The sequence below is a fragment of the Phormidesmis priestleyi ULC007 genome, from assembly GCF_003003695.1.
Classification (GTDB): domain Bacteria; phylum Cyanobacteriota; class Cyanobacteriia; order Leptolyngbyales; family Leptolyngbyaceae; genus Phormidesmis_A; species Phormidesmis_A priestleyi_A.
In genome coordinates, this window is sequence record NZ_PVWG01000005.1 from 1 (window position 1) to 112,321 (window position 112,321).

At 49.3% G+C, this 112,321-nt stretch carries 122 protein-coding genes, 1 tRNA gene and 1 pseudogene (1 of these 124 cut by a window edge); 55 read left to right on the top strand and 69 right to left on the bottom strand.

Annotation, left to right across the window (positions count from 1 at the left end; translation table 11 throughout):
* Positions 1-175: 175 nt before the first annotated feature.
* Both modB and modA read right to left on the bottom strand, forming a co-directional pair.
* The gene (modB, locus tag C7B65_RS06330) at positions 176-829 is read right to left on the bottom strand and encodes a molybdate ABC transporter permease subunit (RefSeq protein WP_083582744.1); all 654 of its coding nucleotides are present in this window, start codon (positions 827-829) and stop codon (positions 176-178) included.
* A 12-nt stretch (positions 830-841) separates the two neighbouring features.
* Positions 842-1,627, bottom strand: a complete 786-nt coding sequence (modA, locus tag C7B65_RS06335; RefSeq protein ID WP_223257304.1) for a molybdate ABC transporter substrate-binding protein — start codon at positions 1,625-1,627, stop codon at positions 842-844.
* Positions 1,628-1,756: 129 nt separating this feature from the next.
* On the opposite strand from modA, the gene C7B65_RS06340 reads away from it, so the two are divergent.
* The 4 genes from C7B65_RS06340 to C7B65_RS06355 all read left to right on the top strand — a co-directional run bounded on the left by C7B65_RS06340 (position 1,757) and on the right by C7B65_RS06355 (position 4,655).
* The gene (locus tag C7B65_RS06340; protein ID WP_073069992.1) at positions 1,757-2,173 is read left to right on the top strand and encodes a TOBE domain-containing protein; all 417 of its coding nucleotides are present in this window, start codon (positions 1,757-1,759) and stop codon (positions 2,171-2,173) included.
* Positions 2,174-2,516: 343 nt separating this feature from the next.
* Entirely contained in the window at positions 2,517-3,323 is an 807-nt protein-coding gene (locus C7B65_RS06345) for an ABC transporter ATP-binding protein (protein ID WP_073069993.1), read from the top strand.
* Between the two features lie 15 nt (positions 3,324-3,338).
* Complete coding sequence (locus C7B65_RS06350) at positions 3,339-4,052, top strand: ABC transporter ATP-binding protein (protein WP_073069994.1); 714 nt, start codon at positions 3,339-3,341, stop codon at positions 4,050-4,052.
* 6 nt (positions 4,053-4,058) lie between these two features.
* Positions 4,059-4,655: a 2OG-Fe(II) oxygenase gene (locus tag C7B65_RS06355; RefSeq protein WP_073069995.1), complete on the top strand. Its 597-nt coding sequence runs from the start codon at positions 4,059-4,061 to the stop codon at positions 4,653-4,655.
* A 37-nt stretch (positions 4,656-4,692) separates the two neighbouring features.
* Here C7B65_RS06355 and murG read toward each other — a convergent pair whose 3' ends face one another.
* Positions 4,693-5,820: an undecaprenyldiphospho-muramoylpentapeptide beta-N-acetylglucosaminyltransferase gene (murG, locus tag C7B65_RS06360; RefSeq protein ID WP_223257305.1), complete on the bottom strand. Its 1,128-nt coding sequence runs from the start codon at positions 5,818-5,820 to the stop codon at positions 4,693-4,695.
* Between the two features lie 126 nt (positions 5,821-5,946).
* On the opposite strand from murG, the gene C7B65_RS06365 reads away from it, so the two are divergent.
* The 3 genes from C7B65_RS06365 (at position 5,947) to gcvP (ending at position 10,458) form a co-directional block, all read left to right on the top strand.
* Positions 5,947-6,798: a hypothetical protein gene (locus tag C7B65_RS06365; protein ID WP_073069996.1), complete on the top strand. Its 852-nt coding sequence runs from the start codon at positions 5,947-5,949 to the stop codon at positions 6,796-6,798.
* Positions 6,799-6,817: 19 nt separating this feature from the next.
* Positions 6,818-7,198 (top strand): hypothetical protein, encoded by a 381-nt coding sequence (locus tag C7B65_RS06370; protein ID WP_181314358.1) that lies wholly within the window; start codon positions 6,818-6,820, stop codon positions 7,196-7,198.
* A 266-nt stretch (positions 7,199-7,464) separates the two neighbouring features.
* Positions 7,465-10,458: an aminomethyl-transferring glycine dehydrogenase gene (gcvP, locus tag C7B65_RS06375; RefSeq protein WP_083582746.1), complete on the top strand. Its 2,994-nt coding sequence runs from the start codon at positions 7,465-7,467 to the stop codon at positions 10,456-10,458.
* A gap of 150 nt (positions 10,459-10,608) precedes the next feature.
* Here the strand turns inward: gcvP and C7B65_RS27700 are convergent, their stop codons facing one another.
* Positions 10,609-10,755 (bottom strand): hypothetical protein, encoded by a 147-nt coding sequence (locus C7B65_RS27700; protein ID WP_181314349.1) that lies wholly within the window; start codon positions 10,753-10,755, stop codon positions 10,609-10,611.
* A gap of 207 nt (positions 10,756-10,962) precedes the next feature.
* Between C7B65_RS27700 and C7B65_RS06380 the strand changes: the two are divergent.
* Positions 10,963-11,346, top strand: a pseudogene (locus C7B65_RS06380) (HepT-like ribonuclease domain-containing protein).
* A gap of 136 nt (positions 11,347-11,482) precedes the next feature.
* Here C7B65_RS06380 and C7B65_RS06385 read toward each other — a convergent pair.
* A complete protein-coding gene (locus tag C7B65_RS06385; protein ID WP_073069998.1) occupies positions 11,483-12,106 on the bottom strand; it encodes a tetratricopeptide repeat protein in 624 nt (207 codons plus the stop codon).
* 157 nt (positions 12,107-12,263) lie between these two features.
* Between C7B65_RS06385 and zds the strand changes: the two genes are divergently transcribed.
* Positions 12,264-13,733 (top strand): 9,9'-di-cis-zeta-carotene desaturase, encoded by a 1,470-nt coding sequence (gene zds, locus C7B65_RS06390; RefSeq protein WP_073069999.1) that lies wholly within the window; start codon positions 12,264-12,266, stop codon positions 13,731-13,733.
* Positions 13,734-13,754: 21 nt separating this feature from the next.
* Positions 13,755-14,201 carry an SRPBCC family protein gene (locus C7B65_RS06395; protein ID WP_073070000.1) on the top strand — a complete coding sequence of 149 codons (447 nt, stop codon included), beginning with the start codon at positions 13,755-13,757 and terminating at the stop codon, positions 14,199-14,201.
* A gap of 13 nt (positions 14,202-14,214) precedes the next feature.
* Here C7B65_RS06395 and C7B65_RS06400 read toward each other — a convergent pair whose 3' ends face one another.
* The 3 genes from C7B65_RS06400 to C7B65_RS06410 form a co-directional block, all read right to left on the bottom strand.
* Positions 14,215-14,454, bottom strand: a complete 240-nt coding sequence (locus tag C7B65_RS06400; protein WP_073070001.1) for a 2Fe-2S iron-sulfur cluster-binding protein — start codon at positions 14,452-14,454, stop codon at positions 14,215-14,217.
* 73 nt (positions 14,455-14,527) lie between these two features.
* On the bottom strand, positions 14,528-15,991 hold the full coding sequence (gene cobQ, locus C7B65_RS06405; RefSeq protein ID WP_073070002.1) for a cobyric acid synthase CobQ: 1,464 nt from the start codon (positions 15,989-15,991) through the stop codon (positions 14,528-14,530).
* Positions 15,992-16,057: 66 nt separating this feature from the next.
* Positions 16,058-16,462, bottom strand: a complete 405-nt coding sequence (locus C7B65_RS06410; protein ID WP_073070003.1) for an Npun_F0494 family protein — start codon at positions 16,460-16,462, stop codon at positions 16,058-16,060.
* Positions 16,463-16,638: 176 nt separating this feature from the next.
* Here C7B65_RS06410 and C7B65_RS29205 point away from each other — a divergent pair, with 176 nt between their 5' ends.
* The 4 genes from C7B65_RS29205 to C7B65_RS06425 all read left to right on the top strand — a co-directional run bounded on the left by C7B65_RS29205 (position 16,639) and on the right by C7B65_RS06425 (position 20,737).
* Positions 16,639-16,764, top strand: a complete 126-nt coding sequence (locus tag C7B65_RS29205) for a hypothetical protein (RefSeq protein ID WP_262983525.1) — start codon at positions 16,639-16,641, stop codon at positions 16,762-16,764.
* Positions 16,765-16,779: 15 nt separating this feature from the next.
* Positions 16,780-17,697, top strand: a complete 918-nt coding sequence (locus C7B65_RS06415; protein WP_073070004.1) for an S-layer homology domain-containing protein — start codon at positions 16,780-16,782, stop codon at positions 17,695-17,697.
* Between the two features lie 209 nt (positions 17,698-17,906).
* Positions 17,907-20,390 carry a BsuBI/PstI family type II restriction endonuclease gene (locus C7B65_RS06420; protein ID WP_073070005.1) on the top strand — a complete coding sequence of 828 codons (2,484 nt, stop codon included), beginning with the start codon at positions 17,907-17,909 and terminating at the stop codon, positions 20,388-20,390.
* Positions 20,391-20,590: 200 nt separating this feature from the next.
* Positions 20,591-20,737 carry a hypothetical protein gene (locus tag C7B65_RS06425; protein WP_223257306.1) on the top strand — a complete coding sequence of 49 codons (147 nt, stop codon included), beginning with the start codon at positions 20,591-20,593 and terminating at the stop codon, positions 20,735-20,737.
* 165 nt (positions 20,738-20,902) lie between these two features.
* On the opposite strand, the gene C7B65_RS27705 is transcribed toward C7B65_RS06425, so the two are convergent.
* Entirely contained in the window at positions 20,903-21,040 is a 138-nt protein-coding gene (locus tag C7B65_RS27705; RefSeq protein WP_181314350.1) for a hypothetical protein, read from the bottom strand.
* Positions 21,041-21,251: 211 nt separating this feature from the next.
* Between C7B65_RS27705 and C7B65_RS06430 the strand changes: the two genes are divergently transcribed.
* Both C7B65_RS06430 and C7B65_RS06435 read left to right on the top strand, forming a co-directional pair.
* On the top strand, positions 21,252-22,190 hold the full coding sequence (locus C7B65_RS06430; protein ID WP_223257307.1) for an SGNH/GDSL hydrolase family protein: 939 nt from the start codon (positions 21,252-21,254) through the stop codon (positions 22,188-22,190).
* 49 nt (positions 22,191-22,239) lie between these two features.
* Complete coding sequence (locus C7B65_RS06435; protein WP_073070006.1) at positions 22,240-23,259, top strand: GH25 family lysozyme; 1,020 nt, start codon at positions 22,240-22,242, stop codon at positions 23,257-23,259.
* A gap of 95 nt (positions 23,260-23,354) precedes the next feature.
* On the opposite strand, the gene C7B65_RS06440 is transcribed toward C7B65_RS06435, so the two are convergent.
* The 8 genes from C7B65_RS06440 to C7B65_RS06470 form a co-directional block, all read right to left on the bottom strand.
* Complete coding sequence (locus tag C7B65_RS06440; RefSeq protein WP_073070007.1) at positions 23,355-23,576, bottom strand: hypothetical protein; 222 nt, start codon at positions 23,574-23,576, stop codon at positions 23,355-23,357.
* Positions 23,577-23,856: 280 nt separating this feature from the next.
* Positions 23,857-25,050 carry a 1-deoxy-D-xylulose-5-phosphate reductoisomerase gene (gene dxr / locus C7B65_RS06445; RefSeq protein WP_073070008.1) on the bottom strand — a complete coding sequence of 398 codons (1,194 nt, stop codon included), beginning with the start codon at positions 25,048-25,050 and terminating at the stop codon, positions 23,857-23,859.
* 63 nt (positions 25,051-25,113) lie between these two features.
* The gene (locus C7B65_RS06450) at positions 25,114-26,298 is read right to left on the bottom strand and encodes an IS110 family transposase (RefSeq protein ID WP_073070009.1); all 1,185 of its coding nucleotides are present in this window, start codon (positions 26,296-26,298) and stop codon (positions 25,114-25,116) included.
* A gap of 240 nt (positions 26,299-26,538) precedes the next feature.
* A complete protein-coding gene (locus tag C7B65_RS06455) occupies positions 26,539-26,823 on the bottom strand; it encodes a hypothetical protein (RefSeq protein ID WP_073070010.1) in 285 nt (94 codons plus the stop codon).
* Positions 26,820-27,083 (bottom strand): hypothetical protein, encoded by a 264-nt coding sequence (locus C7B65_RS06460; protein WP_143162012.1) that lies wholly within the window; start codon positions 27,081-27,083, stop codon positions 26,820-26,822. The genes C7B65_RS06455 and C7B65_RS06460 overlap by 4 nt, the downstream gene beginning before the upstream one ends.
* Positions 27,058-27,264, bottom strand: a complete 207-nt coding sequence (locus C7B65_RS06465; protein WP_073070012.1) for a hypothetical protein — start codon at positions 27,262-27,264, stop codon at positions 27,058-27,060. Before C7B65_RS06465 ends, C7B65_RS06460 begins: the two co-directional genes overlap by 26 nt.
* Positions 27,257-27,430, bottom strand: coding sequence for a hypothetical protein (locus C7B65_RS27710; protein ID WP_181314351.1), 174 nt, complete (start codon positions 27,428-27,430; stop codon positions 27,257-27,259). Before C7B65_RS27710 ends, C7B65_RS06465 begins: the two co-directional genes overlap by 8 nt.
* Before the next feature lie 128 nt (positions 27,431-27,558).
* Positions 27,559-27,822 carry a hypothetical protein gene (locus tag C7B65_RS06470; protein ID WP_073070013.1) on the bottom strand — a complete coding sequence of 88 codons (264 nt, stop codon included), beginning with the start codon at positions 27,820-27,822 and terminating at the stop codon, positions 27,559-27,561.
* A 209-nt stretch (positions 27,823-28,031) separates the two neighbouring features.
* On the opposite strand from C7B65_RS06470, the gene C7B65_RS06475 reads away from it, so the two are divergent.
* Positions 28,032-28,409: a hypothetical protein gene (locus C7B65_RS06475; RefSeq protein ID WP_073070014.1), complete on the top strand. Its 378-nt coding sequence runs from the start codon at positions 28,032-28,034 to the stop codon at positions 28,407-28,409.
* A gap of 110 nt (positions 28,410-28,519) precedes the next feature.
* Here C7B65_RS06475 and C7B65_RS06480 read toward each other — a convergent pair whose 3' ends face one another.
* Complete coding sequence (locus C7B65_RS06480) at positions 28,520-28,969, bottom strand: hypothetical protein (protein ID WP_106253955.1); 450 nt, start codon at positions 28,967-28,969, stop codon at positions 28,520-28,522.
* 66 nt (positions 28,970-29,035) lie between these two features.
* Between C7B65_RS06480 and C7B65_RS27345 the strand changes: the two genes are divergently transcribed.
* Positions 29,036-29,491, top strand: a complete 456-nt coding sequence (locus C7B65_RS27345; protein WP_143162014.1) for a hypothetical protein — start codon at positions 29,036-29,038, stop codon at positions 29,489-29,491.
* Between the two features lie 65 nt (positions 29,492-29,556).
* Entirely contained in the window at positions 29,557-29,886 is a 330-nt protein-coding gene (locus tag C7B65_RS06490) for a hypothetical protein (protein WP_073070017.1), read from the top strand.
* Here C7B65_RS06490 and C7B65_RS06495 read toward each other — a convergent pair.
* The gene (locus C7B65_RS06495; RefSeq protein ID WP_073070018.1) at positions 29,883-30,434 is read right to left on the bottom strand and encodes a tyrosine-type recombinase/integrase; all 552 of its coding nucleotides are present in this window, start codon (positions 30,432-30,434) and stop codon (positions 29,883-29,885) included. The genes C7B65_RS06490 and C7B65_RS06495 overlap by 4 nt on opposite strands.
* A gap of 211 nt (positions 30,435-30,645) precedes the next feature.
* Here C7B65_RS06495 and C7B65_RS06500 point away from each other — a divergent pair, with 211 nt between their 5' ends.
* The 14 genes from C7B65_RS06500 to C7B65_RS06565 all read left to right on the top strand — a co-directional run bounded on the left by C7B65_RS06500 (position 30,646) and on the right by C7B65_RS06565 (position 39,154).
* Positions 30,646-30,951 carry a hypothetical protein gene (locus C7B65_RS06500; protein ID WP_073070019.1) on the top strand — a complete coding sequence of 102 codons (306 nt, stop codon included), beginning with the start codon at positions 30,646-30,648 and terminating at the stop codon, positions 30,949-30,951.
* Complete coding sequence (locus tag C7B65_RS06505) at positions 30,951-33,698, top strand: hypothetical protein (RefSeq protein WP_073070020.1); 2,748 nt, start codon at positions 30,951-30,953, stop codon at positions 33,696-33,698. The genes C7B65_RS06500 and C7B65_RS06505 overlap by 1 nt, the downstream gene beginning before the upstream one ends.
* 3 nt (positions 33,699-33,701) lie before the next feature.
* Positions 33,702-34,532 (top strand): hypothetical protein, encoded by an 831-nt coding sequence (locus tag C7B65_RS06510; protein ID WP_073070021.1) that lies wholly within the window; start codon positions 33,702-33,704, stop codon positions 34,530-34,532.
* Positions 34,533-34,664: 132 nt separating this feature from the next.
* Entirely contained in the window at positions 34,665-35,207 is a 543-nt protein-coding gene (locus C7B65_RS06515) for a hypothetical protein (protein WP_073070022.1), read from the top strand.
* Positions 35,207-35,434 (top strand): hypothetical protein, encoded by a 228-nt coding sequence (locus tag C7B65_RS06520; RefSeq protein ID WP_073070023.1) that lies wholly within the window; start codon positions 35,207-35,209, stop codon positions 35,432-35,434. Before C7B65_RS06515 ends, C7B65_RS06520 begins: the two co-directional genes overlap by 1 nt.
* Entirely contained in the window at positions 35,416-35,916 is a 501-nt protein-coding gene (locus C7B65_RS06525) for a hypothetical protein (protein WP_143162015.1), read from the top strand. Before C7B65_RS06520 ends, C7B65_RS06525 begins: the two co-directional genes overlap by 19 nt.
* Complete coding sequence (locus C7B65_RS06530; RefSeq protein ID WP_073070025.1) at positions 35,913-36,263, top strand: hypothetical protein; 351 nt, start codon at positions 35,913-35,915, stop codon at positions 36,261-36,263. The genes C7B65_RS06525 and C7B65_RS06530 overlap by 4 nt, the downstream gene beginning before the upstream one ends.
* 2 nt (positions 36,264-36,265) lie before the next feature.
* Positions 36,266-36,574 (top strand): hypothetical protein, encoded by a 309-nt coding sequence (locus C7B65_RS06535; protein WP_083582748.1) that lies wholly within the window; start codon positions 36,266-36,268, stop codon positions 36,572-36,574.
* A 4-nt stretch (positions 36,575-36,578) separates the two neighbouring features.
* Entirely contained in the window at positions 36,579-36,890 is a 312-nt protein-coding gene (locus C7B65_RS06540) for a hypothetical protein (protein WP_073070026.1), read from the top strand.
* Positions 36,890-37,099 carry a hypothetical protein gene (locus C7B65_RS06545; protein ID WP_073070027.1) on the top strand — a complete coding sequence of 70 codons (210 nt, stop codon included), beginning with the start codon at positions 36,890-36,892 and terminating at the stop codon, positions 37,097-37,099. Before C7B65_RS06540 ends, C7B65_RS06545 begins: the two co-directional genes overlap by 1 nt.
* A gap of 12 nt (positions 37,100-37,111) precedes the next feature.
* The gene (locus tag C7B65_RS06550) at positions 37,112-38,341 is read left to right on the top strand and encodes a hypothetical protein (protein WP_073070028.1); all 1,230 of its coding nucleotides are present in this window, start codon (positions 37,112-37,114) and stop codon (positions 38,339-38,341) included.
* Positions 38,338-38,643, top strand: coding sequence for a hypothetical protein (locus C7B65_RS06555; RefSeq protein ID WP_073070029.1), 306 nt, complete (start codon positions 38,338-38,340; stop codon positions 38,641-38,643). The genes C7B65_RS06550 and C7B65_RS06555 overlap by 4 nt, the downstream gene beginning before the upstream one ends.
* A gap of 1 nt (position 38,644) precedes the next feature.
* Positions 38,645-38,842 carry a hypothetical protein gene (locus C7B65_RS06560; protein ID WP_073070030.1) on the top strand — a complete coding sequence of 66 codons (198 nt, stop codon included), beginning with the start codon at positions 38,645-38,647 and terminating at the stop codon, positions 38,840-38,842.
* Positions 38,843-38,959: 117 nt separating this feature from the next.
* Positions 38,960-39,154, top strand: coding sequence for a hypothetical protein (locus C7B65_RS06565; protein ID WP_073070031.1), 195 nt, complete (start codon positions 38,960-38,962; stop codon positions 39,152-39,154).
* Here the strand turns inward: C7B65_RS06565 and C7B65_RS06570 are convergent.
* The 3 genes from C7B65_RS06570 to C7B65_RS06580 all read right to left on the bottom strand — a co-directional run bounded on the left by C7B65_RS06570 (position 39,124) and on the right by C7B65_RS06580 (position 42,435).
* Entirely contained in the window at positions 39,124-40,176 is a 1,053-nt protein-coding gene (locus C7B65_RS06570; protein WP_073070032.1) for a glycerate kinase, read from the bottom strand. The two genes, C7B65_RS06565 and C7B65_RS06570, sit on opposite strands and share 31 nt — an antisense overlap.
* A gap of 144 nt (positions 40,177-40,320) precedes the next feature.
* Positions 40,321-41,355 (bottom strand): hemerythrin domain-containing protein, encoded by a 1,035-nt coding sequence (locus C7B65_RS06575; protein WP_223257308.1) that lies wholly within the window; start codon positions 41,353-41,355, stop codon positions 40,321-40,323.
* Between the two features lie 225 nt (positions 41,356-41,580).
* Entirely contained in the window at positions 41,581-42,435 is an 855-nt protein-coding gene (locus C7B65_RS06580) for a response regulator (protein ID WP_083582750.1), read from the bottom strand.
* A gap of 251 nt (positions 42,436-42,686) precedes the next feature.
* Here C7B65_RS06580 and C7B65_RS06585 point away from each other — a divergent pair, with 251 nt between their 5' ends.
* Together C7B65_RS06585 and C7B65_RS06590 are read left to right on the top strand one after the other, a co-directional pair.
* On the top strand, positions 42,687-43,400 hold the full coding sequence (locus C7B65_RS06585; protein ID WP_317615800.1) for a YdcF family protein: 714 nt from the start codon (positions 42,687-42,689) through the stop codon (positions 43,398-43,400).
* Positions 43,401-43,898: 498 nt separating this feature from the next.
* Positions 43,899-44,723: an SDR family NAD(P)-dependent oxidoreductase gene (locus C7B65_RS06590; protein ID WP_073070036.1), complete on the top strand. Its 825-nt coding sequence runs from the start codon at positions 43,899-43,901 to the stop codon at positions 44,721-44,723.
* Positions 44,724-44,851: 128 nt separating this feature from the next.
* Here C7B65_RS06590 and C7B65_RS06595 read toward each other — a convergent pair whose 3' ends face one another.
* The gene (locus tag C7B65_RS06595) at positions 44,852-45,082 is read right to left on the bottom strand and encodes a DUF4351 domain-containing protein (RefSeq protein WP_083582751.1); all 231 of its coding nucleotides are present in this window, start codon (positions 45,080-45,082) and stop codon (positions 44,852-44,854) included.
* Positions 45,083-45,254: 172 nt separating this feature from the next.
* Positions 45,255-45,458, bottom strand: coding sequence for a hypothetical protein (locus C7B65_RS06600; protein ID WP_317615801.1), 204 nt, complete (start codon positions 45,456-45,458; stop codon positions 45,255-45,257).
* A 678-nt stretch (positions 45,459-46,136) separates the two neighbouring features.
* Here C7B65_RS06600 and C7B65_RS06605 point away from each other — a divergent pair.
* The gene (locus tag C7B65_RS06605) at positions 46,137-47,411 is read left to right on the top strand and encodes an inorganic phosphate transporter (RefSeq protein WP_073070038.1); all 1,275 of its coding nucleotides are present in this window, start codon (positions 46,137-46,139) and stop codon (positions 47,409-47,411) included.
* Between the two features lie 91 nt (positions 47,412-47,502).
* The gene (locus tag C7B65_RS06610) at positions 47,503-48,801 is read left to right on the top strand and encodes a DMT family transporter (RefSeq protein WP_073070039.1); all 1,299 of its coding nucleotides are present in this window, start codon (positions 47,503-47,505) and stop codon (positions 48,799-48,801) included.
* Between the two features lie 14 nt (positions 48,802-48,815).
* On the opposite strand, the gene C7B65_RS06615 is transcribed toward C7B65_RS06610, so the two are convergent.
* Positions 48,816-49,718, bottom strand: coding sequence for a DMT family transporter (locus C7B65_RS06615; protein ID WP_073070040.1), 903 nt, complete (start codon positions 49,716-49,718; stop codon positions 48,816-48,818).
* A 227-nt stretch (positions 49,719-49,945) separates the two neighbouring features.
* On the opposite strand from C7B65_RS06615, the gene groL reads away from it, so the two are divergent.
* Positions 49,946-51,631, top strand: coding sequence for a chaperonin GroEL (groL, locus tag C7B65_RS06620; protein WP_073070041.1), 1,686 nt, complete (start codon positions 49,946-49,948; stop codon positions 51,629-51,631).
* 123 nt (positions 51,632-51,754) lie between these two features.
* Here the strand turns inward: groL and C7B65_RS06625 are convergent, their stop codons facing one another.
* The 11 genes from C7B65_RS06625 to C7B65_RS27720 form a co-directional block, all read right to left on the bottom strand.
* Positions 51,755-52,006 carry a hypothetical protein gene (locus C7B65_RS06625; RefSeq protein WP_106253956.1) on the bottom strand — a complete coding sequence of 84 codons (252 nt, stop codon included), beginning with the start codon at positions 52,004-52,006 and terminating at the stop codon, positions 51,755-51,757.
* A gap of 63 nt (positions 52,007-52,069) precedes the next feature.
* Positions 52,070-52,750, bottom strand: a complete 681-nt coding sequence (rnc, locus tag C7B65_RS06630; RefSeq protein WP_073070043.1) for a ribonuclease III — start codon at positions 52,748-52,750, stop codon at positions 52,070-52,072.
* A gap of 166 nt (positions 52,751-52,916) precedes the next feature.
* The gene (locus C7B65_RS06635; protein ID WP_073070044.1) at positions 52,917-53,144 is read right to left on the bottom strand and encodes an HNH endonuclease; all 228 of its coding nucleotides are present in this window, start codon (positions 53,142-53,144) and stop codon (positions 52,917-52,919) included.
* A 412-nt stretch (positions 53,145-53,556) separates the two neighbouring features.
* Positions 53,557-55,380: an aspartate kinase gene (locus tag C7B65_RS06640; RefSeq protein WP_073070045.1), complete on the bottom strand. Its 1,824-nt coding sequence runs from the start codon at positions 55,378-55,380 to the stop codon at positions 53,557-53,559.
* A 153-nt stretch (positions 55,381-55,533) separates the two neighbouring features.
* Entirely contained in the window at positions 55,534-56,280 is a 747-nt protein-coding gene (locus C7B65_RS06645; protein ID WP_073070046.1) for a Uma2 family endonuclease, read from the bottom strand.
* Between the two features lie 103 nt (positions 56,281-56,383).
* Positions 56,384-59,554: an MFS transporter gene (locus C7B65_RS06650; protein ID WP_073070180.1), complete on the bottom strand. Its 3,171-nt coding sequence runs from the start codon at positions 59,552-59,554 to the stop codon at positions 56,384-56,386.
* 459 nt (positions 59,555-60,013) lie between these two features.
* Entirely contained in the window at positions 60,014-60,181 is a 168-nt protein-coding gene (locus C7B65_RS27715) for a hypothetical protein (RefSeq protein WP_181314352.1), read from the bottom strand.
* Between the two features lie 473 nt (positions 60,182-60,654).
* Complete coding sequence (locus C7B65_RS06655; RefSeq protein ID WP_073070047.1) at positions 60,655-60,903, bottom strand: hypothetical protein; 249 nt, start codon at positions 60,901-60,903, stop codon at positions 60,655-60,657.
* Positions 60,872-61,198, bottom strand: coding sequence for a DUF6972 family protein (locus tag C7B65_RS06660; protein ID WP_073070048.1), 327 nt, complete (start codon positions 61,196-61,198; stop codon positions 60,872-60,874). The genes C7B65_RS06655 and C7B65_RS06660 overlap by 32 nt, the downstream gene beginning before the upstream one ends.
* 106 nt (positions 61,199-61,304) lie before the next feature.
* The gene (locus C7B65_RS06665) at positions 61,305-63,584 is read right to left on the bottom strand and encodes a COR domain-containing protein (protein ID WP_073070049.1); all 2,280 of its coding nucleotides are present in this window, start codon (positions 63,582-63,584) and stop codon (positions 61,305-61,307) included.
* Between the two features lie 111 nt (positions 63,585-63,695).
* Positions 63,696-63,854, bottom strand: coding sequence for a hypothetical protein (locus C7B65_RS27720; protein ID WP_181314353.1), 159 nt, complete (start codon positions 63,852-63,854; stop codon positions 63,696-63,698).
* Between the two features lie 120 nt (positions 63,855-63,974).
* On the opposite strand from C7B65_RS27720, the gene C7B65_RS06670 reads away from it, so the two are divergent.
* Positions 63,975-64,367, top strand: coding sequence for a hypothetical protein (locus C7B65_RS06670; RefSeq protein WP_073070050.1), 393 nt, complete (start codon positions 63,975-63,977; stop codon positions 64,365-64,367).
* A gap of 157 nt (positions 64,368-64,524) precedes the next feature.
* Here the strand turns inward: C7B65_RS06670 and C7B65_RS06675 are convergent, their stop codons facing one another.
* A complete protein-coding gene (locus C7B65_RS06675) occupies positions 64,525-65,877 on the bottom strand; it encodes a UDP-N-acetylmuramoyl-tripeptide--D-alanyl-D-alanine ligase (protein ID WP_073070051.1) in 1,353 nt (450 codons plus the stop codon).
* Positions 65,878-66,053: 176 nt separating this feature from the next.
* On the opposite strand from C7B65_RS06675, the gene C7B65_RS06680 reads away from it, so the two are divergent.
* From C7B65_RS06680 to C7B65_RS06690, 3 genes are all read left to right on the top strand, one after another.
* Positions 66,054-66,134: transfer RNA gene (locus C7B65_RS06680), tRNA-Leu, on the top strand.
* 438 nt (positions 66,135-66,572) lie between these two features.
* A complete protein-coding gene (locus C7B65_RS06685) occupies positions 66,573-68,135 on the top strand; it encodes an NAD(P)/FAD-dependent oxidoreductase (protein WP_244913175.1) in 1,563 nt (520 codons plus the stop codon).
* Between the two features lie 27 nt (positions 68,136-68,162).
* Positions 68,163-68,987, top strand: coding sequence for a SirB1 family protein (locus C7B65_RS06690; RefSeq protein ID WP_073070052.1), 825 nt, complete (start codon positions 68,163-68,165; stop codon positions 68,985-68,987).
* Between the two features lie 221 nt (positions 68,988-69,208).
* Here C7B65_RS06690 and C7B65_RS06695 read toward each other — a convergent pair whose 3' ends face one another.
* The 10 genes from C7B65_RS06695 to C7B65_RS06735 form a co-directional block, all read right to left on the bottom strand.
* Positions 69,209-70,177, bottom strand: coding sequence for a DUF6263 family protein (locus tag C7B65_RS06695; protein ID WP_073070053.1), 969 nt, complete (start codon positions 70,175-70,177; stop codon positions 69,209-69,211).
* A 24-nt stretch (positions 70,178-70,201) separates the two neighbouring features.
* A complete protein-coding gene (locus C7B65_RS06700; protein ID WP_073070054.1) occupies positions 70,202-71,590 on the bottom strand; it encodes an AtzE family amidohydrolase in 1,389 nt (462 codons plus the stop codon).
* Positions 71,587-71,772 carry a DUF4089 domain-containing protein gene (locus tag C7B65_RS06705; protein WP_073070055.1) on the bottom strand — a complete coding sequence of 62 codons (186 nt, stop codon included), beginning with the start codon at positions 71,770-71,772 and terminating at the stop codon, positions 71,587-71,589. The genes C7B65_RS06700 and C7B65_RS06705 overlap by 4 nt, the downstream gene beginning before the upstream one ends.
* A gap of 56 nt (positions 71,773-71,828) precedes the next feature.
* Complete coding sequence (locus C7B65_RS06710) at positions 71,829-72,221, bottom strand: allophanate hydrolase-related protein (RefSeq protein WP_073070056.1); 393 nt, start codon at positions 72,219-72,221, stop codon at positions 71,829-71,831.
* A 51-nt stretch (positions 72,222-72,272) separates the two neighbouring features.
* The gene (gene aroQ, locus C7B65_RS06715; protein ID WP_073070057.1) at positions 72,273-72,713 is read right to left on the bottom strand and encodes a type II 3-dehydroquinate dehydratase; all 441 of its coding nucleotides are present in this window, start codon (positions 72,711-72,713) and stop codon (positions 72,273-72,275) included.
* A gap of 19 nt (positions 72,714-72,732) precedes the next feature.
* On the bottom strand, positions 72,733-72,870 hold the full coding sequence (locus C7B65_RS27725) for a hypothetical protein (RefSeq protein ID WP_181314354.1): 138 nt from the start codon (positions 72,868-72,870) through the stop codon (positions 72,733-72,735).
* Positions 72,871-73,060: 190 nt separating this feature from the next.
* Positions 73,061-74,329 (bottom strand): competence/damage-inducible protein A, encoded by a 1,269-nt coding sequence (locus C7B65_RS06720; RefSeq protein WP_073070058.1) that lies wholly within the window; start codon positions 74,327-74,329, stop codon positions 73,061-73,063.
* A gap of 31 nt (positions 74,330-74,360) precedes the next feature.
* Positions 74,361-75,404, bottom strand: coding sequence for a glycosyltransferase family 4 protein (locus tag C7B65_RS06725; RefSeq protein WP_073070059.1), 1,044 nt, complete (start codon positions 75,402-75,404; stop codon positions 74,361-74,363).
* A 269-nt stretch (positions 75,405-75,673) separates the two neighbouring features.
* Positions 75,674-76,957, bottom strand: a complete 1,284-nt coding sequence (gene glyA / locus C7B65_RS06730) for a serine hydroxymethyltransferase (RefSeq protein WP_073070060.1) — start codon at positions 76,955-76,957, stop codon at positions 75,674-75,676.
* Positions 76,958-77,096: 139 nt separating this feature from the next.
* The gene (locus C7B65_RS06735) at positions 77,097-77,321 is read right to left on the bottom strand and encodes a type II toxin-antitoxin system HicB family antitoxin (protein WP_073070061.1); all 225 of its coding nucleotides are present in this window, start codon (positions 77,319-77,321) and stop codon (positions 77,097-77,099) included.
* 81 nt (positions 77,322-77,402) lie between these two features.
* On the opposite strand from C7B65_RS06735, the gene glmU reads away from it, so the two are divergent.
* Positions 77,403-78,815, top strand: coding sequence for a bifunctional UDP-N-acetylglucosamine diphosphorylase/glucosamine-1-phosphate N-acetyltransferase GlmU (glmU, locus tag C7B65_RS06740; protein ID WP_342353001.1), 1,413 nt, complete (start codon positions 77,403-77,405; stop codon positions 78,813-78,815).
* A 13-nt stretch (positions 78,816-78,828) separates the two neighbouring features.
* Here glmU and C7B65_RS06745 read toward each other — a convergent pair whose 3' ends face one another.
* From C7B65_RS06745 to C7B65_RS06770, 6 genes are all read right to left on the bottom strand, one after another.
* The gene (locus C7B65_RS06745) at positions 78,829-79,782 is read right to left on the bottom strand and encodes an isoaspartyl peptidase/L-asparaginase (protein WP_073070063.1); all 954 of its coding nucleotides are present in this window, start codon (positions 79,780-79,782) and stop codon (positions 78,829-78,831) included.
* Between the two features lie 89 nt (positions 79,783-79,871).
* Entirely contained in the window at positions 79,872-81,782 is a 1,911-nt protein-coding gene (gene ftsH, locus C7B65_RS06750) for an ATP-dependent zinc metalloprotease FtsH (protein WP_073070064.1), read from the bottom strand.
* Between the two features lie 126 nt (positions 81,783-81,908).
* Positions 81,909-82,163: a hypothetical protein gene (locus C7B65_RS06755; RefSeq protein WP_073070065.1), complete on the bottom strand. Its 255-nt coding sequence runs from the start codon at positions 82,161-82,163 to the stop codon at positions 81,909-81,911.
* 76 nt (positions 82,164-82,239) lie between these two features.
* On the bottom strand, positions 82,240-82,530 hold the full coding sequence (locus C7B65_RS06760; protein ID WP_073070066.1) for a hypothetical protein: 291 nt from the start codon (positions 82,528-82,530) through the stop codon (positions 82,240-82,242).
* Entirely contained in the window at positions 82,530-82,817 is a 288-nt protein-coding gene (locus C7B65_RS06765; RefSeq protein ID WP_073070067.1) for a hypothetical protein, read from the bottom strand. Before C7B65_RS06765 ends, C7B65_RS06760 begins: the two co-directional genes overlap by 1 nt.
* Before the next feature lie 46 nt (positions 82,818-82,863).
* Positions 82,864-84,048, bottom strand: a complete 1,185-nt coding sequence (locus C7B65_RS06770) for a M20 family metallopeptidase (RefSeq protein WP_073070068.1) — start codon at positions 84,046-84,048, stop codon at positions 82,864-82,866.
* A 218-nt stretch (positions 84,049-84,266) separates the two neighbouring features.
* Between C7B65_RS06770 and C7B65_RS06775 the strand changes: the two genes are divergently transcribed.
* Positions 84,267-85,100, top strand: coding sequence for a class I SAM-dependent methyltransferase (locus C7B65_RS06775; RefSeq protein WP_073070069.1), 834 nt, complete (start codon positions 84,267-84,269; stop codon positions 85,098-85,100).
* A gap of 48 nt (positions 85,101-85,148) precedes the next feature.
* Here C7B65_RS06775 and C7B65_RS06780 read toward each other — a convergent pair whose 3' ends face one another.
* Complete coding sequence (locus C7B65_RS06780) at positions 85,149-85,817, bottom strand: phosphorylase family protein (RefSeq protein ID WP_223257309.1); 669 nt, start codon at positions 85,815-85,817, stop codon at positions 85,149-85,151.
* A 150-nt stretch (positions 85,818-85,967) separates the two neighbouring features.
* Here C7B65_RS06780 and C7B65_RS06785 point away from each other — a divergent pair, with 150 nt between their 5' ends.
* Genes C7B65_RS06785 through C7B65_RS06800 form a run of 4 tightly spaced genes read left to right on the top strand, consistent with a single transcriptional unit; the run spans position 85,968 to position 92,298 of the window.
* Positions 85,968-88,583: an efflux RND transporter permease subunit gene (locus C7B65_RS06785; protein ID WP_073070071.1), complete on the top strand. Its 2,616-nt coding sequence runs from the start codon at positions 85,968-85,970 to the stop codon at positions 88,581-88,583.
* Entirely contained in the window at positions 88,580-89,572 is a 993-nt protein-coding gene (hpnA, locus tag C7B65_RS06790; RefSeq protein WP_073070072.1) for a hopanoid-associated sugar epimerase, read from the top strand. Before C7B65_RS06785 ends, hpnA begins: the two co-directional genes overlap by 4 nt.
* Before the next feature lie 17 nt (positions 89,573-89,589).
* The gene (gene hpnH, locus C7B65_RS06795) at positions 89,590-90,606 is read left to right on the top strand and encodes an adenosyl-hopene transferase HpnH (protein WP_073070073.1); all 1,017 of its coding nucleotides are present in this window, start codon (positions 89,590-89,592) and stop codon (positions 90,604-90,606) included.
* A 51-nt stretch (positions 90,607-90,657) separates the two neighbouring features.
* Positions 90,658-92,298: an ArnT family glycosyltransferase gene (locus tag C7B65_RS06800; RefSeq protein WP_073070074.1), complete on the top strand. Its 1,641-nt coding sequence runs from the start codon at positions 90,658-90,660 to the stop codon at positions 92,296-92,298.
* On the opposite strand, the gene C7B65_RS06805 is transcribed toward C7B65_RS06800, so the two are convergent.
* From C7B65_RS06805 to C7B65_RS06825, 5 genes are all read right to left on the bottom strand, one after another.
* Positions 92,279-94,489, bottom strand: coding sequence for an AAA family ATPase (locus C7B65_RS06805; protein WP_073070075.1), 2,211 nt, complete (start codon positions 94,487-94,489; stop codon positions 92,279-92,281). The two genes, C7B65_RS06800 and C7B65_RS06805, sit on opposite strands and share 20 nt — an antisense overlap.
* Positions 94,490-94,546: 57 nt before the next feature.
* Positions 94,547-95,077: a hypothetical protein gene (locus C7B65_RS06810; RefSeq protein WP_073070076.1), complete on the bottom strand. Its 531-nt coding sequence runs from the start codon at positions 95,075-95,077 to the stop codon at positions 94,547-94,549.
* 12 nt (positions 95,078-95,089) lie between these two features.
* The gene (locus C7B65_RS06815; protein ID WP_073070077.1) at positions 95,090-95,605 is read right to left on the bottom strand and encodes a DUF1643 domain-containing protein; all 516 of its coding nucleotides are present in this window, start codon (positions 95,603-95,605) and stop codon (positions 95,090-95,092) included.
* A 3-nt stretch (positions 95,606-95,608) separates the two neighbouring features.
* Complete coding sequence (locus C7B65_RS06820; protein WP_073070078.1) at positions 95,609-96,220, bottom strand: hypothetical protein; 612 nt, start codon at positions 96,218-96,220, stop codon at positions 95,609-95,611.
* Between the two features lie 111 nt (positions 96,221-96,331).
* Entirely contained in the window at positions 96,332-96,763 is a 432-nt protein-coding gene (locus tag C7B65_RS06825) for an NUDIX domain-containing protein (protein WP_073070182.1), read from the bottom strand.
* 333 nt (positions 96,764-97,096) lie between these two features.
* Between C7B65_RS06825 and malQ the strand changes: the two genes are divergently transcribed.
* Together malQ and C7B65_RS06835 are read left to right on the top strand one after the other, a co-directional pair.
* The gene (gene malQ / locus C7B65_RS06830) at positions 97,097-98,620 is read left to right on the top strand and encodes a 4-alpha-glucanotransferase (protein ID WP_073070079.1); all 1,524 of its coding nucleotides are present in this window, start codon (positions 97,097-97,099) and stop codon (positions 98,618-98,620) included.
* Positions 98,621-98,773: 153 nt separating this feature from the next.
* Complete coding sequence (locus C7B65_RS06835) at positions 98,774-99,379, top strand: methyltransferase domain-containing protein (protein ID WP_073070080.1); 606 nt, start codon at positions 98,774-98,776, stop codon at positions 99,377-99,379.
* 8 nt (positions 99,380-99,387) lie between these two features.
* Here C7B65_RS06835 and C7B65_RS06840 read toward each other — a convergent pair whose 3' ends face one another.
* Together C7B65_RS06840 and aroB are read right to left on the bottom strand one after the other, a co-directional pair.
* Positions 99,388-100,050, bottom strand: coding sequence for a Uma2 family endonuclease (locus C7B65_RS06840; protein WP_073070081.1), 663 nt, complete (start codon positions 100,048-100,050; stop codon positions 99,388-99,390).
* A 52-nt stretch (positions 100,051-100,102) separates the two neighbouring features.
* Positions 100,103-101,206 (bottom strand): 3-dehydroquinate synthase, encoded by a 1,104-nt coding sequence (aroB, locus tag C7B65_RS06845; protein ID WP_073070082.1) that lies wholly within the window; start codon positions 101,204-101,206, stop codon positions 100,103-100,105.
* Positions 101,207-101,337: 131 nt separating this feature from the next.
* Between aroB and petL the strand changes: the two genes are divergently transcribed.
* Positions 101,338-101,433 carry a cytochrome b6-f complex subunit PetL gene (gene petL, locus C7B65_RS06850; RefSeq protein WP_073070083.1) on the top strand — a complete coding sequence of 32 codons (96 nt, stop codon included), beginning with the start codon at positions 101,338-101,340 and terminating at the stop codon, positions 101,431-101,433.
* Positions 101,434-101,505: 72 nt separating this feature from the next.
* On the opposite strand, the gene C7B65_RS06855 is transcribed toward petL, so the two are convergent.
* The 6 genes from C7B65_RS06855 to C7B65_RS06880 all read right to left on the bottom strand — a co-directional run bounded on the left by C7B65_RS06855 (position 101,506) and on the right by C7B65_RS06880 (position 108,486).
* Positions 101,506-102,933: a PP2C family protein-serine/threonine phosphatase gene (locus C7B65_RS06855; RefSeq protein ID WP_106253957.1), complete on the bottom strand. Its 1,428-nt coding sequence runs from the start codon at positions 102,931-102,933 to the stop codon at positions 101,506-101,508.
* A 408-nt stretch (positions 102,934-103,341) separates the two neighbouring features.
* Positions 103,342-104,913, bottom strand: coding sequence for a signal recognition particle-docking protein FtsY (gene ftsY / locus C7B65_RS06860; RefSeq protein ID WP_073070084.1), 1,572 nt, complete (start codon positions 104,911-104,913; stop codon positions 103,342-103,344).
* A 52-nt stretch (positions 104,914-104,965) separates the two neighbouring features.
* Positions 104,966-105,601, bottom strand: coding sequence for a transcription antitermination factor NusB (gene nusB / locus C7B65_RS06865; RefSeq protein WP_073070085.1), 636 nt, complete (start codon positions 105,599-105,601; stop codon positions 104,966-104,968).
* A gap of 87 nt (positions 105,602-105,688) precedes the next feature.
* Positions 105,689-106,417 (bottom strand): DUF502 domain-containing protein, encoded by a 729-nt coding sequence (locus C7B65_RS06870; protein WP_073070086.1) that lies wholly within the window; start codon positions 106,415-106,417, stop codon positions 105,689-105,691.
* 316 nt (positions 106,418-106,733) lie between these two features.
* Positions 106,734-107,576 (bottom strand): glycosyltransferase family 2 protein, encoded by an 843-nt coding sequence (locus C7B65_RS06875; protein WP_073070087.1) that lies wholly within the window; start codon positions 107,574-107,576, stop codon positions 106,734-106,736.
* 103 nt (positions 107,577-107,679) lie between these two features.
* Positions 107,680-108,486: an HpsJ family protein gene (locus C7B65_RS06880; protein WP_073070088.1), complete on the bottom strand. Its 807-nt coding sequence runs from the start codon at positions 108,484-108,486 to the stop codon at positions 107,680-107,682.
* Between the two features lie 442 nt (positions 108,487-108,928).
* Between C7B65_RS06880 and C7B65_RS06885 the strand changes: the two genes are divergently transcribed.
* The gene (locus C7B65_RS06885; protein ID WP_073070089.1) at positions 108,929-109,387 is read left to right on the top strand and encodes an NHL repeat-containing protein; all 459 of its coding nucleotides are present in this window, start codon (positions 108,929-108,931) and stop codon (positions 109,385-109,387) included.
* Entirely contained in the window at positions 109,384-109,734 is a 351-nt protein-coding gene (locus C7B65_RS06890) for a hypothetical protein (protein WP_073070090.1), read from the top strand. The genes C7B65_RS06885 and C7B65_RS06890 overlap by 4 nt, the downstream gene beginning before the upstream one ends.
* 75 nt (positions 109,735-109,809) lie before the next feature.
* Here the strand turns inward: C7B65_RS06890 and C7B65_RS06895 are convergent, their stop codons facing one another.
* Positions 109,810-110,184, bottom strand: coding sequence for a c-type cytochrome (locus C7B65_RS06895; RefSeq protein ID WP_073070091.1), 375 nt, complete (start codon positions 110,182-110,184; stop codon positions 109,810-109,812).
* A 224-nt stretch (positions 110,185-110,408) separates the two neighbouring features.
* On the opposite strand from C7B65_RS06895, the gene petG reads away from it, so the two are divergent.
* Together petG and C7B65_RS06905 are read left to right on the top strand one after the other, a co-directional pair.
* Positions 110,409-110,522, top strand: a complete 114-nt coding sequence (gene petG, locus C7B65_RS06900) for a cytochrome b6-f complex subunit V (RefSeq protein WP_073070092.1) — start codon at positions 110,409-110,411, stop codon at positions 110,520-110,522.
* A gap of 178 nt (positions 110,523-110,700) precedes the next feature.
* The gene (locus tag C7B65_RS06905; RefSeq protein ID WP_073070093.1) at positions 110,701-111,411 is read left to right on the top strand and encodes a DUF1361 domain-containing protein; all 711 of its coding nucleotides are present in this window, start codon (positions 110,701-110,703) and stop codon (positions 111,409-111,411) included.
* 3 nt (positions 111,412-111,414) lie between these two features.
* Here the strand turns inward: C7B65_RS06905 and C7B65_RS06910 are convergent, their stop codons facing one another.
* On the bottom strand, positions 111,415-112,321 hold the 3' portion of the coding sequence (locus C7B65_RS06910) for a putative PEP-binding protein (RefSeq protein WP_073070094.1). 1,490 nt of this gene lie beyond the right edge of the window; the window shows 907 of its 2,397 coding nt (coding positions 1,491-2,397); its start codon lies beyond the right edge, outside the window; the stop codon is at positions 111,415-111,417.

Genomic DNA, 112,321 nt, shown 5'->3' on the forward strand with positions numbered 1-112,321 from the left:
TCCGGAGGGGAGCAGGCATAAGGAGGGGTTAATTAGAGGGTCTTCCTATCTTATATTTAACTTCACCCTCCTACTTAGCAATGATTTGGATTGAAAGAAGTAATTGATTCAGAAGACCCTGGTGCATTGCGAAGGCTTGCTTAAGCGATGGGTTGAGGCAGTCTGCAAAGTGCATTTAGACTTTCCAAGAATTCATTGAAACAATTCCGATCAAGGAAATGCAGATCACGATAATCGTCCAAAACCATCCTTCCTGAATCGCCCCTGCCTCAACTGCAAAATAAATCGCCATTGGCATCGTTTGTGTTTGCCTGGGGATATTTCCTGCAAGCATTAACGTTGCGCCAAACTCTCCTAATGCACGAGCAAAGGTAAGAACTGTGCCTGCCAAGATTCCAGGCATCGCCAAAGGCAGAGCAATATACCAAAAGACTCCTCCTTCCGATGCACCCTCTAGTCTGCCAGCATCTAATAGTAACGGGTCAATCTGCTCAAAGGCTCCCAATGCTGCGCGATACATCAAGGGAAAGGACACAATCATGGCGGCTAAAACTGCTGCATACCAAGTGAATACCAGGCTCAGATCCCAGAAGGTGAGGATTTGCCCCAAAACACCATTTTTGCCCAGCAAAGTTAGCAGCACGAAGCCTACAACCGTCGGCGGCAAAATCAAAGGCGCGATCAGAATTCCCTCAATCAGCGATCGCGCTTTTCCTCGATAAAGATACATCCTGTAAGCAACAATTGTTCCCAACCCAAACGTGATGGCAGTTGCCAACAGCGATACTTTGAGAGAAATCCAGAGCGGAGACAAGTCGGGGATCAACATGCTCAATTCAGGTCAAGGCTTTGCAATCCCAAATCCATATTTTTCAAAGACCGCTTTTGCAGGGTCACTTTGTAAGAATTCAGCATATCGTTTGGAGCTATCGATCGATTTGCTCGACTTTAAGACTGCGATCGGGTAAAGAATGGGAGAATGCAGCTTTTGATCAGCCGTTGCAGCGATCGTGATCTGGTCTGAACTTTTAGCATCGGTGATGTAAACAATGCCTGCATCCACATCACCCGTTTCCACAGCAGTTAGAACAGATTTCACATTACTACCAAACACAAATTTAGATTGCACCTGCTCCAAGATTCCTAAATTCTTCAAAACCTCGGTTGAGTATTGCCCTGCTGGAACCGATCGGGGTTCTCCAATAGAGATTCGCTTAATTTCTGGCTTAACAAGTTGCTGAAAGTCAGTTAAAGACACAGCGGCTTGCTTGGGGGTAATCAGAACCAACTGATTGGTCAACAAATCCCTCTGAGTTCCCGATGCGAACGACCCTTTTTCCTGTAGGGCTTTCATTTGTTTTTCGGCCGCCGAAATAAACACATCGACTGGGGCACCCTGTTCAATTTGTTGTTGCAATGCACCGGAGGCTGCAAAGTTATAGTTGATTGTCTGGTTGGAGTTTGCTTGGGTGTAAAGTGGTGTAATTTCTTGGAGCGCTTTCTGAAGGCTGGCGGCGGCTGCGACCAAAAGCGTCGAGGTTTGAGCAGCGGATTGAACCGTTGTCTGCTGACTTAGCTGTGGGGCAGGCGGCGCGAGTTGAGTGCAGGCAATCAGCAGTACTGTCATCCAGAAGCTCAAGAGTCCAACTCGCCAAGTCTTTACACGCATACGTAAAATGTTTTTAACGAAGTTCCTATTATTTGAAGAAATACCAACCCTCTGTCAAAATATTACCAACTAAATTGGTATTTCGTCATGCCTCGTAAAGATCAAGGTTGGATCACGTTTCAGTTACCCGAAGCCGAGCGACAGCTTCTTGAAAGACACTGTGAACAGACGCAGCGATCGAAAACGGATGTTCTACGGGAGTTGGTCAGAACTTTAGAGCGAGAAATGCCTGTCATGTCGTTAACCCCTCCCCCCAAACAGTCGCCCCGCTATGGTATAAACATTCGGGCGATGCAAGTGAGTGCCCGTAATGTTTTCCCGGCGATCGTTAGACAGGTGAGGTTAGGCAGTGTAAATGCTGAGATTTTGCTCGAAATTGCCCCTAATGTTGAAGCCGTGTCTGTGATTACTCGTGCTTCAGCCGAGGTGTTGCAACTGAAAGAAGAGCGGCAAGTTTATGCCATGATCAAATCCAGCGATGTGATGGTCGCTGTAGATGATTAGACTTCCTGTAAAAATACTCCGCCCTCACCCTAGCCCTCTCCCCAAGGAGCTACTGTGTACACACAAATTGTCGCTGCGTTCCAGTCCTTTCAGCCCCCTAAATCCCCCATTCTGGGGGACTTTAAGTCCAAACCTCCCATTTAAAGTCCCCCACTTTTGGGGATTTAGGGGGCGAAGATCTCGGCAATGACGAATCGAGAAACTTGTGTGTACACGGTAGCCCCCAGGAGAAGGGAACAAGAGAGTTCTGGCTCCCTTCTCCTGGGTGTTCTAACCAAACCGACTATGGCTCTAACGTCTGTGAAAACACTCCCAATCCCATTCAAGAGGGCAAGTTTTCTGAATGACTGAATTGCATTTGGCTGACTCTCATCGAAAAGATCTCGATCGTCCCGTTTTAGAAGCCAAAGGATTGACCCGTCGCTTTGGCGGACTGGTAGCGGTTAACCACGTCTCTTTCACCGTCAATGAAGGCGAGATTTTTGGGCTAATTGGCCCTAATGGTGCCGGAAAAACGACTCTGTTTAACCTGGTGATCGGACTAACTCAATCCTCTAGTGGACAAATGCTTTATCGAGGTGAAGAAATTTCTAACCTACGTCCGCATCAAATTGCTAAAAAAGGGATTGCCAGAACCTTTCAAAATATTCGCCTGTTTGCTGATCTTTCAGCGTTAGAAAATGTGATGATTGCTCAACATATTCACACCAAGAGCGGCGTATTTGCGGGCGTATTGGGCTTGCCTCCTGCGCCTCGTGAAGAACAAAAAACCCGATCGCGAGCCTTTGAGCTATTAGAATTGGTCGGCTTAAGCGATCGCGCTGACGAAAAAGCCGCTAACTTCCCCTATGGCGATCAGCGTCGGCTAGAAATCGCCCGCGCCCTGGCGCTTGAACCGCAGGTTCTCTTACTCGATGAACCTGCGGCTGGGATGAATCTTAACGAAAAGCAGCAGTTGAGTCACTTTATTCGTCAAATTCGTGACCAATTTAATCTGACAATTTTGCTAATCGAACATCATGTGCCGCTCGTGATGGGATTGTGCGATCGCATTGCGGTTCTAAACTTTGGTCAACTGATCGCGATCGGCAATCCCGCACATGTGAAAGCCGATCGTGCGGTGATTGAAGCTTACTTGGGCACAGAGTAAAATCGACTAAAAGCGATGCAAAATCCTCTACTCGAAATTCAAGGACTCAGCGTTAATTATGGTGGCATTCAAGCCCTACAGGCGATCGACCTGATGATTTACCCTGGCGAAGTGGTGACGCTAATCGGCTCAAACGGGGCGGGTAAAAGCACGACTCTACAGGCAATTTCTCGGATCATTAACATTCGTCAGGGACAAATTCTCTACAACGGCGAAGAGATTACTCGTCGTCGCCCTCATGAAGTTGTGAAACTGGGAATTGCCCATAGCCCAGAGGGGCGAAGAGTTTTGGCTCGTCAGACCGTGCTTGATAATTTAGAATTGGGCGCTTATACACGATCGTCGCGTCTCAGCATCAAGTCCGACATTGAACAACAATTTCTGCTATTTCCCAAGTTAGCAGAGCGTAAAAATCAACTAGCAGGCACTCTGAGCGGCGGCGAACAGCAGATGTTAGCGATCGCTCGTGCTTTGATGAGTCGTCCTAAATTATTGCTGTTAGACGAACCGAGTTTGGGATTAGCACCGACGATCGTGCGCGAGATTTTCTCGATTATTCAAAATCTGCGAGAAACTGGAGTCACCATTCTTTTAGTCGAGCAAAACGCAAATCTAGCCTTGCAAATCGCCGATCGTGGATATGTTTTAGAAGCAGGTTGTATGACATTATCCAACAAAGCCTCTGAGCTATTAGAGGACGATCGAGTGAGACAAGCTTATTTAGGTTAATCAACTATGAATTCAGATATTTTAGTGTCTAATTATTTACAAATCGACGACTTCTTGACGAGAGAAGACAAAAAAAGATTACTAAACTATGTGTTTGCAGAAGAGGCGGAGTTTGTACCGACCAGCACTTCAACTGATGAAACAAATTATCGACGATCGAGCGTTCTTTACTCGTTTCCTGACTTTGCAGAATTGATGAGCGATCGCATCTACTCTAGTCTCTCAACTATTTTTAATAAGCTAGAGTTGCCTACATTTGAGTCCTCTCACATTGAGGCTCAGTTAACGGCTCACAACGAGGGTAATTACTACAAAGTTCATAACGATAATGGCAGCTCTGGCACGGCGACTAGAGAACTCACCTATGTTTATTATTTCTATCGAGAACCTAAGTCTTTTTTGGGCGGAGAATTAGTGATTTACGATAGCAAGATCGAGAATGGATATTACACTAATGCAGAGTCTTTCAAAACCATTGAACCTAGAAATAACAGCATTGTCTTTTTCCAAAGTCGCTATATGCACGAAGTTTTGCCTGTGAATTGTCCGTCTCGATCGTTCCAAGATAGTCGATTCACCATCAACGGCTGGATTCATCGCTGATTAACGATCGTGGATTAAATAAGACCCGGATTTACCCTCACCCTAACCCTCTCCGAATTAGTTGCGCTAACTGTTCTGCACTGTTGACGACGGCTAAAGATGCCGCCTGCTTTGCCATTTGTTGAAGTCGATCGGGCGACTTTAACATCATCAATACCTGCGCTTCTAAAACTTCTGATGTGAGATCGGCTTGTCGATAAACTTCGGCGGCTCCTGCTTCAGCAAAAACAGCCGCGTTAAACGCTTGATGATCTTCAGCCGCAAATGGGTAAGGAATCAGAATCGATGGGGTGTGCGTGATCGCTAACTCAGTCAAGGTGCCAGCCCCCGATCGGCTAATCGCTAAATTTGCCCGTTGAAATAGCGCCGCCATATTGTCATAGAACGGCAAGACCACATATTGAGAGTGTTGAAGGCGTTGGGCATCTGGATCGCTGTCACCCGTTAGATGAACTACCCAAGCGCCCGCGTCAAACCAGGCAGGGGCAGCTTTCCGCACTAGTTTGTTGAGGGCAACGGCTCCTTGACTGCCGCCCACTACCACAATTAATGGCACGTCTTTTGGAATTGATAAATCTTCTAGAGCAGTGTCGTCTAAGGCAGATCGAAACTGCGATCGCACCGGAGTTCCCACACAAATCGTTTTACCTCGTGGCAAATAGTCTGATGCAGCCTGAAACCCGATCGCCACAACACTACACCAGGGCGCAAACCAACGAGTCACTTTTCCGGGTAGCGCGTTTGACTCGTGAAGAATCACGGGCAAGCCGAGCGATCGGGCAGCCAGAATTGCTGGAGCCGCAATATATCCCCCAGTGGTGAACACGCCATCAAATTTGCCTTGCTTGAGCAGCCTTCTGACTTGCCGAATCGAGCCAATCAACCGCAGCAAAACTTTGAGGCTACCGAGTCCTAATTTTTGTTGAAACCCAGCCACAGAAATCGTGTGGAGGGGATAGCTCCCTTGAGCGTAATCGCCCACAAGCTGCGTTTCTAAGCGATCGGGCACGCCCAACCACTCGATCTGATAGTCGCGAAGTTGTTCAGCCGTGGCGATCGCCGGGAAAACATGACCACCCGTGCCACTGGCAGCAATTAATAAGCGAATCGTTTTTGAGGGAGACAGCACGGGCTTTTCTAAAATAGAGTCAGATGCACTTTTCACAGAGAGTTTTGGCAATGACAGAGTGATTCTACGCTAATTCTGTCGTGTGGTCACTCACAATAACCCTGTAAATTGATTAATATCTTAAGTGGCTGTCTTTTGCCCTAATAGTTTGAGCGATTCTCTATGCGCCATTTTTTGCCCGTTCGATCGACCCTTGCGTCTGTGCCTCAAAATTTCAGGCAAAAGCCGTTGAGATCGCTGTTTTTGCTGACATTAGGGCTGACAATTTTAGGGAGTAGCAGTTTACACGATCGCGCCATTGCAGCCACGCCAGAAACCGCTCCCGTCCCCTTAAAACAAGCCTTGACCCAAATTGATGCAGCAGCAAATAGCAAAAATTTGCCGGGGGTGCTTCAGTTCTACAGTCCTAACTTTGCTCACTCAGATGGGCTAAATCGGCGATCGCTCGAACAGGCATTGACTCAGCTTTGGAAACAATATCCTAATCTGACTTATCGCACTGAGCTAAAATCTTGGCAACCCGATGGGCGCGGCATTCGGGCTGAGACAGTGACTTATATTTCAGGAACGCAAATGGTGAACGGGCAATCACTCAAGCTCGATTCGACATTGCAGTCTCGGCAGCGATTTGAAGGTCAAACGATCGTTCAGCAAGACGTTCTTGCAGAGACGAGCAAAGTCACGTCGGGGGAGAATCCGCCTGACGTAAAGGTGAGTTTGCCTCAACAGGTACGAGTCGGACAAGACTTTAGTTTTGACGCGATCGTGCAAGATCCGTTAGGCAGTGACCTGCTGTTGGGGTCAGCGTTAGAAGAATCGATCAAACCGAGTGGCTACTTAAACCCCACTACCACAGATTTAGAGTTGCTCACCTCTGGAGGCATCTTTAAGGTGGGTCGTGCTTCCAAGACTCCTGAAAATCGCTGGATCTCTGCGGTCTTGGTGCGGCATGGTGGCACCACAATGGTGACGCAGCGACTGCGGATTGTTGCGGGTAGTCCGATCGTAAAGTAAACAACTGGCTACCTAGAAGATCACTCAGAATCATTCGCATTTTTTACGGGTGCCGGGTTCAAAATGGGGCGACGAGTCTGCTTGGATTGCTGATGTCGCGACTCAACTCGCTGCGGGTGCGCCCTCAGTCACCGTCTTGATCAATGGTGGTGAAGTCACTTGGGAAGATGCCCGACAGAGTGTTCGAGCGGGACGACTGGTGATCACGATCGCAGACAGTGGTCGCACCGCAGATTTATTAGCCGCCGGACTACGCGCAGATCCAACGGATGCCCGCGCTAAAGAATTGATTGCTTCTGGGCTTGTGCAAGCAGTAGATTTGACCGCAGGCACGATCGCATTAACCACTATCATAGAGACAATTTTTGCGAAGGAATCTATCCGTAGCGACCTACAATAGACCTCCTGCATGAATCTGGACAGCCCTCCTCACGGCAGTGGGGCGAAGCCTTCGCCAACCCTTCTCCCCAGCCAGAATCTTATTCCCTGTCCTTGGGGAGAGGGTTAGGGTGAGGGCGGTTCGGATGCCAGAGCATTTGTTGCCAAGTTAATAAGTGAGTCGTCTAAACTTCATCGTTCTTTTACAACTGTTAGCGGCGCTATTAGGTTAATTGTTGCAGAATATTTACAGGCAGCTTACTCTCTAACCTAATCTTAAACTCCCCTATGTCAGAGCCTATTACTCAAGCGCAATCGACGGCTGAACTGAGTCTTTATGATCACGAGACAACCGTGGCTGAAATCGATTCAACTAACGGGTTTAGTCCTGTTTGCAACGGTTTGACGATCGCTGCTCAAGCTGACGAATTTGCTCACCCCGATCGCTTTGTCGATCGCCATATTGGGCCCAGCGATTTTGACATTCAGCAAATGCTGCAAACGCTAGGGCTGTCCTCTTTGAGTGCGTTGATTGACCAAGCAGTCCCGGCAGGCATTCGGATTCAACGTCCTTTGCAATTGAGTGCCAGCCGCACTGAATATGCGCTGCTGGCAGACCTGAAAGCGATCGCTCAGAAAAATCAAATCTTTCGATCGTTAATCGGCATGGGATACCACAATTGCATCACGCCGCCCGTGATTCAGCGCAACATTCTTGAAAATCCTGGTTGGTATACCCAATACACACCCTATCAGCCCGAAATCGCTCAGGGTCGATTAGAAGCGCTGCTCAATTTTCAGACGATGGTGATTGACCTGACGGGGCTAGAAATCGCCAACGCCTCGCTGTTAGATGAGGGAACGGCGGCGGCTGAGGCCATGTCGATGAGCTATGGGCTGTGCAAAACAGGGGCAAAAGCCTTTTGGGTGTCAGAGGCGTGTCATCCTCAAACGATCGACGTGATTCGCACACGAGCGCTCCCGTTAGGCATTGAGGTGATTGTGGGAGATCACCGCACCTTTAAGTTTGAAACTTCAGTGTTTGGGGCGCTACTGCAATACCCTGCCAGCGACGGCGCAATTTATGACTATCAGGAATTTATCGATCGTGCCCACGCTGCCGATTCTCTGGTCACGGTTGCCGCCGATCTGCTCAGTCTCACCCTGTTAAAACCACCCGGAGAGTTTGGCGCAGACATCGCGATCGGCAACACTCAACGATTTGGCGTTCCCCTTGGCTATGGCGGGCCTCACGCTGCTTACTTTGCGACTAAAGAGGCATACAAACGTCAGATTCCCGGACGGTTGGTGGGCGTTTCTAAAGATGTCAACGGTCATTCTGCATTGCGACTAGCGCTGCAAACTCGTGAACAACACATTCGTCGAGACAAAGCCACGAGCAATATCTGCACCGCCCAAGTTCTATTAGCGGTGATTGCCGGAATGTATGCGGTTTATCACGGTTCTCAAGGGCTGAAACTGATTGCCGAACGAGTTCACACAATGACAGCAACCCTGGCAGCCGGATTGCAAAAACTCGGCTATTCGCTGGGGTCAGCACCATTTTTTGACACACTGCGGCTTGAAGTCGGCGATCGGCAATCCCAAATTTTAGACCGCGCAATCGCCCATCAAATCAACCTCCGCAAAATTGGAGACGGCGCGATCGGGGTGACGATCGACGAAACCACTTCTAAACAAGATCTCCTTGACCTCCTCGAAGTCTTCTCTGGTGACTCCGCCTCTGCCCTAGAATCGCTTCGCCCTGCATCGGTTGCCTTTCCTGCCGCCCTCTCCCGCACCACTCCCTACCTGACTCACCCGGTCTTTAACCGTTACCACTCCGAGACAGAATTGCTGCGATATATGTATCGTCTCCAGGCTAAAGATCTGTCGCTGACGACCGCGATGATTCCGCTCGGCTCATGCACAATGAAGCTAAACGGCACGTCTGAAATGGTGCCTGTGACTTGGGCTGAGTTTGGGCAAATTCACCCTTTTGCGCCCGGTGAGCAAACCCAGGGTTATCAAGTTCTGTTTCAACAGCTAGAAACGTGGCTGGCAGAAATCACCGGATTTGCTGGCATCTCATTGCAGCCGAACGCAGGCTCTCAAGGAGAATATACTGGGCTGTTGGTGATTCGGCAATATCACCAACAGCGAGGTGAAGGGCATCGCAATGTTTGTCTGATTCCTCAATCTGCCCACGGCACAAATCCTGCCAGTGCGGTGATGGCAGGGATGCAAGTCGTGCCCGTTGCCTGTGACAACGACGGGAATATCGACCTCGCAGACCTGAAGTCTAAAGCAGAAAAGCATCAAAACCACTTAGCGGCGCTGATGGTGACTTATCCCTCAACTCACGGTGTTTTTGAAGAAGGCATTCAGGAGATTTGCACGATCGTCCATCACCACGGCGGACAAGTTTATCTAGATGGTGCAAACCTCAATGCCCAAGTCGGACTCTGCCGCCCCGGTGATTTTGGCGCAGATGTCTGTCATCTAAACTTGCACAAAACCTTCTGCATTCCCCACGGCGGCGGCGGCCCAGGGATGGGGCCGATCGGGGTTGCGGCTCATCTCGTTCCCTTTCTCCCCGGTCATTCAGTCATCAGTCCAAACTCTCAAACTTCAAGCTCGATCGGAGCCGTGTCCGCCTCTCCCTGGGGGAGTTCTAGCATTCTGCCGATTTCGTGGATGTATATTGCTTTAATGGGGGGCGCTGGCTTAACCAAAGCCACTGAAGTAGCGATTCTCAATGCCAACTACATCGCAAAACGGCTAGAAACTCATTATCCCGTGCTTTACAAAGGCAAAAATGGGTTGGTTGCCCACGAGTGTATTCTCGATTTGCGCCAGTTCAAAAAGACTGCCGAGATTGAAGTCGATGACATCGCCAAGCGGTTGATTGACTATGGGTTTCATCCGCCTACGGTGTCTTGGCCTGTGGCAGGCACGGTGATGGTTGAGCCGACCGAAAGCGAATCGAAAGCAGAACTCGATCGCTTCTGTGATGCCATGATTGCGATTCGCGAAGAGATTCGAGAGATCGAGGAAGGTGGGATCGATCGTCACAATAATCTGCTCAAAAATGCTCCTCACACTGCCGCCGACTTGACGGCTGATCAGTGGAGTCGCCCCTATTCTCGCCAACGTGCCGCCTACCCAACGCCCTGGACGCGAGAGAACAAATTTTGGGCAGCTACCGGACGCATTGACAATGCCTATGGCGATCGTAACCTCGTCTGTTCTTGCTTACCCATGGAGGCTTACGAGAGTTAACGGAGTTTACGCGAGGTGCAACTTCTCTCAAACGTTTGGAAAGATAGCCCTCACCCTAGCCCTCTCCCCAAGGAGAGGGAACCAGAAAGCTGTTGAAAAAATTTGTGAGTTTGATGCAAAAGAAGCGCCTTGCTCACAAACGCTTGGCTCTTATACTCCCATCTTCGGCAAAACTTTTGGCTCCTCCGCCGTCAAATCAACCAAAAACGGCAGCTTCGATCTAATGGTCAAAATTGCCGTCATCACCGCATCTCGATCGACCTGCGTCAACGCTGCGCTAATTCGATTGGTTGTCATCGTAAACCTACCTCATCATGAATAATTCTAGAGTCCCCACCCAGCCAGGAATGGGATGTCTAGGCTCTTCAAAGTGATTCACAAGCAATGAAGGTGCAAAAATGATGACCTCTTAGAGGCATTATTAGGGCATAAAGTTGATGTTGGGACCGAAAGATCTTTGCACTATTTCATCCGCGATCGCATCTTAAGCGAAGCTCAACCGCTATGCAAGATAGCCGTGTTTATCTAGTACACATTAGGGACCACATTAACCGCATTGAAGCTTACACTGTTGAGGGCAAAACAGCATTTTTTGCAGATCTAAAAACTCAGGATGCGGTGATCCGAAATCTGCAAACGTTATGTGAATCAACCCAGCGACTACCAGATGCTTGGAAAGCTACACGTCCCGAAATTGGCTGGAGAACGATTGGCGATTTTCGCAACGTTCTAGCCCATCAATATTTAGACATTGACCTTATTTAGACATTGACCTTATTTAGACATTGACCTTATTTAGACATTGACCTTGATATTGTCTGGAATGTGGTAGAAAGCTACCTGCCAGATTTAAAGCAAGCCGTTGAAGCAATTTTTCAACAGGTTTAGATTGCTTGATAGAAGAAAGATCTTATTTGCGATCGCACTTGAGCCAATCATGCAGGGGCGATCGAGGAAATAAGATAGTTTAGAAGCAGTTGAGCGATCGATTGACAGCGCAAAGACATGAACGGTTAGGAGGACTTTAATTCTTGGAGGGTGGAGACGCCGACAGAGATGGCGAAGCGGGGGACGCAGTAGGCGACGGAGAAGCCGTTTTTGGATCAGGCGAATCGGGTGCAATAATCAACGGGATGCCCTTTCCGATGGGCTGACTGCCACCCGTCACAAGCTGACGAGGATTGGTTTTGGCTTTTTGCTGGGCATTGGCTAACTTGCTTTGATAGTCAGCGCGTTTTTGCTGCACATTAGCTTTTTGAGCACCTGCCGATGATAGAGGAGGCAGCAGCGCGATCGCCCGGTTCCATTGATTGATCACCAGGTTCCAATCTTCTTTAGACTGGGCAGACTGGGCCAAGTTTTCAGCACTAATCGCTTTGTCTTCTGCCTGCTGAAGTTGACTCGCCATCTCAGCAGCAGATAGCTTAACTTTTGTAGGTGACGATTTAGCCCCTGTAGGGTTAGGACTCAGGCGATAACTCGGTGTCCCTGCTGATCGAATCAACGTCTCCGCAGGTAAAGGTTTGACCGGACGAGGCGATTCTTGACCCAAAGAGGAAGACGAGGGTAAGGGCGTGCAACCCGCGATCGCACCAAGAAGAACAAATCCGCACGTGGCTTGTTTGATCAGAGAAGCAGACTTGAGCATAAAGCAGGGCGACAGGTTAACGACGGCACGATCGGAGCTTAGATATTTGAAACATCCTCTCAAACTGAATGCCTTTCAAATTATATTCGCAACTCAAAATTCCTCTCATTCCCCATTCCTATTACAATCTGTAAAGAAGTCTCAGTGAGAATGCGGAATGCGAGTTGCGATCGTGGGGGCAGGTCTGGCAGGTTTAGCGGCAGCAGTTGAGCTAGTCGATGCCGGACATGAGGTTGAAATGTTTGAGTCGCGTCCGTTTATTGGCGGCAAGGCGGGCAGTTGGGTCGATGCCGATGGCAATCACATCGAGATGGGGCTGCACGTCTTTTTTAACAACTACTACAACCTGTTTGCCCTGGCAAAAAAAGTTGGCGCGTTTGACAATTTGCTGCCCAAAGAACACGTTCACACCTTTGTCAATCGCGGCGGCATGATTAAAGAACTTGATTTTCGGTTTCTGTTAGGTGCGCCCTTTCACGGGTTAAAAGCATTTTTCACCACTGGGCAACTGACGCTGCAAGACAAATTGCAAAACGCGATCGCTCTGGGCACTAGCCCGATCGTGCCTGGCTTAATCAACACTGATTTTGCGATGAAGCTAATTCGTGACCTCGATGGCATCAGCTTTGCCGACTGGTTTCGCAGTCATGGCGGCTCCCAAAACAGCCTCAAGCGGATGTGGAACCCGATCGCCCTCGCGTTGGGTTTCATCGACACCGAAGAAATTTCTGCCCGATGTATGCTGACCATCTTCATGATGTTTGCCTCTAAAACCGAAGCGTCGCGGCTGAATCTATTGGCAGGCTCACCCGGTGAATATTTGAACAAACCGATCGTCGATTACATCAAAGCCAAAGGCGGCAAAATTCACACCCGTCGTCAAACTCGCAAGATTCTTTTTGAAGACGAGAACGGCACGCTGAAAGTCACAGGTTTGCAGGTAGCAAGCGGCGAGACTGAAGAAACGGTCACGGCTGACATCTACCTCGCTGCCTGTGACGTGCCCGGAATTCAACGCCTATTGCCTCAAGAATGGCGCAGCATTCCAGAATTTGACAACATCTACAAGCTAGAAGCCGTGCCAGTGACCACCGTTCAGTTGCGTTTTGACGGCTGGGTGACAGAACTCAACGACCCAGAAGCTCGAAAGCAAGTTGATCACGCGGCTGGCATTGATAATCTACTCTATAGCGCCGATGCTGATTTTTCCTGTTTTGCAGATCTGGCACTTTCCAGTCCCAAAGATTATTACCGTGAGGGACAAGGCTCTTTGATGCAGGTGGTTCTAACGCCAGGCGACCCGTTTATCAAAATGAGTAACGAAGAAATTGCTCAACACGCGCTCAAACAAATCCAGGATCTTTTCCCGTCATCGCGAGAACTCAACATGACCTGGTTTAGCGTCGTCAAGCTTGCCCAGTCGCTCTACCGTGAAAATCCTGGAATGGATGTTTATCGTCCGCGCCAGAAAACGGCGGTTCAGAATTTCTTCCTAGCGGGAAGTTATACCCAACAGGACTACATTGACAGCATGGAAGGTGCGACAATCTCTGGTAAACAAGCCGCTCAAGCCATTCTTGAACCTACGGGCTATAAAGTTCAGGGCACCGGATTGTTTAAATATTAACCCTTCATTTCTCATTCCCTTATGTCTGATTGGCTAGAGCACACGGTTCAGGTTGAAGTTGATGCCCCGATCGAGTTTGTTTGGAGTCTGTGGTCAGATTTGCAGCAAATGCCACGCTGGATGAAATGGATCGATTCTGTGACAATTCTCCCAGACAACCCAGAGCTGTCTCGCTGGAAGTTGGCGACGGGCGGGCTAGAGTTTAGCTGGCAGTCACGCATTCTCAAACAAATTCCCAACCAGATTATTCAGTGGGAATCGGTGGATGGACTGCCCAACCGAGGGGCGATTCGGTTTTACGATCGCGGCTCTAGCAGCGTTGTCAAAATGACCGTCTCTTATGCGATCCCCGGCTTTCTCGGTCAGTTGATGGATAATTTGTTTCTAGGTCGAGTCGTCGAGTCAACGCTTCAGGCAGACTTGGAGCGGTTTCGAGACTATGCGCTCAACACAAAGGCAGAGGGTTGAAATTCTATAGCCTCTACCAAGTGGGATCAGAGTAGAGATTGATCGTCAAATGCGGTTGTCCTGGTGGTACAGCACTAATGCAGCTACAAATGCTTTCCTCGCCGTTGACTTCGACTTCGCAGGCGTGACAAGACCCCATCAGGCAACCCGTCGGAATGAAAACGCCTGCCCGTTCAGCCACTTTGAGCAACGGCTCTCCTGGCTCGGCGGCGATCGTCACATCATCGGGCAAAAATCGGACGCTAACACTCATGACAAAATTCTAAGCAGATTTACGTACGGGCATGGCATCACCCTGCAAGTAACCAAGATTATAGTTTGCGATCTTAAGGCAACACAGGCTTTAAATCGAGGTGTGGCTCGACTGCATCGGCTAACTGATCGAGCAACAGTTCTCGCTGTTCACGATAGTTAGGAACGCCTGTCGGCAAAGACCCCAAGCCACGCTGCTGACGCAGGCGATTTAACCAGGCACGTCGCCAAGGGCCATTGTCAAAAATGCCATGCAGATAAGTGCCCCAAATCGAATGAGTCTCATCGATCAACCCCAGATTTTGGTCATCAAATAAAAACTGAGTGCCTTCGGGTTCGATCAGGCGTGTGCGCCCCTGGTGAATCTCGTAACCTGAGACAGGCAGCCCCTCTTGAGGAAAGTTAGACGTGACGTTGCGCTGGCGGGCAACTTTTTGCCCCGCAATCACGGTTCTGATCGGCAGCAGCCCTAACCCGCGATAGCGACCTTCTTGACCTTCGATGCCTTCGGGGTCTGCCAAAATTTTGCCCAACATTTGATAGCCGCCACAAATGCCCAAAATGGTGCCACCCGCCGCCGCATATTTTTGCAGCTCTTCTGCCATGCCAGATTTGTGGAGCGCGACGAGATCAGCGATCGTTGTCTTCGAGCCGGGAATAATCACCGCATCAGGATGACCCAGCGATTGTTTTGGGTGAATATATTTGACCGAAACGCTAGGCTCTGCTTCGAGCGGGTCAAAATCAGTAAAGTTGGAGATGCGCGGCAGACGCACCACCCCGATCGTCAATTCACCACTCGATGTCTCTTGGCGATCGAACAAACTCAGCGAGTCTTCAGCCGGAAACGCAGTATCTAGCCAGGGAATCACCCCCACCACCGGAATTCCCGTCCGTTTTTCTAGCCAGTCAATGCCCGATTGCAGCAGCGATCGCTGTCCGCGAAACTTGTTGATAATCACCCCTTTAATCAACGCCCGCTCATCGGGATCGAGCAGCTCAAGGGTGCCAACCACATGGGCAAAGGCTCCACCGCGATCGATGTCTACCACTAGCAGAGTCGGCGCATTCAGGTGTTTAGCGACTCGCATGTTGGTCAGATCACGATGCTTGAGATTGATCTCAGCCGGACTGCCTGCCCCTTCACAAATTAGAAGATCAAATTCTTCGCCCAGACGACGCAGCGACTCTTCGATCGCTTGCCATCCCTGGTCAAAAAATTTCTCATAATACTCGGCGGCTCCGATTTTGCCGATGACTCTGCCCTTCAGCACGACTTGAGAGGTCATGTCTCCCTGCGGCTTCAGCAAGATCGGATTCATCTCAACCCACGGCACCACACCCGCTGCCCATGCCTGAACTGCCTGAGCATAACCAATCTCGCCCCCATTTGCCGTGACGTAGGAGTTGAGCGCCATGTTTTGCCCCTTAAACGGAGCCACTCGCCAACCCCGCCGAGCCAAGATGCGACACAGGGCTGCCGTAACCAGCGATTTTCCAGCGTGGGATGTGGTTCCCACCACCATGATGGCTTTCATGAAACACCTCTAATACTGGGGGGGCAAAGCAGCATAATGTCTAAACTCCGGGTAAGGAGACTCTTTTTAGAAGGGCAATCGAAACCAGCGACTCAAAGCATTGTGGAAGCGATCGCTCCAACTAGGTTGCAGGTCAGTGCGTCCTGAGTTGTACCACCTGGCGACTAGTTGATGACCCAGGGGCGTGAGACGAAAGCTGTCAGTCAGACCTTGACCATCGACTTCTCGTCGGAGCAGCCCGACTTGGATCAGCCACAGCAGTTCACCTTCGGCTATTATCTCAGTCACAGCACGCTTGCTATATTGGTGCCGTATGCCCAAGATGCCCGCAACTGCTAGAAGTGAGACACTTTTGGTGAGCATTGTGGCATAGAACTTTAACCGGAAGGGCGCACACCGAACGGCTCGCTCTGCTCGATCGAGGGTTTTTTGAGAATAACGAATCGATGAATGAGGCGTGATGGAAGTCATTCAACACGAGGGGCCAGAACCCAATCAATAATAGGTTAAAAAATACAAACACATTTAACATTCTATGGGCTTTCTTTACCAGTGTGGGAGCTATATGGCAAGCTAACCGTGATTTCTTTTACACCAACTTAGTTTAAGTGACCGATCCGCGTGAAAGCGCAGGATGGTGTAGGGGCATGACATATCGTGCCCTCTCTCTAGATGCTGAACCCCAAAAACCGTTGCAAGATCTCTCAGAGATTTGCGATCGCTCTATCGCTCTTGAAGAATTTGCTTTAGGATTTGGACAAAGAATTCTTTAACTGGTGTAACTCGACATGACTTCTCCCCCTGAACCGCCCCCTTCTCGAAGAAAGCTTGATACCGATGAATTGATCGCCATCTTGGTGGCGTTTGGCAGCATTGGCGCAATTCTCTTTTGGGCGATCGGACGATCAGACCCTAAATTTAACCTTTCTTCAACGTCTGGAGGGCTAATTTCCCCGTCTGCCTCGGTGCCCAGACCGGGTGTGACCAATGCTCCAGGCGTGAATCCTCCCATTGCCGCAATCCCATCTCCATCTCCCGAACTAATTACACCCGACAATGTTCCTAACGTTGTCCCGGTTCCGGTGCCAATCCCGACTCCGCCTACTCAAGTCTACTCAAGTCCCCCTCCACAAGTGACTGCATTCTCAGACGTTCCGACGGCTTATTGGGCGGCTCCCTACATTGCAGAATTGACCCAGCGCGGCGTTTTAGGAGGGTTTCCGGGTGGAACGTTTCGACCTGATAAACCCGTCACACGAGCCGAGTTTGCAGACATTGTTAGCAAAGCGTTTGACCAAGCTAAAACTCGTCCCGCATTGCAGTTTCAGGATATTGCATCTACTCATTGGGCCAGTGGCTCGATCGAGACCGCCGTGCAAACCGGATTTATGAATGGCTACCCCGGTGGGGTGTTTCGGCCCAATCAACCGATTCCGCTCTCTCAGCTTCAGGTGGCTCTGGTGACTGGCTTAAATCTACCCGCCCCAGCAAATCCTGCCCAAATTGTCGGCAAATATGCGGATGCTCAAGAGGTGCCGAAGTGGGCAGTTGATAAAATTGCCACCGCGATCGAGGCTGGGTTAGTGCCTAGCTACCCGGACGATAACAAGCTGACCCCCAACCGCAACGCAACTCGTGCTGATGCTGCTGCGTTAGTTTATGAGGCGTTGGCAAAGCAAGGCAAGGTCAAGCAAATCCAGAAGTAACTAACCCGAAGTTTTGGAGAATCCCGAAACCGTGAGTGGCGATCCAGAGTTGCCAGGGTTTGTGCTGCGGATGGCAAGAATTTGGTGAAGCGATCGCCTCTCTAGAAGCAATCCGTGGTCAAGCAATCAACCGTCAAAGGTAAACAAGTACAGAAGTACTATGCGACGGTTCTGTGGTATGTCCTCATAGCTGGCACCAAATCGACAGTATGACCACCTTCCTTACAGACTCCACAGATATTACTAGGATTCATTTTGCCTCAAAGTTAAGCCTGAAGCAGCGCAGTGAGTTGGGTCAGTTTTTGACTCCTGCTCCAATCGCTCGTTTTATGGCAGGACAATTTAGCAATCTGGCAGGTCATGTCAGATTACTAGATCCTGGAGCGGGGGTTGGATCATTAACCACCGCTTTTGTAGAGCGACTATTAATCAGTTCTGATAAGGTTGAAAGCTGCTTTATAACAGCATATGAAGTTGAGCCAATTTTCCTACCATCTTTAAAGCAAAGCCTTGCGGAGTGCTGTATAGCTTTAGAAAACAAAGGAATTAAAGCAAACTATTGTTTATGCGAAGAGAGCTTTATAGAAGCTGCTGCCGAAGTAAATCTACCCCTCTTTACTCGATCTCCTATTAGTTTTACTCATGCGATTCTAAATCCTCCTTACAAGAAGATCAGCAGTCAATCAATTGAAAAGAAGATTCTTTTAAGTCTTGGAGTCGAAACTGTCAATCTTTACAGTGCATTTGTCTGGCTTGCGATGTTACAGGTTGCTGAGGGTGGAGAGATCGTAGCTATTACGCCAAGAAGCTTTTGTAACGGCACGTATTTTCGTCCTTTTCGTAAAGCTCTTCTGGCAGAGATGGGGCTTGGGAAAATTCATGTATTCGAGAGTCGTTCAGCAGCTTTTGCAGAAGATAACGTGCTACAAGAAAACATTATTTTTCAGGCTACTAAAACAAAGCTTAAACCTGATTTTATAGAAGTCACTAATAATTCTGGAAATGCCTTAGGTGAATTTTCAGAAAAGAGACTTGTTCCTTATAGCGAAGTTATTGAAACCAGCGACTCTGAGCAATTTATCCATATTATTACAAACTCTCTTGAAGATGCGTTGAGAGTGCAGATGGATAAGTTGCCCTGCACCTTAGATGAGCTCAGTTTAGAAGTGTCAACCGGCCCAGTTGTAGACTTTCGCCTCAAGTCAGCTTTGAGGAGTTGTTTGGATGAGAAGAGCATCCCGTTGATTTACCCAGAATCAATGAAGGCAGGGGAAATTTCGTTTCCACCCAAGAATCCTCGGAAGGCGATCGCAATTGAACCAAACCAGGAAACACAGAAATGGCTGATTCAGAGAGGTTGGTATGTTTTAACAAGGCGTTTTTCTGCTAAAGAAGAGAAACGTCGCGTTGTGGCTGCTGTGTGTTCTCCTATGAAGGAACCATTACTAGGCATAGAGAATCATCTCAACTACTATCATGCCAAAGGTGAAGGTATGAATCCTGATCTTGCACGGGGTTTAGCTGCATTTCTGAATTCAACGCTATTCGACAACTACTTCCGTCAGTTCAGCGGTCACACACAAATCAACGCAACAGATTTGCGTAGAATCAAATACCCTCGTAAAGATGATTTAATTTCTTTGGGAAGCCAAGTCGATGACTCTATATCCAATCAAGAACGACTTGATGAGCTTGTCCATAAAGCTCTGTCAATTATGAGCGAAGTAACCAATGCAATTCAGGCTAGTAAACGCATTGAAGAGTCCCTTGTGATTCTCAAGGATGTTTCTGCTCCGAGGGAGCAGCAGAATGAACGTTCAGCACTTTGCTTACTGGCATTGGCAAACGTTCTACCTGAAACTCCTTGGAGTCAGGCGACAGCCCCAAGGCGCGGAATTACCGAAATGATGGATTGGTTTCGTGATTACTACGGTAAACAATACGCACCCAATACACGCGAAACAGTACGACGACAAACAATGCACCAGTTCGTGCAGATAGGGTTAGTGATTGAGAACCCTGATCGCCCCGATCGACCCATTAATAGCCCCAAGTGGTGTTATCAACTTCATCAACAAGCACTCTCCCTTCTTCAATCGTATGGCTCTGAACAATGGGAAGAGGCTCGTGAGAATTACGTTGTTTCAGTCAAAAACCTGTTGCAGGATAGAGAGCGAAATATATCGATGATTCCTGTTAATTTGCCTAATGGTCAGGCAATCCAGCTTTCATCGGGTGGACAGAACATATTGATAAAAGACATCTTAGAGAAATTTTGCCCCCGATTTACGCCAGGAGGCACGGTACTATATGTGGGCGATGCTGGAGATAAATTTATCGTTAACGAAACTCAGAAGTTTCGAGAAATTGGGGTTCAACTAGACCCCCACGGTAAGATGCCGGATCTTGTAGTGCATTATAAAGGGCAGGACTGGCTGGTGTTGGTAGAAGCCGTAACTAGCCACGGTCCAGTTAATTTAAAGCGCCATAATGAATTGAAGCGACTTTTTCAGTCAAGTAGTAAGGGGTTGGTCTTTGTGACTGCTTTCCCAAGCCGCAAGCAAATGACTCGATATCTTGCTGAGATTTCTTGGGAAACAGAAGTTTGGGTAGCCGACCAACCGGATCACATGATTCATTTCAATGGAGAGAGATTTCTCGGACCCTACGAAGAGCCGGAGAATCGTTCTTGAAAATATCGGTTGTGACAGTACACCTAACCATTAAATGCGCTGCAATGGACAGGCGAAACTTTTTAGCAATGATGGAGAAGTCACAGACTGCCGTTGAGCTTCACCATAAGGTGGGTGGTTGCCGTAGCAAGGCGCTTAAATGGAGATGGTTTTCTTATTACGGCATATCAGACCGATGCGATGAAGGAGGGTCAAACCGAATGGCTCAAATAAAGGTGTTTTACGAACCTGAGACTGAACTGTTAAGCGTGTTCTGGCAGAATCCAAGAAAAAATCAGATTGCCACAGAATTGGGTGATGGAGTCATTTTGCTCAAGGATGGAGTAAGCGGTGAGCCAATTGGTTAGAGGTCTTGTCTTGTCATCCCGGAGATGCTCGTTTCGATGCAGTTAGTGTTGAGCTAGGTTAATCGAACTGAATGCAGCCAGCTAACATCCTTTGGATCAGATTGCAAAAGAGGGAGAGTTTGTCAGCGAATCCTTCCTCTTTTGCAGTCGATCGATCGTCAAACGCTAGAAAACATAAGCTGACTTAAGTGCCCACAAAATCAATACTGCAATGCTTCCTAGAATGACGATCGCAGATGCGGTGAGAGCAGCAGCGCTATCTGCACCCTCGAATTTCATGATGCCGCGATTTAAGTCTGACATGGTGGGAAATCCTTTTGAGTGTGGTGTAGAAAGTTGTAGATCCGCCTCTACGGTAGTCAAGAAAAAGCAGTTTGTTACGATTTCTAAAGCATTATTTTAGCTTTTGTTTTTGATAAGTGTCCGTAATGTCGTCCTTTCCTGAGACTTTAAGAATACGATCGCTCAATCTCACCTCACACGCCAAGATAGAAAGGCAATTTTATAGACATCGATGCTGATGAAACTTGTGCTGCTGATCGGGGGGATTCTCATCGTCGTATTGATTTTTTTAGAGGTTTTTCTACAGTTAGCGTTTGGGTTTGGCAATCCCTTACTATATGAGAGCGATCGTCAAATCGGCTACCTGTTAACGCCTAATCAAAATGTCCGTCGTTTCGGCAATCGCATTCAAATTAACCAACACTCAATGCGAAGCGGCGTTATCTCTGCAACTCGTCCCGACTCAACGCTGCGGGTTTTAATGATTGGAGACTCGATCGTCAACGGTGGCTGGTGGACTGATCAAAAAAACACCCTCTCCGAAGTGCTGACCGCGCAATTAAAAGCATTCAAATCGGGTTCTGTCGAAGTTCTCAACGCCTCTGCTAACTCCTGGAGTCCTCGTAACGAGTTGGCGTATCTTCAGCGATTTGGACTTTTTCAGGCGCAGGTACTTGTGCTGGTGATCAATACCGATGATTTATTTGCGACGGCTCCAACTTCGCTTCCTGTGGGGCACGATCGTAACTATCCCGATCGTAAACCGCCATTCGCCCTTGCAGAAGTGGTTAGCCGCTACCTTCTCCCGGCTCCGCCAATGTCAGAAGCGTTGCAGGCAGTACAGGCAGAAAGTGGCGATCGAGTCGGCATCAACTTAGAGGCGATTCGTCAAATTCATCAACTCTCTGATCAAAACAACGCTCGATTCTTGCTCGTCATGACCCCGCTGTTAAGAGAACTTGAACATGCTCCAAGAGACTACGAACTTGTTGCCCGTCAGCGTTTGTTAGACCTGACTCAAACAGAATCGATTCAATACATCGATTTCTTAACGGTTTTTAGTGCGGGAGTCAAAAAGCCGAAAGATGTTTACCATGATCACATTCATCTCAACCTGGCAGGAAATAAACTAGTGAGTGATTGGATCAGCAAAACGCTTCACGAATCTTAAAGCTCACCACTGAATCAGTCAGATAACCAGCATTTTGGAGGAACGGACTATGGCTTTAGAAGGGATTGATGTCTCTACTTATCAAGGCGATGTTGATTGGGCAACGGTTGCAAATCAAGGCATTCTCTACGCGTTTGCAAAGGCAACTGAGGGCGCAAGCAGCACCGACCCGTCCTTCACTCGCAACTGGACGAACATGAAAACTTTTGGCGTTGTCCGGGGTGCCTATCACTTTTTTCGGCCTGCTAAAGACCCGATCGTGCAAGCCAATAACTTCTTGCAGTTGGTCAAAAACAGTTTAGAAGCGTCCGATTTGCCGCCCGTTTTAGATTTAGAAGTGATGGACGGCTTAGATGCCCCAACGGTAATCAATAACGCTCTTAAATGGATCTCAGCGATCGAAACCGCTACTGGAAGAAAGCCGATCGTCTACACCTATCCTTCATTTTGGGAAGATAAGCTGGGTAACCCAACCCAGTTTTCTAACTACCCACTCTGGATTGCTAACTTTGGGACGCGCACTCCCTCTCTTCCGAGTGCTTGGCGAAACTGGGCATTCCATCAATACTCAGAATCCGGGAAGCTACAGGGCATTCAGGGCAATGTCGATCTCAACCAATTTAATGGCACCCTTGATGATTTGCAAAAGCTGTTGAAGGGTAAGGTTCCGCTGCGAGTTGGCTCTAGAGGGCAAGTGGTGCTGGAGTTACAGCAATTCCTTAAAGCCAATGGTTTCGACCCAGGTACGCCCGATGGAGCATTTGGCGCTAAGACAAAATCTGCGGTTGTGAGCTACCAGCAAGCAAAACGCCTCGCCCCCGATGGCATTGTTGGAGCAGCCACTTGGACAGCCCTGCAATCGACTTCTCAACCCACTCCAACCCCTATACCCACTCCAAAGCCGACTCCTGCCCCCGCACCCACGCCAGTGCCAGCAGGTATCAGTTTAGTCAGTGTTGCTAAAAACTATCGATCGCTGCCTCACCAAGATCAAGCACTCAACTGGTTACAAGGACAAATTCCTCAAGAGGTGATCGAGGGGTTTGCCAAGCGCTGGCGGCAGATGTAGTTTAGATTTTGGGTTTTGGAGGTTTTGTTGCTGTCTGATAGTTTTTCAGAAAACCCAGCTAGAACCATCCAAAATCCAAAATCTAATATTATAATTTATTGCTCTTCCGCGTTTAAGTCTTGTCGCCAGCAATGCTCTAGCAGATGCAACTCCGATCGCAACCAGCAATGCTCTAGCTGCTGAATGTTGTGATATCGCCAGAATCGACGTGGACGAGCAAAAAAGGGTTGAGCAGGGTGAAAAAGTGGTTGATTGAGATAGGCCCAGAGAGGAAAGCGAGGAGCTCGACTGTCTTCTGTGTGGAAGCGATCGTTCATGTCAATAACAATAACTAAACGGCTGATTGCGAGCTTCTGCCAGAATCACGGCTAACCTGGCAGAAGATTGCGGTAGTGGTTCAGGGATCTGACACCTACCCAAAGAGTGATTTTTAGATCACCAATCAGCCAATCAGTATGGCACTGATTCATTTAGTTTTGGGAAAAGAAAGCGTTACTTTGTCAAGGTTTTATGGTTTTCTTGGCAAAATATTAGAGAATTCACCTATTTGTAAACTTCGATTGAGAGAAGACAGATTCTTTAAAGGAAGATTTGGCGCTATTTCACCATAAAGTACTTTCGATCGCCGCTTTCTTGACTAGCGGTTAATAAATCCTGTCTTGCCCATTCGTCAGCCGCCAAAATATCGTCTAGGCATGGAGTTGCTTGATTTTGAGACTGGTAGTGATCGCAAGTCTGCTCAATCAATCGAGGAATGTCTAAAAAGCGAATCTTCTCATCTAAAAATAGGGCCACAGCTTGTTCGTTTGCGGCATTCAGAACGGCAGGTAAACAGCCTCCAGCGCGACCTGCGGCGTAGGCAAGTCCCATGCAAGGATACTTTTCGTGATCGGGTTCTCTAAAGGTGAGATTGCCTGCTTTAACGAGGTTTAACCGCTCCCAGTTGGTGGGGAGACGATCGGGGTAAGACAGCGCGTAGAGCAGTGGCAGCCGCATATCTGCCCAACCCAGTTGAGCCAGCACTGATGTGTCTTGCAGTTCGATCAACGAGTGAATGATGCTCTGGGGATGAATGACAATCTCAATATCGTCGTAATCTAGGCCAAACAAATAGTGGGCCTCGATCACTTCTAAGCCTTTGTTCATCAGGGTTGCAGAGTCTACAGTGATCTTGCGACCCATCGACCAATTGGGATGTTTGAGCGCGTCGGCAACCGTGACATCAGCTAGTTTTTCGACTGCCCAATCTCTAAACGCGCCGCCCGAAGCCGTTAATAAAATCTTTCTCAGTCCGCCTTTTGGGACTCCCTGCAAACACTGGAAAATCGCAGAGTGTTCTGAATCTGCGGGCAGGAGTTTCACGCCATGCTTTTCTACCAACGGCAAAACGACCGGGCCACCCGCAATCAGCGTTTCTTTATTTGCTAAAGCGATGTCTTTGCCTGCTTTGATCGCGGCGATCGTCGGCAGCAATCCCGCACATCCCACAATGCCAGTCACGACGGCTTCGGCATCGCCATATTGGGCAACCTCAACGACTCCGGCACTTCCGGCTAAGAGAATGGGCTGCGGATCGAGATCAGCGATCGCCGCTCTCAATTCGGGTAGTTTGTCTTCATCACAAATGGCAACAATTTCAGGATGAAACTGACGGATTTGTTGGGCGAACAGTTCTACGTTGCGTCCTGCTGCCATGCCGACGATCCGAAACTGATCGGGATATTGGGCAACAATATCGAGGGTTTGAGTCCCAATTGAGCCAGTTGAACCAAGGAGGGAGATTGCTTTCACGATCGCTGATCCGGTGACACTTTAGGATTATCTTACTCTGTAGTGAAATCTACTCAATAAAAGCTACAGAGTAATGAGGTCATGAAACAACATCGTGATCATTCTACGAATGACTCGCATCGATCGCTGATCACCCTTTCCAGGGTCAAGATGTTTAAGTTCACCTTTGACGATCGCATCTGTTCCATTTTCGTAGTAGTGCCTGAGTTTTTGAATGGTAGGTAGCTCTAGATTTGGATCAATGATGATGGCCATCGTGCACCATCGCCACAATGCTCGACGGATATCGCTTCTTCCGCCTGCTTTTTCTCCTTGAGTTCCGCCTGATTGGTATTGCACCATGCCGACTCCTAGAGCCAGTTTGAAGCTGGCTAGGGAGCGATATCGTTTACTACCTTCAATGCGCTCAATAATGGGTTTTCCATCCGCTCCTAAAAATTGGCTGATGGGATAAATTACCCCTAAAAGTGCGGCGCTCGTGCGATCGCCGATTGCGTAACGGTCGAAGACTTGCAAATAAGGCTGAAACTCGTCTCTCTCCATCTCTTGCGCGATTTCTTGCTCAATCAGAAACTCTCGCTCTTCAACCAGAATTAGCTGGTGAGCAAGTCCTTGGCTAAAGCTGCTAATTCCCGTTCCGATCGAGGTCGATAAGATTTTTTCCCATTTTGCGGATGGATTGCCGATCATGGCTCTTAAGACTCCTGGTGGATTCTGAGTCAGCCAGTTGCGATTGATCTGTTTTTGAGCAATTTCGGGGCACTCGTGGGCAAGCTGGAGACGCAATCGAGCCACGATCGGATTACGAATCCGCGTCAGGCTTTCCAATTGGTGAACTAGATCTCGCAAGCGGCTCGAAACGCCTCGAATAAAGAACTGTGGACGATTCCACCGCTCTAATCCGTAGCAGGCAAGCGCGATCGCGTCGAGGCGATCTGACTTGTTAAAGACTTTCCACGATTCTCGATAATTGGCAATTTCCCGATGCCCCACCCAGCGCACTTCTCGACCCGCTTGAATCAGATGATGGGCCCAGATTTTGGAGTAGTGCGCGCCTGTTGGCTCCATCAGTGCCCCATCAAACGGTAGGGCAAGTAACTGAGTAATGCCTTCACGATCGGCGGCAAACTCTAACTTTTTAAATCCCTGCTTGAACCGTTTTAAATCGGGCGGAATTTCCGATAGAATGCACACTGAAATTGAGGATCGACTGATGTCAATCCCGGCGACGGTGATATTGGTTCCCATTAGTTGATCCTTAATCTCTGAAGACCCGCAAGTAAGGCATTACCGCGAGTCCATACTTCTGTTAAATCGGTTTGGGAGGGGCAATCTGGAAGACCTGTAAGATAATAAGTCCCCTTTTTCCAGAGACCCTTAATCTCTGAAGTCCGTAGACCCTTAAGGTTTTAAGTCCCCAGATTGCGCGATCGGCTTTGGACACCTACCGCGACGGGTCATGCAGTCACAACCCGTTTCGTCTGTGTGTCAGGCAGACTCATCAGGCGTTGCTGGTCGATCGGGATTGACTTCGATTCGCGTTCCACCGTATCCACGGCATCTCTGGTGCTCGATCGCCTCGATGACCTCCTCCACTTGCGAGTCGCTCATCTCCTGAGTGTTCTGGTAAGCCAGGGTTGCAACTTGCCCCATCCAAAACTCAGGGGAGGAATCTGTTTGCTGACTGAGGGCAATCACGGCAAGCGTCGTCATCCTCGTGTGGTAAACGAGTTCGCGCTTGACATTGATCGGTAGGGTTCTAAAGTCGATCATGCTGACTCCTCTCGATAAATCGGTTCTCCATCAATCCAGCCGATCGGCACTTCAAGGCGGTTGCTAGGGGGAATGAGCGGCGGGTCATCTCCGTAAGCTTGCTCCAAGTCAGCAGCGATCGCTTTTAACCGGATCGCGACCTCGATCGGGCGATCGAACTCTAGAATCCCTGCCAAAATGCCTCCAACTTCAGTCAAAACGTGGGCTTGCCATTCCGTCAGTCGGTAGCTCATATCAGTGTTGGTTAGTGGCTCTGCCATCGTGTTGATGGGCGATGTTGCGCCCGATGTATTCGATATTAAAAGCGGCATTGGGATATCTGGCTGATAGCTGAGAAATGCAAGCCATCGCCTCTCGGTGGCGGGCAAAATCACCCGCAACCGATTTAATCACGCCTCTAGAACCTGACCACCAGACACGCCATAAAGCATCACTACTCATGGCGCATTCCTCCGATCCAAATCATTTCAAATTGGGCGTTTACCGTGTGCTTTCTCAAATCTTTGAGGCATTTTTGAGCGTCGATCGTGAGAATAAAGCGATGTTTGAGCAGGTGACGGCATTCTGGGGTGATACAGAGAATCCCCCATCGGGGTTGAGTTTCCATGTTTAATCTCCTTAAGTGAAAGAGGAAAGGACGATCGACGGCTCAAGGACAGTGAGTGGATCGATCGCCCAAACTTTGAGGAAAGGACGGTGCCTCCGCAGCATTAGTGAGTTCAACCGTCCAAACTTTTAGCCCGCTTTTGCCGCGTCTAGCCTTTCGTCTAGAAGGTCAAGGAGACTGAGGGCACGACCAAGGGGAAGGTGTTTGAAGAGTTCAAGAATCTGTTCTTCCATCTCTTCTGGGGTCAAAGGCGGCATTGGTAACTCCTTAATCAAGACTTTTTGCCGTTCGGGGAGGAGCTGGCGGAAGAGGTCGGTAATCTGTTGTTCGGTGTTTTCTGGGTTCATAAGATGTTCGGGAATAAAGAGTGAATGCCAAGCATCAAAGCTCATAGGTTTTCAGGAAGGGTTGACAGGCTTGAGTGGCACAATCCTGTACAGACGAGTCTGGTGTAATGGCGATTACGATCGCTTGTGATCCACTCCAAGACAATAAGATTGTACCCCTAATATAGGAAGAGTGCTACTATCAGGGGAACAATATAATTAAGGGTGTGGATCAAACACACTTCTTTCATTGCGGGTACAATAGGAGGAATACAATGTCTAAGACCAATGCCAAAAGCCAAGCACAATCAACACGGGGAACTGAAAAGCGCAGAACTGAAGGTACGGATAAGTCCGACAGCGAAGGAGGGGTTACAACGTCTAGCGAAGAATCTGAACCTGTCAGTGGGCGAATTTTTCGAGCGGCTGGGGCGGGGACAGTTGGAGGAATTATTGGGGGAATTGTTACCCGGATGATTCAAGAGAAGCAAGAACGCATCCGGGAAGCGAGAGAGTGTATTGAGTGGTATCAGCGAGAGGAAGCCAGACGGCTTGACGAACTTGCTGATTTACAGCAACTTGCCGAACAAATGCAGCCCGAAACGGAAGACTCTGAAGAAGGTTCTGAGGGCGATCGTGAAGTGGAGGCGTAAAACGCTATAGCTTGAGTGGGAAAGCTAAACTTACGTCTCTTTAAAAACAACAAACCCCGCACAGCTTAAATTATGTGCGGGGTTTTCTATATTTAGCTTGGGCGATCGCGTTACTGCTGGCTTGCCTGAACGTGATATGAGTATGCCTCCATACAAGTTGCTGGGAATTTCTCGAACCCTGACTCAACGTCGGACATAAGTTCCTGTAAGCCTTCCAGGTAGGTGACTTCCTGCTGCTGTTTTCTCTCGTGCTTAGTCAGTGCCCTCGAAATTCCCATTAGTTCAGTTCGCGGCTCTATGCACTTTGCCTCAAGCTGGTTCAGCAATTCAGCATAGGGTCTAACCACTTCTGGCTGCTTAGAGTCTTTACCATCCAGACTCGCTAAAGCCACTTCTGGCAGTAATCCTGATTGTTCAAAGCTTGCAACGGCTTTGTCTAGCTTAGTTCTCGACTGTTGATAGCGAATTCCTACCAAAACAAAATTGATGCAGGTCATGACGATAATGGCGATCACCATTTTGCCCATCAGCCCTTCTAGTCGTTGTCTAAAGTTGTTCATGGTCAGTTCAATTAACGTCTCTTGCTTCAGCGTTCCCAACGCTCAACCGCTCAGAGCAAATTGGCTATGAATCACTGCACTCACCCCCGCGCGATCGCAGGTCTCGACGGCACCTGGTGCCCCGATTGCCATCAAACATTTCCTTCAGTGCCCTCACTCCATCAGCAATTCAAGAATTCCGCCTCGCAACAAGTCCGTAAACTACAAGCTTGTAAATCCATTCCGTCAGTACCCTTAGAAACTCGTGACGAGATGATCCCATCAATTCCGTCAGTCTTCCCAGAGGGTAAGGTGTGGATGAAAACGCGCCCCTACCGATCGCGCGGTGCCCTCTACTACAAATTTGCCTGGGGCATCGGCAGCGCGATCAAGCAAAACATTCACATTCCCGGCGGCTGCACCGATAGCCCGATTTCGACAGCCCGACGGGAAATGGTCGATCACTGGATTGAGTTGGGGCATTCACCCGGTCAGATTGTGGGGGCGATCGGCAAGTGGAGACGCAAACCGACCCTGAACTAGTACACTTGACACCCTCAGAAAACTTTCACATCCTAAAAAGATATAAAAAATCGCTGTGAAAGACCATGAACTACCAACAACTCTCACTCATCGAAAGCGCCGAAACCCCTACTACGCCGTTGCTTACGGAGCGTCCCCCGCGTTCCGTTAACGATTTAGCTTCCGGCTTCACCCACAAGATCTATGAGGTTCCATCGCGTGGGCACCGCTATTATCGCTATGTGGTCAATAGTGGTCACGAAGTCATTCAATCCCTGTCCATTCCCGGCGGCAACACGACCAACAAAATCGCTCAAAAACGAGCTAAGTTAGTGCAGGAATACCTCGATCGCGGGGTTTGTCCCAGCGACATTATCAACCTGATTGGGAGCTGGCAACTAAGAGACAAGCGCTAGAGCATGGCCGCGATCGCCGCCACTTCCGAGTCACTCACCTCGATATACCGTTGCAGGTTGCCTAAACTGGCATGACCTGAGAGGGCTTGAATTTGTCGGATTCCTGCCCCCGATCGTGAAAGCGTCGTCAAACTCCCTCGCCGGGTGGAATAAGTCGAAAATCCTCGCAGCCCTAATTTCTCAAACACCCGGCGCAATCCCTTGTCGTAGGCAGAAAAGGTGAGATGCCCTGCTCGACCGGGAAACAAATAGCCCTCCGATGGAGCGGAATAGGCTTTCAGTTCTTGTCTGAGCGCCGTTGCGATCGGCACCTCACGCGTTTTCTTATCCTTGCGAGTCCGTGCCGCGATCACCATTTTCTCTAGGGGCACCCGTGCAGATCCATACACGTCACTCACCTGCAATTGCAAAATTGCCGAGGGTCGTTCGGTCGTGTACCAACACAGGGCAAAAATCAACCGATGTGAATCATTTTTGATTTCACCCAACACTTTCTGAAACATCTCTTTTGTGAGTGCTTCCGCTTGACCACACCGATTAATTTTCATATCTCACTTTTGTTCTAGGAAGCGGCGAATCTAGGAACTACCCTTGCTTGCAGCATTCCCACTTTCTCCGCGTCCTTATCTCCGTAAGATTCCTAGACTTTCACTCGTGTCTCACTTTTGTCTAGAAGTGGGATATTTTTAGTGAAGTCGTTCGTGTTACCACTTTTGTTAATCAGGGAATTACTGAAGGAGTGAACTTAGGTAATTTTTTATGACTGCCATCACTATCGCTACTGACATTCCTAGCTCGATCGTCACCCTTGAACAGCTCCACGCCTGGAGTGGACTGACTCTCGATCGCATTAATCCCTCTCTCGCCGTCCTAGAAGCTGAAAACCTCGCCCAATTCGTGATGCAAACAGGCATTTTTTCGGCTGCGGACAATTCTAATCGATTGCTGGTTCGCTCCTCGTTTGCGATCGATCCCGACTTCATCAGCAATCGCACAAAAAAACTATGGATGTTCACAAAAGAATTTTCTGGTGTGTCCATTCCCCAAGCGTTTAAAGAGAACTAATGGCAAGCCCTAGCGATTTTGATCAACTAGCGGCGCGGGCGAAGTTTCAGAAAATCTACGATTTCAAGCCAGCCGCACAGCAAAGTGATGGCTATTTTCGCCCCAAATATCCACCGCCACCGCCTAAAGTCGCACCCAAGGAAATTAACGATAGTTGGATGCGTGCCGAGCGGCGGATTGATCAGGGCTTCAACACCCCGCGACCGCTTCAGAATAATCCCAACGTCGATCGCTCTCTAGTGCCGGGGCAGAAAATCTCACCGGGCGGTGGCGGTGCCAATCCAACCGCACCGCGAACGCCAAACTTCTTAGAGCGGGGACTCAACCGACTGACTGGGGAGAGTCCAGGCGCGCAGGTGGGGAACCGTAACCCCATCACCGCGAACCCGATTACCGGACCCCTCTCCGATCGTGTGGCCAGGAGTTTAAAGGGCCTCGCTAATCCCGTTTCTTATATACCGGGATTGGTCGGGGGGCAAGCATCCGATCAAATTAATCAATATGACGAGCGGCTGCGGCAAGATGTGCAACAACTGCTAGAAAAAGCTGGGGTGCCGCGTGCAATAGCGGATGCGGCCTCTAGACTTTACGACACGGGCAATAAACTTCAGAATGGGGGCGAGTATACGCCGGGAGGTCAAGCCACCAATCCAACCCTGGTTAACAAAGCGCTTGACCTTGCCAAGCAATTTGCTGGCCAATCAGGAATCCTCGGGCCATTAAACCAAAGCATTAAAGATAGCGGCATTCCTGACTGGCTTAACCCCTTCAAGGACACCTCAAAAAATGGGGAGAGAACTAATTACCCAAACCCCAGCGACAAGCCCAGCGCTGAATCTAAAGCGTGGTTTCCCAATGCAACAAAAATCAGGGTTTGGTCTCCCAACAACAGGCGGTACGTAACTTACGGAATGCTGTCTTACAGCATCACAGCACTCCCTAAATACAATCAGGGCACGTCACAAAACCCGAAAATGTCAGCTAGAAGTGGCAACTTCACCTATCTCCGAGAGGGGACTGACGATTATATAATCCAGTTCTCTTTTTGGACGTATGCCGATTCTTTCGCGACCTTCAAGGTAGCGCAAGGAAGTTTTAACTGTGAACCCTGGACGCTTGAAAACCTCGGACTCGACCCAACCGTAAAGGACCCCAACCCAGAATCACCCGAAAATATTGTTCCAGAAACCAATCAGCCGTTTTTTCCCCCGCTCCCTAAATATCTAGATGACATAGCGCAACCTTATCCACCAACGATTCTTGACCCAAACGACTTCCGGCATCCCGGTAAACCACCAACACCGCCCACGCTGCCGTCTTGGCCATCTTTGCCACAACTAGATCCACCGCCATTCGACCCCCTCAAGGAAGAAAAAAAAGAGCAAGAAGCGAACCCTGTAGCGCCGATCTTCCCTTCATTCAACCCTACAGACACACCCAGACTGCCCATTCCTCAAGACCCTATTCCGACTCCTCCCACCTTTCAGCCGATTCCACCCACGAACGATCCAACGCCTCAGAACCCTAACCAACGGCTGAACGATCGGGGCATTTTCCCGGCAACTAAAGCGACGATCACACCGACCGTCTCAGGTAGCCCGTTGTCACCCGATGTTGAAATCGGCGGTGACCCCGTTCGCCTGAAGCCGATTAACCCTAAAACCAAACCGATCCCTACCACTGACCCAGACCCAACAGAACAGAAGAAAAAGGATGACGAGAGAACCCTTCCTTTCCCTCTACTCCCCCCCATCTTTCCACGACCGACCGGGCCCACTGGCACGATCGACCCGCAAACGGCTGACGATATCACCAAGAGCAAGAATCCGCCGCCTCCACCTGTGGGCACTAAGCCCAAATGTCAGGACGGCTGTATGGCTGGGCTAGAAACCGGACAGCAATCAATCTTAGACAAGCTGAATGGCAACGGCTTAAACGTTGGGCTGAATGCGGCTGAGTTAGGATTGCTGACCACTATTAACAACAAAATGGGTGATCAGTTGACGGGCGGTCTATCTGGAAAGTTAACCCGGCTGAGTTCATGGCTGCATCTCGATCGAGCACTTAATTTAATGACTTATGCCAACACTCTGCACAATGCTTACTTCTTGAGTTCTGGATTGACACAAACATTGTTCAGCATGATCAGCAATGTACTTGCAGTTGTTGGCATTAAAGACGCTGAAAACAATCCTCTAGATATTGGCTCCGTACTCGGAAAGGCAGCAGATGCTTACGCTAAAACTGTGCTAGGAGTAACAACAGTAGACGGAATCAAAGCGGAATGGAAAAAGTACAGCAGAATCTACGCGGCGGCGGCTAGTCTTTTATGGTCAATGCAATCAATCGGACAATCAATCTTAGGTGCCTTGGAAGTTGTTGGTTCAATGGTTGCGAAAATCGGAAACGCGCTTAGAAAGTTCGGTGCAATCGGTGAAAAAGCATTCGGCTGGATGAATGACACGCCTAACTATCAAAACAGATTCTTTACAGCATTAGAGAAGACAGAAGAGGTTGTTAGTCAAATAGATCAAGTAGCAAGTGAAGCGCTATCAATCAAGGACACTGTTGATCAGATAGGAGTACAAAAGAAAGAGTTAGACGATGCGCTCAAACAAAATGAAGAGAGTAAACAGGGTAAGGAATTATCAGAAGCCGCAAAACTGAAGACTGACGAAACGAAAAAGAAAACAGATAGTCAACCGCCGATTGTCCCTCCTACAGCCGAGAAGAAGCCTGAGAACTAACCTATGCCACTACCCGTTGATTTCAGTTCTTGGGAACATTTACAGTCCACAATGATGCAGGTACAAAACCGCATCGTTAGAGAAGAGTTTAATGATTTAGGCGATGAAAGTTGGGACGATGATATCACCCAACCTAGAGGTAGTCTGAGAGTCGCTTCTACGCTAAGAGATAATGACTCTGCGATCGAAACACTCAATAAACTGTTGTTCTTTTATGTTGTTCTTAGAAAAGCAGCAGACTTACAGGCTCCGATCTACGGTATTCCCGTCACCACTTTCCAAGATTCTGTTAAGTTCCTTCCTCAAGTGCGATTGTTCTTCTTGGAGGATTCAAGTCAAGTTGAAGAAGGTTACAGTCCGGTTGAGGCTGAGATCACATTCAGAGTGATGAATGAAACGAGCGAATCAATGACAGAAGCAAAGGCTAAAGTTACTGCTAATAAAATTAAAACTTTGTTCTGTGCGGGTAACGGTTTTGCCTGGAAAAAAGGACGCGAATTGTGGATGTATAAAGAGCCAGCTAAAGGCTACAATTTGCAGCTTTACGCGTGGAATGAAACAGAGGCGAAAAAAGTTATTGAACAGATTTTAGATGTTCAAAGCGACACTCCAAACTGGGAGAAACATTTAGAGGGCACGACGAAGAAAAAGACCTTCCGCACTATCCCGGCTTCCAGTCGGATTTACGGAAAGGTCAGACGGGAGGCAAGAGAGCGCCCGATCGCCACAGTTCGGTTTCGCTATGCAGAGCTAAAAATACATGGACTGCCCAACGATGTGCAGCTCGTCGATCGGACTGGCTTCCGCCACAACCCGTTAGTCAAGGCAAACTAGTCGCTTTTCCCAAAATTGCCAAAAAGTGACTGGAACCCTTAGGGTTCCGGGTGCGAAAAATGATGCAAAACGCTTGCTGCGAGGGCATCACTAGAACTATCGAGCTAACTCATCCACAATCCTTTTATTTCTATGAGCACCCGCAAGACGGTTTTACAATTACAACGGCAGCTAGACGAGGCGAAACGCCGCGCTGCTTACGTTGCCCCTCAGCGAGAAGAAGGCGCAGCTACTCAGCGACGCCCTAAGAGCGCCATCAAGTACGGTTGCACCTCCGCCCCTAGCACTGACTTTACAATTCAAGGCTCTAAAGCTGGCATCATCTTTTTTGGCGGTGAAGCGGCATTAGGACTGGCTGACGCAGGCTCTGATCCGACTGCACCCAAAGGCTTTCACCCGAATCGGATTTACGCAATGATTTCCGATGCTTCGCCTCAAGTCGTGAGAGCAAAAGCGAGTAATCGGGCCTACACTCGATACGCTCGTGGCACTCGTGGCAGCAATACCCAGAGCACGTTTTCGGCTCCGATTAGCGACATAACGACTCCGACAATGGCATCGGTTCGCGCCAAGTTTGGCACCGTTGCCAACTCCAAGAAAGATGAAGTCGGCGGTTCTTACGGGCGCATCTGGTTCGAGCCGGAACGCCTCCCCCTAGTCGAAAGCGGTAACTAATGAAAGAACTGCTACTCGCAACGCCCGCGCTCTGGTATCCAGGGCAGAGTGAAACGGAGTGGCAAGAAGAGGTTGATGCGATGGTCGAACGGACATACATTACAGCCGCGTTCATGCGGGGTGAAGTGTATGTCGATTCCTTTTTGGATTACCTCGCTGAGACCTATGCCGACCCGCTTGAAGTGGCTGATAGCTGGGATGAGGAGCTGTGCTTAATCTCAATCTAAGCAATGCTGGCTCCTGGCGGCTTGTCTATTCCCAGTTGCACGTTGGTAATCCTGAAGCCCGTAAAACTCGGTCAGCGATGATCGACATTATTGAAATCCCCGTAACCATTCCCGGCAGGATTTTGGCAGTAGGGGCAAGCTACATCGCGGCTCCTCCCACTTGGCACGTTGCAGGCTACTTCTATCAAGAGGTAGGAGGGGTGGCTTTAGATGATGCGCTAGTTTTTCCGGGTGTAGGCGGCTCCCCCACGGCCGTACTCGATGCCTCGAAACGGCGCATTGTGCTCAACACGATCGAGATGCACGTCTTTACGCGCTTCGCCACAGAACACCGCTATCGATTTGAAGCGATGCGATGGATTCCGCGCCTGACTTTGGTGGTGTGGGAATACATCGGAGCCGAAACAGACAGTACAGAAGACCTATTGCAAACCGTCCGTGTCGATTTGGCACGAGTCGAATTTAAGGTGAATCAATTATGACGATGATGAATATTGCAGGTTTGAGTCAGAATTTGCCCGATGAAGCCATTACTTGGGCAGGGTTTGGCGAACCCGTGCGGTTAAATTTCACTTTGCTTTCAGGCGAGTCTTTAACGCCTGAATCGAGTGCACTGGAAGCGATGACTAAATTGCTGAACGGACTCTATCAGCAACAGATCGAACTGAATCAGGTTCGCGCACAGACTGGGTTAGCGCCGATCGCGGTTGTGACTCGGACGGTAGACACCAATGCTGATGGCAACCCGATCGTGACTTTGGCGCTCTCGCTTGAAATTGATCTGAATGCCTCCCTGAATAATCTGATTGATCCCACAGATGAGGGCTAATCATGCCACTTCACTCAGACCAGGCGGCGGCTTCTAGCGGGCAGCAGGTGACGGAGGTGTTGAAACGGGCGATCGCGACTTCAATCACGTCCAAACTCATGGCACCTGCCAAAGAGAGGAAAGGACTAACGATTTTTAATCACAGCACGAGCGCTCTCTATATCGACTTCGGAGCTTCGGTTTCGCTGACTGATTTTGCCGTTCGCATTCCATCCGGCGGGTATTACGAGATGCCGTTCGTCGTCTCCACAGACGTACGGGGCATCTGGGAGCAAGGGCAAGGCAAAGCATTTATTAGGGAGATGATTTAATTTAATGGCTCTTTTCAACCCCACGGCGATCGCGGCTCCATCAAGCAGCGCGGCGATCGGAACACCCACAACCGTTGCATCTGCAATTACCAGCAATATTCTTCTAGCGACAAATGCAGCTAGAAAGGGATCGACTATCTATAACAGCAGTACTTCAAGGCTCTATATTTCCCTTGGCTCTGTCGCGACGGCGGCGGCGTTTACAGTACTGCTAGAGGCGGGGGGCTACTATGAAGTACCCTTCTGGTTTACGGGCAACATTCATGGGATCTGGACAACGGCAAACGGCAACGCTTTGGTCACGGAGTTGACGTAATGCCCGTTAGTAATCCGGCTCAGACATCGACGATTCCAAACTTGCAAGAATACATCGTGGATTCTGTAGCTCAAGCGCTGCAATCCTCGGACATCACCATCAATTACGATGACGCTGCCGGGGTGATTCAATTAGCGGCACCTCCGACCGTAGCGGGTGACTGGGACGCGATCGATGCGACGGTATGGGATGCCCTACAGACCACGTAAAACGGAGATCTAATGCCTGTCAATGTCGATAATATTGCCTCATTGAAATCGGTCGGTGCCAATACAAAGAAACTACGCTGGGTTGATTCTGAGCGATCGTGGTTTCAATCCGATCCAAGCGCTACGAACCCAGGCGATGATGTCAATATCGTTGCTCCCAACACTGGATCGGGTCGATGGCTTAAGCAGTTCTCCGTCAACTCGAATAATCAAGGGCTGATCTGGCAGTCTGTCACCGCAGAAACCACCCTTTCTGCTAACTCTGGCTATTTTGTGGATTTATCTGCGAGTAGCGGGAACGTCGATCTCACTCTTCCCTCGTCACCCGTGGCGGGGCAAGTGATCAGCCTGATTTATATGGGTGCGACTTCTTTGCTTAAAAAGGCGATCGTGCGGCGCAATGGCAAACTGATTAGTTCAGGCGCGATCGACCTACAGATCTACACACAAAATCAACGCCTCACCCTGACTTATGTCAGCGCTGCGGTGGGTTGGTTTCCAGAGAGTGCAAGACCTTTAGAGTTCTTTCAAGCCAGTGCTATTTTCACGCGCCCCGCGACTACAACCGTTGCTCAAAATGGCATCCTCAACTATCTAGGCACCAACTTAAACACGGGCAGTTATTTAAATCCATTCGTGCTTAGCACCAACCCGCTTCGACCCAGACGCGCTATATTTTGCGCTCGATTGGCGTGGACTAATGTGGGGACAGCTATTTTGATGGCTGATAAAAGTACCACTGCTACTATTGCAAATCGAGCTGATCCGGCGGCTGATTCTGCTAGTTTTTTCATTCTCTTCTACAACTCGGAAACCAAAGCACCCATTCAGATCAAGCTGAGTTCTCTCTATATTCAATTTGCGAGTACGGGGGGAGTCTACACCCCTAAAACTTTCAATATTCGAGGAGCCAAGAATTTAGGGGTAAACCTTGCTTTGTCGGATGTAGAGGCAAAAATTGCCTCTGCTCAGTCCCTTTTACCTCAGCAAGATTCCAGGATTCTGATTTCTCCTGAATGGGTCAGCCTAGCAACCTTTACGGATGCCAACAGTGGGCTTAGTGGCAACTATTACGGCAACTCAGGAGCCAACGCTACAGTGAGCAAATTTTACGATCTGAATGCGGCTGATTTTTATCCGGCTTATATGATCACCTCGCTGCCTTCAGTGGTGAATGGCACGGCATTCGAGGGGTGGGAGATCAGGCAGATGGAACTCTATGGGGAGGTGATCGCAGCATGAATCCCCAATTTGATACGAAAACTCTCATCTCACTTGCTACTTTTCTGGCTGGTGCCGGATCGGCCGTATGGGGAATGGTGCGCTTCTATGCGGATGGCGAAAAGAAGCGCTATGCAGCAGAGCGAGATTTTACGCATCTGAGAAATAATCAGGATCAAATGAGGCAATCCATTCAGGAGCTGACAAAGGAAATCGACGAACTGAGCGACGACATGAAAACCCTCACAGCAGTGTTTAACGTTATGCTGGCTCAACGAGGGGAAAGTGTTTCGGGTATTTTGGGCTATAAAAAAAGAGATTGAGATGAACCCAGTTCGGCGCATTGATCCATGCGAAGTCGCGATCGTCCGCACGGCGATCCGCGAAACTCTCAGCAACCCAACCTTGATGAGCTATGACAGACGGGCGATCGTGTTAGCGCTCGAAGAGTTGCTGACTGATCTGAAGCAACGGCTGTCGAGCGAGAATTCCGATACATTTGTAGCAATGAAGAATTTGTGAGAGAGGGCGATCGCGCTCCTCTCCCGTGAAATCCTTCTATCTCCACTCAGAGAAATAAGCAACTTTACTAGAGATTAAGGTTTCGTGGCACTCTTAATACGCAGTTTTGCTAACCTTATGTCTTCTTCTAAGCGTCAAAAGAGATCGAACTTGATTTTTTGGTGTGCAGTCTTGGGCATGACCTACTTCAACGCTTTTTCTAGTTTAGATATCGACTCTGGTCTGAGAAATGGGTTAGCGATCGTGCCCATTTTGCTGGGATTGGGACTGGTGCAGTACCTTCAGAAAAAATCGTCTCCCGTTCCGCGATAGACGCTTCCGGGTGAATGATCTGCATTAATTTCAATGACTAAATCGCAAGCTTGAATGAGTGGCGTGATGAATAATTCGGGGTGGAGCGATCGCCAGAAGTATTCAACAAATTCGTCGATTTCTGCATCTGACATACCCGGTTTACCTTGAGCAATCATCTGATGCTCTGCTTGCTTGCGCCACTGCTTACTGAGTCGATAATCAGGGACATGGAGCACAATCAAACGGTCTACTTGCTGCCACAGCGGGAGATAATCGCGTAATCGAGTATTCATATCGTGGGCAAAGGCGCGATCGAGTTCTGTCAAAATTGGTGCAGGTGCCGTTTCAAATAAAGCTGGATCGATCGGACGTGCACCCACAAACCAGCCCTCGAACAGAACAATATCAGCCTTTGAAATCGCTTCTGACTGAGCGCGATCGCCCGCTCCATTCCACAGCGATTTGTCAAAGCGGGGAATGTTTACGGGTGAATGGTTTTGTTTGAGTTGGGTTAATACTTGCAGTCCAAGTTTGAGATCATGAGTTCCAGGAGGCCCACGACGAGCTAAACGTGGATCTTGAGATTGAAGGACTTGGCGATTGGTATAAGTCAAATACAAATCATCTAAAGATAAGCTAACGGTTGAATATCCCAAATGACTCAAAATTAGGGTCAAGATGGCTGTGAGAGTTGTTTTTCCGGTTCCCTGTCCGCCTAAAAATCCTTGAATTAGGGGCTGCATCTGCTGCTTACGCCAATCAGCAATCTGAATCGCCAAGGGCAACCACAAATCCCAAAGAGTTTCATTGAGAGCCGTTTCAAGCTTGAGTTTTTGCTGGCAAAATTTAACAAAATCAGGATAGATTGCTTTAAATAATTGAAGTCTAAAATCAATAATTGGGTTAATATTTTCGGTGGTGATACCAAACGCTTGAGCGCGTTGTTGATCCTGTAACGCTAAAGTTGAAAGAGATAGAGCAATTTTATCGATCGGTTTTTCTTTAATAAGATTCTGCAAAAGTTGACTTAGAGAATCCATAAGATTTAGGGCTAAAAGATGAGCATGAGTCTACTATCATCTAACCATAAAATATCGCGAGAGGGTCAAAGGACTCTCCCGCGATCGTTCACAAAAGCAATTTTCTAAAGCTAGATTACTTCAGAGAACATCAATAAACAAGCACTACTTTTTGGCGCTCATTTCATCTTGAATCTTGCTCTTTGCAGCTTTGAATTGAGTCGCCAACTGCTCACTTTCTGCGCTGCTGAAGTTGTCACGAATGGCAGCAAAGTAAGTGCTTTCTTCTTGACGGACGTGATCCATCACGATATCTTTTAGGCGATGAATCGCATTCATGAAATCTTCAGAAGATGGATTCAAAGAACGAATTTGATCCAAGAGCACCTTCATTTCGGCTTGCTCATCATAGAGTTCTTTAAGGTCGCCGTCGGGATATCGGCCTCGAACTGCGGGATAAGCAACTTCCTCTTCAGCGCGAGAATGAGCATTTAAATCTTTGTAGATTTGACCAAAATATTCCTGCCGCTTTTGAGGATCTTGAGTCGCGTCAATCTGCATAAACAGGGTATTTACCTTCTGGTGATCCATCCGAATCACATCCTGAAGATTCATGTCAGACTTGTCGCTGGTTTGAGTGATGACGCTACCCACAACGCCTGTCAGCGCAGCAACCGAGTCTTGCACCCGTGCCCACAGTCCTTGATCGGCCTCCATTCCAGTTAGTTCACGAACCCCTAAAACCTCTAGAACGCCTTTGAGTTGCTCTTGGTGAGCACGGTTTTCAAAGTTGATTGTGTTAAGCGGAGTGATAGCAGCCTCCACATCAGCCCCAACTTTTTGAGCCGCTTTGTGAATCACAATTCCGGTCATCACTTGTTGGTGCTTTAAAAGCTCATGCTGAAAGACTTTTTCATAAATGGTCAGCTTAGATTCTGACATCAATTGATCAAGTTTCTTGACCATTTCACTGACGGTTTCTTTGGGTTCTGACTTCACGCCATATTGCACCATCACCGTATCTAAAACACCCAAGTTTTTTTGATCATCTTTGAGCATGTCTCTCAAACGATCGGCAATGTCACTGTCATTTACAGCCGAGATAAATTTTTGCTCGTTAGAGATTAGAAGCTCTTGAACCGCCTTCATATCAGAAAGCTTCATGGCGATCGCCATACGCTTTGTATCATCAAGTGTCATTACCATTTTTCCATTCTCCAATGAGCGATAATTGAATCGGCCTTTGTCTTATCTCTTAAAGGTTGGCATAGCGATCGGGTTCGTTCATCCTTCTGTTGGCTGACTCAAACAGACTGCTTAACGAATTCATGATCTGACTCTAGAGGGAGAAGAAACTTAATGTCAGTCAAGACAAATTACGATCGTAAAATAATTGCAGAAGTAAGGCGGCTCGTCCCGATTCAATCACAGGGTGGTTTGATACGATCGGGCTTTTGTCTGCTTGAGTTCTTGAATTTCTCGCTGAAGGTGGTTTATCCATTCTTCTTGCTGCTTTTGCACACAGCGCAGATTGACCTGGTGTTCAACGCGAACTAAAACCTCTTCAACGTGGAACGGTTTTGTAATGTAGTCAACACCGCCTACCTGAAAAGCTTGGACTTTGCTCGCAACATTGTTAACAGCGCTCACAAACAGAACTGGAATTTTTTGAGTTGAGCGATCGACCTTAAATTGTTCACAAACTCCATAGCCGTTGATATCAGGCAACACCACATCTAGCAAAACTGCATCGGGGTGAAGACGTTGGACGCTTTCTACTGCCTCCCTACCATCATTTGCGGTGTGAACTCGATAGCCGTGATAGTTCAACACAGTCGTCAACAAATGGCGACTAGCAGGTTCAGCATCTACAATCAAAACGCTTCTGAGGTGAGGAGTTTTTTCGAGGTTGTGGCTAGAGTGGCGATTTGGGTAAGCCAGTGTAGTGTTGCCATGAAAAGTCATAGAACCAGCCAGCCCCTTAAGTTCGCAACCTAATAGCCCAAAAATCTGTTTCTCGACGTTCTGAAGGTCTTGTAGGTCTTTAACACTGGCTTGGCTAAGAGACTGATGTAGCAAAGCAAGTCGCTCGATTTCAAACATCACCGAGTCAATTTTTTGCGCTTTGACATACAGGTTGGCAAGAATCTCGCCCAAGTTTGTGTTGGCATCTGCTTTTTTGCCGATGCTGTCAACGACTGGAAACGTCAAACGATCGTGATGCTGATGGAGAAGTCTACGGATGTAGTAAGTTATTGCAGGCGCAAGCTGTCGTCGCATGGGTCAGCCAGTGATAGGTCGATGAACGGAGGCAACGGTGTAATGCCAAGAGCACCCTGATAAAGAACCGATTAGGCTTCCTGTCGTCGATATACGGGTAGCATTAGTCACCTATTATATAGTTTTCCCCACTTTGCACAACCTTCAACACGATGGCTAACGATCTTTAAACGGTTCCTATGTTTCTCTTTGTCTCAAAACTGCTGCCTCTGCTTTTTTACCCCTTGGGGTTGTCATGTTTATTACTAATAGTGGCGTTTTTACTGTTGTGGAAACGTCCTCGACTGGCTGCAATTCCGATCGTGGCAGTGTTGCTGATTCTTTTGCTGGGCAGCAACGCTAGGGTGAGCGATGGGTTAGCGCGATCGCTAGAGTTTCAAAATCTCCCCACCGAGTTGCCCAAAACAGACGCGATCGTAGTCCTCGGTGGATGTACGGAGTCTGCCGTAGCGCCGCGTCCTTGGGTGGAAGTTAGAGAAGAGGGCGATCGAGTGCTCTATGCTGCCAAACTCTATCGAGACGGAAAAGCTCCGCGTCTCATTCTGAGTGGCGGACGCATTGATTGGCGCAGGAGTGGCAGCGCCGAATCTGAGGATATGGCAGTTTTGCTGGAGCCAATGGGCGTTCCTCGGTCGGCGATGCTGCAAGATCCTAGCTCACTCAACACGCGTGAGAATGCGGTCAACGTCAAACAAATTATGGAGGCTCAAGGAATTCGTCGGGTGTTGCTGGTGACTTCTGCGATGCACATGCCGCGATCGCTGATGATTTTTAGGAAGCTGGGAATGGAGGCGATCGCGGCTCCCACAGACTTTACATCCACCCAGTTTGACCCACAGCAAGTCAATACTACAGAAGCCAACATTCTTGATGCTCTGCCTGATGCTGACCAACTTCGACGCACCACCAGAGCTTTAAAAGAATATGTCGGAATCGCCGTATATTGGCTGCGAGGATGGGTTTAGTCTGTCACTATTTGCATCAGCGATCGCAGTGCCTCGCTCAGATAGCTTCTTAGATTAGAGGCTTTCTCATCTTTCATCAACTTGAAGTAATCTTCATAAAACTGACGGGGATCGGGTGACTGCGAAGCGAATGCATTTTTACTTTCGCTATCTCAATCAGGTCGGTTTCTGAAAGCTTTGTATCGGAATATCACAATCTCAGCTTTTTGTTAATAAGTGTTGCGACTACTTGATGCCTTTGTTAAGGTGTGCAGGTTCAGTGATGACGGGTTGATTCTCGTCTTTAGGAGTTGTGTCTAATGCTTTACACTCTCGACTCTAACCCCACCTTCTGAATCCCAGAATTGGCTGTAGGAGCGAACCACAGCAAAATATCGATCGGAGCAACAGGCACTCAACTTAAAGCCCCACTCAAAGACTTCTCTCAGTTCTTTGCCCCTTCTATCAGTTTGGCAAAGGCTGAGAGCACTACAAAAGCCCAAAATTGGAGGCGTTAGCATGAATATTCAAGGAAAGACCGTTCTCGTTACGGGCGCTTCTCGTGGCATTGGACGGGCGATCGCGCTGGAACTGGCTCGACAAGGAGCGCAACGGCTGATCTTAGTGGCACGAACCCATCAACGTTTAGTCGAAGTAGCAACTGAAATCGAAGCCCTGGGAGTTGAAGCGGTTCCGATCGCTTTAAATCTGGCTCACCCGGTAGAAGTCAACATTGCCGTTGCTCAAGCTTGGCGCGATAACGGGCCGATTCATCTTCTCGTCAATTGTGCAGGGGTTGCCCACCAAACGCCCTTCTTACAATCACAACTGCCTCAAATGCAAGAAGAGATTGCCCTCAATCTCATGGGGATGTACACCATCACTCGTCTAATCGCTCGACGTATGGCAGTGCAACGACAAGGCACGATCGTCAATGTGTCGAGCCTCATGGGAAAAATTGCCGCTCCAACGATGGCGACTTATTCCGCAACCAAGTTTGCCATTTTGGGATTCACTCAAGCGCTGCGGGGAGAACTTGCAGCCCATAACATTCGAGTCATCGCGCTGCTGCCTTCTCTGACTGATACAGAAATGGTTCAGAACTTTCAGTGGTTTCGATGGGTCATGCCGACTACGCCTGAAAAAGTGGCTCAAACCCTGATTGTGGGACTCGAAAAGAACTCGCCAGAAATTTTAGTAGGATGGCAAAGTCATCTTGCAGTGTTGGGCAACCGCCTGATGCCCTGGCTAGTTGAAAACGTTTCACGATTAGCAGCCCCCCTTTCCGAAAATCGTCAGGCACTCGACGCAAGACTCAGAGAGGCTAGAGCAGATTCTCATTAAACCCTTCTAATCGAGAGTTTCAAGGTTTCGCTCTTGAAACATCGGCAACAAATTGCATTCACGATAGCCTCCTAGACCGCGGAGGCTCTTTTTATATAAGAGGGGGTTTGGGAACTGGCTATCTGCTCTTAATTCTGCAAATGCTCAAGCCAGACTTCTAGATCCGTTAGCTGCGTGAAGTCGAGCAAGGCTTCTCCTAACGCTTCTAGCTGATTGAGTGGAAGCAAATTAATTTGTGCTTGGGTGTCTTTTGGCAAAGCTCCTACTTGACGATCGAGGAGACGCAGAACGAGCGATCGGGCTTCTTCTTGTCTGCCTTCTTGCAGAATATCTTGATAGTTTGTAATCCAGTTTTTGATAGCGCTGCAACTACAACAAGGCGGAAATAATCACCGCGCCACCCGCTATCCCTTCAAGCTTCACCCGTAAATCCTGTATTAATGACTGCTCTCACACTCTTGAGACGCTTATTCTCACCAACTATTGCGATCTGAATGACTGCCTCACGATTTGCGGTTACGTTCCCTAAAATCATCGTGATTCAACCGACCCAGAAAAACCAATCCGATGAACAGCGCGATGCCCGATTCGCACAAACCAAATTTGAGCATTAGGATGGTGAGCGAGTAAGAGGTCTGAAGCGGTCAAGCTGTTCTTGGCAACCTCAAAGGCTCCCATTTCGATATCGATCGCCACAATTTTGCCATGATTACCTGCTTCAACTTGTGAACGCACACTTGATTCGTAAGATTGCGTCCGCGTTGAGCAAATTCTTCTTTGCTGTATCGTGATTGTCGGACTTCCACAAAGGTTGCTCCTGTTTGCGTCTTACTAATTGAATTGTAGACGGTGTGCGCTTAGGACATACCTTTAAACTGCCTGCTTTACATAACAAAAGGGCGAAAGTATTCTTTCACCCTTTGCCAACTTAAAAATTAGATTTCGCGAAAGCTAGGAAAAGATCTTTCCAACTTTCATAGCAGCTTGCACAGCTTTTGAGGCAGGAAACACAACCTCAGCAACCATAAGAGCGATCGGAGCCGCTTTATAAGTAACTTTCTACACTTGCTTAAAATGTTTTGGCTTTACCTTAAATCCCATTTTCTGACTCTCTTGTTTACGGTGTGTAAATTAATACTAATCTACCTCAGTTCCTACGTAAATAGAAGAATATTCAATCAGAAATAGCCGTACTTGCCATGTAGAGAGGAAACAAGTAAAGGTGATTGTGAGGGGCAAAATTTTTGATCTCACTGTGATATCGAAAGACACAACCTTTTTCCACAAAAATGAACTTGAAACAATAATTGCCTACGTAACCATAGTGCAGAGGACTAATGCAGCATTCTCTGACGCTAACTGACATAACGCCAATACAGCAAGCTCTACAACCCACTATTCACGTCCAAAGTTATGGAAGATTTTGTCATCGCGATTACTGCGGTTTTGGCGTTGTATTTAGCGTGGAACCTTGGCGCAAACGATGTTGCCAACTCAATGGGCACCTCTGTTGGCTCCAAAGCAGTCACCCTCAAACAAGCCCTAATCATCGCGGGGATTCTGGAATTCACCGGGGCGGTTGTCTTTGGGCAAGAAGTCTCTGCAAAGTTAGCAACTGGAATTGTCGATCCCGCTTTGTTTGCTCAAACGCCTCAGATTCTATTAGTCGGGATGGTTTCCGTCTTGATTTCGGCTGGGGTTTGGCTCAACATCGCCACACTTTTCGGCTTTCCGGTGTCGTCATCTCATGCAACTGTAGGCGCGATCGCCGGATTCGCGTGTGTTGCCCTCAGCCCCAGTGCCGTTGATTGGTCATCGATCGGCATAATTTCACTGACGTGGATGATTACTCCTCTAATTAGTGGCACGATCGCCGCTCTCTTCTACAGCCAAATCAAACACTGGATTCTTGATCAGCCCGACCCGATCACCCAACTTCGAGAATGGATTCCCTGGCTAAGTGCCGCTCTGATGGGCATCTTTGGCGTAATTGTCTTGCCAACGTTGAGCCGACCTCTTCAGAGGATTTTGCGCGATCGCTTCGAGCTAGACATTCCGGCTCATGATTTGCCGTTGCTGATCGGGAGCGGCGGCGCGATCGCGCTAACTCTTATGATCTGGCGAGAGTTAGATCAAAACACCCAAGCCAAAATTCAAAACCCTGAACCTTTACTGGCTCGTTTTCAAGTCCTGAGCGCTTGTTTTGTGGCGTTTGCCCATGGCTCAAATGATGTCGGCAATGCTGTTTCACCTTTGGCAGCGATTGTTTATATTACTCAAACTAAGTCCGTTCCGCTGCAAAACTTTCAGGTTCCCTTGTGGATTTTGGTTCTTGGCGGCATCGGGATCGTTGCTGGATTAGCCGTGATGGGAAAGAAGGTAATCGCCACGATCGGAGAAGGCATTATCGCACTTCAGCCCAGTGGCGGATTTTGCGCTGAGTTGGCAACCGCTGCAACGATTTTAGTGGCATCTCGATTGGGTTTGCCCGTCTCCACGTCTCATGCTCTCGTGGGAGGGGTCGTCGGTATCGGACTCATTCAAAGCTTAAAATCAATTCAGTTTAAAACCTTGCGATCGATTGGTTTAACCTGGTTAGTTACCATTCCGATCGCGGCTGGGCTAAGTGCCACAATTTTCGCCGTCGCTCAGTTTTTGATCACAACCTATTTCGTGCAGATCTTGTAATTTATGGGGAACAATAGCAAACAAGGAAATGAAAGCTTTTGTGAAGACTAAACGATGATTTGTGCACTACAGGCTAGAGGATAGAAATTCAATGGGTGAGGATAGTCGATCGAACCCCTCAGGGAATGAGAATGCTAAACCAGAAAAATTTGGTTTGGGTTCAGGCACCCAGGATCTAAAGGAACTGCAACACAACACGGCCAATGAATTGTCTCAAGATGTGACTCGGCTGCAAATTGAGAAGATGCAGCTAATTCAAGATATTGCAAACCTGCAAGCCCGATATCAGACCCTACAAACCCATTCACAAGCCCTCGAAGCGCAGCCCATTCCACTAGAATTTCCTGCCGCTCCTTTGCCGCTCAACGCAGAACCTCGTCTGCGGTCTCAGCTTCAGATCGGGCTATGGTTTGTGTTGATCTCTACCTTGGCGCTGTCGGTTCACAATGTGGTCGTCAAAATCATTATTGGCAGCCCGATTAGCTTGTTGGGACTGATGCCTTTTGGCGGGTTCATTCAGCCCAGTCTTGGCAACTCGCTGCTAATTTTATGGATGCGAATGCTGATTGTGGTGCCCTTGATGGCTACGATCGCCGCATTTATCTACCCACAAGTTTGGAGAGACATCAAAAAATTGGTGCTTGATCGCGATCGTCGGGCGCTGTTTAACGTGATTGGCAGTGGTGGCTTTTTGTTTCTGTCGCAGGTGTTGATCTATATTGCGATCGGGCAAATCGGCCCTGGCCCTGCCGTCACAATTCTATTTATGTATCCGTTAGTAACCGTGCCGTTAGCGTGGTGGCTCTTTGGTGATCGTCCGACTCGGTTACGTTTAGCGGTGATGGTGGCGATTTTGGTAGGCGTGATTATGGCGGCACTGCCCAACTTAGCAAGGACTAGCATGGTGACTTCTGGTGGAGTCTTTGCGGCTATTTTGGCAGGAATTGCGTTTGCGTTTTATCTGATCTTTATGCAGCTTGGCTTTCGTAAACTGCATCCCGTTCCGGTGAGTCTGGTGCAGTTTGTCACGATTCTGTTTTTGTCGAGCCTCAGCCTGACGCTGCCGCTCCAGTTGGGAGTCGTCATCTTACCCGAAAAGCGGCTAGGATTTTTTGTCGGTGGGTTGGTTTTGGGCGCATTAACGCTAGTCGGCTATCTGAGTAATAACTTTGGGGTGCGGTATCTGGGCGCGGCCCGATCGTCGATTATTGCCTCTAGCGGCCCGGTGATCACAGCAGTTTTGGCGGCTATTATCATTCATAGTCAATTGCAGCAGGTGCAAGTGTTTGGCATTTTGCTGGTGACGATCGGGGTGACTGCTCTCAGCTTTGAGCGGATGCGACTCGTGAAAGCCACAAACCCTATCAAGCCAGAAACCGCGAGTCGATAGAAGTCAAAGAGAATTTATCGGTTAGCGGCGATCGAGATTGCCACCCCTATCAACAAAATCATTGCTCCGATAAGCACTTGGATTCCTGGCACTTCTCCAAACAGCACCAATGCCAACCCGCTCGACGCAACAGGCTCAAACAAAGTTAGCACCGATACCAACGTTGGAGACACCCAGCAAACCGCCCAATTGAGGCTAGTGTGTCCGATGAGCTGAGGCACGATCGCCATCAGCAAAATCAATCCATAAGTGAGCGGTGAATAGCCCGTGTAGGAAGCTCCCGCAAGCAAGGGTAAAGGCAACAGTACGATCGCTGCCACACTGTAAGCGATCGTGACATAGCTCCTCACATCTAAATCCCGTCGCTGTGCCTCTCGTCCTAGCAAAAGATATAAACTGGCTGTCCAGGCTCCGACCAATGCCAGCCCATTGCCTAAAAGCGGATTCGTGCCTGTCGCCTCAGAAGTCTGCCATCCGATCGTGATGCCGCCAATCAGCGCGATCGCGATGCCTGCTAGCGTGACCCGGTTGGGTTTCTCGCCAAACCACCGCCACGAAAGCAACGCTACCCAAATCGAAGTCGTCGTGACGATCGTGGTAGAAGCCGCGATCGACGTATAAGACAGCGACGTAATCCAGGTGGCAAAGTGAGCGGCAAGCGCAACTCCGGCGGCTGTTGCATAGCGCCATGCCGATCGAGTGGGAGGGTTGCGACGAATAGTTTGCCAGGTAGGAAGCAGCACCCCAGAAGCAATGATTAACCGAGACGCAGCTAACACTAAACTAAATCCGACGGCCGAAAGCTGGGCTTCACGAGTCGCCAACCGAACTAAAACTGCTGCGGTCGAAACTGCCAAAATTCCGATCGTTAAGACCAGCACAGTTTGCCAACCCGTCGGCTGAGTGAAAAATTTCATGATGTTATGTCAATTTCAAAAATAATTGCAACCGATCAAACGGTGGTAGGGACATGGCACTGCCGTGTCCTCATGCGAATCTGTCACGTCAATCAAATCGGTATGTCAGTCGATCGGGCCTGTTTGAAGATTATTTACCCATGTCGTACGGTTTTCCGATCTAATCTTAATTAGCACTCTGCCTTAACGAGTGCTAAATTTCTAGGTAGAGAACTGGGAAACTGAATATGGCAAAGATTGTTGTCTTTAAAGATGAAGCTCGTCAGTCGCTTGAGCGTGGAGTAAACGCTCTTGCCGATGCTGTGAGAGTCACGCTGGGTCCCAAGGGGCGCAACGTACTGCTAGAAAAGAAGTTTGGCGCACCTCAAATCGTCAATGACGGGGTGACGATCGCCAAAGAAATCGAACTCGAAGACCCGCTCGAAAACACAGGTGCGGCGCTGATTCGTGAAGTCGCCTCTAAAACCAAAGATTTGGCTGGAGACGGCACTACGACCGCAACGGTGCTTGCCCAAGCGCTAATTCGTGAAGGCATGAAAAACGTAGCGGCAGGGGCTAACCCAGTCAGCTTGAGACGCGGCATTGAAAAAGCTGTCGCCAAGATTGTCGAAGAAATCGCAGCCGTGGCCAAGCCTGTTGAAGGCAACGCGATCGCCCAAGTGGCAACCGTTTCTTCTGGCGGTGACGAAGAAGTCGGGGCGATGATTTCTGAAGCGATGGATAAAGTCGGCAAAGACGGCGTGATCTCGGTCGAAGAATCAAAGTCTCTCGCCACCGAGATGGATTTGGTTGAAGGGATGCAGATCGATCGCGGCTATCTTTCCCCTTATTTCATCACCGACACTGAGCGTCTGATCGCCGAATTCGAGAATGTCGCGATTTTACTCGCAGACAAAAAGATTGGCTCAATTCAAGACTTGATTCCGGTCTTGGAGAAGATTGCCCGCGCGGGTCAACCTCTGCTAATCATCGCCGAAGACATTGAAGGAGAAGCCCTGGCTACGCTGGTAGTTAACCGTTTGCGCGGCGTACTAAACGTGGCAGCGATTAAAGCTCCTGGCTTTGGCGAACGTCGCCGATCGATGCTGCAAGACATTGCCGTTCTCACCAATGGTCAGGTGATTTCTGAAGAAATGGGCTTGAGCCTGGATACGGTGACGTTAGAAATGCTGGGTTCTGCTCGCAAAGTCACGATCACGAAAGATACCACCACGATCGTGGCAGGTGGCGATAATGCGGCTGACATTCAGAAGCGAGTCGCTCAACTGCGGAGTGAAATGGAGCGCTCTGACTCCGACTACGACCACGAAAAAATTCAGGAGCGAATTGCGAAACTCGCGGGTGGTGTCGCGGTGATTAAAGTCGGTGCCGCTACCGAAACCGAACTCAAAAACCGCAAGCTTCGCATCGAAGACGCACTCAACGCCACCAAAGCGGCAGTCGAAGAAGGCATTGTTCCGGGAGGCGGCGCTACGCTGCTTCACTTAGCTGTCAAGCTCGAAGCGTTGAAAGAAACCTTGATCGATGAAGAGGCGATCGGCGCAAACATTGTGATGAAAGCGTTAGAAGCGCCTCTGAAACAAATCGCCGACAACTCAGGGGTTGAAGGCTCTGTCGTCGTCGAGAAAGTGCGTGGTTTAGACTTCAACATGGGTTACAACGCGCTAACCGACACCTATGAAGACTTAGTAGCTGCTGGAATTGTCGATCCGGCAAAAGTCGTCCGATCGGCGCTGCAAGATGCGGCTTCGATCGCAGGTATGGTGCTGACTACAGAAGCGCTCGTCGTCGAGAAACCTGAGCCGAAGTCTGCGGCCGGTGGTGGTGCCCCTGATATGGGTGGTATGGGCGGCATGGGCGGCATGGGTGGTATGGGCGGCATGGGCGGCATGGGCGGTATGGGTATGATGTAGTCCCCACTTAAATTAATTTGAAAGGGGTCGATCGTGTAGCGCGCTCGGCTCCTTTTTTAACGTGAATTCGACGGCTTCGTTACAGTTTGTCGTGCCCCCTAAATCCCCCAAGTTTGGGGGACTTCAAGCCAAAATTTCCGGTTCAAAGTCCCCCAGAATGGGGGATTTAGGGGGCAGAAGCCGCTGACAACGCAGCGAAAAAACTCGTCGAACTGACGTTTTTTTAGTGCCCAAAGGCGAACACACCTGCTTCCATTTGTTCATACCAATTTCGGAGGCAATTGCGATCGATCGTTCAATCCGACGGGGCACGGCATGCCATGCTTTTTGTCCGGGCATGGCACTGCCGCTCTCATGCGGATCTGCCGCCTTCACAAATCAAATGGGTATCAACGCTGATGGGTAAAATTTCAGTTACGCCTTCGTTAATTTGCTGTATCAAAGCAAGCTTCGTTTCTTCAACTTGGACATAGCATCTTCAGCCGCCTGTTTTTCTGCATCTCTCTTGTTACGACCTTTCCCTTCACCGTAAAGTTTGTTGCCCACATAAACTCTAGAAGCAAACTCAGGAGCATGGTCTGCTCCACCTATTTGTTCTGTGACATACTTCGGAATTGTTGCATCATTCGCCTGCGCGAATTCCTGAAACTTGTTTTTTGAGTCTACATTTGAGCGAACTATCATCACTTCTGGAGGTACAGAGTTAAACAGTTGTTCGACTAAAGGACGCAATGCTTCAATATCTCGATCGTGGTCTAAATAATAAGCTCCAACGACTGCCTCGAAAGTGCTGCTAAGAAGATTCGGATTTTGATAGCCACCATCGCGGATTGCACCTTGCCCTAATCGCATTCTGAAATCTAGACCAACCTCAGTGGCAAATTTAGCCAATTGTCTTTCGTCTACGAGTGCGGCTCGTCGTCGGGTCATTTCATCTTCTCCCAGTTCAGGATGAACCCGATAAAGATACTCGCCACTCACGAAATTGAGGATTGCATCACCTAAAAACTCCAGTCGCTCGTTGTCTCCATTTTCTCCAGGATTTTCATTGACGTAGGAACGATGGGTGAGCGATCGACGCAGAAGTTTCTCGTCATTAAACATCAAAAGTTTGTGCATTTTTTCTGGTTGTATTAACTAAAAACTGATTTGGGTGGAAACAAGAAAGCGCAATTGTCTGTAACACCTTCATCCCCCAACCTTTTCTTCCATGCCGTGAGAAGGGGAGCGATCCAGATCCCCTCTTCTAGGGCAGAAAAGAGGTTGGAGAAGAAGGGCGACCCAGCTACTTACATGACTGTCGAGGTGGAAAAAGGCTATCTCCACGAGAGTTGTTGCATGAAAAACAGGCGAGTCGTAAGTTCTCTAGTGAATTGGAGCCACCTCGACTCTTCGGTATCAGGTGATCGAGGGTCAGTTCTTCTGTGAGCAAGCAACGCCCACTCCAAAAACAATGAGAACCAAACTTGTGGGTCAATTGAGTTCTTTTAGACTTTCTTTGCTTAGAGTTCATGTCAAATTTCCTTGACTACTAGAGTTTAGTAGCATCGGAATATCGGACATAATCAGTTCCTTCCCACTTGTTGAGGAAATCACTAACTTGTCACCTAATGGTAAACGTCTCAAACGCACTATCTCAAAGCCTCACACCAGCGCATACCCAGTATGCTGAACCAGCGTTTACCCGAAATAGAATCTCACATCTCAGAAAACGCTAGACCAGAATACTGGGTGTGCATTGACTTGAGGATCAGAGATAGTGCCCATGAGACGAACATCTAGGAATTGATATTCATCTGCATGACTCAATACAAACACAGCTAGTTTTGATTGTCAAGTATCGAAAACTCACGCTTCTTTGCGATCGCGTCTCGCCAATATTTCTTTTGCGCTCTCACGAATAACTTAGAGTGCTAACGGGCTATTTAGGCTGAAACCTGGATGGTCTGGCTTCCTGCTAAACCAAAGGCATGATGAATCGCTCGCAGCGCCAGCACTCCCTGATCTTCTGCGACGACACAACTGACCTTAATTTCAGAAGTTGCAATCATTTGAATATTAATCTTCTGCTTGTACAATGCGTCAAACATCCGGGCTGCGACTCCGGGTTGACCAACCATGTCTGAGCCGACAATGCTGACCTTAGCGATCACCACATCCACCAAAATTTCACCATAACCTAATTCAGGAGCCGCTTTTTCTAAAACAGTCCGAGCCGCTTCTGCATCCATTTGGGCAACAGTGAAGGCAATATCGCGTGTCATGATGCCATTGAGCACTCGACAGCGCTGAGATTGGATGATCATATCGACGCTGATATTGTGATCGGCAAGCAGTTGGAAGACGTTTGCAGCCATACCCGGACGATCGGGCACATGACGAATCGCTAACTGGGCTTGCTTGAGATCCAACGCAACCCCGCGAACGGGATTTTGAGTGTTGAAGGTTGAGTCGTGGGTTTTGGGCTGATGATCGATCGCTGACTGAGTAATTTCAAACGCTTGGCAGAGCGTCGCGATCGCGTTTTCATAATCTTTCTGATCAATCACACAACTGACTTTGACCTCAGAAGTCGAGATCATCTGAATATTGATTCCAGCATTGGCTAACGTCGAGAACATTTGGGCAGCGACTCCCGGACGACCAATCATCCCGGCTCCAGCGATCGTCACTTTGGCGATCTGCTGCTCGACCATTACTTCTGGAGCTTTTTCTAAACTAGAAGCCTGATTGCCCATTAACGCTGGAATGATTGCATTGGCAACCGCTTCTGCACGGTTGAGAGAATTTTTTCTAACGGTAAATGCAATGTCGTTGGTATTGCCTTCGTGAATTGACTGAATCACTAAGTCAACATCTAAACTCTGAGTTGCAATCTCACCAAATAAGCGCGAGGCAACCCCTGGACGATCGGGCACTCGCAGTAAAGCAACTTTGGCTTGATCGGTGTCAAACTCGACAGCATCGACCGGACGGGCAATTTCTAATCCTTCGAGCGATCGCGGCTGTGGAGTCGGAGAAGTCACCCAAGTGCCTGGATCGTCTGTCCAGCTAGAACGCACGACAAGCGGCATTCCATAGTTACGGGCGATCTCAACCGCACGAGGATGCAGAACTTTTGCCCCCAAGCTGGCGAGTTCTAGCATCTCATCGCAGGTGATGTCGGTCATTAATTGAGCGTCTTCGACCAGTCGCGGATCTGCTGTGAGAATGCCCGGAACATCGGTGTAGATTTCGCAAAAGTCAGCTTTGAGGGCGGCGGCAAGGGCGACGGCTGACGTGTCTGAGCCGCCTCGACCGAGCGTCGTAATTTCTAGATCTTCGGTGCGGCTGACCCCCTGAAATCCGGCGACGACTACCACTTCACCACTTTTGAGATGACGCTCTAAGCGATCGGTGGCGATGTTCAAAATTCGGGCGCGGGTGTGGTGGGCTTCGGTGACGATGCCAACTTGTGCGCCAGTCAGAGAAACGGCAGGCTGTCCGAGTGCTTGCAGCGCCATGCTGAGGAGAGCGATCGTCACCTGTTCACCCGTTGAGAGCAGCATATCCATCTCGCGCCGACTGGGGTTGGTGGAGATCTGGTTAGCTAATTTGACTAACCCATCTGTGGTTTTGCCCATCGCGGAAACGACGACGACGACTGAATTTCCAGCGTTGACGGTTTTGATGACTCGCTGGGCGACCGCTTGAATGCGATCAACCGATCCCACCGAGGTGCCCCCATATTTCTGAACAATTAACGCCATGACGGTTGGTTTCCTACGATCGAAGGGTTCAGCCTCCGAAGCTCTTTTAAGGTTTTGATTTTATCGCGCTTAGGTCGTTGAGTTTTATAAACTACTTAGATGATAGCGAGGCAACCGATTTTGCAAACTAAAACTTGTCTAAGCGAAGTCGGGCTAGAGATCGTCAAGGTCAATTCCCTTCTCTCGTAAACGATTTAGTAAATCTTCTCGGAGTTGCCGCTCTTGTTCTGCCCGCTGTCGCTCTTGTTCTGCCCGCTGTCGCTCTTGTTCTGCCCGCTGTCGCTCTCGCGCAATGATCGTGTCAGGTGTCGGAAGACGTTGCCCGTGTAGGTCATACCAATACAACCAATTTTGTGTCCAGCTTTCAAACGTTCCTTGTTCAACTCCGATGCCTAGCGCTAATTCGGGCATCCAGACAGGATTTCCTGACTGTCGTAGGTAGTGTCCGTTGACTAGACGATAGACTTCAAACGAGTCGTGCTGGTCGCGCCGTCCATAGTCTGGATTGTAGATGATGTAGTAGAGTGCGCCTATGTTGGCATACTTTGCTATTTTGTTGTCATACTCGCCGCCATAGGTTTGAGAGACGCATTCTAAAACCAACTGAGGCACAACTTGTTCCTGCCAGATCACATAACTTCGTCTCCCGTTTTCCCGTTTTTGACGCGGAACGCCCAAACTTAGAAAGCCATCTGGCACGATCGCAGGTTGCCCAACTTCATAATAAACGCCCATGTTGACCCCAAAAAACCAATCCATTCGGTCTGCCCACAAGAGAGCGAGAATCGATCGCAACAAACTCGGAATCAGGACTTGAAGTTCATTATCCACTGGGGTATCGTCACTGTCGGGCAGATCGTCTTCGGTCGGCAGAGATTGCAACGGATTATATTGCACCACAACGATGTCCTCTGAGACTTCTTGGCTCTATTTTGACATTGACGCGATTAAAAAAGCCTCCCGATCGGGAGGCTGTGTCGTGAGATTAACCAAGAGCCATCGTTTATAGAACTGCGATCGCGCCTGCAATCGCGGAGGCCGCCGCAGAAATGATGGCGGTGCCAAATAACCACCAGGCGGCTGATTCGGCTGATTTACGGGTTTCTTCTGCCTGTTTTTTCGCCTGCCGCTTGACCGCTTCTAGGCGACGCTGGGCCTCTTCTTGAACGCGCTCTGCTCGTTGCAAAACGGTGTTTCGTGCGCCTTCGATTTGGTCGATGACGCGGTTAGCATCGGTTTCTGAGATGTCTTCACGAGAGCTAAGAAGGGCAACCAGCGTTTCACGATTAAAGCTGCCGAGCCGATCGCGCATGGCATCAAATCCAGCTTGGGGGTCGTGGAACATTGTCCGCACGTCTTGACGAATGCCTTCATAGTTGAGTTCGGGGCGATCGAGGGAATTCAGATAGTCCCGAATTCTCGCAAAGATGCCGTCAACTACAGACTGAAGGCGGTCTTGAATGCCCTGGATTTGCGCCATAAACTGCTCACGCACCGAGAGAACTTGATCGACGACGCGATTAGCTTCTTCTTCGGTCATGTCTTGACGCTGGGATAGGAGCGCGACGATCGTCGGGCGATCGATTTCGGCAACGCGAGTTCCGAGGTTACTCAATCCCAATCGGGGGTCACGCAGCAGGATGTGCAAATCGTGCTTAATGCCATCGGGGTTGAGGGCAGCCTTGTGAGTGTTGCGGAGATAGCCTTCTAAAGCTGATTCAAAGTTCATAACTCGCTGCTGAGTCCGGGTTGCCAGACGACGAGGCGCACGAGCAATGCTGCGAAGCGACGATTGAACTTGATCGATCACCTGGTTGACTTGCTCTTCGCTCAGATCTTGGCGCTGGCTAAGAAGTTTAACCAGGGTTTCACGATCGACCTGAGAGAGCCGCGTCCCCAGTGCGTAGGCTCCTGCTTTGGGGTCGTGCAGCAGCGTATTTAAATCGCGCTTAATGCCGTCGGGGTCGAGTTCCTTCAGGTTGGTGTTTTTCAAATAGTCTGAGATTTTGACCGTGACTTGATCCACTTGCTCTTTTGCTTTTCCGGCAGCAATTTGAGGCGAATGGAGAATGTTGTGCCGCACGTCTTCAAGCTGACTGATCACCCGATCGGCTTCTTCGGCAGTCATGTCTTTACGTTGGGCAAGCAACTGCACGAGGGTGTCTCGATCGAACTGACTGAGCCGACCGCGCAACGCTGATGCTCCTGCTTGCGGATCGTCTAACAGAAGTTTGAAATCGCGCTTGATGCCGTCAGGGTTGAGTTCATCTTTGTTAGTGTTTTGCAGATAAGACTCGACTCTAATTCGCAATGCGTCGGCTTCAGATTTGACGCGCTCTTGAGCCGTCTTTGCGGTATTGAGGGTGCGATCGCGCACACTTTCGACCTGTCCAACGATGCGCTCGGCTTCTTCTTGCGATATATCTGAGCGTTGTGCCAACAATTGCACGATCGTGTCTCGATCGAACTGACTCAAACGGCTGCTTAATGCATCGTAACCCGCTTCGGGGTCTTGCAGGATTAGGGAGAGATCTCGCTCGATGCCGTCAGGATTGAGTTCGGCTTTATCAGTTGAGCGTAAATAATTCTCAAGGCGACCCCGCAGATCTTGAGACTGACCTTGTTCGTCAGAGGCTTGCACCGTTCCTAAAATGGCAGTGCGAATCGTTTCTAGCTGATCAGCGACCTCTGCAACTCTGGCAACAGAAAGGTCGCCTCGTTGAGTTAGCAGATTTACAAAGTCAGTCCGGTTTAACTGCTCTAGCTGACGACGCACGATCGCGGGGTTGGCTTCGGGATCGTAGAGAACGTCTCTAAATTCGGTTTCTAAGGTTTCTCGATTCAGGTGCCAAGAGTAGGCGTTGAGTAGATAATTTTCGACATCTGCTTTGATCGGGCTAAAGCCTGGAGCCTTTTCAGCCACCTGACTTCCGACCTGTTGAGCGCCCTGAGTCACTTTATCTTTTGCGGTCTGAAGTTGTCCTAAAATCTTCTCGACATCTAGATCCGCGAGGTCGGTGCGTCCCATCACAGTGCCCATCAGGGTGGCAAACTGCATCGCCCGATCGACCATACTCAGTTGCTCTTTAGGCGGCTGACTCGTTGCAGCTAGTCCAGACTGCTGAGGATTTTCCAACATTTGCCCCTGTCGGCGGACTTCTTCGGTCAGTCGATCGAGCTTGGCGTTTAGCTCGTTGGTGTTGACTGAACCCGATTGGACAGTTTTTAAATACTCCATCATTTCTGCGGTGGGATCTTTGCGCTGAAACTGACCGAGTGTTTTTTGCCAAACCGACTCTAACTGATCGACTAATCGATTTGCGTCTTGCTTAGATAAGTCAGTGCGGCTGCTAATCAGATTTAAGAATGTGTTGCGATCGATGTGCCGCAACCGCTCCATGACTTCAGTCGGAGACGTGCTTCCGGCGATTGACTGCAATTCTGGGTCGTTGACAAGTTTCTCAAACTCTCCTCGAATCCGAGACACATCTAACTGAGGCGGACGAATTTTTTCGAGATAGTCTTCGATCGAGTCGCGAACGTGGATCGGATCAACTGCGTTCCCCAACTCTCGCCGAACTGCTGCCGCCGCCGCTTCTGCGGTAGAAACGACTTGCTGATTGATCGCTTTAGCGCCAACTGCTGCTGTTGCTGTGCCCAAAATTGCCTGAAACCCAGAGGTAGCGCTGTTCACCAATGAGCCAATCAGAGAACCAACTGTGGTTGAGCTAAACCACACCAAAAGGACGAAGTAAGCGCCCCAAATTACCAGACCTACGATCGCACCCAAAACTGCACTGCTCAACAAACTCAGCTTCACTGCCAGCAGACAGGCAACAAATAGAGCAATGCTAACGGTAATGAGTGTCCATAAGCCAACCGCAAATTCAATTTTACGAATGGTTCCACCTACGCTGCCTGATTCAGGATTGTGATCCTGATCAGAGTCAGAAGAACGCCCTAAATATGAAATACCTGCCGCAACGGACAAGTTTGTTAACAGAATCTGAAATGCAAACGCTAATACAAGTCCTGAAATTAGAGCTACAAAAAATCTTGGACCTGAAAATACTAATGCTGCCTGTTCGGGAGTGTTAACCCCCGGATCGACGGGAATCTGCATCAGCCAGGGGATCTGACTGAGTTCCCAAGTAATTTTTGAAAGTTGAAACATAGGAATTTCCTCTCCATTACCAAACCCGCGCAACTGAGCAATTGCGCCAGCCAAGCTCTGTAATTGTGTAGAACAACGCTTGCTGTCAGGATGACTGACTTAAAAGGGTTTCAGCATCCTCCACAAGTCGGAGAAAGATATGCCCGCAGGAGTAGGGGCTACAGATATTGTGAGCGAAATTGCTCGACGACGCGATCGAGAGGCTTCAAATAGTCGATAGCATGATCCGGCGGAGGTTAACTGAGATTTTGCACCAGCCTCTTCACTGCGATTGTGTCCCGCCCGTGAATGGAATTCCGGGCTAGCCTTGCGAAGTCCGTTGAAACGGACTGAATACCTCAAATCCTCTTGCAGTCCCTTCAGTGGACTTCGCACCGTTAGACCGTGATTGAAAATCACGGGCGGGTCTGAGCTAAAAACGACTCGATCGAACGGGGCTGATTGAGTGGGTGCAAGGTCTCAGCTAATGAAGAAAATTCCGTGAATTCGGTCTGGAAAGGCAGCCAGCATTATTTTGGCGGCAACTAGGTTGAGGTGTTCGCTGGTCTGTTTGGGGATGAGGAGGCGATCGTTTGCATGAGTCCCTCGCTGGATATCTGACGTTGTAGGGCGGATTGGCAGCGGCAATCAGTATGGCTTCTAACTGTGATGATAGCGTTTGGAGTTGATGAAATTGAGCTGAGAAGATGTTTGAACAGTATAAGAAGTTCCTTCGCTCTCGATGCTGTCCCGCCCGTGACTGAAAGTCCGGGCTAACGGTGCGAAGTCCACTGAAGGGACTAAGACAGTCTATTTGAGGCTCTTTCAGTCCCTTTAGTGGACTTTATCGGGTTAGCCCCGACTTTCAGTCGAGGGGCGGGTGAATGCAATGAACGACACGTTTCAAACACGCTCTAACCTTGGATGATTTGCCAGTTGGGTTTCTCATGCGTCCCAGACGTGCTTGCGGCAGACTTCGTAGGCTTCGACGGCGGCGGGATTGTGGGGGTCGTTGAGGCTGGGATGGTGACGGAAGCGATTACCCCTTGGGAAACTGCGTAGCAACCGCAGTCAACCCTGAACAGGTGCTTAAACACAATCTGGCTTGCAGCGAGGTGGGGTTAGGCAACTTTTTCGGCTTTGAGCTGTCCTTCAACTCGCTCGTATTCATCTTCGAGGAGCCAGAGTTTTGCGGCTTGGTAGGAAGATCCGGTAAAGACAACTTGATAGTTTTGTGCTGGATCGTAGATGCTACAGTTCTCCTGTTCGTCGCAGAGCAGGATCAGAACGTAGGGGGGAGAGGCGGTTGGATCGACCCAGAGTTCTGTGAAGTCCCAGTTATCGGCTAGGGCGAGTGCGGGGGATAACATGATATTTGTCTCCTTTGATCTTCATTTCTCCATAATAGAGCAGGGTTTGGTTGCCGTCTGCGTCGAGTCGATAGCCAATGGGTTCTGCAAAGTAGAGTCCGTAGCGATCGTGTCCCCGCAGGGTTCCTGTAAATTCGCCGTTCTGTAAAATGGCTGTGGCGACGGTTTTGAGTGTGGCGCGATCGTGGAAGAGATGGACGCTGCCTTCTTGCTCTAGGAGCTTTTGCATTTGTGGGGTGTTGGGCAGGTGTTTGGCAAGGTGTCTTGTGTCGAGAGTCAGGTCACGATCGATCATGCTGTTGTTTCATCTCTGTTTTGCCTGGGGATGAGGAGGCGATCGTTTGCATGAGTCCCTCGCTGAGACGATGAGTTTGGTCTAATGGTAACGATTGAGAGATTCATTATTTTTTCTCATCGGATTTGGGAGGCAGCTTACGATCGTGGTTCTCTTCTGGGTCGTGGTCTTTGAGGAAGGGGACAGCTTTCCAGAAGCCATCCAAGGTTTCTTGAAAGGTGCTGTTGTCGATGATGCCTGTGGTTCTTAGGATGAAGATGCCGATTCCACCGAAAGCGATTAGAACTGCCATCATGGTCACAACCAGATTTAATCCGGGGACGTAATGGGCGATCGCTGCAAAGATTGCGGCGACGACTCCTAGAACGACGAGCATTACGACACTTGTTTTGACTAAGCCGGGACGCTGGTGAGGTTTAGGTAGAGGGCGGAGGGGTTGATCGCTGCGGGTTCTTTCACTGCGATCGAGGCGATCGTTGAGGTTATTTTGGCGATTTGCTTGGGATTCCACGCCTTCGAGGAGGTCGCGAAGATTGTAGGTTCCTTTGAGGCGGGGGAGGGAGGCTTCTACGGTGCCTTCGTGTTCAAGTTTGCAGAGGTAATTGTAATCGACGGGGACTTCTCGTTTGGTGGGTTTGCCGTTGACAATTTCTCGAATGACTAGGAATTCTTGGACGGCTAGGTTGGTGTGGAGTTTGGTGAAGTCGGCGCGGATCAGGTTGAGTAGAGAACTGGTGCGGGAGCCTTGGACTTTGATGCTGATGATGTTGTCTTCTTCGTCTGCGCGGACGAGGGCTTTGCTGTTGTCACGGGTGAGGACGGCTCCGCTACGCCAGCGCATGGTTTTGTAGATGAGGGTGTGGTTGCGGACGATGAAGCGGGAGATGATGATGCTGGGGAGGATGTCGTAGTGATATTGGAAGTGGAGCGGGGCGGTTTCGTAGGTGTCTACGTCGGGTTCGTCGATCGGTAAGAGGTCAGAGATGAGGTAACGATCGCCGCTGTAGCCGTCGAGGGGAAAGCAGAGTTCAAACTTCTCCATTAGTTGCATGAGGAAGGGGCGTTTGTTTTGGGGATAGCGATCGGGTTGTTTGAGGATGGTGCTGAGGTCGGGGAGGGCAAGGATACCTTTTTTGTTGACCATGAGGTCATGGTTGTTGAGGATGTCGTATACGCCGCTTGTGACCCATTCGGGGTTGAGGACGTTGGTTTCGCTGAGGCGGGGGTCGTTGCGGTAGTTGAGGACAATGCCAAGGTCGTGGAGGACTTCGACGAGGATTTCTTGGTCTTGAGGGGTATCGATTTCGGCGTGGGTGCAGAGGGTTTGGTATCTTTCGTAAGAAATGAAGTCGTAGCTGGTTCGCATTTGTTCGAGTTGGGTTTTGATGTCGAACCAGGCTTGGGGGAAGAGATCGCGGATGTGGGGGATTTGGTCGATTTGGTTGGCGATTGCTTGCCAGAGTTTGTCGATGCCGTCGCCTGTTTTGCAGGAGGTGGAGAGGACTTGTTTAATTTGGGGGTATTTCTTTTTGAGGGTGCGGGCTTTGAGTTCTAGGGGGTGTTCGTCTGAGCAGTTGCCGACGATGATCACGGGGGAGTTGCCGCCGTATGTTTCGATGAGCTTGAGCCAATATTCGACGCGGTTTTGCGGTTCGTTTTTGCGGTTGTCAAGGACGAGGAGATAGAGGCTGCGTTTGGTGAGGAAGAATTGGTGGGTGCTGTGCATGACGCGCTGCCCGCCAAAGTCCCAGAGATTAAGCTGGATGGTTTGGTCGCTGTTGGGCAGTCGCCAGGGTTGGATGTTGATGCCGGGAGTTTTGGGTTCGTTGGGGTTGAAGGTGTCTTGGGTGAGCCGTTTGAGGAGGGAGGTTTTGCCGACATCACCTTCGCCGATGAGGAGGATTTTTAATTCATTTAATGGGCGATTAAAGACAGATTTGAGGTAGGCGAAAATTGCCTGCGGCTCACCGTCTTCCCCTTCATGTTCACCCCAACCCTTACGAACAATTTCAGGCGGCACATTCTGAATGGGGTTATCTTCCAAGGCAAGGCTTTTGAGATTAGTCAGTTGAGTGATCGCGTCCGGGATAACAGTAATTTGGTTGTCCCGGAGATTAAGCCCTTTGAGATTGGTCAATTGAGTGATCGCGTCCGGGATAATGGTGATTTGGTTGTCCCGGAGGTCAAGCTGTGTGAGATTGGTCAGTTGAGTGATCGCGTCCGGGATAACAGTGATTTGGTTGTGATAGAGGTTAAGCGCTTTCAACTGGGTCAATCGCCCGATCTCTAGCGGTACCTCCGTGAGTTTCTGCCCCGACAGGTCAAGCACTTTCAAGTTTTCGGTGTAGGCACGATCGATAAGTTCAAGAACAGAGGAAGGAGTCATAAGACGTGAGAATGAGGGATTGAGAAGTCAGAAGGATGTTTCTAGTTTGACAAAGAGATTCGAGAAGTAGACGAGTGGCATCCTATCCATTTGGCTTGTCGCCGTATCCGTTCAGGTTGTTGTCATGATCGCTAAGCCGTTCTTCGTGAAAACCGCAACCTTCGCCACAAACATTCCGACATTCACCACAAACGTTACAACCTTCGTCACAAACACCGCAATTTTCTGAGTAAAACTACTCGCCGTCGCGACATCACTACGGAAAACCATGAGACGCGATCGCCAAACTCTTCACAAACAACACAATCTTTGCGCGAATCACTCAACCAGTTTTCTAGCAACCAAAGACAAACTAGAACAGTACAGAATCCTAGAAAGGAACCATCTACTATGCCACGCGCACAGCGAACCTCTCGCATTCTCGACAAAGGGCAACTGCGGATCTTGAAGCTCAAAGCCATCGATCCTCAGCTTAACTTTGGCAACGATCGCAACCTTTCGACCCTTGCCACGCAAATCGATCAGCTAAACGCCAAATTAAACGACTACAACGACACCATCGCCACCCTCGACATCGCCAAACAAGAGATCGACCAGATGGAACGCGACCTGGGCGACCTGCTCGACCAACTACTCAACGGCGTAAGCGGCAAATATGGCAACGACAGCCGCGAATATGAGATGGCAGGCGGAACCCGCAAGAGCGATCGCGTTCGCAAAAGTGCCCAAAGCCGAACCAAAAACGGCGGTGTCAAACTCGCGACTGTGGGAAGCACCCAATAGTTTGCCAAACCCTCGGAGGTTCAAGTCACCAGTGGTCACGATGCTTGTCAAAACCTCGGAGGTTTAAGCCACCCTTGGGCAGATGCTTGACTCCTAAGTAAAACCTCCGAGGTTTGCGCCAGCCTCCTAACCTCCGAGATTTGCGCCAGATTTCAGCCTATTGAAATTGAGATCGAAACTGTTCGACCGCTCGATCGAGTCCCACCGATCGAGAGGCTTTAAACAAAATCCGATCGCCCGATCGTACCAGTTCTTTGAGTCGAGCCACGACCGCTTCGTGAGTCGAAAATTGCTCAGATGGCAGGGGATCGGCTCCGATCGTCAGGGCTTCGGCTTCGGCTTGGTCTGCCAAAATCAAAAGTCCGTCGAGGTTAAGCTGCTTTGCCATTGCCCCGACCTGTTGATGAAAGGGCACAGACCAGTCTCCTAACTCTTTCATGGTGCCGAGAACTGCGATATGACGCGTTCCGGGCGTGTCTGCCAACAATTGCAGCGCCGCCAGCATTGATTCTAATCCCGCGTTGTAAGTCTCATCTAGAATCACGATGTCGTTCGCGAGTTCAAATTTGCGCGATCGTCCCCCCGGTATTGCCACATCCACGCCTGCTGAAAGCGCTGACTCATCTAGGTTTAAAGTTTTCGCGACTGCCAAAGCTGCCAAATAATTTAGAGCGTTGTGCTGTCCGACTAACGGTAGAGGAAACGATCGATCGCCCACCTTGAGCGTTTCAGCGTCGATGAGTTGCCCGTGCAGGTCGCCACCTTCTAGCCCATAAGTAATGGTCTGTCCTTGCCAAACAGTCTGGGCGGTTTGAATTAATAATGGGTTGTCGTGATTGAGAATCGCGATCGCATCTTGGGGCATTTCTGCCAGCAGTTCACATTTGGCTTCGGCGATCGCGGTTCTTGATCCCAGTCGCCCAATATGCGCGGTTCCCACATTGGTAATCACCGCAATATCAGGACTCGCAATTTGGCTAAGAAGGGCAATTTCTCCTCGCGCCCGCATTCCCATCTCAACGACAGCATAATCATGAGTTTGCCCCAACTCTAGAAGGGTTTTAGGAACGCCAATCTCGTTGTTATAATTCGCTTCAGTCTTCAGCACGTTTCCATAGTTCGACAGCACCGCCGCGATCAATTCTTTAGTCGTGGTTTTGCCTACCGAACCTGTGATCGCGATTACCGGAATTTTGAACTGATTTCGCCACCAGTGCGCGATCGCTTGATAAGCCTCAAGGGCGTCTTTTACTCTCAGAATCGGCAGATTTGAGGTTTGAAATTGAACATCGACGATCGCGGCTATCGCGCCCTGCTTCAACGCTTGGCTCACGAAATCGTGCCCGTCAAATTTTTCGCCGCGCAGCCCTAAAAAGATTTCTCCTGGCTTGAGACTGCGGCTATCGATGGTGATGCCGATCGCCGTTTGAGTCAGCGCTTGCTCAGTTAAATTTTCAGCAGTTGCACCCAAAACGTCAATCAGTTGGGTCAGCGTGGCGTGAAATGACATAAAGACTAATGACAGTGAGGTAATGAATATTGAACGCTGTAGCGGTTGCCCTTGGCAAGTTTTGAGACGACTGAATTAGAAATTGCGAAAACTTGCGCCGATCGGGTTGCTTTTTGCTATACTAGTCAAGGCTCAAGTCAAATTTGATTTGAACCCTGGCATCTCAGCCAGCCCGTGCGGATGTGGCGGAATTGGTATACGCGCACGCTTGAGGTGCGTGTGGCTTTGCCTTGCGAGTTCGAGTCTCGCCATCCGCATTATAAAGAGGCACCCCGATCGGGGTGCCTTTTTGTTGTTGAGAATCGTGAATTAAATAAATGTGAATTCGATGAAGCTTTATGTGAATTCGATGAAGCTTTTCGCTGCGGTCACAAATCCGGGCTGCCCCCTAAATCCCCCAAAATTGGGGGACTTCAAGCCAAAATTTCCGGTTCAAAGTCCCCCAGAATGGGGGATTTAGGGGGCAGAAGCCGCTGACAACGAAGCGAAAAAATTCGTCGAACTGACGTTAAATAAGGCCGCACAACATTCAGGCTACGTTTTGGTCTTTTGCCCAAGGACAAAAGGAACCGGACTCTAGCTCCCTCTCCTTGGGGAGAGGGTAAATCCGGGTCTTATCTAATTCACGATCTTTAAGCGGACTTGTATCTTGACGAATCTGATGAGCGAGGCTGAATCGCGATACCTTAAGACTGATGAGAATTGCTGCAACTGATATGACGCTAACTGAACAAATTCTCTCCCAGCTTCCGGGTGATGTGTTGGGTGGGCTGCGACGATCGGATGCTCTATGGAAAGCGCTGCGAGACGATACATTACCTGTTTCTACAGTCGTCCACGATCGGGATGATTTATTAGAAAAAGTTGATTGGGATGTCGTGATTTGTGGCGGCACATTAGGAATTTTAATCGGGGCGGCGCTGGCCCAAAAAGGTTGGCGAGTTGCCTTATTAGAGCGCGGAATCTTGCAAGGACGAGAACAAGAATGGAACATTTCTCGTAAAGAACTACAGGTGTTTATCGAGTTAGGGTTGCTGACAGAAACCGCGTTAGAAAAGGCTATTTCTAGTGAATTTAATCCCGTCCGAGTCAGCTTTTTGGGTGGCTCTGATGTGTTTGCAGAAAATGTTTTGAATATTGGGGTCAATCCCATTTTGCTATTAGAAGCCCTTAAGCAAACATTTCTCGCGGCGGGTGGAATGCTATTTGAAAAAACACCGTTTGAAGAGGTGGCAATTCATCCTAATGGGGTTTCTATTCAAGGAAGATTTACGGCACGGCTCATGCTCGATGCAATGGGCTATTTTTCGCCAATAGTTCGACAAGCCAGACAAGGGCAAAAACCGGATGCTGTTTGTTTGGTGGTGGGCAGTTGTGCAACTGGGTTTCCTGGGAATAATTCTGGCGATTTGATTGTTTCGTTTACGCCGTTGCAGCGTCAGTGCCAATATTTTTGGGAGGCATTTCCAGCGCGAGACGGCAGGACAACTTATTTGTTTACTTATGTGGATGCTCACCCCGATCGCTTAACACTAGAAACTCTGTTTGAAGACTATTTGCGATTGCTTCCTGACTATCAAAAGGTTGAGCTTTCTCAGCTACAATTTCAGCGGGCTTTGTTTGGGTTTTTCCCATCCTATCGTGACAGCCCACTCAAACCTAAGTGGGATCGCATTCTGCCTGTAGGCGACAGCAGCAGTAGCCAATCACCCTTGAGTTTCGGCGGTTTTGGGGCAATGGTGCGCCACTTGGACCGCTTGACCCAAGGCATTCACGAAGCGTTAGAAAGCGATAGTTTGAGTCGAAATGGATTGGTGCCGTTGCAGCCTTATCAACCCAATTTAGCTGTGACCTGGCTGTTTCAAAAGGCAATGAGCGTCAGAGTTGATCAAACGATCGAGCCAAATCAAATTAATCAACTGCTGACGATCGTCTTTCAAGAAATGCAGCAGCTTGGCGACCCTGTTCTCAAGCCCTTCCTTCAGGATGTGGTGCAATTTGTGCCGCTGTTTCAAACTTTGATTAAGACTGGAGTTCGCCATCCGGGTATCGTTCTCAAAATTCTTCCGCAAGTCGGAGTTTTGACTTTATTAGATTGGATGAGACACGCAATTAATCTGGCTGGCTATTCTGTTCTCTATCCATTGGGGCAAATTCTAGAACCCTGGGTAAAGACTTTATCGCCGACTCAAGCGTATTATTGGCATCGCCAGATTCAAGCCTGGAAATATGGCTCAGGCGGAGATTATAAGCAGTAAATTTTAGTTTTGACTGAGTAATTATTTATGGATTTCTCTTTAGCTAGACAGCATTTTTATCAAGAAGTTCGGCAACCCGATGAGCAGATTAATCTGGAGCGGGCAGCTCTTTATATTGCTCAGGAAGAGTATCCAGATTTAGATGTCGATGAATATTTGAATGCGTTAGATACGATCGCAGAGGATATTCGAGAACAACTGCCGATCGAGTCCTATCCGTTAAAAATTGTCAAAACGATTAATCACTATTTATATGAAAACTTAGGATTTATTGGCAATACTGAAAATTACTACGATCCTTGCAATAGTTTTTTGAATGATGTGATCGATCGTCGTACTGGAATTCCGATCACGTTATCGCTGGTGTATTTGGCGATCGCTCAACGGTTAGATTTTCCGATGGTGGGAATTGGAATGCCAGGACATTTTTTGATCCGTCCGATTCAAGAAGACATGGAGATTTTTGTAGATGCGTTTGATCAGGGTGAGATTTTGTTTCCTCAAGACTGCCAAGATCGACTCAACCAAATGTCTGGTCAGATCGTTGAGATGCAACCCCAATTTCTAGCTGCCGTCACTCCTCGACAGTTTTTAGCCAGAATGTTGACGAATTTAAAAGCGATTTATCTCAATCGCGGCGAGTTGGAAAAGGTCTTGACGGCGATCGAGCGGATTTTGATCCTGTTTCCCGATGCTGCATTTGAGTTGCGCGATCGCGGCATTCTCTATTTTCGGACAAATCGCTGGATCGAAGCGCGTCAAGACCTCAAAGCTTATTTAGAAGCGGTGCCAATGGCAGACGATCGCGACACGATTCGCAAACTGCTCGATCGCATTGGGCAAGGAAATTAACAAAGGTAATGGACACGGCATTGCCATGTCCATTGCAAATCTGGCTTTATTTAACGTGAGTTCGACGAGTTTTTTCGCTTCGTTCTGGCTTCTGCCCCCTAAATCCCCCAATTCGGGGGACTTCAAGCCAAAATTTCCGATTCAAAGTCCCCCAATTTTGGAGGATTTAGGGGGCTTCCCGAATTCATCATCGGAGTGAACCACTTCTATCGAACTCACGTTTATTTAGATTGCAACATCATTTCTATTTGGGTTTTGGTGGCGATCGTCGTCACCGCAGATGTTCTAGGATTAGGCAATTGCATTTGAGCCGATGAGGTCATCGAAAGCGTAGAAATGGATGGCATCAAGCGATCGAACCGCACTTTACTCTCTCCTTGCCCGGTTGTGTTGAGCGATTTTAGGGTCACATTCGCCCCTTTTGGCATTCCTGGTATCGTCAGCTTTTGACCCTGTGCCTGTTGATCAACGCTCACCTTGAGAGTGGCAGCGCCATCTTTTAAGCTTACTAGCTCATAGGTTTCGGTTTGGTTGAGCATCATGCCATAGATTTTGACGGGCATCAGCGTCTTCCACTGAGCGCCCACACCAACCGCCACCTCAGGCAGTGGGACAGAAAGCTGGTCTAGCGATCGAAATGACTGCTCTAACATCTGGCGAGTCATAGCATCGACACTTTTAGGAATGGTCAGACTCATGGATTTTGTGTGCCCCCGATCGTCCATTACAAAAGAGCCGTTCAAGCCAACTATTTTTTTCACCTGAGCGCGCGCTGTGTTGAGCACTCCCGCAGGAATTGAGGCATCGCCTTTCATGTCTGCATCGGTGTAACGAAACTTATAGTGAATATCACCGTTAGGATCAACTTGGGTGACTACCGTTTCCATCTTCATCAGAGTGGAAGGCAGTTTGGTCGATCGGGGTGCAGGCATCCCTGGAATCGACATTTCCATTGCCGTATTCAAAGTGATGGTGGCTGTCTCGATCGTATTCACCGCTGGCTTAAAGCGCAGAACTTGCTGAGGTTGTGCGCCTGCACTCAATAACTCAACTTTGGGCTGAGAAGCTGGAGTAACTGAGGGTTGTGTCTGGCTGACCACCTGCTTGGCGAACGTTTGAGCCACGATCGGCTTCAGCCCCAACCCAGTGGTAAGCAGCAACAGAGAGCCGACAAATAACGTTTTCTTCATAACAACCTTAAATGGGATAGATTTTCAGTGAGGCACGGGGGCAGCTACAATTCCGCGTGTCTCTAGCTCGGAAGCGACTCGTAAAACTAGAGCTTCATTGTAAGAAGCCGCGATAATCTGCACACCTAGAGGCAACTGACCCGATCGCTGAATCGGCACCGAAATAATCGGTAAGCCAATAAACGAGAGCGGTTGAGTAAACATTCCTAAATTTGGGCGAACCAGAACTTCGACTCCGTTTACGGTCATCCGTTCCTGACCGATCAGCGGAGCAGAACAAGGCGTAGTCGGAGCCAGAATGATATCGACGTGTTGAAAAATCTCACGAACTTGGTCACAATACCAACGTCGAAACCGTTGCGCCTGCACATACCAATGACCCGGAACGAGACACCCTGCTAGAAAGCGATCGCGCGTAGCGGGGTCAAAGTCTTGAGGTCGCGTCTTTAAATCTGCGAAATGCAAATTTGCCCCTTCACAGGAGGTAATCACAAACGCTGCTGCACGAGCGCGGTGGGCTTCTGGAATGGTAACTCGTTGACTTACGCCCAAAGCTTTAGCAATCTGTTCGACCGCTGCAAACACTTCGGGTTCTGCGCCTTCTGCAAAATAGCCATCAGCGATCGCAATTCGCAACCCCGTCGCCCCTTTTGAAAGTTCTGGAGTGCAAAGCTGAGGCGGACGCTGGCTACAAACTGGATCATCGGCATCATATCCTTGCAGCACATCGAAAACGGTGGCGATATCGCGAGTTGATCGAGCAAATGGGCCTAAATGATCAAAACTACTGGAGAACAGATAAGCACCCGATCGTGGCAGCCTTCCATAAGTCGGCTTCAACCCAAAAATTCCACATAAAGCCGCAGGCACTCTGATCGAGCCGTTGGTATCGGAACCCAGCGTGATCGGCACCAAACCAGATGCGATCGCTGCCGCCGATCCGCCAGACGATCCGCCAGCAATGCGACTGACATCATGAGGGTTGTGCGATGCCCCATAGTGAGCATTTTCAGTGGTAAACCCGTAGGCATATTCGTCCATATTGAGCGCACCGACTAGCACGGCCCCAGCTTGTTTGAGGCGAGTTACCAGGGTTGCGTCTTTGTTCGCAGATGACTTTTCAGCGTTAATTTTAGAACCCGCTAATGTGGTCACGCCTTGAATGTCAAACAAATCTTTGACCGCAAATGGCACTCCTGCTAATGCACCTGGCTCTTTGCCCTCGGCGATCGCGTGATCAATTCGCTCAGCATCGGCTAGGGCTGAATCAGCCAAAACGGTCGTGAAACAGTTGTAGGTTTGATCGTGTTCTGCAATGCGGGCAAGGGCAGCCGCAACGACCGATCGGGCAGATACATCTTGTCGTCGAACGGTTTCTGCAATCTGAGTGGCATCGGGGTGAGGTGAGTTCATGGTTCAAACACGGGTGCGGCTTCAATCTCTTCAGGTAGAGGAAACTCCATTACGAGTTGAGCGATCGCTTGAATGCGCTCAAAGTTTGCCACCACGCCCGGACGGTGATCAGGATTAAGCGGCAATCCAACGAGCGCAGCGATCCGATCGACACATTCAGCCGCATCCATTTGATCTGTCATCTCGACTCCTCAAAACTAAACGCAACGATCGCCTCTAAAGTTTAATATCTCGAATGTTAACCTTCTGCAAATTCACGAATATACGATCGCCACCCACCAAACTGAGTGATTTCTCGCTTTCCTTCGCACAAAAACGGTTCTCCTAACACACCCAAAACCTCTTCCCCGTCTGATAGTCGAACTTTGCCGATACATAGTCCAGCAGGTTCTAATTTTAATAAAGTGCTGACTCCACTAGCGGGAACTGCCCAAACTTCAACGGCGATCGCGACTCCGCCCTCAGTAACTTTCAGCATAGCGGGGTGACGATCGTCGATCGACCACAGCCGATAAGCCGGTTCGGTCGTCGTTTCTCGTACAAACGTTGCCCCAACCGAGAGCAGGTTTCCATTTAACTCCAGCTCTTGCATTAAAGTGCCATTGACTGCTAGATACACAATAGATTCCATTAAAAAAGACGCTGAATCCAACGTCTCTACAGAGTATTTATTTTAGAACGACTAAGACTGCTTGAGATAATCTACCAGTGCATGTAACCCCAATCGGTAGCTTTCGGCACCAAACCCGCTAATCTGACCGATCGCAACCTCAGCAATATAAGAGTGATGACGAAACGCTTCGCGACGATAAATATTGCTGAGATGAACCTCGACGGTTGGAAGATTGACAGCCGCGATCGCATCTCGAATCGCCACACTCGTATGGGTATAAGCTCCAGCATTGATCAAAATTCCTTGATGCTGATCTTGGGCCGCATGAATAAAATCCACCAAGACCCCTTCGTGGTTGGACTGTAGAGCCGCAGATTTGACCTGCAACTCCTGAGCTTCTCGCTCCAACATCTGATTTATTTCGTCCAGTGTCACAACCCCGTAAACCCCAGGTTCTCGTTTACCCAGAAGATTAAGGTTGGGCCCGTGAAGAACCAAAATGTTTTGCAAACAAATTTAAATTAATAGGTTATCGACGACGCTGCGGGTCATTCACAGGCACTGGGATCGGCTCTGCTTCGGGTTGAACCTCTGGACCTAGCAGCGCCTCGATGAGTCTGCGAGTCCATTCTTTTAGCTTTTCCAACACCTTTTCAATGTAATCCATTGAACAGACGGCTCCTTGAATATCGCTTGGACTTTTTACTGCTCTGTCTAAGACGAACTTAGACAAAACCAAAACTTCACAAAAACCTGATCAAATATTAACAGGAGGTAACCGGAAAACCAACTGTCACCTTGATCATTTTTTCGTCGCTTCTCAAATGATAACGAATTCCACGCAGGGATCAAGGGGTTTACTGATTTATTAGGGGTTCGCTTAACAGTTTTCGACGCAGATGATCCAGGGCACTAGAGGCGCTAACGTGCCGCACCCATTCCCGTCCGCGTGCCCCAAACTGATGAGCAAAGCTTGTTACCTGCTCGTCCGGGCCCGCTAACCCAATGTAGACTAATCCCACAGGTTTAGTTTCAGTGCCGCCTTCGGGCCCGGCGATGCCTGTAATGCTGATTCCCCAAGTGGTGTTGAGGCGCGATCGTACACCCACTGCCATTTGCTGCGCCACGACTTCGCTGACGGCTCCATGCTGCGCCAGAGTTTCGGGATCAATGCCCAAAAGTGCGACTTTTGCTGAATTGTCATAGGAAATCACGCCACCCCAAAAATAGCGAGAGCTACCAGAAACGCTGGTGAGCATTTGCCCCAAGCCGCCTCCGGTGCAAGATTCGGCGACACTGAGGGTCGTTTGAGTAACGTTGAGCAGTTCACCGACCACCGACGCGATCGTGTCTTCATCCCTGCCATAGCAATCTAATCCGCCAATCTGCCTGAGCTGTTCTTCGATCGGGGCAATGATTTGATTTGCTGCCTCTTGAGAAGGCGCTTTCGCAGAAATGCGGAGTTTGACTTCGCCAAAATTAGCATAGGGCGCAACGGTGGGATTTTGCAGCTCAAAAAAATCTGAGACTTTTTCTGCCAGACTCGACTCTGCCAGCCCCCAAAACTTTAAGAGGCGACTCACAATAATTTCTGAACCCCACCCCTGGCTTTTGAGATAAGGCACCGCCGTTTGCCGCCACATCTCAATCATCTCAGTGGGCACACCCGGAAACGTGAGAATGGTCAGATGCGATCGCGGCTGCCAAATCATGCCCGGAGCGCTGCCCACTGGGTTGTAAAGAACTGCTGCCCCTTGGGGAATCAACGCTTGTTTGCGGTTGTTATCGGTCATTTCTCGCCCACGTTGAGCAAACTTTTGGGTAATGTCTGCAATCACTTCTGAGTTTTCAATCAGTGGCGTGTCAAAAAAATCGGCGATCGTCTCAGTCGTCAAATCATCAGGCGTAGGGCCCAATCCTCCAGTGAAAATCAGAATTTGGGATCGCTCAGAAGCAATGGCGATCGCATGCTTGAGACGATCGGGGTTATCGCCCACCACGGTCTGATAATAGTGAGGAATGCCCAACTGAGCGAGTTGCTGCGCGATGAACTGAGCATTTGAGTTAAGAATGTTGCCCAGCAGCAACTCAGTGCCAACGCTGATAATTTCTGCGCTTGAACTCATAGAGAATAAAACTGAGGGGCTGAAAGTTTGATCATCTCGCGACTCGCCAGACTTGCCAACTCGTGAAACTGAGCAGAGCCGTCGCCGCGATCGCATAGGCAAAACCACTTGGCATTCCTGAGACCGCCAGGGCTAAACTACCGACCCACAAAGTCAGCGAGTAGATAAAGAGCACTGCTAACCGATGAGACAGCCCCGCCTTGAGGAGACGATGATGAAGGTGACGTTTGTCAGCAATAAACGGAGACTTGCCGTGACGGAGGCGATCGAAAATTACCGCTGACATATCAATAATCGGCACCGCCAAAATCACATAAGGCAGCAAAACCGCGACCGTTGTCACACTTTTCACCAGCCCAATTACGCCCACTCCAGCCAGGGTGAACCCGATAAAATAGGCTCCTCCATCCCCCATAAAAATCTGAGCGGGGTTGAAGTTGTAGCGCAAAAATCCTAGCGTTCCACCTGCTAGCGCTGCCGCGATCAGAGCTGCTGCGGGCTGTTGCATAAAGAGACAGGTGATCAGCATCACAACCGCAGCAATGCCAGAAACGCCTGCCGCTAACCCGTCTAAGCCATCGATCCAGTTAACCGCGTTTGCCATCCCGACTAGCCAGATCACCGTAATCGGCAAACTAATCCAGTCAGCGAGGGGAAACAAACCAGAGAGCGGATTGGTCAAAAACTCAATTTGCACCCCCGCTTTCCAGGCGAGGCTGGCAACTATAACTTGCAAAATTAATCGTGTTTTAGGCGACAAATTAAATAAATCGTCTGCGAGTCCGATCAAGAAGAAAGCAAGTCCGCCGATCGTTACGCCCCAGACTTCATATTCTTTACCGGGTGGCAAGATGCCAAATCCGCCAGTCCACCACACAACTAGCAGTGCAGAGACGACTCCTAAAAAGATCGACACACCACCGAGGCGCACCATTGGGCGTTGATGGACTTTGCGACCTCCAGGGAGATCGACCCGTCCGCTTTGCAGGGCAATCTTCTTGACGAGCGGGGTGCTCCAGAAGACGACCAGCACAGAAACCGTGAATGCAATGAAGTGATACAGATGAAAGGGCATCTGAAATAGCAGTAGGGAGGACAGTTGAGTTGTCAGGCAGAGTTTACTACATCTCAGATGATACTCAGCAAAGAATTATTAAGCACAACTATTTTGGTAGCGTTGCTAAAAAACTTGTTTGGAGATGTAGGTGACGGGATGGAGTCCCTAAAAACTGCAAGTCTAGGTTAAATAAACACAAAATAGGGCACTCGTCAGAATGCCCTACTGTTATATTTCTTCTTGGTTACTGAGTAACCGGAAAAACACTGGGATCGTAGCCCTTCTGCTTAGACCAGTGCCGGGACGGGCTGAGAAAGATGGGGATAGAGCGGAAATCGATCGCAGAGCGCAGCAACGCGGCGGCGACAATCTTGAGCAACCGTCTCATCATCGGGACTGAGGAGACGATCGGCGATGATGTTCGCGATCTCCGTAAACTCAGTTGTGCCCATGCCGCGAGTGGTCATTGCCGGAGAACCCAATCTTAGACCACTGGTAACAAATGGCGAGGCTGGGTCGAAGGGCACCGTGTTTTTGTTTGCCGTGATATTGACCCCGCTCACGAGTTGGTCAGCGAGTTTGCCCGTCATGTCGATCGATCGCAGGTCTACCAGCATTAAGTGATTGTCAGTGCCGCCCGAAACAATTTTGAACTGACGTTGCTGAAGCTGGGCTGCCATCGCTTTGGCGTTTTCAATCACGTGGGCGCAGTAGGTTTTAAACTCTGGCTTGAGTGCCTCACCAAAGGCGACTGCTTTACCCGCAATGACGTGTTCTAACGGCCCGCCTTGTGAACCGGGGAAGACGGCTTTATCGAGTTGCTTGCCTAAGTCAGCATCACGAGTGAGAATCAACCCGCCTCTGGGCCCGCGTAGGGTTTTGTGAGTCGTCGTCGTAACTACATCACAATAAGGCACGGGGTTTGGGTGAAGTCCGGTGGCAACAAGTCCGGCAATATGAGCGATGTCAGCTAGTAAATAAGCCCCAATTTCATCAGCGATCGCGCGAAACTTATCAAACTCAATCACTCGTGGATAAGCTGAATATCCACAGATCAGCAGTTTGGGACGATGCTTGAGGGCTAACTCTCGAATCCGATCGTAGTCAAGCTGCTCGGTTTCTTGGCTCACCCCATAATCAGAGACGTTAAACCACTTGCCCGATACATTCACTGGCGACCCGTGGGTCAAATGTCCCCCGTGGGACAAATCCATGCCCATGATCGTGTCACCGGGCTGGAGGAGCGCTAAAAATACGGCAAAATTTGCTTGTGCGCCTGAGTGAGGCTGCACGTTGGCGTGAGCGGCTCCAAATAGTTGTTTGGCACGATCGATGGCTAACTGCTCAATGCGATCGACAAACTCACACCCTCCGTAATAGCGCTTACCGGGCAGCCCCTCTGCATATTTATTGGTCAGCACTGAGCCTTGGGCTGCCATCACCGCAGGAGACGTAAAGTTTTCGCTGGCAATCAGTTCGAGGTGATCCTGCTGCCGATGTAGCTCCTGCTGAATTAGCTCGGCGATCGCGGGGTCAGCAGTTGTCAGGAAGTCTGAGTTGGTCTGAGTCACTGAGCAAATTCCTAAATTTAGAGGGTGAAACTATTATTCTGTCAAAGCCAGATTAACAGTAGAGCTTTCTGAGAAATCGATCATAACGCCGTTTGTTTGAGACTTGGTGAGGCAATCATGAAGTTCGTAGAAAATTTTGTCAGGCAATTTGCAGCGCTTGTCCAAACCTTTTTGGTTCTGGTAAAGGTTCGCCTGCTTTCAAGGCTGACTCTACTAATAGTTCTAAAACTTCCTGAGCATTCTTAAACGCCTCGTCATAGGTGTCACCGTGGGTACAGGGTTGCATGACCTCTGTGAATTCAGGTAACAGGACGACAAAACACTGATCTTCTTCTGACCACTGAACAACGATCGTATATTTCATTCTTCTAGTCCCTCCTTTAAATCTATCTTGTCAGTATCGTGCTCTGAGTGGAAACAATGCCCAGAGGCAAGGTATACTCCGTTGGAGTTATTGACAGAGAAAATGATGGTAGCGGTAGCAATCTTGGCGGCTGGGCGAGGAACGCGCATGAAATCGGACTTGCCTAAAGTCCTGCACTGCTTGGGAAGTCGATCGCTGGTTGAGCGAGTGTTAGATGGGGCGGCTGAAATCAACCCAGTGCGACGGTTGGTGATTGTGGGCTATCGGGCAGATTTAGTCAAAGAGGCAATGACTAGCCAGGGCGATCGCTATGCTGAGGTGGAGTTTGTTGAGCAGACTGAGCAGTTGGGCACCGGACACGCCATTCAACAATTGCTGTCGCCTCTCAAAGGGTTTGAAGGAAACTTGCTCGTTTTAAACGGCGACGTGCCATTGCTGAGACCTGCAACACTGCAACGATTACTAGAGACTCATCAGAAACACAATAACGCTGCAACTATTCTAACGGCTCAGGTTCCTGATCCTAAAGGATATGGACGGGTCTTTTGCAACGGAAATAATATTCTGACTCAGATTGTAGAAGACCGTGATTGTAGCCCTGCTCAAGCGCAAAATCGGCGAGTCAATGCTGGAATTTACTGCTTTCGCTGGCAAGATTTAGAAGCCGTTTTGCCAAACCTGACGAGCGATAACAGTCAGCAAGAATATTATCTGACCGACGCGGTAAATTATCTCAACCCAGTCATGACGGTGGATGTTGACGATTATCAAGAAATTTTGGGCATCAACGATCGCAAACAACTCGCCACCGCCTACGGCATTTTGCAAACCCGCATTAAAGATGATTGGATGGCGCGAGGTGTGACGCTCATTGACCCAGACAGCATCACGATCGAAGACCCTGTTCATCTCGAAGCCGATGTAGTGATTGAGCCGCAAACTCATCTGCGAGGCGAAACGGTTATTCAAACCAAAAGCCGCATCGGGCCGGGCAGCCTGATCGAAAATAGCCAGATCGGGGAAAATGTCACGGTTCTCTTTTCGGTTGTGACAGATAGTGTAGTCAAGTCTGGCGCTCGAATTGGGCCCTATGCCCATCTTCGGGGTCATGCCGAAGTCGGTGCGGACTGTCGGATTGGCAACTTTGTAGAGTTGAAGAATTCCACTTTGGGCGATCGCACCAATGCCTCTCACTTATCTTATTTAGGCGATGCCACGATCGGAACACAAGTCAACATCGGCGGCGGCACGATCACCGCGAATTATGACGGCGTGAAGAAGCACCGCACCACGATCGGCGATCGCAGCAAAACCGGAGTCAATAATGCGCTGATTGCGCCGCTCACCATTGGCGAAGATGTGACGATCGCCGCAGGTTCAACAATCAGCGAAGATGTGCCTAATGACTGTTTGGCGATCGCACGGGCGCGTCAAGTCATCAAGCACGGGTGGCGATTGAAGGCGCGATCGTCAGAGGGTTCTAAGCAATCGTAAATCCGACTCAGAACTAGACCGCAGAAACCTGCATTCCTTCTGCCATATCTAGCGTGTCGGCAATTTTTTCGCCTGTGTGATAAGCCGCTAACAGAACTTCGCTGGTTTTGCCCCACGCGATCGCGCCCGTTGCATCTAGCCCGATCGCGCCTAGATCGCGGTCATTTTTGTGTGCCTCGGTCAGCGATCGCTCAAACGCCGCTTTTAGCGATAACCCATCGGTGACGCGCACCACAATTCGGACGGCGAGACACTCGTCGATAATGTCTTCCCCAATGCCCGTGCAGCTAATGCCCGCTTGTGCCGTCGCGTAATTTCCCGCAGGCATCGCAGAATCGCTGACTCGCCCCACTCGCTCAAAGCCTTTGCCCCCCGTAGAAGTGCCTGCGGAGATTCTGCCCTGACTGTCTAGCGCTACTACTCCGATCGTGCCGCGTCCTGCGTCATCACTGACTAGTTCGCGCTCTGCGACCACGCCTGCCATTGCTTTATCAAAATTCCCAGCGCGTTCTTGAATCCACTCTTGCAGACGCAGATCGGTAGTGGGATCATAAAGCGGAATTTGCAATTCTCGCAGCAATTCAGCCGAGCCGTAGTCTGAGAGAATGCGATCGTCAAAATCTTGCAGAAACAACGCCAGGTCGATCGGATGCCTGACCCGAGCGGTATTGATCACACCACTAAACTTTTGAGTCGTGCCATTCATCAAAGCAGCGCTCATGCGAATCTGCCCATCTGATTGCAGCACCGAGCCTGTGCCAGCATTAAATCGCGGATCGTCTTCTAAAAGCTGACAGCCTCGCACTACGGCAGCTTGAGCCGTTGCCCCTTCTTGCAGCAAGAGATAGACTTCCTCAATCACCTGATAGAGCGACTGCCGAACAGCTTCGGCTCCGCCTTTTCCCTTTAAGGAGCTACCTGCCCCGCCGTGAATAATCAGCTTGGGCTGAACCCGATCGCTCGTCATAGATAGAACCTCGAAACGTGAATGGTGACTCGCTAGAGCAATAAATCAAACGTTTATTATCGTCGAACGAGTCACCATTCACCGATCGATTAGCCAGCGACCTCTGCGGCTTGCGGCACTTCACGATAATCTGCCACGATCTTGCGGAACTGATCGCCCTCGATCGTTTCCTGCTCTAACAGCATCTCGACTAAGCGATCGACTAGGGGGCGATTGTCACGAATCAGGCGACGGGCTTCTGAATAGCACTGCATGGCGATCGCGCGCACCTGTTCGTCAATTTGGTTTGCTATCTCCTCAGAATATTCTGATCGGGGCGAAAGACCGCGACCCAAGAAAACTTCGCCCGAAGAGGAGCCTTCAAGGGCAACCAAACCCATATCAGACATTCCATAACGAGTTACCATCTCTCGCGCCAGGTCAGCCACGGCTCTGATATCACCACTAGCGCCTGCCGTCACTTCGGATTCGCCAAAGATTTCTTCTTCAGCCGCTCGACCGCCCAGAGACATGGTGATGCGATCGGTCATCCACGATCGGGTATAGAGTCCGCTGTCGATCATTTCTTCATTAAAGGCTTGCTGAGCAAACCCGCCAATGCCGCCCGATCGCGGAATAATCGTGACTTTGTTAAGCGGGTCAGAATTTTTCAACAGCGTCATCAGCAGAGCGTGACCGACTTCGTGATAAGCGATCAGGCGTTTTTTCTTGCTGTCGAGCAGAGGGGTGAGCGTCAGACCGATCGTAATCCGGTCGATCGCGTCGTCGATCTCTAGTGAAGTAATCTCATCTTTGCGGCGGCGTGCGGTGAGAATAGCGGCTTCGTTGAGCAGATTCGCTAACTCGGCACCAGAGAAGCCAGGAGTGCGACGGGCAACCGTTTCCATCGAGACTTCTGGAGCGAGTTTTTTGTTACGGGCGTGAACGTCTAAAATTCTCAGTCGCCCTTTATAGTTGGGCAAATCAACATTGACTTGGCGATCGAAGCGACCCGGACGCAGCAAGGCAGAATCCAACACATCAGGACGATTCGTTGCCGCGATAATAATGATGCCCGTGTTACCTTCAAACCCATCCATCTCGGTCAACAACTGGTTGAGCGTTTGCTCTCGCTCATCGTTGCCGCCACCAATGCCCGTGCCACGCTGACGACCGACGGCATCAATTTCATCGATAAAGACAATGCAAGGCGCGTTCTCTTTGGCTTTCTTAAACAAGTCACGCACGCGAGACGCACCTACACCGACAAACATTTCAACGAATTCAGAGCCAGAGATTGAGAAAAACGGGACTCCGGCTTCCCCTGCGATCGCTTTTGCCAACAGAGTTTTGCCTGTTCCGGGCGGCCCAATTAACAAGGCACCTTTGGGAATTCGGGCCCCCACTGCTGTAAACCGCTCAGGCTTTTTCAAAAAGGTGACGACTTCTTGCAGTTCTTCTTTGGCTTCTTCGATGCCTGCCACGTCATCAAACATCACGCCCGTCTTCGCCTCCATTTGGAACCGGGCGCGAGACTTGCCAAAACTCATCGCCTGCCCAGGGCCGCCCCCAGAGGAGTTGGTCGATCGTCGCAAAATCAACAACAGACCTGCAATCAGCAGCATAAACAGCAGCAGATTTGCCACTAAGCCCATAAGCACACTATTGTCAGCCGTGGGCTGAGAGTCAAAATTGACTTTGTTGTCTCTTAACCGCTCAATCAGCTCAGGGTTGCGCTCAAGCAAGGGCACTTCTATCAACGGATCGTTGGGTTTTTGCCCTTCTAGCTTGACTCTGGCGGTTTTTTGCGCTTCGTCAATTTCAACTTTTGTGACTTCACCCGCATCAATTTTTTTGAGCAATTGACTATAGCTCAGAGAGTCACGAGTGGATTGTGCGATCGCAGGCGTGCCAATCATGATGCTCTGGGCAATCACCCAGCCGATCATCACCATTTTGGTAGCAGCCGTTTGCTTGGGGGAAGTTCGTCGCGCTGATGCCTTTTTCCAGGAGCCTTTCATAGTCTATTGCTTGCCTTTTGTCTGCGGTGACTCAACCTCGCAGCTCTCGTGAGAATGGCTTCTCAGAGCGACGATTGTATCTAGTTTAACCTCGCAACTCAAAGAGCGAGTCAGAGAATAATTCTTTTAAAGCTCAGAAGCCGTGTCAGGAGCCACGATTTCTCCTTCCATCTGCATTAATGGCGATTCGTTTTTGATCAAGTCACTCAATTCGTGAAACTCTACGCCCATATGCTGACAAGCTTTTTCGAGTTCGTGTCGAAAGGTGTTGAGATCTTTGCCATAGCCACAGAGATGTGCGGTCGTTTCGATCCCTTGTTTAGCGTTGGCTCTTGCACAGTCAACTAGATCTAAGCCTTGTAGTGGAGTCGAGGCTGCCATAGTTACTCCTAAAGTTATGATCGATTTTTTTACTGTGCCATTGCGATCGCGGTTTTCTAATCCCTCTAAAGAGCGGTTATGGATGGGGAGTGATTGCAAGAATCGTCAGTGTCCCTTGCTCAAACCCATAGCACCAGAAAATTCTGAAGGCTGCCGGAGTTTTGTTCTCAACGTAGGCTTCAAAGACTTCTCTCCCATCTGAACTAGAAAGAGACTCGTATTTATGAGTTTTTAAGCCGGGATGACGGAGATTGATCTCCATTAAGCCCAATGTCTTTAAAACTTTTTTGTATTTTCTGAGATCGGTTTGTTGAAGCTTAAATAATGCTGCCTCTGCTTCAGGCGAGAATTCCAACCGAAACTGCATCAGTCTTCAATGTCCAAGTCAGCGTGTTGGGCAAACGTGCCTAACGATCGTTGATTGCCCTCTGCAACCTGTTCAATTCCTTGCTGCACAGAAGAAAGTGCAGTCGAGTTCTGCCAAAGCCATTGCTCACGCTCAGGGAGATTGTCGATCGGGTCAAGCAAAATTTGCCCAGCATCGTTGACTAAAACTCGATAGCACTGCTCACTGGCTGCTGAACCTAGGTGAATATAACCTTCACGATTTACCTGAGTTTGTGATGCAAGACGAAAGGGTTTACCGATGGTCATAAAGGAGTTATACCTACCAAATCTGCTTCTATTTTACCCACACGAATCAATTCTCCCAATATTTCCAGATGGCGTTTGCCATCGTGGCTACGCCCGTGAGAATGGCAGATTCGTTTACCTCAAACTGCGGGTGATGGAGCGGATAGTTTCGTTGATCTGGGTAGCCCACGCCTAAGCGAAACATGCTGCCCGGCGCGTGATTGAGGTAGACCGCAAAATCCTCAGCACCGAGAGATGGCTCTTGAATCATTTGAATGCTCTGATTGCCCCACATTTCTTGAGCCGCCGATTCGAGCAGGTGCGTCAGAGTTTTGTCGTTTTGCACCGAGGGAACGCCTCGGCGATAGTCTAACTGATAGGTTGCCCCATAGGTTGCACAGACACTTGAGACAATCTGCTCAACCCAAGTAGGCAGAGTGGCGCTGGTTTCAGGATGGAGCGATCGCACCGTTCCCAACAACTGCACCTGGTCGGCAATCACGTTGGGGGCACGTCCGCCTGTGATTTTGCCGATCGTCAGCACCATCGGGCGAAGCGGATTTTGAGTGCGGCTAATGGCTTGCTGCAAGCTGGTGATCACCTGCGATGCGATCCAGATCGCATCTACCGCTTCATGAGGACGCGCTCCATGTCCTGATTCTCCCAAAATTGTGATCTCTAAATCGTCGGCGGCGGCGGTGAGTGCCCCATAGCGGATGCCAATTTTGCCAGCGGGAATCGAGGGAAACACATGTAGAGATAAAATGGCGCTGACTTGATCCATTGCGCCATCTTGCACCATCCATTCTGCGCCTTGGGCGATTTCTTCGGCAGGCTGAAAGAGAAAGCGCACATCTCCGGGCAGCAGTTCGCCGAGTTGAGATAGCACCATCGCCGTTCCTAGCCCAACTGTGGTGTGGACATCGTGACCGCAGGCGTGCATGACCCCATTGAAGCGAGAGGCAAACTCTAAGCCAGTGCGTTCTTGAATCGGTAACGCATCCATATCAGTGCGGATGGCAAGCAGACGATGATTTGACGCACCAGAATTCTGTCCTTTGAGTTCTCCAATCACGCCGACTTTTCCGATCGCTTCTTGCACACGCAGCCCACACGATGAAAGCACTCCAGCTACATAAGCGGCGGTCTGCTGCTCTTGTCCACTGAGTTCGGGGTGGCTGTGTAGATGCCGACGAATCTCAATTAACCGAGGAGCCAGAGCCGTAGCAATTTCTTTGATTCGGGTGTGCATGCAGATTTTTAAGACAGTTTCTCTAATGATAAGACTTGTTAATAAAAGATTAAGGTTAGCTCAGATCTGGCACCGTTCTCAATCAGGGGTTTCCAAAAAGCTAGAAGTCTGAAAGAAAGAACCTAGAAATATTTCAATCGGACGATGGAACGACGATCGGGTTTCAAAAAGTTGGCTGTTCGGACTCAATTGGCCAAATCTAGAACTTAGGAGGCAACATGCCTGAAATCAAAAATGTGAGTGGAACGGCATTCATTATTGCTGAATTTCGAGCTGAAGAAAACGCAGCGCCTGACCCGCTTTATCGAGATGAGATTGTTAGACTATTTCTCGATCGCAATTCAGCGCAAGTTGCTCATCAGGTGGCTCAATCTTTTCCGCCAGTCAAAGACATGGTGAAACTGCGGACTCGCTACTTTGATGATGTGTTATCTCAACAACTGGCGCTGGGATATCGGCAAGTTGTGATTTTAGGGTCGGGTCTAGATACCCGTGCAGTGCGAATGTCAGCCCCAGGGGTGCGCTACTTCGAGATTGACCAGGCAGCAACAGCAACGCTGCAACTTAAAGCAGAACGATTAGCAGCGAATAATATTGCGGCTGAGGTCACTTACATCCCCGGCGATTATGTCAAAGATGATCTCATTGCATTACTTGAAAACAATCACTTTAACTTGCAGTTGCCGACTTATTTCTTGTGGGAAGGCAACGTAACTTACCTCGAACAAGAAGACATCATTGCGGTTCTCGATACAATCCGTAACCACGTCAAGCACTTTAAGCTATCGCTTGACTACCTATCGAATCGGGTGATTGCCAAAACTACAGGATATGTCGAACTAGATGACTATATCGAACAATTGGAGCAGCGGGGCGCACCGTGGATCACAGGCTTCCAAGATATGGCTGGTTTTACCAAAAGCTTGGGACTGGACATTGTTGAAACCTATTCAGCCGCACAACTGCACGATCGCTATCGCCCACAGTTGCCTCTACCCTCGCCCATTTTTCAGTTCTACTTTGTTTGCACAATCACGAGATCGGGCATATAGCCAGTCGCTGCATCGAATCAATCGGTTCGGTTAGCTACCAAGGTGAAGTTAGCCCAAACGGGCGGCGATCGCTTCTAACGTCCGCAATCCTGTTAACGAGCCTCGAATCAGTCGCAGAGCAGCGATCGGTTGGCGGATCATCCCAATCGCGAGCGGCAGCGATCGTATCCTACCCTCTGGGCTAATTGCCGCTGACAGGTCTGGCAAATCATGATCAGTATCATCACTTACGACTCTTAACATGGCGACGGGAACTCCTGCCTCAGCCAGAATCGTCAAGATAGCTGACCCCTCCATATCTACGACATCAGCTTGATGGACTTGTCCGAGTTGTTGCTTTTCGTGAGCAGAAGACAGAATGCGATCGCTCGTAAACGCCCGCACCAGAGAATTTGTTGCTTGCAAACTTTGTTGGATCTGAGCCGTCAGCGTGGGATCGCAGTCCCAAACGGTGCCTGACGCATCTTGGCAGGACTGATAGAGAACTCGATCGCCGATCCCTAACTGGACTGTGAGACTACCGCACAAGCCCATCACCAAAACGCCTGATTGAAGGGCTGCGTCAAAGGATTGAGATCTTTGCCAGTTTCTTAAAAATTGAGTAACTGGCTCAACCCCGATCGGAATTGGTATGACTTGAGGCGGGTTTTTGAGGTGCTTTAAACCCTGGCAAATGGCTCGATGTTCTGCACCTTGGGGGACGAGGAAAGTCAGCAAAGGGTGAAGGATAATAGGGAGAGCTACTAATCTGAAGCAGGCTTGCATTAGCCTGGATGAAAGCCGAAATAGTTGACGGTAGAATTACCGTCTTGGGTGAAGCTTTAAAAATCGCTTCTGACCGATGCATTTACTATCGAACAGTTCAACATGGTACAGCCAAATCGCAATCAATCCTCACGAGAGCGCTTTAATATTTCTCGACTGGCGATCGCCGCTCCCATTCTCACAATTAGCTTTTGGCTGGCGGTGACGGTTGCAGGGCTTATGGCGTTTAGTTCTCTCAAATATGCGCTGTTTCCCGATATCGCCTTTCCGGTCGTCGTGGTCAATGCCAGCGCGCCCTTGACGACTGCCCTTGACACTGAGCGCGAGCTAACTCAGCCGATCGAGCAAGCGCTACGATCGCTCAAAGGCTTGGATGATCTTCGGTCTTCGACTTATCCCAGTCGATCGGCAGTGAGCGCGTCGTTTAAAGTAGGGACGAGCCTGGAAGAGTCAGCTCGTGAAGTTGAGACGACAATGAAGACGGTAACGTTGCCTAAAGATGGAACGTTCAAAGTCATTTCTCTCAATTTGAATGAGTCGGCGGCGGTGAGCTATGTGATTGACAGTTCGTCTCGCAGTCTGCCTGACTTGACAAAATTGGCGAATGATCAAATCGTGCCTGTGATCGCCAAACTGCCTGGAGTACTCAAAGTCTCACTCTTAGGAACTGGAGGACAAACTACGCCATCGGTAAATCCCACATCTCAAGCAGGTCAACTCGGAACGTTGGTGCGATTTAATGGGGCAGATGCTTTGGCATTTCAGGTGATTAAGCGGGGTGATGCCAACACGCTCGAAGTGGTGAGTGCGGTTGAAAAAGAAGTGACGCGACTGCGGTCTAGTCAACCCGACGTGAACCTAACTTTAGCAGCGACGCAAGCAGACTATATTCAAAAAGCGACTCAATCGACGATCGATGCCTTGATCGAAGCGATCGCCCTTGCCGTGATTGTGATTTTCCTTTTTTTGAGAAGCTGGCAAGCGACGCTGATTTCGGCGCTAGCGATTCCCATTTCGCTGTTGGGAACGTTTATCGTCATGGCGATCTTTGGGTTTAACTTAGAGACAATAACGCTGCTGGCGTTAGCGCTGGTGATTGGCAGCGTCGTCGATGATGCGATCGTCGATGTCGAAAATATTAGCCGTCACATCGACAATGGCGAATTGCCCAAACAAGCTGCCCTGACTGCTACTGACGAAATCGGCTTACCCGTGACGGCAGCGACGTTAACAGCGGTTGCGGTGTTTCTCCCGATCGGTCTGATGGGTGGCGTGATCGGACAGTTTTTTAAACCCTTTGGGATCACGATCGCGGCTTCGATGCTGACTTCTTTGCTAGTAGCGCGCACCCTTTCGCCCGTCTTATCAATCTATTTGCTCAGACCCAAACCTTATGGCGCTCTTCACAAAACAGGAGGCTTTTGGGTGAGGTTTTCGGCGGCTTATCGACGGTTGCTAGATTGGTCATTGCGCCATCGTGTCTTCGTTGTGAGCCTCGCAATTCTGAGCTTTGTGGCAGGCGTTGCGCTGATTCCATTCATTCCTCAAGGGTTTATTCCTAAGCTCGATCGCGGCGAATTTTATGTCCGCTATACGGCTCCGTTGCCGACTCAGATCTCTTCTTTGCCCATTAATCCTTTAGCGACATCGCTAACAGTGGCAAAGCAGCTAGAAGATCAGGTGCGAAAATCGCCAGAGGTTGAAACGGTGTTTACGATCGTTGGCTCCCGTGAAGGAGAACCCAATAAAGGCAATCTATACGTAAAGTTAAAGAACGATCGCGCCACCTCTACTGCAAAGCTGCAAGACCAAATCCGGGCGACGTTACCCACTTTAGAAGGGGTGACGACCAGCGTGGAAGACATTCCCTTTGTTGAGGCGGGCAGTCAGAAGCCATTGCAGATCGCGATTCAGGGTGAGGATCTCACAGTTCTAAATCGAGTTGCCACCGATTTAAAAGCAAAAGTGCAGACGCTCCCCGGTTTTGCAGATGTAACGATCGTCGGGGCATCCAGCAAAGAAATTCAGCAGATTGAGCGCAAAAATGGCAAGCGAGTCGTTTACGTCAGCGCTAACCTGGGCAAAGGCTTACCGTTAGGAGACGCAACTGAGACGATCGTCAACGAAGCCAGAGCATTGATTCCGCCCGGAGTCACCCTCAACTTAGGCGGTGATTCTGCCACGAGTAGCCAAATTTTTAGCAGTTTTGGGTCTACGTTGGCGTTGTCTGCTCTATGTATTGTTGTCGTCTTAGTTTGGTTGTTTCGCAGTTGGGTCGATCCATTAGCCGTCGGACTCTCATTGCCATTAGCATTAGTGGGTGCAATGTTGGCGCTGCTATTCACTCAGAGTGATTTTGGCATGATTTCGCTGATCGGATTTGTGTTTCTATTAGGATTAACGACCAAGAATGCAATCTTGATCGTGGATTATATTAATCAGCTACGTCGAGAAGGCTTAGAGCGATCGGAAGCCATTCTCAAAGCGGGGCCGATTCGCCTCAGACCGATTTTGATGACGACGGCTGCCACGATTTTAGGCATGGCACCGATCGCGCTTGGTTTAGGTGCGGGGTCTGAGTTGAGATCGCCAATGGCAATCGCGATCGCAGGCGGACTTGTCACCTCAACGTTACTCAGTCTAATTGTCGTTCCCGTCGTCTACACGCTGCTCGATGATCTGAAACCCCGACATCGCGAGAAGAAGAAATCGCTATGAAAAAAGCATTTGTGACGGGCGGAACGGGCTTTGTGGGAGCCAATCTAGTTCGACTTTTGTTAAAAGAAGGCTATCAAGTTCGGGCACTGGTGCGACGTAACAGCCGATTAGATAACTTACAGGGGCTAGATGTTGAACTCGCGCAAGGCGATTTGACCGATCCTGATCTAGCAGCACAGATGATGGGGTGTGAGGTCTTATTTCACGTCGCGGCGCACTATTCGCTGTGGCAAACCGATCGCGATCGACTCTATCAAGTTAACGTTTTAGGAACTCGAAATATTCTAGCTGCCGCTCGTCAAGCTGGAATTGAGCGCATCGTTTACACCAGTTCTGTCGCGGCGATCGGAGTCGGTGATCATGACCAACCCATTGACGAAACCCACCAATCCCCCGTTGAAGAACTAGTCGGACACTACAAAAAATCAAAATATTGGGCAGAGCAAGAAGCCGTTAAAGCTTGTCAAGCCGGACAAGATATCGTGATCGTAAATCCCAGTACTCCGATCGGCGCATGGGATCTCAAACCGACTCCCACTGGCGAAGACTTGATTTTGCGAATGCTGCGGCGAACCATGCCCGTTTATGTAGAAACCGGGTTGAACTTCATCCATGTGGAAGATGTTGCCCAAGGTCATTTGCTGGCATTACAAAAGGGCAAGACTGGCGATCGCTATATTCTGGGGCATCAAAATCTAACGCTCAAACAACTGCTCGATCAACTGAGTCAAATTACAGGGTTGCCCGCCCCGACTCGATCGATTCCTGCCTGGATTCCTCTGAGCGTCGCCTGGGTCGATGAGCGAATTTTGGCACCGTTAGGCAAAACGCCAACTATCCCGATCGATGGCGTGAAAATGTCACAACACCCGATGTATTACGATGCCGCTAAAGCCGTGAGTGAATTAGGGCTTCCGCAAACCCCCATCTACACCGCTTTAAAAGATGCCGTAGACTGGTTTGTATCAAAGGGCTATGTGGAACGTTGAGGAGAACAGAAAGACCGATGGCAATTCAATTACAGCAAGCGATCGAAGTTGGCAAATATTTGGTGATGCAACGGCTCAGAGGGCGCAAGCGATTTCCGTTGACGCTGATGTTAGAGCCGCTTTTTAGGTGCAATCTGGCTTGCTCTGGGTGTGGCAAAATTCAGCATCCGACCGAGATTCTCAAGCAAAACCTGACTCCCGAACAGTGCTTTGCCGCTGCCGAAGAATGCGGTGCGCCTGTGGTCGCAATTCCCGGTGGTGAGCCGCTTTTGCACCCCCAAATTGACGAAATCGTGCGCGGTTTGGTGGCGCGTAAAAAGTTTGTCTATCTCTGCACCAACGGCATTTTGCTAGAAAAAAGCCTCGCTAAATTTACGCCGTCGCCTTATCTGACCTTCAGCATTCATCTCGACGGGCTGCAAGAATTGCACGATAAATGCGTCGATCGTCAAGGCGTGTTTGAAACTGCGGTCAAAGCGATCAAAGCCGCCAAAGCAAAGGGCTTCCGCGTCACCACCAACACGACGATTTTTGAAGGGGCAAACCCCAAAGAGATACAGGAGTTTTTCGACTTTATTGACACGCTTAACCTGGATGGCATGATGGTGTCTCCTGGCTATAGCTATGAGTGGGCACCCAACCAAGACCATTTTCTCAAGCGTGAACAAACGCGCTCGCTGTTTCGAGAAATTTTGGCTCCGATGAAAACAGGTGAGAAAAAGTGGAATTTCAACCACAATCCGCTGTTCTTAGACTTTCTAATCGGCGAAAAAGACTACGAATGCACTCCCTGGGGAATGCCTAGCTACAGCGTTCTCGGCTGGCAAAAACCCTGTTATTTGCTCAACGAAGGACACTACACGACTTATAAAGAACTCCTAGCAAAAACCGATTGGGATCAATACGGTCGCAAGAGCGGCAACCCACAATGTGCAGACTGCATGGTGCACTGTGGCTATGAGCCAACCGCCGCAATGGACTCGATGCAGCCAGAAAATATCGGGCGATCGATTGGAGCCGTCTTTGGCGCATAGCAAAAAAGGGTGTAGGGTAGAAAGCAGCTTTTTTACTGGCGATCGCGGCCCATGAAACGGTCTTTTCCCTACTCCCAACTAGTGCCCTACTTGACGCTGCTGCTCTGGGTGTTGCCTTTGGTGCTGCTGAGAAGCGGACAGCAAAGTCTGATGGCGCACGACGAAGGAATCTATGCCACCCAAGCTCGATCGATTCTGCAAACGGGCGATTGGGTCAGTGTGCAGTGGGGTGGCGAAGCGGGATTTGATCGTACGATCGGCATTCAGTGGCTAATTGCTGCTTGTTATCTGATGTTTGGCACCAACGAAGGAACAGCACGATTGCCTAGCGCGATCGCATTTGTTCTCAGTGTGTTGTTGACCTACCGAATCGGCTGCTATCTCTTAAATCCTCGTTTGGCATGGCTCGGAGCCGCAATTTTCAGCGTCATTCCCTTGGTCGCTCAATATGGGCGATTAGCGACTCAAGATTCAGTTCTCGTCTTCATCGAGCTACTGGCAATCTGGGCACTTTTAGAAGCGACAAACCCTCAACTCAAAACTCGAAACTCTCTGTGGTTACTTCTGGCAGGCTGTAGCCTTGGATGGGGATTTTTGATTAAAGGATTCATGATTATTCCGGCGGCTGTGGCACTGCTGCCTTATCTGATTGGGCAACATTCGCGTCATCGGCATCTAACTAATCCCTGGCTTTATGTCGGACTGGTCTTGGGTGCCCTGCCGCCGATCGTCTGGCTGAAAGCTGCGATCGCGCAATATGGCGACAAACCGATCGCAGAACTGTTTGGCAAACTCATTCATCTTAAAGGACAAACTTATCAAGGGGCAGGTCCGTTTTACTATGTTTGGAACATTCCAGCGAATGGGTTTCCGTGGGTGTTTTTTGCCTTGTTCGGATTGTGGTTAGCGTTCTTTAAGGCCGAAGTCCGGCAACTGTTGAAGGACAATCACGCTCGATTGTTGTTGCTGGGATATCCCATTCTGTTATTGGTCGAACTGAGTTTATTTGGCACTCGTACTCATTATTACCCGCTTCAGTTAATGCCCTTTGTGGGATTGTTGGCGGCGATCGCGCTCGATCGTCTAATTACCCCTAATGAAAATCTACAAGCAGCTAAACCATTTCAAGCAATTAACTCTATTTTGGGCGGTTTTGGAACATTGCTGATTTTGGCAGGCTGTGCCGCAACCTGGCTGGTGAGTTGGCATCCTGATGTTCGATCAGTTGGACATCGAGCGGCGATCGTCGTTCTGATCGTGGGTATTGGCTGGCTGAGTGTGTGGACGATCGGGCGGCAAAAATCCGCAGATCAATCAAAATTGTCACAACAATGGCTAGCAGGTTTGTTGCTTACCTCTTGGGTGGGTCTGACAGCACTGAACATGACTGGTTTATGGGGCAACTACAACCCCAAACTGAAGACATTTTTGCAAACGCCCCAGGTCGAAGCCGTTTTGAAAGCGCACCCCGTCAACTTTGTCGTCAACGAAGATCAACTGAGCCGAGACGATCGTAAAACTCATTTGCTGCTAAATTTTTACACTCCGCAGTTAGGGCAAAATCTGACGATCGACGCGCTGCAACCCGGTGAATTTGCCTGGCTTGACCCCAGCACCGCCATTAAGCCCACTCAATATCCTGTAATCGGCTCGTTTCAAACGTGGCAACTGGTCAAGAAACCGCTCGAATAAAAACAGTAGTGCTTTCCCAAGTTACCGCCTGATTGCACAAACGTTGACTAAATCGCTGTTGAATCTGGGCAATCTCGTCGTCTGATAAACGGTGGGACAGGTGATCTCGATAGCTGGGAGTATTAGCAGGATTGGGGGCAAACCAGCGATCGCAAAGGGCTTGACTCAGATAGATAGCCGTCTGAGAGCGAATGGGTTGAAGCTCGACCGAAAGATTTGCCTTCTCAAACAATAATTGCAGATCGTCAATATCCCAATTCACTTTAGGGTCAAAAGGTTGAGCATAGATGGCTTCTTCTGCTTGAACGAGACGATCGTAAATCTCTTCATCTAGCCAAGTGCGATCGAGCAACTGATAGAGTCGTTGGGCACGGCGGGGCACCGCTTCTGCCAGCACCAAAACGCCATCGGGTTGCAGCAGCTTGGTCAGTTGAGCCAGCACGATCGCTTTATCGGGTTCTGCTTGCAGGGCGTTGCGTCCTAGAATGCGATCGAACTTCAAAGATTTTGAGAAGGCATCGGATAGCGCTGTAAGTTGGGTATGCACAATTACAGGACGAGTTAACTCTGACAGGGTTTCGGCTTGTTCGGTCAGGGCATCATAGTCTTTTTGAGTCTGCACGCAGGCATAAACGCCGCCTTCAGGAACTTGACGGATCGCCTCCCAGGTAAGTAGCCCACTGGTAGCGTTGAGGTCGAGAATTAGGTGATGACGTTGAGGAGCCGCAAGATCAAAAACTCGATCGCGCAGGCTTCCCAATTTTTCGCCAACTTGACTGAGTGTGCGCTGCATCCAACGATCGAGCGTAGAATCCGCAGGACTCATGGTCAACCCTTCGGGCAAAGCAACACCAATGCCTTCAACTAGGGCGGCGAGTTGGGCTTCTCGCTGACGGCTGACTTTTGTACGAATCTGCGCTTCAAACCCCTGATCTGAAGGCTGATAAAACACTTGTCCTTGCAGGCTTCCTGGCAGATATTGCTGTTCGACCCAGTGTTCTCGATAAGAGTGGGGATAGAGATAGCCAGAGCCGTGCCCAAACCCTTGTTTATCACGACTAGAATCTCGCAAATGGAGCGGTACTTCAGATTCTCTCTCGTGCTCGATCGCAGACAGCGCATCAAAAAAGCCCATAACACTGTTCGATTTGGGAGCCGTCGCCAAATAAAGCGCCGCTTGAGCGAGAGGATAGCGACCTTCGGGCATTCCGACTCGATCGAAGGCTTCGGCACAAGCATTGACGATGACGATCGCGTTGGGGTCAGCCAATCCCACATCTTCCCCCGCGAGAATTACCATTCGCCGAAAGATAAAGCGGGGGTCTTCTCCGGCGTAAACCATTCTTGCCAGCCAATAGAGTGCGGCATCGGCATCAGAACCCCGCAGACTTTTGATAAAGGCGCTAATCGTGTCAAAGTGAGCATCGCCTTCTTTGTCATAAAGCACGGCTCGACGCTGAATCGATTCTTCGGCAACCGATAGGGAGATGCAAATCGTCCCGCTGGCATCTGAAGGGGTGGTTTCAACTGCGAGTTCTAGCGCGTTGAGTAGCGCTCGTGCGTCTCCATTGGCGACATTAACCAGATGGTTGAGCGCGTCTGAATCGAGTTGAATGGAGCGATCGCCATAGCCTCTTGAACGATCGCTCAAAGTCTGTTCGACGACTCGTTTGAGATCTTCTTCGTTAAGCGGTTTGAGTTGGAAAATCCGCGATCGACTCACCAACGCTTTGTTGACTTCAAAATATGGATTCTCGGTGGTCGCCCCAATCAGAATTACGGTGCCGTTCTCAACCCAGGGCAACAGCGCATCTTGCTGAGATTTGTTAAAGCGGTGCACCTCATCGACAAAAAGAATGGTGCGTTGGCTGTGCTGTCCGCGTTTGTCTTGGGCGGTGGCGATCGCGTCTCGAATTTCTTTGACTCCTGCCAAGACTGCATTAATGGCGATGAAATGCGCCTTTGTTGTGTTGGCGATAATTCGCGCTAGAGTCGTTTTTCCAGTTCCGGGCGGCCCGTAGAAGATCAGTGAAGAGAGTTGATCAGCTTGAATTGCCCGCCGCAAGAGTCGCCCTTGCCCAATAATTGCCGCTTGTCCCACAAATTCATCCAGCGTTTGCGGACGCATCCGAGCTGCGAGTGGGGCTTCAGCGTCGGTGAGGTCTTGGCGGTGACGATCGAATAAATCCATTTAAGTGCAGCGTGGAATGTTCGACATCTCCGACCCTACCAAAAATCTTCGCTCTTCTCACACTGGTCGCTGAATTAGCGTTTCTACGACTCCGACTAATCGAGTGACGTGACTCTCGATCGCGTCTGCCATTCTTGAAACCTGCTGCCCTTGTCGCTCGATCGAAGCATCAAGTCGATCCAGCGAAGCTTCCATTCGTTGCGATCGTTGCTCCATCTGTTCGTTTGCTTGCTGAAATTGTTGCTCCATTGAGTCATTTAATCGCTGGAAACTCTGTTCAAGTGCCGCATCCAGTCGATCAAATCCTTCTTTAAGTGAAGCATCTAATCGATCGAATCCCGCCTCGTTTGCCTCCGCTATTCTTTGGATATTTTGCGCTTGCTGTTCGCCTGAAAGCCTGAGTTCAGTCAGCCCTTCAGTGAAACGTCCGACCTGATCGGTCAATACGTCAAGCTTTTGCTCTAGAGAACGATCAGCGGTCGCGATCGAAGCGATCGAATTCATCGTCTGCTGATAGGTTTCCCGGTTTAGCTCGGCGATGCGAAGTAGGCGCTCATCAATATTTCTCAACTCTTGATCGGTGCTCATCGGCTTAGATTGCTACGGGCAAAGTATGGTCAGGTTAGCAGAAGTTTCAGCATCCGTAAAGTTGAGTTTTGTCAAACGGGTATCGCGTTTGAGATAGAGCGGATGTCGAGGTTGTCCAGTTTTGGTAATGCCCAGACAAAAGACATTTTGCTGAGAATTCAACTGCTTCATTACGGGACGATCGCGCCCTTTCAAAGTCCCCCAATTTCCCCATGCGAAGACGATCGTGTCTACACGTTCTCTCAAAGTGAGTAAGTAGCGATCGTTGTCCGTTTCGATCGGATCTCTAATCCGCTGAAGATCAGCAGGACTCTTCGTGCGGTAAGCAAACAAATTCACCACTTCAAGTCCGCCATAACCCCAGCTTTGAGCAAACCCAATACACCGTCGAATCGTGGGATCGTTAAGGGTCGCATCAGCTTGACTGGGATTCAGCATCACAAACCCAACTTTTGGCGACTGACTCCACGATCGCCAAAGCAAATAGCGATAAGTGCCTGCATGATCGAAGATTGCACCTGACTGCATTGCTCACCCCAGAGGAGTTATTCCCGGTGACACGGCGTGAATATACTCGCTGCCAGATTCTGGAAAGCCCCGGTGATAGAGCGCTTCTTCGGGTCTACCCCAGCCCAGTTGCAGCAAAATTTCTAGCGTGTGATCTTTGCCTTGATGCGTGAGAGTTGCCCACTCGGTGCGCTGAAGAATGCGATCGAGATCTCGAATCGACATCGGCTGATGAAATTTGCCGCAATTCATACTTAAATAGAAGTCCATTCCCTCGGTGACTTCTTGCCAGAAGGCGACGATCGCAGCTTTTGCTGCTCTCAAAATCATCCAATCGCTGTTTAAACTAATCAACTGATCATCAATTTTAGGATAGCGAAACGCCCTGTCTTTAATCGTGATGGTTTGCCAAACAATGCCCGAAATCTGATGCTCTCGCTGATAGCGATGCACCGTGTTGCGAAAGTCATTGTAGGCAGTAAATTTTTGAATGCCGTCAGATTTTACAAAGCGATCGATGAGCGGATTAATACCAGAAGGCGTTGCAGCCAGATTGAGACGCTGCCCATTCATGCAGGCTCGTCGCTCATCGGTGAGAATTTTGACTAACTCTTCGGTGCTGTAGATTTTTGACATCTCAAAATCCTCTAGCCAGAGTGTCTACTGCTCAATCTTACCTTTGATGAATCCTAGCGCGTCATCAGGGGTTGAGCCGCATTTATCGGGGTCTTCTTAAGAATCTTCTCGTTACCCCACACGAGGACGAATTCCATAGTGGCGAAGTTGCAGATAATCATGCAGGATACGATCGTGATCAAAGCAGAGATTATTAGGCAGTTCCCAAACGTTAACGATTTTTGCGTTTTTGGCATCGTCCCCGGCTGTGGGTTCGCCTTTAGCAGTGGCAATATAAACCAGGCTGACTGTGTGCTGTCGGGCATCTCGTTTGGGGTCAGAATAGACCTGAAGCAACTCGACTAAATCAACCGCTAAACCGATTTCCTCCATCGCTTCTCGACGGGCAGTCGTTTCTGCGGGTTCACCATAATCCATAAATCCGCCCGGAATTGCCCAGCCATAAGGCGGGTTTAAGCGCTCAATGAGAATAATCGGACGATCGGGGCGATCGACCATTTCAATAATAATGTCAACCGCAGGAGAAGGATTTTTATGAGCCACAATCACACAAAGGGAATAAAGGGCGATAGGTGAAAGTCAGGTTTGAGCCAAGTTCCATCCTTTCTTTTGACCGATTCTAACGTTCAGCTTGCCATGCTACAGTTCTCACAGCTTTGTGTTAACGTTCAGTTCGACAGAATTGGTTCGCTCCGATGGTGAATTCGGGAAGCCCCCTAAATCCCCCACAAGTGAGGGACTTTGAGCCGAGACTTTAGTTTCAAAGTCCCCCAAAGTGGGGGATTTAGGGGCAGAAGCCGCTAACAACGAAGCGAAAAAACTCGTCAAACTGACGTTGTGTTAAGTTTTCACCCTTCACCCTTCACTCTTTGATTTATGCCTTTTCCCAGATCTAGCGGCATTTTATTGCATCCCACCTGTCTTCCGGGTCGGTTTGGCGTGGGCGAATTAGGCTCAGAGGCGCAACGCTTTATTGACTTTATGGCGAATAGTGGGCAGCAGTTTTGGCAGGTGTTGCCGCTAGGGCCGACGGGCTATGGCAACTCGCCTTATGCGTCTTATTCGGCGATGGCAGGAAACCCATTGCTGATCAGCTTAGAAGTGTTGCAAAAACAAGGCTTGCTGTGGGATGAAGATCTGTGGAATATCCCTGAGTTTCCGATCGGCTGGGTAGACTTCGATCGAGTCACTGCATTTAAGATGCCGCTCTTGCAAAAAGCCTGCGATCGCTTCAAAACACAAGCCTCTCCTGAACAACAGCAAAAATTTGCCGACTTCTGCCATAGCAAAGCCTACTGGCTTGATGACTTTGCATTATTCATGGCATTGAAAGGAGAACACGATGGCGAAAGCTGGCATAACTGGGAGCCAGATCTCGCGCACCGCCAACCCGAAGTTTTGGATCAGGCTCGTGAACGGTTAAACCGAGAGATTTACTATCACAAATATCTTCAGTTTGAGTTCTTTCACCACTGGGCAGAGGTGAAGCAATATGCCAACGATCGTCACATCGAAATCATTGGCGATATTCCCATCTATGTGGCTCACGATAGCGCTGATGTTTGGGCAAACCCCGAAAATTTCTCTCTCGACGAAAAGACAGGCGAAGCGAAAATAATGGCAGGTGTTCCGCCCGATTATTTCAGCGAGACGGGGCAACTGTGGGGCAACCCAGTCTATAACTGGGAGCATTTGCAAGAGACGGGCTTTGCCTGGTGGCTACGACGCTTTGAGGCAATGTTAGATTATGTCGATATTATTCGCATTGACCATTTCAGAGGGTTTGAGGCTTATTGGGCGGTGCCTCAAGGCGAAACCACGGCGATGAATGGCGAGTGGATCAAAGCGCCCGGTGAAGAGTTTTTTGAGTTGCTGCGGCTGAAGCTAGGCAGACTGCCAATTATGGCGGAAGATTTGGGAGTGATTACGCCAGAGGTTGAGGCACTGCGCGATCGCTTTGAGTTTCCCGGCATGAAGATTCTGCAATTCGCCTTCGGCTCCGATCCGGGGAATCCCTTTTTGCCCTTCAACTTTAGGCACAACAGCGTCGTCTACACGGGCACCCACGACAACGACACGACGATCGGCTGGCACAACACTGCCTCTGATTGGGAGAAAGAGCAGCTATGGCTTTATCTGGGCAGCATCGGTTCCGATGGGGTGCATTGGGAGTTGATTCGCATGGCGCTGACTTCGATCGCGAATCAAACTCTGATTCCTCTGCAAGATTTGTTAGGGCTGGATGGGTCTGCGAGAATGAACTTTCCTGGCAAAGCCGAAGGTAACTGGGGCTGGCGCTATCGATCAGAGATGTTGAGTCATGAGTTGGGCGAAAAGCTCAAAACCCTAACTCGCATTTCGGGTCGGCTGCCGCAGCCCCGTGATGATGAGTCTGATTAGGTTCGCTTTGAATTGGGTGATAAGCAAGAAGCAATCGGAGACAGCAACTGATCGCAACCGAGGAAATGTCCGCTCAATCGGCTTAAAAAACTTCAGTCAAACTAGCTAAAAATATCATGAAACTCAATTCAAGCAAAGCTTTCACGTTTACCTATGAACGATTCTGAGCGAACAAAAAATTGGTATGGACAAGTTGCTGCAAATTATAGTTCAGACCAGCGAAAGAACTGGTATGGCGACGTTGCCGAGGCTTACAACAAAGTTAGACCGCGCTATCCTCAAACGCTGATTGATCGTGCGATCGCAGTTGCCCAACTGCCTCCCGGTGCAACTATTCTCGAATTGGGGTGTGGCCCTGGAATTGCCACGGTTCCGTTTGCTCGATCGGGGTTCTCAATGGTTTGTCTAGAACCCAGCCAAGTTTATCAACCGCTCACTAAAGTTTATCAATCGCAGGCACCTTCTCTGGTTGCAGAAAGAGAAGACCGAGCTACGCAAGAGCGAATTCTTCAGGGACTCACGCAAGATATCGCTGACTCAGGACTCTTTAGAACGGCTGTGTGTGAGCATTTGCCGTGCAAAATGACTTACTCCATCGACGATTATTTGATGCTTCTAAACACCTTCTCACCCTACAAAATGTTAGACCCATCCGAGCGAGATTCTGTATTCACAAGTCTGCGAGAAGTGTTAGAGAGATTGGGTGAAGGTGTTCAAGTTTGCTACCTATCAGCGTTCCACATTGCCGAAAAAATCTGAACCACTGATTACACTTCGTCAGGGTTGACCCCCATCTCTCGCAAGCGTTCTGCTAGTCGATCGGCGCGTTGTCGTTCTTGTTCGGCGCGCTGCCGTTCTTGATCTCTCAATTGCCCAAGTTCTGTAAAAGTCAGAAATCGCTCTCCATCAGGACGATAGATTTCCATCGTGTCAGCCGTGATCTCAAATCGAATTTTTAATCGAGGACTGATCCAGCCAGACATATTTTCAATCACGTCCAAATAGCTGTCCGATCGCAGCCATCCGATCAACTCGTTATCGTCTGGGTCGTAGACATAATATTCTTCAACCCCATATTGGTTATAAAACTTATACTTTCTGGCGGTTTCTGCTAACCGATTTCCCGGCGACAAAATCTCAAATACAACCTGCGGCGGAATGTTGCCTTCTAGCCACTGTTGATAAGAGCCACGATCGCCCTTGGGTCGCCCAAACACCACCATCGCATCAGGTGCTTGCCGAATGGTATTGCTGCCCTCAACGGGATACCACAGCAGATCACCCGCCACAAATACGCTGGAATTGTTCGTAAACAGCGACTCCAGGTTTTCTTTAATCGTGACAATCCATCGAAACTGCTTGGTGTTATCCGACATGGGTTGCCCGTCGCGTTCCGGGTAAAAAACTTCGGCTTTTGTTTGAGACACCATGACGACAAAAGCTCCAGAGAGCCGATTGTTTTAACCTAATAGAATATTTGTATCACATTTGTTTCAACACACTCCGAATCATATCGGAGGTCACTTGGTCAGTGGTGATCGCCGTTCCGATCGCGGTCGGCAACACAAATCGCACTTTGCCCGATTGAACTTTTTTATCGCTTTGCAGCGTTGTGAGAATCGCTTCAATGTCCATCCCATCAGGTAAACGAGTTGGCAAACCCGCTTTCTCGATTAGGGACAGTTGACGATCGCAGCTTTCTTGATCCCACAGCCCCATCTCAACCGCAATTTGTCCGGCTGCTACCATGCCGATCGCCACGCCTTCGCCATGATTGATAACTCGATAGCCTGTGAGACTCTCAACCGCGTGTCCGATCGTGTGTCCATAGTTGAGAATTTCGCGCAGTCCTGATTCTTTCTCATCTTTGTTGACGACGTGCGCTTTTGCCTGACACGATCGCGTCAAAATCTCTTGCAGCAGTTCATCATCGACATAGCGCAGTTGATCGAGTCGTTTGGCTTGCTCCATCTTCTCGAACAGTTCTGCGTCCCAGATAATGCCGTATTTGATCACTTCTGCAATCCCGGCGCGAAACTCTCGCATCGGCAGCGTTTTTAACACTTGCGGATCGATCAACACCAGTCGAGGCTGATGAAAAGCACCGATCAAGTTTTTGCCTTGGGGATGATTGACCCCGGTTTTGCCCCCGATCGCCGCATCGACCATTGCCAATAGCGTTGTTGGCACCTGTACGACATTTATGCCTCTTAACCAAGTCGAGGCGGCAAATCCCGTCATGTCGCCAATTACGCCGCCGCCTAGTGCCACCATGGTGGACGATCGTTCTAACCGATTTTCTAGCGCCGCATCATAAATTTTTTGCACCGTTGCCGGAGTTTTGTAGCATTCTCCCGCAGGTAGAATGCAGCTTGTGACCTGAAAGCCTGCCTGAGTCAGCGAGTCGATCACCCGTTGCCCATAAGCCCGAAAAATCATCGGATTCGAGACGACGAGAATCTTGCTTTGCGGTTTGAGGGTGAGCGTTTCTCCGGTGAGCCATGAGCCAATGTGATCGAGACTGCCCGGAGCGATGGCGATCGCATAAGCGTTCTGAGGCAACGGAACCGGAATAACAGATTGCATAATGAGTGACGCAGTAAAATCTTACTGGCTATCTTATCTGAAATGATGGGAGCGCTTGCCACCACAACTCTTTCTTTATGGGTCAATAGTTCCGTATAGTTGGGTATAGGATTTATTTGGAGTATGCCGCTATGTCAGCAGTGATCGCTTATTTAGCCCTTGTGGGTGGTGCATTCGGGTTAGCACTGGCGCTGTTTTTTGGCTTCCGTGCGATCAAGCTGATTTAAGAGTTGCGATCGCAACTCTTTCAAAATGAGACAGTCCTGATTGCCAAAAGCTGTCGAGACTGTCTCACTTGATTAACGCCTATTTTCTCCTGAGATCCGCATCACGACTAGCGTCATATCATCCGCGTTGTGCTTGTCCGCTCCGATAAACTTTTGCACACACTCAAACAAATATTTCAAAATCATTTGCGGATCGTCATATTTGCGACACGCTAACTGAAAGGCTTTGGTCAAGTTTTCTTCGTCAAATCGCCGCCCATGTTGGTTGGCTGCGTCGGTAAAACCATCCGTGTAATAGATGATCGTGTCGCCCGGAGATAGCTGCACCTGAGCGTCTTGATACTCAGTTTCAGCATCCAATCCGATCAGCATTCCTAACGTGTCTAGGCGCTCGATCGTATCCGTCTCAGCCTGCCACAACAAAGGTGGATTGTGAGCCGCATTGCTATAAGACAGAATGCGAGTTTTGGGATCGTATTCCGAATAAAAGAGTGTCACGAACCGATTCGAGTTTTCTAAATCGGCATACATGACCTGATTGAGATGTTGCAAAATGCGAGCCGGAGAGTGTCCGTTTAAAACCTCTGCCCGCAGCATTCCCCGCGTCATCGTCATGATCAGACCTGCGGGAACGCCTTTGCCCATGACATCGCCGATCGTCAGACTCCATCGCCCCGATTCGTTTTCGCTGTCTGGCTTGCGAATCTGCCCATAGTCGGCTGGGATAAAGTCATAGTAGTCGCCGCCCACCCGACTTGCCGTTTTACATAACGCCGCTAATTCTACGCCCTCAATATTGGGGCACTGCCGAGGCAAAAGCCGCAACTGAATATCGGCTCCGATTTCTAACTCACGATCGAGCCGCTCTTTTTTGCGAAGCTCGACGGTTAATTCGTCGTTCTCGATCGCAACCGCCGTTTGATCTGCCACTAACCGAACTAATTTTTGACGAGTCTCTGTCCACGTGTAGTCAGGATCACGGCTAAACACGTACAGCCGTCCCCGTTCGATATTTCTGACCAGAATTGCGGTTCCAAAGATTTGAATGTCTGATCCGAGAAAACGGCTGACTTGATGATCAAGCTTGGCGATCGCTTGGGGCGATTTAGTCAATCCTTCAGCCGGGGGCACGCCTGCAAACAAGGTGGTGACTTGTCGCATTGCCGCTTCTAGAGCTTTACGAATCTCTTGACCCCAGTGATTATCTTGGCAATGCAGCCGCTCTAGTTTGACTTGTCCATTGGGGCGAAACATGATCAGCGCGCCGCCATCAGCATCAGTGACGCGGCTCGCCATCAGAGGAATCAACTCTAGAAACTGATTGAGATTGTTAAAACTGCGAAGCGCAAACCCTAGCGAACTCAACAGGTCTTGAATTTTGTGCTGCTCACGGTTCAGCCGTGCCACCAGTTCCTTGAGGGCAAACACTGGCGTTACGTCTGAGGCACCGTTGCGATCGGGCGGTTGAGAGGGCTGTCTAGGAAAGGGCACAGCAGTCATTAGGTCAGATAAGGGATTCGAGTATCCGTGCTAGAGAATATAAGTCAAAAATAAACAACTTGTGAACGTTTAATCGTTACTCAGTTGTGAACATCAATAGTAACGAATGGGTTGCAAAGCGTGGCATCTATTTTTACGGGAGTTTTAGCGGATTTAAGCAAGCTGAATTTAGTTCGGATATACGGTTTCTGTTGATGGGGTGAGCTAGAGGGTTTGCCGATCGTAAAACTGGCGACTCTAGCGATCGCACTTTGATCACTCAAGTGTTTTTCGGCTTGAGGGCGTAATATTAATGACGGTAATCGGAGATCGAACTTACATCAGTCTGCTTGCAAAATTACAGACGCATCTGAGTAATTTCAGGCAATTGTAGTCGCAACTGAGCGAAACCGAACATGAATGTGCAATTTAGCCACTAATCAAGGCTTCGACAAACTCATAGCTAGAAAAGGGACGCAGATCTTCGATGCCTTCCCCGGCTCCAATAAACCGAATGGGTAGCCCTAATTCTTCAACCACTGCCAGAGCCACGCCTCCTTTAGCGGTGCCATCAAGCTTTGTCAGCACCACGCCACTGAGTTGAGCCGCTTCTGAAAAAACTCGCGCCTGTCTCAGACCGTTTTGCCCCAGTGTCGCGTCTAAAACCAGCAGAGACTCAACTCTGGCATTGCCTGCTTTTTTGTCAATGATGCGACGAATCTTGGTCAGCTCATCCATCAGGTTTTTTTTGTTTTGAAGTCGTCCTGCGGTATCGACTAGCAGCAATTCAGTGCCTCGTGATTGGGCGGCGGCAATGCCATCAAAAACAACGGCGGCTGGATCGGTATTTTGTCCGGGGTTGGCGATCACATCCACCCCGCTACGCTGACCCCAAACTTTCACCTGCTCAACGGCAGCAGCACGAAACGTGTCGGCGGCAGCAATTAAGCACCGATAGCCAGACTTTTGAGCAATATGAGCGAGTTTGCCGATCGTCGTCGTCTTGCCTGCCCCATTCACTCCAGTGATCAGCCAAATGTTGAGCGTGTCTTTCTCAGGCACAAATACCGGGTTGTGAGACTGAAGCGGACGATCGAGCAGGTCGCGCAGCAGTTTTTTGAGGTAGGCGATCGCTTCCTCTGGCGGCAGCACTTCTTCGCGCAGTTTGGTTTGCAGCGCGGCGATAATTTTGTCGGTGGCTTCTACACCTGCATCGGCTTGCAGCAGCAGAGCCTCGATTTCAGTCACCGCATCTTGATTGAGCGGGCCTTGACCCACGATCGCCTTGAGTTGATTAATCAACCCTCGGCGGGTTTTGTCTAGCCCCTGTCTTAACCGTTTTAGCCAGGTGATCTCTTCGAGGGTGATGTCTTCAGCGCGACGACCCTGAGCCGCCAAAACTTCGGTAGACCAGAGAAATCCTTCATCGAGGGCAAACGCGGGAGCTTCTTCGATCGCGCTGGGCGGCTGAACGGCGGCGAGGGGTTGTTCTTCCTCGATCGCGGTTGCCCGAAGTCTTTCTAGACGAGCTTCTCGATCGGCTTCAGACTGTGCCCAAAATGGTAGAGGAGCCGCTGGTTCGGGTGGAGCCTCAGCCGGAATTGCCGCAACTTCGGGAGCAGGTTCAAGAGATTCAGGAGATGCGATCGCCGCTGTTAAATCATTTTTAACGTCTTCTAGAGTGCCTAAAAATTGGTTAACCGCTTCAACAGAGAACCCTTCAGGCGATACAGGAACCGCGTCTTCGGGTGCTTCTACCGTATCTGCCAAGATCTCTTGAGGTGCGATCGCTTCAACGGGTTGAACTAGTTCTTCCTGCTGCTGACGCTTCTTTTTGATGTTTTCATAAGCGGCTTTGGCAAAACTCAGATAGCTTTCATCTACATCTGACGGATTTGATGTTGCCGCAGGCGTTGGTTCAGGTTCGGGTTGAGCAGGCTCGTCTGCTTTTGATTCCTCAGCCTTTTGATCGAATTTACGATTGAACCAATTGAACGTCATTGCAGTTACCTGAATCTTCTCTCACTCTATTTAATGTAATTGAAGTTGCTCTCTACGAATTACGAGCTTTTGCACTGGCTTTTATTTGCTCAGTGACTCGTCGCAAAACCCCGTTGATGAATTTGTAGCCTTCTTCGTCGCTATAGCGTTTAGCGAGTTCTACAGCTTCATTAATTGCGTATTCGAGTCGCAGACCTAAGTACATCATTTCGGTGACAGCAATGCGGAGGATGTCTCGATCGACCCGTGCTAGTCGGTCTAACTGCCAGCCAACCAGGGCGTTGGTTAAAACTTGATCGACTTCCTGCCGCTCTTCATAAAACCGAGTCAGAATCTCTAAAGAATAAGCACGCACCTCTGGCTGGTTAGCCAACTGAAGAAGTTCAGGAATTTCAAAGGTTCTGCCGACTCGATTGATGGCGGTTTCGGTCAGGTCGATCGCTTCCCTCACCATCTCTCTAGCCGCATCTACATCGCTAGCGCGGGTTTCGCTGCTGAGGAGTCGGCTATTGCCGCGTTGCAGTTCGCCGACTGCGGTTTCTAGAGTGTCGTGGGCATCAGTTGCCAGAGTGCGAATCGCCGCCACAACAATATCTTGAAGTTTTTGGGTGGTCAATCGCTCCTGCTTGGCAGGTAGCTGGCTGATGCTCAAAAGAGCCAGTTCACGGGCAATTCGACGGGCTTGCATGGCGGATTTAGTTGACTAGGTTCGGTCTGGTTATCTTAGCAAGTTTGGATCGACGATCGTAGAAGAATTTTAGACCGATTCAAATCGCTATTCTTCTGCCAGGGCTTGCCGAGGCGATGGCTCAACCAAAGACTCTAAAACTCGCTTGCTGCTGCTAGTAGGAGGTGCCGCCAAAGGAGCTAACATGAGCGACTCAGGGCTAACAATGCCACCCGAAATAATAATTTTGAACGCATCCTCGATCGGCAGTGACAGCGTGATCACCCCCGACTCTGGCACAACCGCATACCAGCCTGTGGTCGGGTTTGGGGTTGTCGGAATGAACACACTCACCATCTCGTGAGGGAAATGAGACTGCACCTCAGCACCGATCGCGCCTGTGACAAACCCGATCGACCAGACACCAGTGCGCGGATATTCGACTAACACAACGCGCCGAAATCGACCGTTAGAATCTTTGAAGAGAGTTTCTAACAGTTGTTTGAGCGTTTTATAGATAGCTCCTGCTAGCGGAATCGCTTGCAAAATCCGTTCGCCAAAATCTAGGAGCCAGCGTCCGGCAATATTGCGTGCCATGAGTCCGATCAGCAGGATGCACAGCAGAGGCACCGTCAAGCCAACGGTCAGATCGATTAAATTCACCAAAAACGGATTGAGATCGTTAAACGGGTTGATCTGCTTGGGGATGCGAGTCAGAAAATTGATCACCCAGCTTGCGATCGTAATCGTCAGCCAAATCGTGGTAGCTAATGGAATCACCACTAACAAACCTGCAATTAGGTCATTTTTTAAGTCTTGTTTAAGACGTTGGATCACAGGTAGCCCTCTCTTTCAACTGGCTGCAATTATCACGAAAATTAGGATCTTGACTTCAATCGATGAAAAGGCGGTAAGCAAAATTCTGACCGTCAAAGAATGCGAAGTGCTTCGTTGATTTTGCCTGTCTCAGGGGTTACGATCCCCACCTCTCAATTGATTTACTGAATGTCTCTATCCTAATCTACAAGACTTGTAAAGAAATGTTTCAAAGTCTACAGAGATTTTTTAAGCCAGGTTTTTCCTATTTAACCATTGATCCCCGATCGGGAATATCCGAACAGGATTGGTATCTTATTTAACATTACTGAGATTATCAAACAGAGTGATCACGAGAACTAGACCCAGGCATGTGTCTAATCTCCCAGACTTTTAGCAAAATTAGATATTCATAAAATGCTTGTAAGGTACACCAGGAAAAGCCTGCACGACCATCGAGAAAGCCGCCTAGCAGAAAATACATATAGAGAAAGCGGACGATCGGGCGAAACGGCATCCGTAGGGAAAGATCTTTGAGCGCACGGCGGCGATCGACTTCTGATTGGCCAAACCACACTTCACGCCATTGAATCTTGCCTTTATCGAGCTGATGGACGGTTTCGATCGCTTCGTTAGTCGAATAGTGATTGTGTTTATCGATCCAGCGGCTCATGCCCTTGCTGCAAGTGTAGTGAGGATAGGTTTCGGTTAAAAATCCGGTAGAGCCTTCGACAACTTCGCGCTCGGTGTGCCCATAATCGCTGAACCAGACTTTGTGTTTGTCAAAGAGCCGAAGCTGATAGCGAGGATATTGAGTGCTGTAGCGAATCCAGTGCCCCATAAACATGACTCGCTCGGCGGCGTAATATCCCACATGAGTTGGTTGCAGAATAGTGGTCAAACACTCCTCAAAAAGTGCAGGTGTCATTCGCTCATCGGCTTCTAAGATATAGACCCATTCGTGCTTTGCTGGAATCGATCGCAGCATCCAAGTGCGCTGTTTGCCATGACTTTCAAAAGCGTGTTGCACCACCCGAACCGGGTAACGATTCGCAATCTCGATCGTGCGATCGTCACTGAAAGAATCGACCACAATCACATCATCTGACAGCAAAGCCGACTCAATGCAAGCCGCGATATCAATTTCTTCGTTGTGCGTGAGGATATAGATTGAGAACATGCCGGGGTATTTGAGCGGGGTTAAAACGGTGACTTACAGCAAGCGGTTGACGATCGACAAAAAATGTCAACGGTCAACCGCCCAATTTAGACAGGAATGACTTCTAGCGGATCGGGGCTTTGAGCCGAGAGCCTCTAAAGACTCCCATTTCTCGCAGACCTGTCCAGCCAATGATGCTATAGCCTAGCGCTAACAGCAGACTGCTCAAACCGACGCGAACGCTGGTCTTACGGAAATCAGTTTCGGCTTGGGCTTTGAGTTGCTTTTGCTCATCCGCAATTTTAATTAGCCCCTGATTTCGGAAATCTTTGGCTTTAGACTCGATCGCAGACGGGTCGGTCTTGAGCTGCTGCAATTCTTTTTGCGCTTGTTGGGCTTGAGCAAGCTGGTCGCCTTTGAGCTGCCCACTCGCGATCGCTTGACCAATTTGCGTCAGTTGTTGATCTAAAAGTTGACGCTGTTTTTCGTCTTTGAGGGCCGCCGTCAACTGGTCTTGACGCTGCTGAACTTTAGAGTTGAGGTCAGCCGTCAGGTTAGCGGCTCTGTCATCAATCTGCTTATTAGACTGCTCGGCGAGAATGCGAGTGTTGTTCATATGAAGGGGCGCGATGAACAAAAACGCCAAGCCCAGCACACTCGATAAAATCAGTGCCCAAAATCTGAGGCTTAAAAACGGCTTGCGCTCAGACGCGATCGTGCCTGATTCGAGAAAGTAGCTCAAAAACAGCAAGGCAAGCCCGATCATCGGGATGATGCCGCGATCGACCATTTGCGTAAAGGTGCTTGCGACCCAGGCGTTGTCTTGCGACTTGATCGGGATCAGCAGCGTAATAAAATCGATCAGAGACGACAGGATTAAGATTAATCCGACTAATTTGAGAATGAAGGGGGCTGAGTTGGTTGCTTTCATCCGACTAAAAACGTGTGTAAGGGTTGGATTAACTTTAGACCAGGTGAGAAAGAGTTGCGGGGGTGAGCGCTGGCTGCCCTAAACGAGTCAATGGACGATCCGAGTCTTATTGTGGCAGTCATTGGGCTTCAAGCTTTATAAACCTTTATCCGAGAAGTTGCGATCTTTGTGGTCTCTACTTAAGGTTCCGCAACTCTCAGGAAAAATCACAATTTGGAGCGTTGCTGGTCTAGATAAAGGTGATTGTGTAACCGAGCAGATTAAATTTGTGAAGAAACTCGGATATTCTACATTAATTAAAGCGACTTGCAGGGATTCAGATAGGGAACAAGTTTCTCGAAGACTGTGAGTTGTGCAGTTTTGCAAAAGACTGATTTCCTTGAGTAAAAGTTCCCCAGAAACCGTAATCTCTAAAAAAATTAGGTGAGAGAACCAAAATCAAGTGTCATCCCCTCTTCAGAAAAATCCGACTATTTCAACGATCGCTCAAGGCTTAAATCTCTACACCCTGCAAGGCGTTGCGGTCAGTTCATCTGGGTTTATGGTGCCAACGCTCGATGGAGAGGTGCTGCAAATCAGTCCCCAAGGAACGATCGTGCCTCTGGTCGATTTGCAAAAATTGAACTTAGGAATCCCGTTTGGAATCGCGACCCACGATAGTGACTTGATAGTGACCACCTCTGACTATTTTCCCAATCACTATCTATTGCGAGTCAAGCTTAATGGGACGGTGACTACGATCGCCGATCTTTCTGAGTTAAGCGGTGATGCAGGTGCCCCATTTGGGGTGGCGGTGAGTGATGACGATTATATTGTCACTCTCTCTACCGATGTGGTTGAGGCAACTGGTTTACTGTTGCGGATTAACGCGGCAGGCGCAACACCCAAATTGCAGAATTGACAGGCGGCAATCCGTTTGGGGTGGTGGCGATGGGCGGAGATTTCATCGTGGCGCAATCTAAAGGGCAACTGCTGCGGGTCAACCCTAAAGGAGCAAAATCCGTCATCTTTGATGTGCAGAAAGCCGGGTTTGGGATTCCGTTTGGGGTGGCGGTGTGGAATGATCACCTGTTTCTGACGACCAATTTAGGATTAATTGTAAAAGTCGATCGCAGCGGAAATGGGGTAGCGATCGTAGACTTGGTAAAGGCTCGGTTTGGCGTTCCGTCTGGAATTGCAATCAGTGATAATAACTTGGTTGTGACGACAGGTTCTGGCTATTTGCTGAAAATCGTAGGGCAAACCTAGAAACGACTCAAGCACAAAGGACTTCCGATCGATCTACTGTTCACGCAACGCTATGAGTCATGTCAAAAAACCAATCTAAAGACTTTTTAGGTAGCTCAACACATCTGCCATCTCTTGCGGATTGGGTTGAAACTGCGGCATCGGAGGAGTTTTGCCACTAGTTACTTGATCAATTAGCCCAACGGGAGACTTGCGAGCCGAGACACCCTTCAAACTAGGGCCAACTTTTCCGTCTGCCGTCAAGCCATGACAGCCCGCGCAATTCATCTGAAAAATGGCGTGCCCTTGAATCGCGTCACCCGGTCGAGACAACACCTCTCGGACATAGGGATCAGGCTTGTGTAGGTGCCTAAACCCAAAAATCGCCAGCACGATCGCTAGCATCGTCACCAGCGCGATCAACACGATTCTCTGCCCAGGGCTTTCAGGTTTAACGGTTTGCTCGTTCAAAAGTCTTAACTAAACGAAATAGTTGGGCGAGTTATCTATCATTAACTAAACAGATTTTAACAACTTTCGTCACGTTTTGATAGAAATATAGCCCTCAAGATAGGTGTTGACTTCACCTCCAGAGCTTGATGGAGTTGAGATTTTGGAGACTGATGGGCTTAAGATAAAGATTAAGGATACCCCGATCGAATGTATCAAACCCTTAAAAATTTAGGAGAGCACCCATGATTGAGCCAATTCTGCTAGGCATTGTGTTGGGTTTGGTTCCCATTACCCTGGCGGGGCTGTTTGTCGCTGCCTATACTCAATATCGCCGTGACAATCGACTAAATATGTAGAACGTAGTTGAGATCTAGTGGGATAAGGAGTGAAAGCTGCTTATCCTATTTTTTTGTCCAACAGATAGTTACCTAGTTGTCATACTAATGACAAGTTCGGTCTTTAGACTACGGGTCAGACGCTCAACCCTATGAATGGGGCAAACGTCACTGACCTGATTATTGTGGCTCTTGACCTATGGAATTTTGGACGGTTAAATACGTGCTTCTAAATGCTCTTAATATTCTGCACAGCAACGCTCGCTGGATGAGTTGGAACTTGTTTTTGGCGATCGTGCCCCTCATTCTCAGTGTGTTGCTGTTTCGTCGCACTCAACTGGGGTCATCGACCGTCACGGTGCCTCCCATGCCGCTTGCTCACCGTCATCGATCGTGGCTCTGGTGGTTGGGCGTTTTGACCTTTGTTGCCTTCTTGCCAAACGCTCCTTATATCTTGACCGATGTGATTCACTTCATTGATGAGGTGCGATATGCTGACTCAATTTGGCTAATCACACTCGTGCTGATTCCGCTTTATGGGGCGTTCATCTTCGCTGGTTTTGAGGCATACGTCGTGTCGCTGATCAACCTGGGCTATTACCTAAAACAGCGAGGATTAGGGCGATATATTCTCAGAACTGAGTTAGCGATTCATGCCCTGAGTGCCGTTGGCATTTATCTGGGTCGTTTTCTGCGCTTCAACAGTTGGGATATCGTGACTCGCCTGGATGCGCTAGCCGTAACAATTTTGGATGATGTGCTGGCAAAGCGCCCTCTGCTGACGATCGCCATCACATTTCTACTCGTGAGCGCCTTATATGGGCCGCTTAAGCAGATTAATCTCGCGATCGCAGCTTACTGGAAACCCCGTGCCAAAAGTCTAAGATCAGCAGACTCTTTGCGCTTTTGACATCTATCGCTGAAGTCTGCCCAGACGCTTTTGCTCGGCTTGGTTGAGCGCGTAATAGGTCGATTCGACCGCATCTAAATTGACAGAAATGGCAGTAACGCCCCACTGCACTAAAGAATCAATCAAGCTGGGATATTGAACGGGTGCCAAACCACAAATCGAGCAGGGAATGCCAAGTTTGTGAGCCGTCTCGATCAGTTGGGCGATCGCTCTCAGCACCGCCGGATGATGTTCGTCAAACGTCAGCGCCATCAAACCCTGATCGCGATCGACTCCTAACAATAGCTGCGTCAAATCACTAGTGCCGATCGCAATGCCCTGCACACCCGCCTGCACATATTCAGGCAATAAGAACAGCACAGACGGCACTTCTGCCATAATCCAAAGTTGAAAATCGGGATGGTGGGTCAGCCCGGCTTGCTCAACTCGCTGCCGACAAAAGATAAACTCCTCGACGGTTCGCACAAAGGGCAACACCAAGCGCACATTGGAATAGCCCGTTTGATAAACTTGGCTCAAAGCGGCAAGCTCCGCCTCAAACAGAGCGGGATTGAGCACATAGCTAAAGGTGCCGCGCACTCCCAACATCGGATTCGTCTCAAACGGCACATCACCGCCCTCTAAGCCGCGAAACTCATGCGATCGCAGATCCAAAGATCGATAAAAAACAGGGCGAGGCGCAAACGCACGAGCAAATTTGCTGATTTGGGTAGACAGCCGATCAATGAGTTTGTCTCGCCGTCCGGTTTGCAGCCATAACTGGGGATGCTGTTGATCTAAGATTTCCATCACCATTAGCTCAGAGCGCAGTAAGCCCACGCCATCGACTGCCAGACTTGCCGCGTGATCGAGCCGATCGGACTGGCTGAGATTCACCATTAGTTGAGTGGCGATCGGAGTTTTGATCTCC

Bases quoted from the DNA above. Each gene is read 5' to 3' on its own strand.
- modB (WP_083582744.1), bottom strand. From the start codon at position 829: ATGTTGATCCCCGACTTGTCTCCGCTCTGGATTTCTCTCAAAGTATCG.
- modA (WP_223257304.1), bottom strand. From the start codon at position 1,627: ATGACAGTACTGCTGATTGCCTGCACTCAACTCGCGCCGCCTGCCCCA.
- C7B65_RS06340 (WP_073069992.1), top strand. From the start codon at position 1,757: ATGCCTCGTAAAGATCAAGGTTGGATCACGTTTCAGTTACCCGAAGCC.
- C7B65_RS06345 (WP_073069993.1), top strand. From the start codon at position 2,517: ATGACTGAATTGCATTTGGCTGACTCTCATCGAAAAGATCTCGATCGT.
- C7B65_RS06350 (WP_073069994.1), top strand. From the start codon at position 3,339: ATGCAAAATCCTCTACTCGAAATTCAAGGACTCAGCGTTAATTATGGT.
- C7B65_RS06355 (WP_073069995.1), top strand. From the start codon at position 4,059: ATGAATTCAGATATTTTAGTGTCTAATTATTTACAAATCGACGACTTC.
- C7B65_RS06365 (WP_073069996.1), top strand. From the start codon at position 5,947: ATGCGCCATTTTTTGCCCGTTCGATCGACCCTTGCGTCTGTGCCTCAA.
- gcvP (WP_083582746.1), top strand. From the start codon at position 7,465: ATGTCAGAGCCTATTACTCAAGCGCAATCGACGGCTGAACTGAGTCTT.
- C7B65_RS27700 (WP_181314349.1), bottom strand. From the start codon at position 10,755: ATGACAACCAATCGAATTAGCGCAGCGTTGACGCAGGTCGATCGAGAT.
- C7B65_RS06385 (WP_073069998.1), bottom strand. From the start codon at position 12,106: ATGCTCAAGTCTGCTTCTCTGATCAAACAAGCCACGTGCGGATTTGTT.
- zds (WP_073069999.1), top strand. From the start codon at position 12,264: ATGCGAGTTGCGATCGTGGGGGCAGGTCTGGCAGGTTTAGCGGCAGCA.
- C7B65_RS06395 (WP_073070000.1), top strand. From the start codon at position 13,755: ATGTCTGATTGGCTAGAGCACACGGTTCAGGTTGAAGTTGATGCCCCG.
- C7B65_RS06400 (WP_073070001.1), bottom strand. From the start codon at position 14,454: ATGAGTGTTAGCGTCCGATTTTTGCCCGATGATGTGACGATCGCCGCC.
- cobQ (WP_073070002.1), bottom strand. From the start codon at position 15,991: ATGAAAGCCATCATGGTGGTGGGAACCACATCCCACGCTGGAAAATCG.
- C7B65_RS06410 (WP_073070003.1), bottom strand. From the start codon at position 16,462: ATGACTTCCATCACGCCTCATTCATCGATTCGTTATTCTCAAAAAACC.
- C7B65_RS29205 (WP_262983525.1), top strand. From the start codon at position 16,639: ATGACATATCGTGCCCTCTCTCTAGATGCTGAACCCCAAAAACCGTTG.
- C7B65_RS06415 (WP_073070004.1), top strand. From the start codon at position 16,780: ATGACTTCTCCCCCTGAACCGCCCCCTTCTCGAAGAAAGCTTGATACC.
- C7B65_RS06420 (WP_073070005.1), top strand. From the start codon at position 17,907: ATGACCACCTTCCTTACAGACTCCACAGATATTACTAGGATTCATTTT.
- C7B65_RS06425 (WP_223257306.1), top strand. From the start codon at position 20,591: ATGGCTCAAATAAAGGTGTTTTACGAACCTGAGACTGAACTGTTAAGC.
- C7B65_RS27705 (WP_181314350.1), bottom strand. From the start codon at position 21,040: ATGTCAGACTTAAATCGCGGCATCATGAAATTCGAGGGTGCAGATAGC.
- C7B65_RS06430 (WP_223257307.1), top strand. From the start codon at position 21,252: ATGCTGATGAAACTTGTGCTGCTGATCGGGGGGATTCTCATCGTCGTA.
- C7B65_RS06435 (WP_073070006.1), top strand. From the start codon at position 22,240: ATGGCTTTAGAAGGGATTGATGTCTCTACTTATCAAGGCGATGTTGAT.
- C7B65_RS06440 (WP_073070007.1), bottom strand. From the start codon at position 23,576: ATGAACGATCGCTTCCACACAGAAGACAGTCGAGCTCCTCGCTTTCCT.
- C7B65_RS06450 (WP_073070009.1), bottom strand. From the start codon at position 26,298: ATGGGAACCAATATCACCGTCGCCGGGATTGACATCAGTCGATCCTCA.
- C7B65_RS06455 (WP_073070010.1), bottom strand. From the start codon at position 26,823: ATGATCGACTTTAGAACCCTACCGATCAATGTCAAGCGCGAACTCGTT.
- C7B65_RS06460 (WP_143162012.1), bottom strand. From the start codon at position 27,083: ATGGCAGAGCCACTAACCAACACTGATATGAGCTACCGACTGACGGAA.
- C7B65_RS06465 (WP_073070012.1), bottom strand. From the start codon at position 27,264: ATGAGTAGTGATGCTTTATGGCGTGTCTGGTGGTCAGGTTCTAGAGGC.
- C7B65_RS27710 (WP_181314351.1), bottom strand. From the start codon at position 27,430: ATGGAAACTCAACCCCGATGGGGGATTCTCTGTATCACCCCAGAATGC.
- C7B65_RS06470 (WP_073070013.1), bottom strand. From the start codon at position 27,822: ATGAGCTTTGATGCTTGGCATTCACTCTTTATTCCCGAACATCTTATG.
- C7B65_RS06475 (WP_073070014.1), top strand. From the start codon at position 28,032: ATGTCTAAGACCAATGCCAAAAGCCAAGCACAATCAACACGGGGAACT.
- C7B65_RS06480 (WP_106253955.1), bottom strand. From the start codon at position 28,969: ATGAACAACTTTAGACAACGACTAGAAGGGCTGATGGGCAAAATGGTG.
- C7B65_RS27345 (WP_143162014.1), top strand. From the start codon at position 29,036: ATGAATCACTGCACTCACCCCCGCGCGATCGCAGGTCTCGACGGCACC.
- C7B65_RS06490 (WP_073070017.1), top strand. From the start codon at position 29,557: ATGAACTACCAACAACTCTCACTCATCGAAAGCGCCGAAACCCCTACT.
- C7B65_RS06495 (WP_073070018.1), bottom strand. From the start codon at position 30,434: ATGAAAATTAATCGGTGTGGTCAAGCGGAAGCACTCACAAAAGAGATG.
- C7B65_RS06500 (WP_073070019.1), top strand. From the start codon at position 30,646: ATGACTGCCATCACTATCGCTACTGACATTCCTAGCTCGATCGTCACC.
- C7B65_RS06505 (WP_073070020.1), top strand. From the start codon at position 30,951: ATGGCAAGCCCTAGCGATTTTGATCAACTAGCGGCGCGGGCGAAGTTT.
- C7B65_RS06510 (WP_073070021.1), top strand. From the start codon at position 33,702: ATGCCACTACCCGTTGATTTCAGTTCTTGGGAACATTTACAGTCCACA.
- C7B65_RS06515 (WP_073070022.1), top strand. From the start codon at position 34,665: ATGAGCACCCGCAAGACGGTTTTACAATTACAACGGCAGCTAGACGAG.
- C7B65_RS06520 (WP_073070023.1), top strand. From the start codon at position 35,207: ATGAAAGAACTGCTACTCGCAACGCCCGCGCTCTGGTATCCAGGGCAG.
- C7B65_RS06530 (WP_073070025.1), top strand. From the start codon at position 35,913: ATGACGATGATGAATATTGCAGGTTTGAGTCAGAATTTGCCCGATGAA.
- C7B65_RS06535 (WP_083582748.1), top strand. From the start codon at position 36,266: ATGCCACTTCACTCAGACCAGGCGGCGGCTTCTAGCGGGCAGCAGGTG.
- C7B65_RS06540 (WP_073070026.1), top strand. From the start codon at position 36,579: ATGGCTCTTTTCAACCCCACGGCGATCGCGGCTCCATCAAGCAGCGCG.
- C7B65_RS06545 (WP_073070027.1), top strand. From the start codon at position 36,890: ATGCCCGTTAGTAATCCGGCTCAGACATCGACGATTCCAAACTTGCAA.
- C7B65_RS06550 (WP_073070028.1), top strand. From the start codon at position 37,112: ATGCCTGTCAATGTCGATAATATTGCCTCATTGAAATCGGTCGGTGCC.
- C7B65_RS06555 (WP_073070029.1), top strand. From the start codon at position 38,338: ATGAATCCCCAATTTGATACGAAAACTCTCATCTCACTTGCTACTTTT.
- C7B65_RS06560 (WP_073070030.1), top strand. From the start codon at position 38,645: ATGAACCCAGTTCGGCGCATTGATCCATGCGAAGTCGCGATCGTCCGC.
- C7B65_RS06565 (WP_073070031.1), top strand. From the start codon at position 38,960: ATGTCTTCTTCTAAGCGTCAAAAGAGATCGAACTTGATTTTTTGGTGT.
- C7B65_RS06570 (WP_073070032.1), bottom strand. From the start codon at position 40,176: ATGGATTCTCTAAGTCAACTTTTGCAGAATCTTATTAAAGAAAAACCG.
- C7B65_RS06575 (WP_223257308.1), bottom strand. From the start codon at position 41,355: ATGACACTTGATGATACAAAGCGTATGGCGATCGCCATGAAGCTTTCT.
- C7B65_RS06580 (WP_083582750.1), bottom strand. From the start codon at position 42,435: ATGCGACGACAGCTTGCGCCTGCAATAACTTACTACATCCGTAGACTT.
- C7B65_RS06590 (WP_073070036.1), top strand. From the start codon at position 43,899: ATGAATATTCAAGGAAAGACCGTTCTCGTTACGGGCGCTTCTCGTGGC.
- C7B65_RS06605 (WP_073070038.1), top strand. From the start codon at position 46,137: ATGGAAGATTTTGTCATCGCGATTACTGCGGTTTTGGCGTTGTATTTA.
- C7B65_RS06610 (WP_073070039.1), top strand. From the start codon at position 47,503: ATGGGTGAGGATAGTCGATCGAACCCCTCAGGGAATGAGAATGCTAAA.
- C7B65_RS06615 (WP_073070040.1), bottom strand. From the start codon at position 49,718: ATGAAATTTTTCACTCAGCCGACGGGTTGGCAAACTGTGCTGGTCTTA.
- groL (WP_073070041.1), top strand. From the start codon at position 49,946: ATGGCAAAGATTGTTGTCTTTAAAGATGAAGCTCGTCAGTCGCTTGAG.
- rnc (WP_073070043.1), bottom strand. From the start codon at position 52,750: ATGCACAAACTTTTGATGTTTAATGACGAGAAACTTCTGCGTCGATCG.
- C7B65_RS06635 (WP_073070044.1), bottom strand. From the start codon at position 53,144: ATGAACTCTAAGCAAAGAAAGTCTAAAAGAACTCAATTGACCCACAAG.
- C7B65_RS06640 (WP_073070045.1), bottom strand. From the start codon at position 55,380: ATGGCGTTAATTGTTCAGAAATATGGGGGCACCTCGGTGGGATCGGTT.
- C7B65_RS06650 (WP_073070180.1), bottom strand. From the start codon at position 59,554: ATGTTTCAACTTTCAAAAATTACTTGGGAACTCAGTCAGATCCCCTGG.
- C7B65_RS06655 (WP_073070047.1), bottom strand. From the start codon at position 60,903: ATGTTATCCCCCGCACTCGCCCTAGCCGATAACTGGGACTTCACAGAA.
- C7B65_RS06660 (WP_073070048.1), bottom strand. From the start codon at position 61,198: ATGATCGATCGTGACCTGACTCTCGACACAAGACACCTTGCCAAACAC.
- C7B65_RS06665 (WP_073070049.1), bottom strand. From the start codon at position 63,584: ATGACTCCTTCCTCTGTTCTTGAACTTATCGATCGTGCCTACACCGAA.
- C7B65_RS27720 (WP_181314353.1), bottom strand. From the start codon at position 63,854: ATGGTTTTCCGTAGTGATGTCGCGACGGCGAGTAGTTTTACTCAGAAA.
- C7B65_RS06670 (WP_073070050.1), top strand. From the start codon at position 63,975: ATGCCACGCGCACAGCGAACCTCTCGCATTCTCGACAAAGGGCAACTG.
- C7B65_RS06675 (WP_073070051.1), bottom strand. From the start codon at position 65,877: ATGTCATTTCACGCCACGCTGACCCAACTGATTGACGTTTTGGGTGCA.
- C7B65_RS06685 (WP_244913175.1), top strand. From the start codon at position 66,573: ATGAGAATTGCTGCAACTGATATGACGCTAACTGAACAAATTCTCTCC.
- C7B65_RS06690 (WP_073070052.1), top strand. From the start codon at position 68,163: ATGGATTTCTCTTTAGCTAGACAGCATTTTTATCAAGAAGTTCGGCAA.
- C7B65_RS06695 (WP_073070053.1), bottom strand. From the start codon at position 70,177: ATGAAGAAAACGTTATTTGTCGGCTCTCTGTTGCTGCTTACCACTGGG.
- C7B65_RS06700 (WP_073070054.1), bottom strand. From the start codon at position 71,590: ATGAACTCACCTCACCCCGATGCCACTCAGATTGCAGAAACCGTTCGA.
- C7B65_RS06705 (WP_073070055.1), bottom strand. From the start codon at position 71,772: ATGACAGATCAAATGGATGCGGCTGAATGTGTCGATCGGATCGCTGCG.
- C7B65_RS06710 (WP_073070056.1), bottom strand. From the start codon at position 72,221: ATGGAATCTATTGTGTATCTAGCAGTCAATGGCACTTTAATGCAAGAG.
- C7B65_RS27725 (WP_181314354.1), bottom strand. From the start codon at position 72,870: ATGGATTACATTGAAAAGGTGTTGGAAAAGCTAAAAGAATGGACTCGC.
- C7B65_RS06720 (WP_073070058.1), bottom strand. From the start codon at position 74,329: ATGAGTTCAAGCGCAGAAATTATCAGCGTTGGCACTGAGTTGCTGCTG.
- C7B65_RS06725 (WP_073070059.1), bottom strand. From the start codon at position 75,404: ATGCCCTTTCATCTGTATCACTTCATTGCATTCACGGTTTCTGTGCTG.
- C7B65_RS06735 (WP_073070061.1), bottom strand. From the start codon at position 77,321: ATGAAATATACGATCGTTGTTCAGTGGTCAGAAGAAGATCAGTGTTTT.
- C7B65_RS06745 (WP_073070063.1), bottom strand. From the start codon at position 79,782: ATGACGAGCGATCGGGTTCAGCCCAAGCTGATTATTCACGGCGGGGCA.
- ftsH (WP_073070064.1), bottom strand. From the start codon at position 81,782: ATGAAAGGCTCCTGGAAAAAGGCATCAGCGCGACGAACTTCCCCCAAG.
- C7B65_RS06755 (WP_073070065.1), bottom strand. From the start codon at position 82,163: ATGGCAGCCTCGACTCCACTACAAGGCTTAGATCTAGTTGACTGTGCA.
- C7B65_RS06760 (WP_073070066.1), bottom strand. From the start codon at position 82,530: ATGCAGTTTCGGTTGGAATTCTCGCCTGAAGCAGAGGCAGCATTATTT.
- C7B65_RS06765 (WP_073070067.1), bottom strand. From the start codon at position 82,817: ATGACCATCGGTAAACCCTTTCGTCTTGCATCACAAACTCAGGTAAAT.
- C7B65_RS06770 (WP_073070068.1), bottom strand. From the start codon at position 84,048: ATGCACACCCGAATCAAAGAAATTGCTACGGCTCTGGCTCCTCGGTTA.
- C7B65_RS06775 (WP_073070069.1), top strand. From the start codon at position 84,267: ATGCCTGAAATCAAAAATGTGAGTGGAACGGCATTCATTATTGCTGAA.
- C7B65_RS06785 (WP_073070071.1), top strand. From the start codon at position 85,968: ATGGTACAGCCAAATCGCAATCAATCCTCACGAGAGCGCTTTAATATT.
- hpnA (WP_073070072.1), top strand. From the start codon at position 88,580: ATGAAAAAAGCATTTGTGACGGGCGGAACGGGCTTTGTGGGAGCCAAT.
- hpnH (WP_073070073.1), top strand. From the start codon at position 89,590: ATGGCAATTCAATTACAGCAAGCGATCGAAGTTGGCAAATATTTGGTG.
- C7B65_RS06800 (WP_073070074.1), top strand. From the start codon at position 90,658: ATGAAACGGTCTTTTCCCTACTCCCAACTAGTGCCCTACTTGACGCTG.
- C7B65_RS06805 (WP_073070075.1), bottom strand. From the start codon at position 94,489: ATGGATTTATTCGATCGTCACCGCCAAGACCTCACCGACGCTGAAGCC.
- C7B65_RS06810 (WP_073070076.1), bottom strand. From the start codon at position 95,077: ATGAGCACCGATCAAGAGTTGAGAAATATTGATGAGCGCCTACTTCGC.
- C7B65_RS06815 (WP_073070077.1), bottom strand. From the start codon at position 95,605: ATGCAGTCAGGTGCAATCTTCGATCATGCAGGCACTTATCGCTATTTG.
- C7B65_RS06820 (WP_073070078.1), bottom strand. From the start codon at position 96,220: ATGTCAAAAATCTACAGCACCGAAGAGTTAGTCAAAATTCTCACCGAT.
- malQ (WP_073070079.1), top strand. From the start codon at position 97,097: ATGCCTTTTCCCAGATCTAGCGGCATTTTATTGCATCCCACCTGTCTT.
- C7B65_RS06835 (WP_073070080.1), top strand. From the start codon at position 98,774: ATGAACGATTCTGAGCGAACAAAAAATTGGTATGGACAAGTTGCTGCA.
- C7B65_RS06840 (WP_073070081.1), bottom strand. From the start codon at position 100,050: ATGGTGTCTCAAACAAAAGCCGAAGTTTTTTACCCGGAACGCGACGGG.
- aroB (WP_073070082.1), bottom strand. From the start codon at position 101,206: ATGCAATCTGTTATTCCGGTTCCGTTGCCTCAGAACGCTTATGCGATC.
- petL (WP_073070083.1), top strand. From the start codon at position 101,338: ATGTCAGCAGTGATCGCTTATTTAGCCCTTGTGGGTGGTGCATTCGGG.
- C7B65_RS06855 (WP_106253957.1), bottom strand. From the start codon at position 102,933: ATGACTGCTGTGCCCTTTCCTAGACAGCCCTCTCAACCGCCCGATCGC.
- ftsY (WP_073070084.1), bottom strand. From the start codon at position 104,913: ATGACGTTCAATTGGTTCAATCGTAAATTCGATCAAAAGGCTGAGGAA.
- nusB (WP_073070085.1), bottom strand. From the start codon at position 105,601: ATGCAAGCCCGTCGAATTGCCCGTGAACTGGCTCTTTTGAGCATCAGC.
- C7B65_RS06875 (WP_073070087.1), bottom strand. From the start codon at position 107,576: ATGTTCTCAATCTATATCCTCACGCACAACGAAGAAATTGATATCGCG.
- C7B65_RS06880 (WP_073070088.1), bottom strand. From the start codon at position 108,486: ATGAAAGCAACCAACTCAGCCCCCTTCATTCTCAAATTAGTCGGATTA.
- petG (WP_073070092.1), top strand. From the start codon at position 110,409: ATGATTGAGCCAATTCTGCTAGGCATTGTGTTGGGTTTGGTTCCCATT.
- C7B65_RS06905 (WP_073070093.1), top strand. From the start codon at position 110,701: ATGGAATTTTGGACGGTTAAATACGTGCTTCTAAATGCTCTTAATATT.